Origin of the sequence: Pseudomonas sp. Root401 (genome assembly GCF_001425105.1) — a bacterium.
Lineage (GTDB): Bacteria > Pseudomonadota > Gammaproteobacteria > Pseudomonadales > Pseudomonadaceae > Aquipseudomonas > Aquipseudomonas brassicacearum.
The window spans coordinates 57,672-158,813 of sequence record NZ_LMDO01000006.1 but is presented as its reverse complement, the minus strand read 5'-3'; the positions used below and the strand labels follow the sequence as shown (position 1 = coordinate 158,813).

Annotated in this window: 83 protein-coding genes and 4 pseudogenes (1 of these 87 cut by a window edge); 29 read left to right on the top strand and 58 right to left on the bottom strand. The window is 62.0% G+C overall.

The window, feature by feature from the left end; genetic code table 11:
* Positions 1 to 851 precede the first annotated feature (851 nt).
* From ASC85_RS33765 to ubiE, 12 genes and pseudogenes are all read right to left on the bottom strand, one after another.
* Positions 852 to 1,565: a methyl-accepting chemotaxis protein gene (locus ASC85_RS33765; RefSeq protein ID WP_442966197.1), complete on the bottom strand. Its 714-nt coding sequence runs from the start codon at positions 1,563 to 1,565 to the stop codon at positions 852 to 854.
* A 141-nt stretch (positions 1,566 to 1,706) separates the two neighbouring features.
* Positions 1,707 to 2,687: pseudogene (locus ASC85_RS33760) on the bottom strand (methyl-accepting chemotaxis protein); the annotation flags it as partial.
* Positions 2,688 to 2,890: 203 nt separating this feature from the next.
* Positions 2,891 to 4,807, bottom strand: a complete 1,917-nt coding sequence (locus ASC85_RS06975; protein ID WP_057448762.1) for a HAMP domain-containing methyl-accepting chemotaxis protein — start codon at positions 4,805 to 4,807, stop codon at positions 2,891 to 2,893.
* A 132-nt stretch (positions 4,808 to 4,939) separates the two neighbouring features.
* Positions 4,940 to 5,647 carry a 16S rRNA (uracil(1498)-N(3))-methyltransferase gene (locus ASC85_RS06970; RefSeq protein WP_057448761.1) on the bottom strand — a complete coding sequence of 236 codons (708 nt, stop codon included), beginning with the start codon at positions 5,645 to 5,647 and terminating at the stop codon, positions 4,940 to 4,942.
* Positions 5,644 to 6,441, bottom strand: coding sequence for a twin-arginine translocase subunit TatC (tatC, locus tag ASC85_RS06965; RefSeq protein WP_014336144.1), 798 nt, complete (start codon positions 6,439 to 6,441; stop codon positions 5,644 to 5,646). Before tatC ends, ASC85_RS06970 begins: the two co-directional genes overlap by 4 nt.
* Positions 6,438 to 6,857, bottom strand: coding sequence for a Sec-independent protein translocase protein TatB (gene tatB / locus ASC85_RS06960; protein ID WP_057448760.1), 420 nt, complete (start codon positions 6,855 to 6,857; stop codon positions 6,438 to 6,440). The genes tatC and tatB overlap by 4 nt, the downstream gene beginning before the upstream one ends.
* A 10-nt stretch (positions 6,858 to 6,867) precedes the next feature.
* On the bottom strand, positions 6,868 to 7,155 hold the full coding sequence (locus ASC85_RS06955) for a twin-arginine translocase TatA/TatE family subunit (RefSeq protein WP_057448759.1): 288 nt from the start codon (positions 7,153 to 7,155) through the stop codon (positions 6,868 to 6,870).
* 24 nt (positions 7,156 to 7,179) lie between these two features.
* Complete coding sequence (locus ASC85_RS06950) at positions 7,180 to 7,512, bottom strand: phosphoribosyl-ATP diphosphatase (RefSeq protein WP_003186671.1); 333 nt, start codon at positions 7,510 to 7,512, stop codon at positions 7,180 to 7,182.
* Positions 7,505 to 7,903 carry a phosphoribosyl-AMP cyclohydrolase gene (gene hisI, locus ASC85_RS06945; protein WP_003196931.1) on the bottom strand — a complete coding sequence of 133 codons (399 nt, stop codon included), beginning with the start codon at positions 7,901 to 7,903 and terminating at the stop codon, positions 7,505 to 7,507. Before hisI ends, ASC85_RS06950 begins: the two co-directional genes overlap by 8 nt.
* Before the next feature lie 131 nt (positions 7,904 to 8,034).
* On the bottom strand, positions 8,035 to 9,639 hold the full coding sequence (ubiB, locus tag ASC85_RS06940) for a ubiquinone biosynthesis regulatory protein kinase UbiB (RefSeq protein ID WP_057448758.1): 1,605 nt from the start codon (positions 9,637 to 9,639) through the stop codon (positions 8,035 to 8,037).
* Positions 9,636 to 10,260: pseudogene (locus ASC85_RS06935) on the bottom strand (ubiquinone biosynthesis accessory factor UbiJ). Before ASC85_RS06935 ends, ubiB begins: the two are co-directional and overlap by 4 nt.
* A complete protein-coding gene (gene ubiE, locus ASC85_RS06930) occupies positions 10,260 to 11,030 on the bottom strand; it encodes a bifunctional demethylmenaquinone methyltransferase/2-methoxy-6-polyprenyl-1,4-benzoquinol methylase UbiE (RefSeq protein ID WP_003196937.1) in 771 nt (256 codons plus the stop codon). Before ubiE ends, ASC85_RS06935 begins: the two are co-directional and overlap by 1 nt.
* 155 nt (positions 11,031 to 11,185) lie before the next feature.
* Here ubiE and ASC85_RS06925 point away from each other — a divergent pair, with 155 nt between their 5' ends.
* From ASC85_RS06925 to ASC85_RS06915, 3 genes are all read left to right on the top strand, one after another.
* On the top strand, positions 11,186 to 11,461 hold the full coding sequence (locus ASC85_RS06925; RefSeq protein WP_003196939.1) for a polyhydroxyalkanoic acid system family protein: 276 nt from the start codon (positions 11,186 to 11,188) through the stop codon (positions 11,459 to 11,461).
* A gap of 264 nt (positions 11,462 to 11,725) precedes the next feature.
* On the top strand, positions 11,726 to 12,148 hold the full coding sequence (locus tag ASC85_RS06920; protein WP_046064121.1) for a phasin family protein: 423 nt from the start codon (positions 11,726 to 11,728) through the stop codon (positions 12,146 to 12,148).
* Between the two features lie 10 nt (positions 12,149 to 12,158).
* Positions 12,159 to 13,055 carry a phasin family protein gene (locus ASC85_RS06915; RefSeq protein ID WP_057448757.1) on the top strand — a complete coding sequence of 299 codons (897 nt, stop codon included), beginning with the start codon at positions 12,159 to 12,161 and terminating at the stop codon, positions 13,053 to 13,055.
* Positions 13,056 to 13,220: 165 nt separating this feature from the next.
* Here ASC85_RS06915 and ASC85_RS06910 read toward each other — a convergent pair whose 3' ends face one another.
* From ASC85_RS06910 to ASC85_RS06865, 10 genes are all read right to left on the bottom strand, one after another.
* Entirely contained in the window at positions 13,221 to 13,841 is a 621-nt protein-coding gene (locus ASC85_RS06910; RefSeq protein WP_014336152.1) for a TetR/AcrR family transcriptional regulator, read from the bottom strand.
* 60 nt (positions 13,842 to 13,901) lie between these two features.
* A complete protein-coding gene (gene phaC / locus ASC85_RS06905; RefSeq protein WP_057448756.1) occupies positions 13,902 to 15,584 on the bottom strand; it encodes a class II poly(R)-hydroxyalkanoic acid synthase in 1,683 nt (560 codons plus the stop codon).
* 112 nt (positions 15,585 to 15,696) lie between these two features.
* Positions 15,697 to 16,554, bottom strand: coding sequence for a poly(3-hydroxyalkanoate) depolymerase (gene phaZ, locus ASC85_RS06900; protein ID WP_003186648.1), 858 nt, complete (start codon positions 16,552 to 16,554; stop codon positions 15,697 to 15,699).
* Between the two features lie 100 nt (positions 16,555 to 16,654).
* Entirely contained in the window at positions 16,655 to 18,334 is a 1,680-nt protein-coding gene (gene phaC, locus ASC85_RS06895; RefSeq protein WP_003196950.1) for a class II poly(R)-hydroxyalkanoic acid synthase, read from the bottom strand.
* Positions 18,335 to 18,612: 278 nt separating this feature from the next.
* Positions 18,613 to 18,990 carry a gamma-butyrobetaine hydroxylase-like domain-containing protein gene (locus tag ASC85_RS06890; RefSeq protein WP_018606686.1) on the bottom strand — a complete coding sequence of 126 codons (378 nt, stop codon included), beginning with the start codon at positions 18,988 to 18,990 and terminating at the stop codon, positions 18,613 to 18,615.
* Between the two features lie 73 nt (positions 18,991 to 19,063).
* Positions 19,064 to 20,401 (bottom strand): ATP-dependent protease ATPase subunit HslU, encoded by a 1,338-nt coding sequence (hslU, locus tag ASC85_RS06885; protein WP_057448755.1) that lies wholly within the window; start codon positions 20,399 to 20,401, stop codon positions 19,064 to 19,066.
* 56 nt (positions 20,402 to 20,457) lie between these two features.
* Positions 20,458 to 20,988 (bottom strand): ATP-dependent protease subunit HslV, encoded by a 531-nt coding sequence (gene hslV, locus ASC85_RS06880; RefSeq protein WP_003196958.1) that lies wholly within the window; start codon positions 20,986 to 20,988, stop codon positions 20,458 to 20,460.
* A gap of 217 nt (positions 20,989 to 21,205) precedes the next feature.
* Positions 21,206 to 21,910, bottom strand: coding sequence for an SPOR domain-containing protein (locus ASC85_RS06875; protein ID WP_014336156.1), 705 nt, complete (start codon positions 21,908 to 21,910; stop codon positions 21,206 to 21,208).
* A gap of 1 nt (position 21,911) precedes the next feature.
* A complete protein-coding gene (gene argS, locus ASC85_RS06870; RefSeq protein WP_057448754.1) occupies positions 21,912 to 23,648 on the bottom strand; it encodes an arginine--tRNA ligase in 1,737 nt (578 codons plus the stop codon).
* Between the two features lie 210 nt (positions 23,649 to 23,858).
* Positions 23,859 to 26,078 (bottom strand): primosomal protein N', encoded by a 2,220-nt coding sequence (locus ASC85_RS06865; protein ID WP_057448753.1) that lies wholly within the window; start codon positions 26,076 to 26,078, stop codon positions 23,859 to 23,861.
* A gap of 289 nt (positions 26,079 to 26,367) precedes the next feature.
* Here ASC85_RS06865 and rpmE point away from each other — a divergent pair, with 289 nt between their 5' ends.
* From rpmE to ASC85_RS06850, 3 genes are all read left to right on the top strand, one after another.
* On the top strand, positions 26,368 to 26,592 hold the full coding sequence (rpmE, locus tag ASC85_RS06860; RefSeq protein WP_003196965.1) for a 50S ribosomal protein L31: 225 nt from the start codon (positions 26,368 to 26,370) through the stop codon (positions 26,590 to 26,592).
* A gap of 41 nt (positions 26,593 to 26,633) precedes the next feature.
* Positions 26,634 to 27,416 carry a thermonuclease family protein gene (locus tag ASC85_RS06855; RefSeq protein WP_057448752.1) on the top strand — a complete coding sequence of 261 codons (783 nt, stop codon included), beginning with the start codon at positions 26,634 to 26,636 and terminating at the stop codon, positions 27,414 to 27,416.
* 185 nt (positions 27,417 to 27,601) lie between these two features.
* Entirely contained in the window at positions 27,602 to 28,870 is a 1,269-nt protein-coding gene (locus ASC85_RS06850) for a malic enzyme-like NAD(P)-binding protein (protein ID WP_003196970.1), read from the top strand.
* A 301-nt stretch (positions 28,871 to 29,171) separates the two neighbouring features.
* Here ASC85_RS06850 and ASC85_RS06845 read toward each other — a convergent pair whose 3' ends face one another.
* Positions 29,172 to 31,616: a penicillin-binding protein 1A gene (locus ASC85_RS06845; RefSeq protein ID WP_164488474.1), complete on the bottom strand. Its 2,445-nt coding sequence runs from the start codon at positions 31,614 to 31,616 to the stop codon at positions 29,172 to 29,174.
* Between the two features lie 208 nt (positions 31,617 to 31,824).
* Here ASC85_RS06845 and ASC85_RS06840 point away from each other — a divergent pair, with 208 nt between their 5' ends.
* From ASC85_RS06840 to hemE, 11 genes are all read left to right on the top strand, one after another.
* Positions 31,825 to 32,889: a pilus assembly protein PilM gene (locus ASC85_RS06840; protein ID WP_003196973.1), complete on the top strand. Its 1,065-nt coding sequence runs from the start codon at positions 31,825 to 31,827 to the stop codon at positions 32,887 to 32,889.
* Complete coding sequence (locus ASC85_RS06835; protein ID WP_057448750.1) at positions 32,889 to 33,455, top strand: PilN domain-containing protein; 567 nt, start codon at positions 32,889 to 32,891, stop codon at positions 33,453 to 33,455. Before ASC85_RS06840 ends, ASC85_RS06835 begins: the two co-directional genes overlap by 1 nt.
* Positions 33,452 to 34,075 (top strand): type 4a pilus biogenesis protein PilO, encoded by a 624-nt coding sequence (pilO, locus tag ASC85_RS06830; RefSeq protein WP_057448749.1) that lies wholly within the window; start codon positions 33,452 to 33,454, stop codon positions 34,073 to 34,075. Before ASC85_RS06835 ends, pilO begins: the two co-directional genes overlap by 4 nt.
* Positions 34,072 to 34,599: a pilus assembly protein PilP gene (locus tag ASC85_RS06825; RefSeq protein WP_003196979.1), complete on the top strand. Its 528-nt coding sequence runs from the start codon at positions 34,072 to 34,074 to the stop codon at positions 34,597 to 34,599. Before pilO ends, ASC85_RS06825 begins: the two co-directional genes overlap by 4 nt.
* Before the next feature lie 13 nt (positions 34,600 to 34,612).
* Positions 34,613 to 36,688 carry a type IV pilus secretin PilQ gene (gene pilQ, locus ASC85_RS06820; RefSeq protein WP_057448748.1) on the top strand — a complete coding sequence of 692 codons (2,076 nt, stop codon included), beginning with the start codon at positions 34,613 to 34,615 and terminating at the stop codon, positions 36,686 to 36,688.
* A 4-nt stretch (positions 36,689 to 36,692) separates the two neighbouring features.
* Entirely contained in the window at positions 36,693 to 37,211 is a 519-nt protein-coding gene (gene aroK / locus ASC85_RS06815; protein WP_003196983.1) for a shikimate kinase AroK, read from the top strand.
* A gap of 148 nt (positions 37,212 to 37,359) precedes the next feature.
* Positions 37,360 to 38,460 (top strand): 3-dehydroquinate synthase, encoded by a 1,101-nt coding sequence (gene aroB, locus ASC85_RS06810; RefSeq protein WP_003196985.1) that lies wholly within the window; start codon positions 37,360 to 37,362, stop codon positions 38,458 to 38,460.
* A gap of 9 nt (positions 38,461 to 38,469) precedes the next feature.
* Positions 38,470 to 40,053, top strand: a complete 1,584-nt coding sequence (locus ASC85_RS06805) for an AAA family ATPase (protein WP_057448747.1) — start codon at positions 38,470 to 38,472, stop codon at positions 40,051 to 40,053.
* Between the two features lie 349 nt (positions 40,054 to 40,402).
* Positions 40,403 to 44,851, top strand: coding sequence for a glutamate synthase large subunit (gltB, locus tag ASC85_RS06800; protein WP_057448746.1), 4,449 nt, complete (start codon positions 40,403 to 40,405; stop codon positions 44,849 to 44,851).
* A 33-nt stretch (positions 44,852 to 44,884) separates the two neighbouring features.
* Complete coding sequence (locus ASC85_RS06795) at positions 44,885 to 46,303, top strand: FAD-dependent oxidoreductase (protein ID WP_039592434.1); 1,419 nt, start codon at positions 44,885 to 44,887, stop codon at positions 46,301 to 46,303.
* Positions 46,304 to 46,504: 201 nt separating this feature from the next.
* Entirely contained in the window at positions 46,505 to 47,572 is a 1,068-nt protein-coding gene (gene hemE, locus ASC85_RS06790; protein WP_057448745.1) for a uroporphyrinogen decarboxylase, read from the top strand.
* 137 nt (positions 47,573 to 47,709) lie between these two features.
* Here hemE and ASC85_RS06785 read toward each other — a convergent pair whose 3' ends face one another.
* Positions 47,710 to 48,966 (bottom strand): MFS transporter, encoded by a 1,257-nt coding sequence (locus tag ASC85_RS06785; protein WP_430458913.1) that lies wholly within the window; start codon positions 48,964 to 48,966, stop codon positions 47,710 to 47,712.
* Between the two features lie 140 nt (positions 48,967 to 49,106).
* Between ASC85_RS06785 and ASC85_RS06780 the strand changes: the two genes are divergently transcribed.
* Positions 49,107 to 49,997 (top strand): LysR family transcriptional regulator, encoded by an 891-nt coding sequence (locus ASC85_RS06780; protein ID WP_057448743.1) that lies wholly within the window; start codon positions 49,107 to 49,109, stop codon positions 49,995 to 49,997.
* A gap of 373 nt (positions 49,998 to 50,370) precedes the next feature.
* On the opposite strand, the gene ASC85_RS06775 is transcribed toward ASC85_RS06780, so the two are convergent.
* A complete protein-coding gene (locus ASC85_RS06775) occupies positions 50,371 to 54,417 on the bottom strand; it encodes a dermonecrotic toxin domain-containing protein (RefSeq protein WP_057448742.1) in 4,047 nt (1,348 codons plus the stop codon).
* A gap of 133 nt (positions 54,418 to 54,550) precedes the next feature.
* The gene (locus ASC85_RS06770; RefSeq protein WP_236712332.1) at positions 54,551 to 55,522 is read right to left on the bottom strand and encodes an alpha/beta fold hydrolase; all 972 of its coding nucleotides are present in this window, start codon (positions 55,520 to 55,522) and stop codon (positions 54,551 to 54,553) included.
* Between the two features lie 322 nt (positions 55,523 to 55,844).
* On the opposite strand from ASC85_RS06770, the gene ASC85_RS06765 reads away from it, so the two are divergent.
* Both ASC85_RS06765 and ASC85_RS06760 read left to right on the top strand, forming a co-directional pair.
* Positions 55,845 to 56,378 carry a PAAR domain-containing protein gene (locus ASC85_RS06765; RefSeq protein ID WP_057448740.1) on the top strand — a complete coding sequence of 178 codons (534 nt, stop codon included), beginning with the start codon at positions 55,845 to 55,847 and terminating at the stop codon, positions 56,376 to 56,378.
* Complete coding sequence (locus tag ASC85_RS06760) at positions 56,375 to 56,695, top strand: PAAR domain-containing protein (protein WP_057448739.1); 321 nt, start codon at positions 56,375 to 56,377, stop codon at positions 56,693 to 56,695. Before ASC85_RS06765 ends, ASC85_RS06760 begins: the two co-directional genes overlap by 4 nt.
* Before the next feature lie 169 nt (positions 56,696 to 56,864).
* Here ASC85_RS06760 and ASC85_RS06755 read toward each other — a convergent pair whose 3' ends face one another.
* The 21 genes from ASC85_RS06755 to ASC85_RS06655 all read right to left on the bottom strand — a co-directional run bounded on the left by ASC85_RS06755 (position 56,865) and on the right by ASC85_RS06655 (position 75,500).
* Positions 56,865 to 57,311, bottom strand: coding sequence for a hypothetical protein (locus ASC85_RS06755; protein WP_057448738.1), 447 nt, complete (start codon positions 57,309 to 57,311; stop codon positions 56,865 to 56,867).
* A 41-nt stretch (positions 57,312 to 57,352) separates the two neighbouring features.
* Positions 57,353 to 58,579, bottom strand: a complete 1,227-nt coding sequence (locus ASC85_RS06750; RefSeq protein ID WP_003197009.1) for a beta-ketoacyl-ACP synthase — start codon at positions 58,577 to 58,579, stop codon at positions 57,353 to 57,355.
* On the bottom strand, positions 58,579 to 59,307 hold the full coding sequence (fabG, locus tag ASC85_RS06745; RefSeq protein ID WP_057448737.1) for a 3-oxoacyl-ACP reductase FabG: 729 nt from the start codon (positions 59,305 to 59,307) through the stop codon (positions 58,579 to 58,581). The genes ASC85_RS06750 and fabG overlap by 1 nt, the downstream gene beginning before the upstream one ends.
* Positions 59,304 to 59,771: an ApeP family dehydratase gene (locus tag ASC85_RS06740; protein ID WP_014336202.1), complete on the bottom strand. Its 468-nt coding sequence runs from the start codon at positions 59,769 to 59,771 to the stop codon at positions 59,304 to 59,306. The genes fabG and ASC85_RS06740 overlap by 4 nt, the downstream gene beginning before the upstream one ends.
* Positions 59,768 to 60,964: a beta-ketoacyl-[acyl-carrier-protein] synthase family protein gene (locus ASC85_RS06735; RefSeq protein WP_057448736.1), complete on the bottom strand. Its 1,197-nt coding sequence runs from the start codon at positions 60,962 to 60,964 to the stop codon at positions 59,768 to 59,770. Before ASC85_RS06735 ends, ASC85_RS06740 begins: the two co-directional genes overlap by 4 nt.
* Positions 60,961 to 61,443 carry a DUF3261 domain-containing protein gene (locus ASC85_RS06730; protein WP_024616263.1) on the bottom strand — a complete coding sequence of 161 codons (483 nt, stop codon included), beginning with the start codon at positions 61,441 to 61,443 and terminating at the stop codon, positions 60,961 to 60,963. The genes ASC85_RS06735 and ASC85_RS06730 overlap by 4 nt, the downstream gene beginning before the upstream one ends.
* A complete protein-coding gene (locus ASC85_RS06725) occupies positions 61,440 to 62,168 on the bottom strand; it encodes a class I SAM-dependent methyltransferase (protein ID WP_057448735.1) in 729 nt (242 codons plus the stop codon). Before ASC85_RS06725 ends, ASC85_RS06730 begins: the two co-directional genes overlap by 4 nt.
* Positions 62,165 to 63,424: an NAD(P)/FAD-dependent oxidoreductase gene (locus ASC85_RS06720; protein WP_057448734.1), complete on the bottom strand. Its 1,260-nt coding sequence runs from the start codon at positions 63,422 to 63,424 to the stop codon at positions 62,165 to 62,167. Before ASC85_RS06720 ends, ASC85_RS06725 begins: the two co-directional genes overlap by 4 nt.
* On the bottom strand, positions 63,411 to 64,568 hold the full coding sequence (locus ASC85_RS06715) for a hypothetical protein (RefSeq protein ID WP_057448733.1): 1,158 nt from the start codon (positions 64,566 to 64,568) through the stop codon (positions 63,411 to 63,413). The genes ASC85_RS06720 and ASC85_RS06715 overlap by 14 nt, the downstream gene beginning before the upstream one ends.
* Positions 64,565 to 66,904 carry an MMPL family transporter gene (locus ASC85_RS06710; RefSeq protein ID WP_057448732.1) on the bottom strand — a complete coding sequence of 780 codons (2,340 nt, stop codon included), beginning with the start codon at positions 66,902 to 66,904 and terminating at the stop codon, positions 64,565 to 64,567. Before ASC85_RS06710 ends, ASC85_RS06715 begins: the two co-directional genes overlap by 4 nt.
* Positions 66,888 to 67,481 (bottom strand): LolA family protein, encoded by a 594-nt coding sequence (locus ASC85_RS06705; RefSeq protein WP_057448731.1) that lies wholly within the window; start codon positions 67,479 to 67,481, stop codon positions 66,888 to 66,890. The genes ASC85_RS06710 and ASC85_RS06705 overlap by 17 nt, the downstream gene beginning before the upstream one ends.
* Positions 67,478 to 67,903, bottom strand: a complete 426-nt coding sequence (locus tag ASC85_RS06700; protein ID WP_057448730.1) for an acyl-CoA thioesterase — start codon at positions 67,901 to 67,903, stop codon at positions 67,478 to 67,480. The genes ASC85_RS06705 and ASC85_RS06700 overlap by 4 nt, the downstream gene beginning before the upstream one ends.
* Positions 67,896 to 69,440: an HAL/PAL/TAL family ammonia-lyase gene (locus ASC85_RS06695; RefSeq protein WP_057448729.1), complete on the bottom strand. Its 1,545-nt coding sequence runs from the start codon at positions 69,438 to 69,440 to the stop codon at positions 67,896 to 67,898. The genes ASC85_RS06700 and ASC85_RS06695 overlap by 8 nt, the downstream gene beginning before the upstream one ends.
* A complete protein-coding gene (locus ASC85_RS06690) occupies positions 69,421 to 70,365 on the bottom strand; it encodes an LpxL/LpxP family acyltransferase (protein ID WP_057448728.1) in 945 nt (314 codons plus the stop codon). The genes ASC85_RS06695 and ASC85_RS06690 overlap by 20 nt, the downstream gene beginning before the upstream one ends.
* Positions 70,362 to 71,096: a glycosyltransferase family 2 protein gene (locus ASC85_RS06685; RefSeq protein WP_057448727.1), complete on the bottom strand. Its 735-nt coding sequence runs from the start codon at positions 71,094 to 71,096 to the stop codon at positions 70,362 to 70,364. The genes ASC85_RS06690 and ASC85_RS06685 overlap by 4 nt, the downstream gene beginning before the upstream one ends.
* A 179-nt stretch (positions 71,097 to 71,275) precedes the next feature.
* The gene (locus tag ASC85_RS06680; protein ID WP_057448726.1) at positions 71,276 to 72,955 is read right to left on the bottom strand and encodes an AMP-binding protein; all 1,680 of its coding nucleotides are present in this window, start codon (positions 72,953 to 72,955) and stop codon (positions 71,276 to 71,278) included.
* Positions 72,952 to 73,497, bottom strand: coding sequence for a hypothetical protein (locus ASC85_RS06675; protein WP_057448725.1), 546 nt, complete (start codon positions 73,495 to 73,497; stop codon positions 72,952 to 72,954). The genes ASC85_RS06680 and ASC85_RS06675 overlap by 4 nt, the downstream gene beginning before the upstream one ends.
* Positions 73,494 to 73,748, bottom strand: a complete 255-nt coding sequence (locus tag ASC85_RS06670; RefSeq protein ID WP_003197040.1) for an acyl carrier protein — start codon at positions 73,746 to 73,748, stop codon at positions 73,494 to 73,496. Before ASC85_RS06670 ends, ASC85_RS06675 begins: the two co-directional genes overlap by 4 nt.
* 9 nt (positions 73,749 to 73,757) lie before the next feature.
* Complete coding sequence (locus ASC85_RS06665; RefSeq protein ID WP_057448724.1) at positions 73,758 to 74,015, bottom strand: phosphopantetheine-binding protein; 258 nt, start codon at positions 74,013 to 74,015, stop codon at positions 73,758 to 73,760.
* The gene (locus ASC85_RS06660) at positions 73,996 to 74,805 is read right to left on the bottom strand and encodes a lysophospholipid acyltransferase family protein (protein ID WP_057448723.1); all 810 of its coding nucleotides are present in this window, start codon (positions 74,803 to 74,805) and stop codon (positions 73,996 to 73,998) included. The genes ASC85_RS06665 and ASC85_RS06660 overlap by 20 nt, the downstream gene beginning before the upstream one ends.
* A complete protein-coding gene (locus ASC85_RS06655) occupies positions 74,781 to 75,500 on the bottom strand; it encodes a beta-ketoacyl synthase chain length factor (protein ID WP_057448766.1) in 720 nt (239 codons plus the stop codon). The genes ASC85_RS06660 and ASC85_RS06655 overlap by 25 nt, the downstream gene beginning before the upstream one ends.
* Before the next feature lie 359 nt (positions 75,501 to 75,859).
* Between ASC85_RS06655 and ASC85_RS06650 the strand changes: the two genes are divergently transcribed.
* Positions 75,860 to 76,630 carry a ParA family protein gene (locus tag ASC85_RS06650; protein WP_003197050.1) on the top strand — a complete coding sequence of 257 codons (771 nt, stop codon included), beginning with the start codon at positions 75,860 to 75,862 and terminating at the stop codon, positions 76,628 to 76,630.
* 150 nt (positions 76,631 to 76,780) lie between these two features.
* Here ASC85_RS06650 and trxC read toward each other — a convergent pair whose 3' ends face one another.
* The gene (trxC, locus tag ASC85_RS06645) at positions 76,781 to 77,203 is read right to left on the bottom strand and encodes a thioredoxin TrxC (RefSeq protein ID WP_057448722.1); all 423 of its coding nucleotides are present in this window, start codon (positions 77,201 to 77,203) and stop codon (positions 76,781 to 76,783) included.
* Positions 77,204 to 77,377: 174 nt separating this feature from the next.
* Positions 77,378 to 78,004: an isochorismate family cysteine hydrolase YcaC gene (ycaC, locus tag ASC85_RS06640; protein WP_057448721.1), complete on the bottom strand. Its 627-nt coding sequence runs from the start codon at positions 78,002 to 78,004 to the stop codon at positions 77,378 to 77,380.
* 205 nt (positions 78,005 to 78,209) lie between these two features.
* Between ycaC and ASC85_RS06635 the strand changes: the two genes are divergently transcribed.
* The 4 genes from ASC85_RS06635 (at position 78,210) to ASC85_RS06615 (ending at position 80,688) form a co-directional block, all read left to right on the top strand.
* Entirely contained in the window at positions 78,210 to 79,115 is a 906-nt protein-coding gene (locus tag ASC85_RS06635; protein ID WP_201785292.1) for a LysR family transcriptional regulator, read from the top strand.
* Between the two features lie 435 nt (positions 79,116 to 79,550).
* A complete protein-coding gene (locus tag ASC85_RS06625) occupies positions 79,551 to 79,829 on the top strand; it encodes a hypothetical protein (protein ID WP_057448718.1) in 279 nt (92 codons plus the stop codon).
* A gap of 164 nt (positions 79,830 to 79,993) precedes the next feature.
* Positions 79,994 to 80,290 (top strand): type II toxin-antitoxin system HigB family toxin, encoded by a 297-nt coding sequence (locus ASC85_RS06620; protein WP_003197059.1) that lies wholly within the window; start codon positions 79,994 to 79,996, stop codon positions 80,288 to 80,290.
* Positions 80,287 to 80,688, top strand: a complete 402-nt coding sequence (locus ASC85_RS06615; RefSeq protein ID WP_003197061.1) for a helix-turn-helix domain-containing protein — start codon at positions 80,287 to 80,289, stop codon at positions 80,686 to 80,688. The genes ASC85_RS06620 and ASC85_RS06615 overlap by 4 nt, the downstream gene beginning before the upstream one ends.
* A gap of 265 nt (positions 80,689 to 80,953) precedes the next feature.
* Here the strand turns inward: ASC85_RS06615 and ASC85_RS32065 are convergent.
* The 6 genes and pseudogenes from ASC85_RS32065 to ASC85_RS33750 form a co-directional block, all read right to left on the bottom strand.
* A pseudogene (locus ASC85_RS32065) lies at positions 80,954 to 81,094 on the bottom strand (DUF6124 family protein); the annotation flags it as partial.
* A gap of 555 nt (positions 81,095 to 81,649) precedes the next feature.
* Entirely contained in the window at positions 81,650 to 83,113 is a 1,464-nt protein-coding gene (gene selO / locus ASC85_RS06610; protein WP_057448717.1) for a protein adenylyltransferase SelO, read from the bottom strand.
* A gap of 36 nt (positions 83,114 to 83,149) precedes the next feature.
* Entirely contained in the window at positions 83,150 to 86,512 is a 3,363-nt protein-coding gene (gene mscK, locus ASC85_RS06605; RefSeq protein ID WP_057448716.1) for a mechanosensitive channel MscK, read from the bottom strand.
* A gap of 34 nt (positions 86,513 to 86,546) precedes the next feature.
* A complete protein-coding gene (locus ASC85_RS06600) occupies positions 86,547 to 88,289 on the bottom strand; it encodes a potassium/proton antiporter (protein ID WP_057448715.1) in 1,743 nt (580 codons plus the stop codon).
* Positions 88,290 to 88,530: 241 nt separating this feature from the next.
* On the bottom strand, positions 88,531 to 89,235 hold the full coding sequence (locus tag ASC85_RS33755) for a methyl-accepting chemotaxis protein (protein ID WP_371856175.1): 705 nt from the start codon (positions 89,233 to 89,235) through the stop codon (positions 88,531 to 88,533).
* A gap of 198 nt (positions 89,236 to 89,433) precedes the next feature.
* Positions 89,434 to 90,141 (bottom strand): annotated as a pseudogene (locus ASC85_RS33750) (MCP four helix bundle domain-containing protein); the annotation flags it as partial.
* Positions 90,142 to 90,414: 273 nt separating this feature from the next.
* On the opposite strand from ASC85_RS33750, the gene ASC85_RS06590 reads away from it, so the two are divergent.
* Positions 90,415 to 90,645 carry a hypothetical protein gene (locus ASC85_RS06590; protein ID WP_057448713.1) on the top strand — a complete coding sequence of 77 codons (231 nt, stop codon included), beginning with the start codon at positions 90,415 to 90,417 and terminating at the stop codon, positions 90,643 to 90,645.
* A complete protein-coding gene (locus ASC85_RS06585; RefSeq protein ID WP_057448712.1) occupies positions 90,642 to 90,944 on the top strand; it encodes a cell division protein ZapA in 303 nt (100 codons plus the stop codon). The genes ASC85_RS06590 and ASC85_RS06585 overlap by 4 nt, the downstream gene beginning before the upstream one ends.
* A gap of 206 nt (positions 90,945 to 91,150) precedes the next feature.
* On the opposite strand, the gene ASC85_RS06580 is transcribed toward ASC85_RS06585, so the two are convergent.
* Together ASC85_RS06580 and putA are read right to left on the bottom strand one after the other, a co-directional pair.
* Entirely contained in the window at positions 91,151 to 92,953 is a 1,803-nt protein-coding gene (locus tag ASC85_RS06580; RefSeq protein WP_057448711.1) for an acyl-CoA dehydrogenase, read from the bottom strand.
* 271 nt (positions 92,954 to 93,224) lie between these two features.
* Complete coding sequence (gene putA, locus ASC85_RS06575) at positions 93,225 to 97,178, bottom strand: trifunctional transcriptional regulator/proline dehydrogenase/L-glutamate gamma-semialdehyde dehydrogenase (protein ID WP_057448710.1); 3,954 nt, start codon at positions 97,176 to 97,178, stop codon at positions 93,225 to 93,227.
* A gap of 462 nt (positions 97,179 to 97,640) precedes the next feature.
* On the opposite strand from putA, the gene putP reads away from it, so the two are divergent.
* On the top strand, positions 97,641 to 99,125 hold the full coding sequence (putP, locus tag ASC85_RS06570; RefSeq protein WP_057448709.1) for a sodium/proline symporter PutP: 1,485 nt from the start codon (positions 97,641 to 97,643) through the stop codon (positions 99,123 to 99,125).
* 88 nt (positions 99,126 to 99,213) lie between these two features.
* Here the strand turns inward: putP and ASC85_RS06565 are convergent, their stop codons facing one another.
* A complete protein-coding gene (locus ASC85_RS06565; RefSeq protein WP_057448708.1) occupies positions 99,214 to 99,708 on the bottom strand; it encodes a DUF2165 family protein in 495 nt (164 codons plus the stop codon).
* 266 nt (positions 99,709 to 99,974) lie between these two features.
* On the opposite strand from ASC85_RS06565, the gene ASC85_RS06560 reads away from it, so the two are divergent.
* Positions 99,975 to 101,142: the 5' portion of a type VI secretion system Vgr family protein gene (locus tag ASC85_RS06560; protein WP_057448707.1), read on the top strand. The gene runs 890 nt beyond the window's last position; 1,168 of the gene's 2,058 nt are visible here — the first part of the coding sequence; it begins with the start codon at positions 99,975 to 99,977; its stop codon lies beyond the right edge, outside the window.

Below are 101,142 nucleotides of genomic sequence, written 5' to 3'. Positions count from 1 at the left end.
CCGCCGCGAAGGGCCATCCATGGCCCAGCGCGGCTATCCCGGCATCCATGCCGGGATGCCCACTCCACAATGCCTGCGTTCGGCCAGCGTGGTTAACGGGGCGCCTGAGATCAACGTCCACCGCGAGGCGGCCTAGTAGCCGACCTGGCTCTCACGGTCGTACACCCATCAGACTTGTTTGAGCAGGTCCTGTGGGAGCAAAGCTTGCTCGCGAGGCGGCTTGACAGCCGACCTGGCTCTCCCGGTCGTACACCCATCAGATCTGTTTAAGCAGGGCCTGTGGGAGCAAAGCTTGCTCGCGAGGCGGCCTGACAGCCGACCTGGCTCTCCCGGTCGTACACCCATCAGGTCTGTTTGAGCAGGACCTGTGGGAGCAAAGCTTGCTCGCGAGGCGGCCTGACAGCCGACCTGGCTCTCCCGGTCGTACACACCCATCAGATCTGTTTGAGCAGGACCTGTGGGAGCAAAGCTTGCTCGCGAGGCGGCATGACAGCCGACCTGGCTCTCCCGGTCGTACACCCATCAGATCTGTTCGAGCAGGGCCTGTGGGAGCAAAGCTTGCTCGCGAAGAGGCCGGTACATCCATCATTGATGCAAGCAGACCCACCGCCATCGCGAGCAAGCCCGCTCCCACAGGGATCGGCGGTGGACGCTGATTTTATAAACGACCCAAAAACCTATGTGGGAGCGAGCCTGCTCGCGAAGGCGGCGGGGCAGTCAGTATTGATGTTGCCTGACAGACCGCTATCGCGAGCAAGCTTTGCTCCCACAGATCTAACGGGCCCACGGAGCAATGCCGGAGTGAGGGCATGCCGAGCCTAGGCGAGGCAACGAGTGGTGGGCCGAAGGCATCAAACCCGGAACCGCCCCACCAACGCCTGCAAATGCACCCCCAACCGCGCCAGCTCAGCACTGGAGGCGGCAGTCTCCTCACTGGACGACGCCGTCTGCTCCGACACATCACGCACATTCAGCACACTACGGTTGATCTCCTCAGCCACAGCACTCTGCTGCTCGGCCGCCGCGGCGATCTGTTGGTTCATCGACTGGATCGCCGAGACGGTGCGGGTGATGTTTTCCAGCGAGCCACCAGCGCGGCGGGTCAGTTCGACACTGCTGTCGGTGAGACCGCGGCTGCTGTCCATGATCGTCGAGACTTTTTCGGTACCGCTCTGCAGGCCAACGATCAGTTCTTCGATTTCTTCGGTGGACTTCTGGGTGCGCTGCGCCAGGCTGCGAACCTCATCGGCCACCACCGCAAAGCCACGTCCGGCTTCCCCTGCACGGGCCGCTTCGATGGCGGCGTTGAGGGCCAGCAGGTTGGTCTGTTGGGCCACGGACTTGATCACGTCCAGCACGCTGCCGATCTTGTCGCTTTCACGCTTCAAATCGCCCATCGCCGTGGTGGAGTTACCCACTTCCTTGGCCAGACGCTCGATCTGGGCGATGGCTTCGCCGACGACCCTTTCGCCCTCGCGCGCCTGCTGGTCGGCGGCGACGGCGGCTTCGGAGGCTTCTTCGGCGTTGCGTGCCACTTCCTGCACCGTGGCAGTCATTTCATTCATGGCAGTGGCGACCTGATCGGTTTCCATTTTCTGGCTATTGACCCCGGCACTGGTCTGCTCGGTGACGGCCGAGAGCTGTTCGGCGGCGCTGGCGATTTGCGTAACCCCATCGCTGATACCGCCGATCAGCTGCCGCAGGCTGATCACCATGCGTTGCAGGCTGCTTTGCAGCTGGCCCATTTCGTCGCGACGATTGACTTCAAGGTTATGGCTCAGGTCGCCCGAAGCGACGCGTTCGACTGCAACCAGGGTGTGTTGCAGCGGAACGACGATTTGCCGGGTAATGATCCACGCTGCCAGCAGGCCAAACGCCAAGGCCAGGAGGGTGACGATGATCAACGCCTCTTTCGCGTGAATCGTCTCCTGATCACGCTTCTCTGTCTGGGAGGCAGTCAATCGGTGGCTTAAATCGTTCAAACGGGTGTCTTGCTCCAGCATTCGCTTGAGGGCTGAGGCATTGGCTACCTGAGAGTCTCGGTACTGACCGACTGCGGCGCGATAGGCCTTCATCGATTCGGTGGCCTGTTGCAGGTTGGCGGTGTACTGCTCCGGCAGCTTGCTTGGCAGGACTTCCAGGTTTTTCAAGACGTTATCAATGGCCTCCAGCGCCGGTTGCTCGGCTTCGGCCTTGCCGCTGTAGGTGTAGCCCCGGACCTGGTAGCGCGCTTGTTGGATGAGCTTGCTCAGCTCAACCACGTCGTTGAATAGAGGGACGCTGTCGCCTTGGCGCAAGGCATCTTCGACCTCCTTCACCTTGGCCACGGCGTTGTCGGCGTTGGCCCCCAGCTTGTATCGGGCTGATTCGCGGTTCTGGGTTGCCTGGGTCATGTCGGCAAAGGCACGTTTGTACTCGTCGAGCGTCGCCAATTGCTGATTGAGCATTTCCAGGTCCGAGGCACGCGTAAACGTTTTGAGGGAGGCGTGCGTGCCTTCCTGCAGCTTGACCAAGAGTTCGCTGACGGCTGTCGGTCCTTGTTCACCGCGACGCATTTCATAGTCGAGACGGGCGACGCGCAGATCCTTGTCCAGCTCGTTGAGCTCGGCGATGGAAGCCTGCTTATCTGCGCGGCTGATCACACTACTCAGGCTGTTCCAGCCGGCGAAGGTGCTCAGGACGGTCATGAGCAGTACCAGGCCAAAACCGAAACCCAGTTTGCGATTGACGCTTACATTTCCCAGCTTTTCGGTCAGCCAACTGAACATGCTGATACTCCCTCGAACCTTTTATAGGCTTTATGAGAAGAGTATCGACCATGTTGTGGCGATCTGTAGGAAATAGGCGGGTGTATTCCCGTGGCGAGGGAGCAAGCTCCCTCGCCAGGGTGTCAGACCTTGAACCGCCCCACCAATGTCTGCAAATGAACGCCCAGCCGCGCCAGTTCGGCGCTGGAGGCGGCGGTTTGTTCGCTGGAGGCGGCGGTTTGTTCGGACACGTCACGTACGTTCAGCACGCTGCGGTTGATTTCCTCGGCCACGGCGCTTTGTTGCTCGGCGGCTGCGGCGATCTGTTGGTTCATCGACTGGATCGCCGAGACCGTGCGAGTGATGTTTTCCAGTGAGCCACCGGCGCGGCGGGTCAGCTCGACGCTGTTGTCGGTCAGGTTGCGACTGTTGTCCATGATGGTCGCGACCTGCTGGGTGCCCGATTGCAGGCCGACGATCAGCTCTTCGATTTCTTCGGTGGACTTCTGGGTGCGCTGCGCCAGGCTGCGAACCTCATCGGCCACGACCGCAAAGCCACGTCCGGCTTCCCCTGCACGGGCCGCTTCGATGGCGGCGTTGAGGGCCAGCAGGTTGGTTTGCTGGGCGACGGACTTGATCACGTCGAGCACGCTGCCGATCTTGTCGCTTTCACGCTTCAAGTCGCCCATCGCCGCGGTGGAGTTGCCCACTTCGAGGGCCAGGCGTTCGATCTGGGCGATGGCTTCGCCAACCACTTTTTCACCTTCGCGTGCCTGCTGGTCGGCGGCGAGGGCGGCTTCGGAGGCTTCCTCGGCATTACGTGCCACTTCCTGCACGGTGGCGGTCATTTCGTGCATCGCGGTAGCGACCTGGTCGGTTTCCACTTTCTGGCTGTTGACGCCAGCGCTGGTCTGCTCGGTAACGGCCGAGAGCTGGTCGGCGGCGCTGGCAATCTGTGTGACGCCTTGGCTGATGCCGCCGATCAATTGGCGCAGGCCCACGGTCATGCGCTGCATGGCCCGCTGCAGCTGGCCCAGTTCGTCGCGGCGCTCGGAGTTGAGGTCGTGGGTCAGGTCGCCGGCGGCCACGCCCTCGGCGATCTTGAGGGTCTGGCTCAAGGGGCCGACGATCTGCCGGGTGATCGCCAAGGCTGAGATGATGCCGAACAAGAGGGCCAGGGTTGCGGCCCCGATCAGGAAGGTCTTGGCCTCGGCCGCATCACGGTCACGCACGCCGGTCTGGGAGACGGTCAACTTTTGGCTGGCTTCGAGCAACACTTCGCCTTGCTCGGCCATGCGCTTGAGTGCTACGGCGGTATCAAGCTGGGAATCGCGGAACTGGCTAACCGCCGCTCGATAGAGGTTCATCGAGTCGCTGGCCTGCTGGAGCCTGTCGGCGTGTTCTTCAGGCAACTGGGCCGGCAAACGTGCAAGCAGTTTCAGGACATCGGTAATTGCATCGATGGCCGGTTGTTGGGCCTCGCTTTTGCCACTGTAGGTGTAGCCGCGAACCTGATAGCGCGCCTGTTGGATCGCCTTGCTCAGGCTCACCACGCTGTTGAACTGGGTGACGTCACCGCCTTGCAGCAGCGTTTTTTCCACTTCGGCGACGCGGGCCACGGCGTTGTCGGCGTTGGCGCCGAGTTTGCTGCGGGCGTCTTCACGGCTGGCGGTGGCGAGGATCATCTCGGCGAAGGCGCTTTTGTATTCGGCGACGGCGGCCAGTTGCTGGTCGATCAGTGCAACATCGTCCGGCTGTTCAATCAGCTCGCGAGCGGTCTTGAGCCCCGCGTCGAGCTTGCCAATCAGATCGTTGACCTCCTGCGGACCGTTTTCTCCACGAGAGTTGTAGTAGTCCATGCGCGCCAGGCGCAAGTCCTTGGTCAACCCGCTGAGTTCGGAGATGAACCCCAGCTTGTCGCCACGGCTGATCACGTTGCCCAGGCCGGTCCAGCCGGTAAACGCGATCATCAAGGTCAGGAACAGCACAAGGCCGAAGCCTGCGCCGAGTTTGCGATTGACGCTTACATTTCCCAGACTCTGGGCAAACCACTGGAACATGCCGATACTCCCTCGCAGCGCTTATTTTGTTTTATCCGTGCTATATCGGCCTTCAGGGAGGGATCTGTAGAAATGAGCGGAAGATATTGAACTCGCTGACTTGTGGCGAGGGGAGCATCAGGCCGCAGAGGATCAGAACAGACGCGCAAGCAGCGCTGTAACCGCGGTCTCGACCCGCAGGATCCGCTCACCCAGTTGTACCGGTTGCAGGCCGGCCTTGCCCAGCAGGTCGATCTCGTAGGGAATCCAACCGCCTTCGGGCCCGATGGCCAAGGTCACCGGTTCTGTTAGCGCTCGCGGGCAGGGCGGGTGGTTGCCAGGGTGGCCGACCAGTCCGAGGGTGCCGTTCACGATGGCCGGCAGGCGGTCCTCGACGAAGGGCTTGAAGCGTTTTTCGATGATGATTTCCGGCAGCACGCTGTCCCGGGCTTGTTCCAGGCCCAGGATCAGTTGCTCACGGATGGCCTCGGGCTCGAGGAACGGTGTCTGCCAAAAGCTCTTTTCCACGCGATAGCTGTTGACCAGCACCACACGCGGCACGCCCATGGTGGCGACGGTCTGGAACACCCGTCGGAGCATTTTCGGACGCGGCAGGGCCAGTACCAGGGTCAGCGGCAACTTGGCCGGCGCTGGCTGGTCGAGGGTCACTTGCAGTTCGGCTTCGCGGGCTTCCAGGCGCAGCACCTGGGCCGTACCCATCAACCCACCGATACGCCCGACCCGCAGGCTGTCACCGACGGCGCTGCGATGGACTTCCTGCATGTGGGTCAACCGGCGATCGCTCAGGATCACGCGGTCGGGCCCGATGAAGTCGGCCTCTTCGAGCAGCAGCAGGTTCACGCTTGTGTCGCTGGCGGCTGGTCGTTGTGGTCATCGACCGGTTGTTCCTCGGGCTCTTCTTCCCGGCGCTTGCGCACCAGGCCACCGAACAGGATGCCGATCTCGAACAGCAGCCACATCGGCACCGCGAGCAGGGTCTGGGAGAAGATGTCCGGCGGGGTCAGGATCATGCCGACCACAAAGCAGCCGATGATCACGTAGGGGCGGATCTTCTTCAAATACGCCACGTCGACCACGCCGATCCACACCAGCAGCACCACGGCCACCGGGATTTCGAACGCCACGCCGAAGGCGAAGAACAGCGTCATGACGAAATCCAGGTAGCTGCTGATGTCGGTCATCATTTCCACGCCCGCCGGGGTGGCGGCGGCGAAGAACTTGAAGATCAGTGGGAACACCAGGTAATAGGCGAAGGCCATGCCGGTGTAGAACAGCAGGATACTGGACACCAGCAGCGGCACGGCGATGCGCTTTTCATGCTTGTACAGGCCCGGTGCGATGAAGCCCCAGATCTGGTGCAGGATCACCGGGATCGCCAGGAACAGCGAGACCATCATCGTCAGCTTCAGTGGCGTCAGGAACGGCGACGACACGTCGGTGGCGATCATTGTCGCGCCTACCGGCAGGTACTGGCGCAGCGGCGTGGAGACGAAGGTGTAGATCTGCTGGGTGAAGGAAAACAGCCCGGCGAAGATGATGAAAACCGCCGCGACGCAACGCAGCAGACGGGTGCGCAACTCGGTGAGGTGCGATACCAGCGGCATCGGCTGGTCGTTCTCTGGGATATCGCTCATGGGGCTCGCGGCGGCAAAGTAGGATCGTTAGGCGCAGTGACCGCGGGGGGCGCTGTATCCGCTGTCGGCGGTGTCACTGGCGTCGGTTCAGCCACCGACGCGCCACCCTCTGGCGCTTGGGAAACCGCCGTCGGCTCGGCCATGGGCTGGACTGGCGTCGGTTCCTGTTGGGTCGGCGTGAAGATTTTCCGCGCTTCCTGCTCCAGGGACAGAATATGTTCGTTGTGAAGTTGCCGACGGATGTCGTCGGCACCGATCTCACGTTCAACTTCCTGTTTGATCGCATTGAAGCTGCGCTTCAAACGGCCGATCCACAGACCGGCGGTGCGCGCAGCACCCGGCAGGCGCTCGGGGCCCAGTACCAGCAGGGCGACGAGGCCGACGAGCAGCAGTTCAGTGAAGCTGATCCCAAACATTAGTCAGTGCTCACGAGTCTTTGCGGACGGGCTCTTCGACTTTCTGGGCCTGCACGTCGATGGTGTGCGGCGCATTCACAGGCTGGCTGGCCTGGGGGTGTACCGGTTGGGTCGGCTGCGCGGGTTGGCCAGGAGTCGCAGACGGGTCGGCCGGTTTTTCATCATCGTTCATGGCCTTGCGAAAGCCCTTGATCGACTCACCGACATCGGTGCCGAGGTTTTTCAGTTTCTTGGTACCGAACACCAGCACCACGACGACCAGGATGACGACCCAGTGTTTCCAGTCAAAAATACCCATGTGGCTATTCCTCTCAAAAGTTGATCAGGCGGACGGGCGCGAGGCTTTCTCGACGTGCCCGGACAGACCGAAGCGACGGTCCAGTTCATCCAGTACGGCCTGCGGATGCTGCCCCAGTTGGGCCAGCATGACCAGGCTGTGGAACCACAGGTCGGCGGTCTCGTAGATCACGTCGCTGCAATCGCCACTGATGGCGGCGTCCTTGGCGGCGATGATGGTCTCGACCGACTCTTCGCCGACTTTCTCCAGAATCTTGTTCAAGCCCTTGTGGTACAGGCTGGCGACATAGGAACTGTCGGCCGCGGCGCCCTTGCGCTCTTCCAGCACCTGGGCCAGGCGGGTCAGGGTGTCACTCATGGGTATGTCCTGAATAAATGGCATGCGGGTCCTTGAGCACAGGGTCGACGGTTTTCCAGTCGCCGTTCTCGAAGACGCGATAGAAGCAGCTTTGACGGCCGGTGTGGCAGGCAATCTCACCGACTTGCTCGACCATCAGGATGATGACGTCGCCGTCGCAGTCCAGGCGCATCTCATGCAGGTGCTGCACGTGCCCGGACTCTTCACCTTTGCGCCACAGCTTGCCACGAGAACGTGACCAATAGATGGCGCGGTTCTCGGCGGCGGTCAGGGCCAGCGCTTCGCGGTTCATCCAGGCCATCATCAATACGCGCCCGGTCTTGTGGTCCTGGGCGATGGCCGGCACCAGGCCGTCAGCGTCCCATTTGATCTCGTCCTGCCAGTTTTTCATCGTTGGTCCTGACGGCAGCGGCAAGCTTTAAGCTTCAGGCTGCAAGTAAAAGCGATTCTGTGTTGGGTTGGGCGATAGGTTCAACCGTTTTAGCTTGAGGCTTGCAGCTTATCGCTTGCAACTGATCCGTGCTATCGGCGAACGACCAGATACAGACCGACCACCATCATGATACCGGCGGGCCAGTGCCCCAGCTGGCTCAGCGGCCCACCGGTCGCCAGCACTGCGCCGCCTCCCAGGTGAGCGGCGCCCAGCAGGCGCAACAGCCAGTCGTCCTTGCGTCGCTGCCACGGCGGCGCCGGATCGTGGGCGTGGGGTTGGGACATGCGTTCGAGCAGGTCGCGGGTCATGTTGGCCAGGTGCGGGAGCTGCTCGAACTGGCTTTGCACGTTGCCCAGCAAGGTTTTGGGGCTGACGCGCTCGCGCATCCAGCGTTCGAGGAACGGTTGGGCGGTGTTCCACAGGTCGAGGTCCGGATACAGCTGGCGGCCGAGGCCTTCGATGTTCAGCAGGGTTTTCTGCAACAGCACCAACTGTGGCTGGACTTCCATGTTGAAGCGTCGCGCGGTCTGGAACAGGCGCATCAGCACCTGGCCGAAGGAAATATCTTTTAACGGTTTTTCGAAGATCGGTTCGCACACGGTACGTATCGCCGCTTCGAACTCGTTGAGCTTGGTCTCGGCCGGCACCCAGCCCGAATCGATGTGCAGTTGCGCGACGCGACGGTAGTCACGCTTGAAGAAGGCGAACAGGTTGCGCGCCAGGTAGTCCTGGTCTTCCGGGGTCAGGCTGCCGACGATGCCGCAGTCGATGGCAATGTACTGCGGACTCCACGGCTGCACCGTGCTGACGAAGATGTTGCCCGGGTGCATGTCGGCATGGAAGAAGCTGTCGCGAAACACCTGGGTGAAGAAGATTTCCACGCCGCGTTCGGCGAGCATCTTCATGTCGGTACGCTGGTCGGCCAGGGTCGCCAGGTCGGTGACCTGGATGCCGTAGATACGCTCCATCACCAGTACTTTCGGCCGGCACCAGTCCCAATAGACTTGCGGCACATACAGCAGCGGCGAACCTTCGAAGTTGCGGCGCAGCTGGCTGGCGTTGGCCGCCTCGCGCAGCAGGTCGAGTTCATCGTAGATGGTTTTTTCGTAGTCCTGGACCACGTCCACCGGGTGCAGCAGGCGGGCATCGGCCGACAACCGCTCGGCGGCGCGGGCGAGGATGAACAGCCACGCCAGGTCCTGGGCAATGATCGGCTTGAGGCCCGGGCGGATGACTTTGACCACCACTTCTTCGCCGCTCTTGAGCTGGGCGGCGTGAACCTGGGCGACGGAGGCCGAGGCCAGGGGCTCGACGTCGAAACGGCTGAAGACTTCGCTGATCTTCTTGCCCAGTTGCTCCTCGATCAGCGCTACCGACACCTTGGAATCGAACGGCGGCACGCGGTCTTGCAGGCGCATCAGTTCATCGGCGATGTCTTCGGGCAACAGGTCGCGCCGGGTCGAAAGGATCTGTCCGAACTTGATGAAAATCGGCCCCAGGTCCTGCAAGGCCAGGCGCAAGCGCGCACCGCGACTCAGGTCCAGCGTTCGCCGGGGAAACCAGCGCCATGGCAGCACGAAGCGCAGGGCCAGGAGAAACCAGGGCAGCGGCAGGGCGAACAGCAGGTCATCGAGGCGGTAGCGGATCACGACGCGCTGGATGCGCAACAAACGGCGGACGGCAAGCAGCTTCATGCGTTATCGCTTGGTTTCAAGGGATCGGGAAAGGCGCTCGAAACGCGCCTCGAGACGTTCCAGGTCAAGTTTGATCTGGTCCAGTTCATTAAAACGGGCTTGTGCTTCGCGTTGGCCTACGAGGGTACGCGATTCTTCGGCCAGGTATTCACTCAGATTCTGCCCAAGGCTGGCGAACCCCTGCCGATACCAGCGGCCGCGGCTGCGCAAATGACCGCTGAGCAATTGGGTCGCCACCGGACCGATCCAGCGGGACACTTCGTATTCCCAGTCCAGCTCCAGGTCCTGGAGAATCGCCGCCAGCTCCAGCAGTACGCCGCTGTCGCCGTCGAGCTCCACGTCGGGGCTATGCAGCACCGCGGTCTTGTCCTTGCCCAGGGCCAGGTTCAGCAGGCTCGACGCCGGGGCGCGCAGCGTGCAGTCGGCCTCGGCCTCCCAGTGCGCGGCGAGCATCAGGCCTTCGTCGCTGGGCAGGATGAACAACCGCAACGTCGGGCTGCGGCAGTCGACGGCAATCACCTTGCCGCTCAAGTGCGCCAGGCGCGCGAGCGCCGTGCTGTCCAGGCGCAGCACCCGGTTGAGGCCCAGTTCGACGCTGGCGAGCAGGCCGGTGAGCAGCATCAGGGTTTGATGCCGCGATGCAGGGCAACGATGCCTGCGGTCATGTTGTGGTAGGTCACGCGGTCGAAACCGGCCTCGACCATCATCGACTTCAGGGTTTCCTGGTTCGGGTGCATGCGGATCGATTCGGCCAGGTAGCGATAGCTTTCCGAGTCGTTGGTGATCAGCTTGCCCATCAGCGGCATGAAGGCGAACGAGTAGGCGTCATAGGCCTTGGACATCAGCGCATTGGTTGGCTTGGAGAACTCCAGCACCAGCAGGCGGCCACCGGGCTTGAGCACGCGCAGCATCGAGCGCAGGGCATCTTCCTTGTGGGTGACGTTGCGCAGACCGAAGGCGATGGTCACGCAGTCGAAATGGTTGTCGGGGAACGGCAGCTTTTCAGCGTCGGCCTGGACGAACTCGACGTTGCCGGCCACACCCAGGTCCAGCAGGCGGTCGCGACCGACCTTGAGCATGGACTCGTTGATGTCGGCCAGGACCACCTGGCCGGTCGGCCCGACGATGTGGGAAAACTTCTTCGTCAGGTCGCCCGTGCCGCCGGCGATGTCCAATACGCGATTGCCGCTGCGCACGCCCGACAGTTCGATCGCGAAACGCTTCCACAGGCGGTGCATGCCGCCCGAGAGCAGGTCGTTCATCAAGTCATACTTGGCGGCTACGGAGTGGAAAACCTCAGCGACTTTTTCCGCTTTCTGGCTTTCCGGCACGTTCTTGAAGCCGAAGTGAGTGGTGGGTTCGGCATCGCTGCCTTTGCGCTGATCAGTCATATCGCGGTCACCAAAAAAGAATGCGGGACATTCTAATCCCGGTGGAGGGCTTTGTCTTGGCAAGGCTGAAGGTAAGATGGGCTACCGCCGGGACGTTTTGACGCAGCCAGGGTCTGAAACGTTCAGGCAAGTCCCGATAAAACAGGAGTCACCCGATGGCCCGTATAACTGTTGAGCGTGCCCATGGCCTGGGCAAGGAAGTGGCGCGAGAGAAAGCCGACAAGCTGGCGCAGAAGTTGTCCGACAGCTATGGCCTGGAGCCGCAGTGGGAGGGCGACACCCTGAAACTCAAGCGTTCCGGGGTCAAGGGCGAAGTGCATGTGGGCGACGACTCGATCCGCGTCGACGTGGAGCTGGGCATGTTGATGTCGGCCATGAGCGGCACGATCAAGACAGAAATCGAAAAGGCGTTGGATAAGGCGTTGGCCTGATCGACCGAAAGGAGGATGCAGCACTCAAGTTCACCACCTGTCCACCTGTGGGAGCGAGCTTGCTCGCGATTGCATTGTTTCAGTCACATCAAGGTTGGCTGACACTCCGCCATCGCGAGCAAGCTCGCTCCCACAGGGGAAGTCATCGCCCTCAGGTTTTGTGTCAGTTGTTAGGGTGCCCTTTCTAATTATTCTCACTACTTTGTGCCTGAGCCCGTCCATGTGCGGGCAGTTCCTCAAACCTTTTTTCGAGTGAGGTGCACCATGGCCAAAGTTATTTTGAAGAAAAAAACCGACGTTGAATCTTCCACGCTCAGCGACGTGAAAACGTACGCGCGCAAGATCTGGCTGGCGGGCCTGGGCGCCTACACGAAGGTCGGCCAGGAAGGCAGCGAGTACTTTCAGGAGTTGGTAAAGGCTGGCGAAGTTATTGAAACCAAAGGCAAAAAGAAGATTGCCGGAAAACTTGAAGCGGCTAACAGCGAATTGATTGAAGCCAAGAGCGAGGTCAATACTTTCAAGGCCCGGGTTGAAGTACAACTCGATAAAGTCGAGAAGGTATTCGATGCCCGTGTTGCAAGTGCCTTGAATCGTATCGGCATTCCGTCTAAACATGACGTTGAGACACTCTCTGCTAAGCTCGATGAGCTGACAGCATTGCTCGAACGTGTCGCGCGTAAACATTAAGGAGAACGGGATGGCTGGCAAAAAAATCACAGAAAAAGAGGGCAGCTCGTGGGCCGGGAAGATTGAAAAGTATTCCCGCAAAATCTGGCTTGCTGGTTTAGGCGTGTACTCGAAGATCGACACTGACGGCAGCAAGCTCTTCGAGTCCCTGGTTAAGGACGGCGAAAAGGCCGAAAAACTCACCAAGACGGCAGTCGGCAAACAAGTCGATGCAGCCAAGGACTCTGCCGAGTCCGCCAAGTCGCGAATCGGCGGCGTGAAGGATCGTGCACTGGGCAAATGGGACGAACTGGAAGGGGCTTTCGACAAGCGCCTGAACAGTGCGATCTCGCGCCTGGGTGTGCCGAGCCGTAATGAAGTCAAGGCACTGCACAGCAAGGTCGACACCCTGACCAAGCAGATCGAAAAACTCACAGGCGCCAAAGTCGCACCGGTGGCGACCAAGACTGCAGCGGCCAAGCCGGCCGCTAAAACGGCGGCCAAGCCACTGGTCAAGGCTGCGGCGAAACCCGCTGCCAAACCTGCGGCGAAAGCAGCGGCCAAGCCCGCGGCTAAAACTGCTGCGGCCAAGCCTGCTGCCAAGGCGGCGGCCAAACCGGTAGCGGCCAAACCTGCGGCCAAAGCGGCAGCCAAGCCTGCGGCCAAACCCGCGGCTAAAACGGCCGCTGCCAAACCGGCAGCGAAACCCGCCGCCAAGCCTGCGGCAAAAGCGGCGGCCAAACCTGCTGCGGCGAAAAAACCGGCCGTGAAAAAACCGGCTGCGCCGAAAGCCGCTGCACCGAAGGCGCCGACCGCGGCCGCCAAACCGGCGACCCTGACGAGCCCGGCGAACTCCGCCGCCGCTCCGACCCCGGTCGCCACGCCAACTCCAGCGCCGGCTCCATCGACGCCTACCACCCAGTCCTGATTTCTGCGGGACATGCAAAAACGCCCGGCCTGTGAAGGTCGGGTGCTCGTTCCCACGCTCCCGCGTGGGAATGCCTCCGGGGACGCTCTGCGTTCCGCTGTTTGGGACGCGGAGCGTCCCGGGCTGCATCCCCACGCGGAGCGTGGGGACGAGCGTCACACTGGGTTACTCGTGTTCTTCCAGGTAGCGCAACGCCAGTTGCTCAGTCGCGACCTTGGTCGCGGGCGGCAGGTGCGGGGCCACCAGCATCATGATCTGGTAGACCACCAGCCGAACCTCGCCCTCGCGATCCAGGATCCGCTGGTAGTCCAGGGAGAACAGCAAGGTCATGGTGATCTGCTCCACCAACTGCCCCAGGGCCTGGGTATCGCTGACCAGCAATCCTTGGGCCTTGAGCTGCGCCAGCAGTGAGGCGAGGGTGCGCTTCAGGGCATTGAGCAATTGGCGGATACCCTTGGCCAGCTTCGGCAGGCGCCCGGCCAGGTTCGACAGGTCCTGGAACAGAAAGCGGTACTGCGCCAGGCGCTCGACGATCAAGTGCAGGAACAGCCAGTAGTCTTCCGGCGCCAATTGCACGTCCGCCGGAGGGTCCAGCAGCGGTGCCAGTTCGCCCTGGAATCGCTCGAACAACCCGAGGATCAGCGGTTCCTTGCCATGAAAGTGGTAATAGAGGTTGCCCGGGCTGATGCCCATTTCGTTGGCAACTTCCATGGTGGAGACGTTCGGTTCGCCCTTTTCGTTGAACAATTGCAGGGCACATTCAAGGATGCGGTCGCGGGTTTTCATCCGGTCTTCTTAATGATCAAGTCATGCCACGGCCAATCGCCTGGCCGTGGGGTAAGGCCTTCAGCGCACGCGAACATAGGTGCCGGGAGCTGCGTCCAGAGGCGGGTAGTTCGCATTGCCCAAGGTCATCTGGGTTTCGTGCTGGGCGCCGGAACGCTCCTGGATCCAGCCCAGCCATGGGGTCCACCAACTGCCTTCGACGTGCTTGGCGTCGTAGTACCAGGCCCGTGGGTCGCTGCTCAATTTTGCGCTTTCGATGAAGTTGGCCTTGGGGTTGCCCGGCGGGTTGAGGATGCTCTGGACATGGCCGCTGTTGGAAAGCACGAAGCGTTTTTCGCCACCCAGCAACAGGGTCGAGCGATACACCGCGTCCCACGGCGTGATGTGATCATTGATGCCGCCCACGCTGAAGCTGTCCACCGTCACTTTCTGCAGGTCGATGGGCGTGCCGCACACTTCCAGGCCGCCGGGATGGGTCAGTGGGTTGTGCTTGAAGAAGTCCAGCAGGTCGCCGTGGTAAGCCGCCGGCAGGCGGGTGCAGTCGTTGTTCCAGTAGAGGATGTCGAAGGCCGGAGGCTCCTTGCCCAGCAGATAGTTGTTGATGAAGTAAGTCCAGATCAGATCGTTGGGGCGCATCCAGGCGAACACCCGGGCCAGGTCACGGCCATCGAGGATGCCTTTCTGGTAGGAGCGACGCTTGGCGGCTTCGAGGGTCTGCTCGTCGATGAACAGCGTGGCCGGGCTGTCGATCTGGCTGTCCAGCAAGCTCACCAGGTAGGTGGCACTGGCGACCCGGCGCAACTGGCGCTTGGCTTGCAGGTGGCCTTGCAGGGCGGCGATGGTCATGCCCCCGGCGCAGGCGCCCATCAGGTTGACCTCGCGGGCGCCGGTGATCGCCCGGCAGACGTTCATGGCTTCTTCCACGGCCTCGACATAGCTGGACAGGCCCCATTCGCGGTGGCGTACGTCAGGGTTGCGCCAACTGATGATGAAGACCTGCAAACCGTTTTTCAGGGCGTACTGGACGAAGCTGTTGGAAGGGCTCAGGTCGAAAATGTAGAACTTGTTGATCTGCGGCGGCACGATCAGCAACGGCTTGGCGTATTGCTTTTCGCTCATGGACCGGTACTGGATCAGCTCGAGCAATTCGTTGCGAAACACCACCGCGCCAGGGGTGGTCGCCAGGGTCTTGCCGACTTCAAAGGCATGGGGCGTGGTTTGTCGCGGCAACCCGTCGTTGTGCAGCAGGTCGTCCACCAGATGGCTGAGGCCTCGAACCAGGCTGGTGCCGCCGGAGTTGAACAGCTCCTTGACCGCCAGCGGGTTGAGCAAGGTGTTGGACGGCGAAACGGCGTCGTTGAGCAGGGCGAAGGCGAAGTGGGCGCGGGCGCGGTCATCCTGGCTCATGGTGCTTTCGTCGATCCAGCTCGTCACCTGTTTCTGCCAGCTCAGGTAGGCCTGCAGGCTGCGGCGGTAGAACGGATTGAGCTGCCAGGTGGGGTCGGCGAAACGCTGATCGTTGGGGTTGGTGGGGTGCAGGGTCTCGCCCAGCAGCACACGGCCCAGTTCACCGCCCAGCTTCAACGCATGCCGGGCACTGTGCACCGGGTTGCGCAAGCCGTGTATGGCAACGCTGCGCAAGGTGGACAGCAGGTCCCTGCCACGCAGGCCGGTGACCGCACTTTGTGCGTTGATGAAGCTGGCAGGGGCGGGCATGGAACCCTTCGCCGGTTTGTCGCGCATGAGTCAACTCCTTCGTCATCAGGCTAAAAACAAACACACCGAACCAGACAACATAGTCGCTGTTTCGGGTCGCTGCGCGGTCCGGCGTCCTGCCAGGCGCTAATGGGCGGTTTCAGCCGCCGCCCAGCGGCGAGGGATGCGGATGCATCACCGCACGCTGACGTTCTTCCTCCAGGAATTTCATGATGATCGGCGCCACCGCCTCGGCACGGGTGATCAGGAACAGATGGCCGTCGTCGATGATGTGCAATTGGGCGTTGGGAATGCGCCAGGCCAGCATGCGCATGTTGATCAGCGGGATCAGCGGGTCGTCGTCGCCGGCCAGCACCAGGGTCGGCTGGTGGATCTTGTGCAGCCAGTGGATGCTGGTCCAGCCCAGGCCGGCGAACAGTTGCCAGTAATAACCGAGCTTGCCCGCCGAACGAACCTTGGCCGCATGGCTGGCCGCCAGGCTCGGGTCGCGACGGAACGAGCCGCCGTAGATCAGTGGGGCGATACGCATCACATGGGAAGGTTGAACGTAGCGTCGGGGGCTGGCCATCATCCACAGCACCTTCGGCTTGCCCGGCACCATCACCGCCCCGGCCGCCGTGGCCGCCAGCACCAGCTTCTTGCAGCGCTCGGGGTAGTCATAGGCGAACTGCTGGGCCAGGGCGCCCCCCCAGGACACGCCGATCACGTTGACCTGCCCGTAGTCCAGGTAATCGAGCATCCGCGCGGTGAGTTTGGCCAGGCCAGGAAAGCGATACGGCCGGTTGGGCGTCGATGAACCGCCGACACCGGGTACGTCAAAGGCGATGACTTCCAGGTCCGGGTCCAGGGCCTGGATGAACGGGAACACCAGCTCGAGGTTGGCGCCGATGCCGTTGAAAATCAGCAGCGGCGTCAAGTGAGGCTTGCCGGGACGTACCGCGGTGCGCAAGGTCTGGCCATCCAGATCGACGGTACGGAAGATGTACGGTTGCGGCATGCTTCAAGCCCTGGGGTTAAAAAAGCAGAATGGCAGCTTCAAGCTTCAAGCTTCAAGTCAAGACGCTTGAAGCTTGAAGCTTGAAACTTGCGGCTTACAGCTATCTTTCATGCACATAAGTGCCGGGCGCCGCTTCACCGGCCGGGTAGGCCTTGTTGCCCAACACGGTCGGGGCTTTTTTCAGTTTGCCCGAGCGCTCGGCCTGCCAGGCCTGCCAATGCAACCACCAGGAGTCGGTGTGCTTGGTTGAGTTCTCCTGCCAGTCCTCGGCCTTGGCCGGCATGTCATCACTGGTCATGTAGCGCGACTTGGGGTTGCCTGGCGGGTTGAGGATGCTCTGGATATGCCCGCTGCTCGACAGCACGAACTCCACCTTGCCGCCAAACAGCTGCGCCGACTTGTAGCAGGACTTCCACGGCGTGATGTGGTCGTTGGTGCCGGCCAGGGAGTAGATGTCGGCGGTAACCTGCTTGAGATCGATGGGCGTGCCGCACACTTCCAGTGCATTGGGACGGATCAGTGGATTGTTCTTGAACATTTCGATGAGGTCGCCGTGGAACGCCGCCGGCAGCCGCGTGGTGTCGTTGTTCCAGAACAGGATGTCGAACACGGGCGGCTCGTTGCCCAACAGGTAATTGTTGACCCAGTAGTTCCAGATCAGGTCGTTGGGGCGCATCCAGGCGAACACCTTGGCCATGTCGCGACCTTCGAGTACACCGGCCTGGTAGGAGTGGCGCTTGGCCGCTTCCAGGGTCTGCTCGTCGACGAACAGCGCCACGTCGGTGTCCAGGGTGGTGTCGAGCACACTCACCAGCAGTGTCAGCGCATTGACCTTTTTCTCGCCGAGGGCGGCGTAATGGCCCAGCAGCGCGGTGCAAGTGATGCCGCCCGAGCAGGCACCGAGCATGTTTATGTCCTTGCTGCCGGTGATGGCCGTGACCACGTCCACCGCCTCCTTGAGCGCCTCGATGTAGGTCGACAGGCCCCACTCGCGCTGCTCCTTGGTGGGGTTGCGCCAACTGATGACGAAGGTCTGCACGTTGCTGCGCAGGCAGAAGCGCGCCAGGCTCTTGTCCGGGCTCAGGTCGAATACGTAGAACTTGTTGATTTGTGGCGGCACCACCAGCAGCGGTCGCTCGTGGACCTGCTCGGTGATGGGCCGGTAGTGGATCAGCTCCAGCACGTCGTTGCGAAATACCACGGCGCCTTCGGTCACGCCCAGGCTCTTGCCGACCTCGAACGCACCCATGTTGACCTGGCTCGGCATGCCGCCGTTGTGCACCAGGTCCTTGGCCAGGTGGGACAGGCCATCGAGCAGGCTCTTGCCGCCGGTTTCGAAGAAGCGCTTGACTGCTGCCGGGTTGGCCGCCGAGTTGGTCGGGGCCATGGCTTCGGTCATCAGGTTGATCACGAAATGCCCGCGGCTGATGTCCGCGGGCGAGAGGTTGCTGTCATCGATCCAGGCGTGCAGCTCCTTGCGCCACGCCAGGTAGGTTTGCAGGTAACGTTTGTAGAGGGGGTTCTGGCTCCACGCCGGGTCAGCGAAGCGACGGTCGTCGCCGGCCGGTTGCAGTTCGGATTTGCCGAACAGGACATTCTTGAGTTCGACGCCGAAATGGGCGACGTGCTTGACGCTGTGCAGCGGTTGCTTGATGGCCTGGGTCAGCACCATGCGGGCAGAGGCCAGCAGATCTTTTCTGCGCAAGCCGACGACGGGATTCAACCCCAGGGTATTTTCCGAGGCTTGATACTTCAGGTCATCGTTGTTCTTGTTGCTCATCTACGACGCTCCATTGTCCTTCAGACGAGTACCCGGATCGTGCCATGAAGCCACACAGCCGATACCAGGTACGCTGCTCGGGTGACCGTTAATTCCGCATCGAGGGCCAATGAGGAAACGTATGCCAGGAACTTGTCGGTTCCTTTGCAGGGAACTTGCCAGCTCCATTGGTTACCCGAGTTTAATTTTTTTCGCAAGCAGGCCAGTCATTGACGTTGCCGCGCGGGCATTCAAGCAGATGAGTCTAGAAAATTCGCCCTAAAGCGCCAGCCCTTGAGTTAGAGCATCAGCTTGACGACGGACTCGTTCGGATCGCGGGTTTTTCCGGCGGCCTTGAGTTCGCCAAGATAATCGTTCCACAAGTCTTCCTGACGCACCGCCAGTTGGTAGAGATAGTCCCAGGTGAACAGCCCGCTGTCGTGGCCGTCGTCGAAGGTCAGTTTCAGTGCGTACTGGCCGGCCGGTTCGACCTTGGTCAGGGCAACGTTGAGCTTGCCGTATTGCAGGATGGGTTTGCCGTGGCCCTGGACCTCGGCGGAAGGCGAGTGCACCCGCAGGAACTCGGCGGGCAGGTGATACTCCTCGTCCGGCGCGTATTTGAGCGTCAGGGTCCTGGAGGCTTTGTGCAGGTTGATGGCGGTGGGGAGTTTGGTCATGGAAGCAGCTTACAAGCTACAAGCTACAAGCTACAAGTAACCAACTTACAGCTTGCAGCTTGCCACTTGCAGCTTAGAGAATATACCGCGACAGGTCTTCGTTCTGCGCCAGCTCACCCAGGTGGCTGTTGACGTACTCGGCGTCGATGAGGATCGGCGCTTCGTTGTGGGCGCTCGCCAGGTCGCCGGCGCTGAACGAGACTTCCTCGAGCAGGCGTTCGAGCAGCGTGTGCAGGCGCCGGGCACCGATGTTCTCGGTCTTCTCGTTGACCTGCCAGGCGATCTGGGCCAGGCGCTTGATGCCTTCCGGGGTGAACTCGATGTTCAGGCCTTCGGTCTTGAGCAGCGCGCAATACTGTTCGGTCAGGGAGGCGTGGGGCTCGCTGAGGATGCGTTCGAAGTCTTCCGGCGTCAGCGCCTTGAATTCGACACGGATCGGCAGGCGACCCTGCAGCTCCGGCACCAGGTCGCTCGGCTTGCTCAGGTGGAACGCACCGGAGGCGATGAACAGGATGTGGTCGGTCTTGACCATGCCCAGCTTGGTGTTGACCGTGCAGCCCTCGATCAGCGGCAGCAGGTCGCGTTGTACACCTTCGCGGGACACATCGGCACCGCCGACATTGCCGCGCTTGGCGACCTTGTCGATTTCGTCGATGAATACGATGCCATGCTGCTCGACTGCCTCCAGCGCCTTGGCCTTCAACTCTTCTTCGTTGACCAGGCGACCGGCTTCCTCGTCGCGCACCAGTTTGAGCGCTTCCTTGACCTTGAGCTTGCGGTTTTTCTTCTTGCCCTTGCCCATGTTGGCGAACAGGCTCTGCAACTGGTTGGTCATCTCTTCCATGCCGGGCGGCGCGGAAATATCGACGCCGGCCATTTCGGCCACTTCGATCTCGATTTCCTTGTCGTCCAGCTGGCCTTCGCGCAGGCGCTTGCGGAACAGTTGGCGGGTGTTGGAGTCCTGCGTCGCGGCGGCGTCGGCGTTGAAGCCCATGCGCGCCGGTGGCAGCAGGGCGTCGAGGATGCGCTCTTCGGCGGCGTCTTCGGCGCGGTGGCGGACCTTGGTGATTTCCTGTTCGCGCAGCAGCTTGATGGCGGCATCGGCCAGGTCACGGATGATCGACTCGACGTCGCGGCCGACATAGCCGACTTCGGTGAACTTGGTGGCTTCGACCTTGATGAACGGCGCGTTGGCGAGTTTGGCCAGGCGACGGGCGATTTCGGTTTTACCGACACCGGTCGGGCCGATCATCAGGATGTTCTTGGGAGTCACTTCGACGCGCAGTTCTTCGGGCAGTTGCATCCGGCGCCAGCGGTTACGCAGGGCGATGGCGACGGCGCGCTTGGCATCGTCCTGGCCGATGATATGGCGGTTGAGTTCGTGGACGATTTCGCGGGGAGTCATGGACATAATAATGGGTGGTCCTCAAGCAAGAATGGGCCGTGGCGTGGGTCGCCTGGTCAGGCTTATTCCGCGAGGTCCTGCTCCTCAATGGTCTGGGTGTGGTTGGTGAAGACACAGATGTCGCCGGCAATGCCCAGGGCAGTCTCGACGATCTCACGGGCCGACAGGTCGGTTTTTTTCAGCAGGGCGCTGGCCGCAGCCTGGGCGTAGGCTCCGCCGGAACCCATGGCGATCAGGCCATCCTCGGGCTCAACGACGTCGCCGTTGCCGGTGATGATCAGCGAGGCGTCCTTGTTGGCGACCGCGAGCATGGCTTCGAGGCGGCTCAGGGAGCGGTCGGTGCGCCATTCCTTGGCCAGTTCCACGGCGGCACGGACCAGGTGGCCCTGGTGTTTCTCAAGCTGGCCTTCGAAACGTTCGAACAAGGTGAAGGCGTCGGCAGTGGCCCCGGCGAAACCGGCGATGACTTCGCCGTGATACAGGCGGCGGACTTTCTTCGCGTTGCCTTTCATCACGGTGTTGCCCAGTGAAACCTGGCCGTCGCCGCCCATGACGACTTTGCCATGACGGCGGACTGAAACGATGGTGGTCAAGGGAGAGTCTCCACGCAGCGGGGCGAAAATGCCCGGATGGAACTCATATGGGGGTGGCGTGGGGTTTTTCAACTGTGGGGTGGGGGAGGGGACGAGCGGCCCCCCGATGATCGTTCCCATGCTCCGCGTGGGAACGCCTCAAGGGACGCTCTGCGTCCAGTGACGCGGAGCGTCACGGGCTGCATTCCCACGCAGAGCATGGGAACGATCGGTGTGCCTAGCGGCTCTGGCGTTGTTGTAACAACAGATTGCTGAAACCGCTGCCGGCCAGTTGCTTCTGGGCCTTGGTCAGTTCCTCGCGGTTGCTGAACGGCCCGACCAGTACCCGGTACCAGGTTTCGTCCTTCACGGTGCCGGACTCCACCGACACGGACTGGCCCAGCAGAATGATCTGCGCCCGGACCTTGTCGGCGTCGGCTTCCTTGCGGAACGAACCGGCCTGCAGGAAGAACTTCGTCACCGGCGCGGCTTTCTGCACCGGAGGGGCCGGTGGCGGCGTGATGCCGGCCAGGGCTGCCTGGGCGCGAGCGGTGTCGATCTTCGCCGCTTCGGCTGGGGTCACCGGCGTGGTGGGCACCTGAGGCACTTGCGGCGTCGGCAGGGTTTTCTCCGGCACGGCTTCGGGCGGCACGATGACTTCCGATTCCGGCAGCAAGGTGTAGAAGTCGTACTTCGGCTTCACCGGTTGCGTCGGGCTCGGCGGGGTCTTGTTGGCCTCGGCGATCCGCGTGGCTTTCTGCTGTTCTTGCCGGACGCGCTTGACGTCATCGCCCTGGCCCGGCTCCAGCTTCATCAGAAACACAATGAAAGCGCCGACGGTCAGGCCGATGGCCATCCACAACCAGCCCGGAATCGGTTTTTTTGCTGGAGGCTGGTAACGACTGGCGCCGCGCTTGGGTGCAGGTTTTTTCTTGGCGGCCAACTTACATGCGCTCCAGGGTTTCCAGGCCCAGCAGTTCCAGGCCTTGCTTGAGCGTACGCCCGGTCAGCGCGGCGAGGCGCAGGCGGCTCTGCATTTGCTCTGGGGTTTGCGCGTTGAGGATCGGGCAGTTCTCGTAGAAGCTGGAGAACAGGCCGGCGACATCGTACAGGTAGGCGCACAGGGTGTGCGGTGTGCCCTTGTCGGCGACGTTGTTCAGCACCTCGCCGAACTGTGCCAGCTTCGCCGCCAGCTCCTGTTCGTGAGGGGCCTCAAGCGCAATCTGGCCGTCCACTTCATTGAAGTTCTTGCCGAGCTTGCGGAACACCCCCGCCACGCGGGTGTAGGCGTACAGCAGATACGGCGCGGTGTTGCCTTCGAAGTTGAGCATCAGGTCGAAGTTGAAGCTGTAGTCGCTGGTGCGGTGCTTGGACAGGTCGGCGTATTTCACCGCGTCGATGCCCACGACCTTGGCGATCTTGCGCAGTTCGTCTTCGGCCAGCTCGGGGTTCTTGCCCTTGACCAGGGTGTAGGCGCGGTCCTGGGCTTCGGTCAGCAGGTCGATCAGCTTCACCGTGCCGCCATCGCGGGTCTTGAACGGGCGGCCATCGGCGCCGTTCATGGTGCCGAAGCCCATGTGCTCCATCTCCATTGGACGGGTCACGAAACCGGCCAGGCGCGCGACTTCGAACACTTGCTGGAAGTGCAGGGCCTGGCGCTGGTCGACGAAGTACAGCACCCGATCGGCCTTGAGCACGCCGTTGCGGTAGCGCACGGCTGCCAGGTCGGTGGTGGCGTAGAGGTAGCCACCGTCGGCCTTGACGATGATCACCGGCAGCGGCTCGCCATCGGCGGTCTTGAACTGGTCGAGGAACACGCACTGGGCGCCGTTGCTTTCCACCAGCATGCCCTTGGCCTTGAGGTCGTTGACCACGTTGATCAGGTCGTCGTTATAGGCGCTTTCGCCCATCACGTCGGCCATGGTCAATTTGACGTTCAGCAGCTCGTAGATTTTCTGGCAGTGGGACAGGGAGATGTCCTTGAACTTGCTCCACAGCGCCAGGCACTCGGCATCGCCGGCCTGCAGCTTGACCACCAGGCCCCGGGCGCGGTCGGCGAACTCGGGCGACTCGTCGAAGCGTTGCTTGGCGGCGCGGTAGAAGTTCTCCAGGTCCGACAGCTCGTCACTGGTGATCGGGTTTTCCTGCAGGTAGGCCATCAGCATGCCGAACTGGGTGCCCCAGTCGCCGACGTGGTTCTGGCGGATCACGGTGTCGCCGAGAAACTCCAGGACCCGGGCCACGCCGTCGCCGATGATGGTCGAGCGCAGGTGGCCGACGTGCATTTCCTTGGCCAGGTTGGGGGCCGAGAGGTCGACCACGGTGCGCTGCAACGGGCCGGCCTTGCGCACGCCAATGCGTTCGTCAGCCAGGGCCGCGTCCAGGCGCGAAGCCAGGGCCTGGGTGTTCTGGAAGAAGTTGATGAACCCCGGGCCGGCAATGTCGGCCTTGCTGACGTTCTCGTCGGCCGGCAGCGCATTGATGATTTTCTCCGCCAGGTCCCGTGGCTTCATGCCAGCTGGCTTGGCGAGCATCATCGCGATGTTGCTGGCGAAGTCGCCGTGGGTCTTGTCGCGGGTGTTTTCGACCTGAATCGCCGGCGACAGGCCTTCTGGCAGCACACCTTCAGTGACGAGTTGGGCGATGGCTTGCTGGATGAGCTGGCGAATGGTGTCTTTCATGGTCTTCTCTTTCAACCGCAGGCGCGGCGGCGCTTTGATGCGCTGGTGGAAAAACTGGGCATTATCCGTGGCGAAGACGGGCTTGCCAACTGTAGCGGGTCGGTTGGGGATGTGTGGTGACTATTCGAGCGTCATCGCGAGCAGGCTCGCTCCCACATTGGAATGCGATTCCCTGTGGGAGCGAGCCTGCTCGCGATGACGATGTGTGAGTCAATACAAATCCACCGGATCCACATCCAGCGACCAGCGCACCGCCCGCCCGCTGGGCATCTGTTCCAGTACCAGCAGCCAGGCGCTCAGCAGTCGATGCAGCGGTGCCCGGGCATTGGCCTGTAATAAAAGCTGCGCGCGATAGCGCCCGGCCCGCCGTTCCATTGGCGCCGGCACCGGGCCCAAGAGTTCGATGCCGGTAAGGTTCTGCTCCGCCAACAATCGTTCTGCCTCGCTGCAGGCCTCATCGAGAAAGCCTTCGGCCTGCCCCGGCTTGTGGGCTTCGGCCCGTAATAGCGCCAGGTGGGCAAAAGGTGGGAGGCCGGCGCTGCGGCGTTCGCTCAAGGCTTGTTCGGCGAAGGCGAAATAACCTTGTTCGGTCAGTTGGATCAGCAACGGGTGATCGGCCAGGTGGGTCTGGATGATCACTTTGCCCGGCTCCTCGGCCCGCCCGGCCCGGCCGGCGACCTGGACGATCAACTGCGCCATGCGCTCGCTGGCGCGGAAGTCACCGGAAAACAGTCCGCCATCGGCGTCGAGGATCGACACCAGCGTGACCCGTGGGAAGTGGTGTCCCTTGGCGAGCATCTGCGTGCCCACCAGGATGCACGGCTGGCCCTTCTGGATCGTGGCGAACAACTGGTTCATCGCGTCCTTGCGCGAAGTGCTGTCGCGATCCACCCGCAGTACCGGGTAATCGGGGAACAGGATGCCCAGTCGTTCTTCGGCGCGTTCGGTGCCGGCGCCGACCGGGCGCAAGTCCACTTTGCCGCACTGCGGGCAATGCCTTGGCACGCGCTCGACGTGGCCACAATGGTGGCAACGCAGCTCGCCATGGCGTTGATGCACGGTCATCCGCGCATCGCAGCGCTCGCAGCCAGACATCCAGCCGCAGTCGTGGCACAACAGCGTCGGGGCAAAACCGCGGCGATTGAGGAACACCAGGACCTGTTGCCCGGCGGCCAGGGTCTGGCCGATGGCTTGCTGCATCGGCCCGGAAATACCGCTGTCCAGCGGGCGGCTTTTCACGTCCAGGCGCAGGAAGCGCGGTTGCTTGGCGCCGCCGGCCCGCTCATTGAGGCGCAGCAGGCCGTAGCGGCCGGTGTAGGCGTTGTGCAGGCTTTCCAGCGATGGCGTGGCCGAGCCGAGGACGATCGGGATGTTTTCCTGGCGGGCGCGCACCAGTGCCAGGTCGCGGGCGTGATAGCGCAGGCCTTCTTGCTGTTTATAGGAGCCGTCGTGTTCTTCGTCGATGATGATCAGGCCAGGGTTCTTCATCGGTGTGAACAGGGCCGAACGGGTGCCGATGATGATGTCGGCCTCGCCGTCACGGGCGGCGAGCCAGGCCTCCAGGCGTTCGCGGTCGTTGACCGCCGAATGCACCAGGGCGATCTGGGCGTTGAAGCGCTGTTCGAAGCGCGCCAGGGTTTGCGGGCCGAGATTGATTTCCGGAATCAGTACCAGCGCCTGCTTGCCGGCCTCCAGGGTCTGGCGGATCAGTTGCAGGTAGACCTCGGTCTTGCCGCTGCCGGTGACACCTGCCAGCAGAAAGGCATGATAACTGTCGAAACCTGCACGAATCGCTTCGCAAGCGGCCCGCTGTTCGGCGTTGAGCGGCAGTTCCGGCTGGGCCAGCCAATGTTCATGGCGGGCGCCGGGGGCGTGCCTGCGCACCTCCACCTGGACCAGGTCCTTGGCCAGCAACAGGTCGAGGCTGTCCTTGCTGAGCATCAGTTTGCTCAGCAATTGATGAGCCACGCCGTGGGGATGTTGGGCCAGGGTCGCCAAGGCCTCGCGCTGGCGCGGGGCGCGGGCGATGCGTGGATCGTCCAGCGAGGCGCCGGGCGCCACCGACCAGAACCGCTCCTGGCGCGCCTCGGCCGGTTCGCCCTGGCGCAGCAGCACCGGCAGCGCCCAACTCAGGGTGTCGCCAAGGCTGTGCTGGTAATACTGGGACGTCCATAGGCACAACTTGAACAGCGCGGCGGGCAGTGGTGGCGTGGCATCGAGCAGGGCCAGGGCCGGTTTGAGCTTGTCGACCGGGACCTCGCTGTGGTCGGTGACCTCCACCAGGATGCCAATCATCTCCCGCCGGCCGAACGGCACCCGCAGGCGCATGCCCGGGTGCAACTGGGCGCGCAGGACCCCGGCCGGGGCGCGGTAGTCGAACAGGCGGCGCAGGGGCGAAGGCAAGGCGAGGCGCAGGATGGCGTCGGGCACGCGGGGGATCTCGATAGGCGGACAAGTTCGCAAGGCTGAGCACGATTCAATGTGGGAGCGAGCTTGCTCGCGATGGCTGCGGCACAGCCAGCATCACTGCAACTGACCCACCGCTATCGCGAGCAAGCTCGCTCCCACAGGGATTGTGCTTGAGGCCGGGAGCCTAGCAGACGGTTGGTACAAGTCATAGCTTGCGTGATTGATGTTGTCTGGTAGAATCCGCGGCCTAATTACGTGCGGTATTCAACAATAGTGTTGGGTGGCGGCACGCTAGCCTGAGGAAAACAGCATGAAAACCGATATCCATCCGGAATACCCAGTAATTGCCGTAACCTGCAGCTGCGGCAACAAGTTCGAAACGCGTTCGACCTACGGCAAAGCCCTGGCGATCGACGTTTGCAACGAATGCCACCCGTTCTACACCGGCAAGCAAAAGACTCTGGATACCGGCGGCCGTGTTCAGAAGTTCGCCGATCGTTTCGGTGCTTTCGGCAAAGTTACTCCAAAAGCCTGAGGCTGATCATTTTGGATGGTCGTCTCGACCGCTCCAGACTGATGAAAAAGGCGTCCCTTGTGGGCGCCTTTTTTGTGTCTGCGATTTGGCTCTGCGGTGCCCAAGCGTCCTGTCCTTCGCCGGGCAACCTGCCCCAGGTGGCGGTGCAGCGGGTGGTGGATGGCGATACCTTGTACTTGGAGGATGGCCGACGCGTCCGGATGATTGGGCTCAATAGTCCGGAACTGGGCAAGCGAGGCCGCGCCGACGAACCGTTCGCCGTGGCGGCGCGTCAGCGACTCGAAGCCCTGGTAGCCGCCAGCGATGGCCGAGTGGGCGTGTTGCCTGGCAAGGATGACCGGGATGATTACGGCCGCACGCTGGCCCATGTCTACAACGCCCAGGGCGAGAACCTCGAGGAGCGGTTGATTGCCGAGGGGCTGGGGTTTCTGGTGGCGGTTGCGCCGAACGTCGACCTGGTCAGTTGCCAGCAAATGGCCGAGCGTCATGCGCGGCAAGCCAGGTCCGGTCTCTGGAAGAAATCGCCCGTCGTGCGAGCGGAGCAAATCAAAGCGCCCGGTTTCGTGCTGACGAGCGGACGTGTCGAAAATGTGCAGCGCAATCGCGGTGGCATCTGGATTGAATTGCAGGGGGCGGTTGTCTTGCACATTGCGCCCGGTGTGCAGGGTCGCTTCGACGCCTCGGCCCTGAAGCGGCTGAAGGGCCGAAAAATCGAGGCCCGTGGTTGGGTCGTCGACCGCGCCCGGCGTGGCGGCAACAAGGCCGGGCAGGCGCGATGGATGTTGCCGCTGACCGATCCCGCCATGCTGCAAGCGGTCTTGTAAGAAGAAAATTGTAGACATTTTATCAATGGATTGTATGCATGCGTCCCTTGTGTTTCGCGGCTCTTGGCCCAAAGTCGTAGGGCGGGGCGCTTGACAGCAGTGACTGGTCAGTCTTGTGGGGACTTTGCGAGGCGCGTATCCTCGGCGGTCCGTCTGTCCAACACAGTAAAAAGCGGAATGCCCACATGTCTGATCTGAAAACTGCCGCTCTCGAATATCACGCTAATCCTCGTCCAGGGAAGCTGAGTGTCGAGCTCACCAAGGCCACCGCTACTGCTCGCGATTTGTCGCTGGCCTACAGCCCCGGCGTAGCCGAACCAGTCCGCGAAATCGCTCGCGACCCTGAACTGGCCTACAAATACACCGGTAAAGGCAACCTGGTTGCAGTCATTTCCGATGGCACCGCGATTCTCGGCCTGGGTAACCTCGGCCCATTGGCTTCCAAGCCAGTCATGGAAGGCAAGGGCGTGCTGTTCAAGCGCTTCGCCGGTATCGACGTATTCGACATCGAAGTCGATTCCGAGAGCCCGCAAGCCTTCATCGACACCGTCAAGCGCATCTCCATCACTTTCGGCGGCATCAACCTGGAAGACATCAAGGCACCAGAGTGCTTCGAGATCGAGCGCGCCCTGATCGAACAGTGCGACATTCCGGTATTCCACGATGACCAGCACGGCACCGCGATCGTTACCGCGGCCGGCATGATCAACGCCCTGGAAATCGCCGGCAAGACCCTGCCGGAAGCCAAGATCGTCTGCCTCGGCGCTGGCGCTGCGGCCATCTCCTGCATGAAGTTGCTGGTGAGCATGGGCGCCAAGATCGAAAACATCTTCATGGTTGACCGTACCGGCGTGATCCACTCCGGCCGTGACGACCTGAACCAGTACAAGGCCGTGTTTGCCCACACGACCGAGAAGCGCTCCCTGGCGGACGCGCTGGACGGTGCCGACGTGTTTGTCGGCCTGTCGGGTCCGAACCTGCTGAGCGCGGAAAACCTGCTGCGCATGGCACCGAACCCAATCGTGTTCGCGTGCTCCAACCCGGATCCGGAAATCGCCCCGGAACTGGCTCACGCGACTCGTAACGACGTGATCATGGCCACCGGCCGTTCGGACTACCCGAACCAGGTCAACAACGTACTGGGCTTCCCATTCATCTTCCGCGGTGCCCTGGACGTTCGCGCCAAGCGCATCAACGAAGAAATGAAAGTCGCGGCCGCCAACGCCCTGCGCGAACTGGCCAAGCTGCCGGTGCCTCAGGAAGTGTGCGACGCCTATGGCGGCATCAAGCTGGAATTCGGTCGTGAGTACATCATCCCGAAACCAATGGACGCCCGCCTGATCACCCTGATCTCCGACGCCGTGGCCAAGGCCGCCATCGAGACTGGCGTGGCCACCCTGCCGTATCCGAAGAACTACCCGCTCAAGAGCGTGGATGATGTGTTCAACGGCTAAGCCGTTGTAGCGCTTCAACAAAAAAGCCCCGGCTCCTGTGAGTCGGGGCTTTTTGTTGTCTGAATTTGTACGGGTGGAAACTCTTTCCTGAATATACCGAAAACCTGTGGCGAGGGGATTTATCCCCGCTGGGCTGCGCAGCAGCCCCTCATGCAGGCAGCGCGGAACAATAGATGAGCCGCGCCAGCCGGATTACGACTGCTACGCAGCCGAGCGGGGATAAATCCCCTCGCCACGGGATCCGCACGGGATAAAAAAGCCCCGCACTTCTTCCGAGGGCGGGGCTTTTTTTGGGGGGCGGTCAGAACAGATCGATCGGCGCCGCTTCGTCCGCCGGCAGCGGGCTGCCCGGTGCGACGCCGTTGCCCAGCTCGTTGACCGACGGTGGCGTGTCTTCGCTCTTGAACAGTTCGAAGTACGCACCCGGGGTGCCCGGTGTAGCGGCGCGGCCACTGACCGGGTCGACCCGCAGGCTGAGGATGCCTTCCGGTTCCGGCTGGGTGTGAGGCGGTTTGTCCTTGAGGGCGGCGCCCATGTAGCTCATCCAGATCGGCAGTGCCACGGTGCCGCCGAACTCGCGGCGGCCCAGGCTTTCGGGTTGGTCGAAACCGGTCCAGACGGTGGTCACGTAATCGGCGTTGTAGCCGGAGAACCAGGCGTCCTTGGATTCGTTGGTGGTACCGGTCTTGCCCGCCAGGTCAGTGCGGCCCAGGGCCAGGGCGCGACGGCCGGTGCCGAGCTTGATCACGTCCTGCAGCATGCTGTTGAGGATGTAAGTGGTGCGGCCATCGACAATGCGTTCCGCGATGGCCGGCGCCTGGGGCAGGCCCGGGGCCGTGGTGGCTTCGCCCGGTGTCCCATTGACCGTGAACGTCTCGGTGGACGGTGCGGCGACGCCATCGCTGGCCTGCTCACCCGTGGGGACGCGTGGCGGGTTGGCGACGAACAGCGTCTCGCCGTTGCGGCTTTCGATTTTGTCGATGATGTACGGGGTGATCTTGTACCCGCCGTTGGCGAACGTACTCCAGCCGGTGGCGATTTCCATCGGCGTCAAGGTCGCGGTGCCCAGGGCCAGGGACAGGTTGCGTGGCAGGTCCTGCTTGTTGAAGCCGAACTTGCTGATGTAGTCGATGGTACGGTCCACGCCCAATGCCTGCAGCAGGCGGATCGAGACCAGGTTGCGGGATTTGTACAGCGCCTCGCGCAGACGAATCGGGCCGAGGAACGTATTGGTGTCGTTCTTCGGTCGCCAGACCTTGTCCAGGTACTCATCGACGAACACGATCGGTGCGTCGTTCACCAGGCTGGCGGCGGTGTAGCCGTTATCCAGGGCGGCGCTGTAGACGAACGGCTTGAAGCTTGAGCCCGGTTGGCGCTTGGCCTGCAACGCGCGGTTGTAGTTGCTTTGCTCGAAGGCGAAGCCACCGACCAACGAACGGATGGCACCGTCCTGTGGGTCGAGGGATACCAGGGCGCCCTGGGCGGCCGGGATCTGGCTGAACTTGAGGGTGTTGTCCGCCTGGCGCTGGACACGGACCAGGTCGCCGACCTGGGCAACGTCGGACGGTTGCCGTGGGTTGGCGCCCATGCTGTTGGTGTTGAGGAAGGGGCGGGCCCACTTCATGGTGTCCCAGGCCACGTGTTCCTCCAGCTCGCCGTTACGGGTCAGCACCTTGATGCCGTCCTTGTCCACCGACGTGACAATCGCCGGTTCCAGGCTGCTGATGGTGCGCTGCTTGGTCAGCTCCAGGGCCCAGGCTTCCTTGGTCTTGCCCGGCAGGCGCGATTCAGGGCCACGGTAGCCGTGGCGCTGGTCGTAAGTCATCAGGCCTTCGTGCAGCGCGGTGTTGGCCATTTCCTGCAAGTTGCTCGGCACCGTGGTGGTCACGCGGAAACCTTCGGTGTAAGCGTCGCTGCCATAGCGCCCGACCATCTCGGCACGGGCCATCTCGGCGATATACGGGGCGTTCACTTCCGGGGTTGGTACGTGATAGCTGGCGTTCAGCGGTTCATTGATCGCGGCGGTGTAGTCGGCCTCGCTGATCTTGCCGAGCTTGTACATGCGCCCCAGGATCCAGTCGCGACGTTCCTTGCTGCGTGCCGGGTTGGCCAGTGGGTTGAAACGCGAGGGTGCCTTGGGCAGGCCGGCGATCATCGCCATCTGCGCCAGGCTCACGTCGCGGATCGACTTGCCGTAGTACACCTGCGCCGCCGCCTCGATGCCGTAGGCGCGGTTGCCCAGGTAAATCTTGTTCACGTACAGCTCGAGGATTTCATCCTTGGTCAGCTGCCGCTCGATTTGCAGGGCCAGGAGGATCTCGGTGGTCTTGCGCGAGAAGCTGCGCTCACTGGTCAGGAAGAAGTTCTTGGCCACCTGCATGGTGATGGTGCTGCCGCCGGACTGGATATGTCCGCTCTTGACCAACTGGCTGGCGGCGCGCATCAGGCTGCCCGGGTCGACGCCGTAGTGATTGGCGAAGTTGTCGTCTTCAGCACTTAGTAACGCATTGATGAAATTGGGGGGAATGTCGGCGAAACGGATCGGCGTGCGGCGCATTTCGCCAAATTCGGCGATCAACTTGTTGTCGCTGCTGTACACCCGCAAAGGAATCTGCAACTGAATACTTCTCAGCGCCTCCACGGACGGTAATCCCGGACTAAGGTAAAGAAAGGCACCGCTCAGGCCCAAGAGCAGTCCGCAGAAAACGGCGACGATGGACCATCCGAAAAATTTCAGCAGACGAATCAAGGCTTTTGGATATCCAGACAAAGAATGAAAAAGGCGCCAGGTGCAGGGATGGACCCGTGCTTGCAACAAAGCGAAAAAAAACGCTGGGCATTATAAGCATTTTTTTTCGTCGGGAATGCCATCCGGACGTCCGTCGGACCGGCGTGATTGAACGCAATGCATATTAGAGAGTCCGTAACTCACGGATAGTCATAGGGAATTGGTAGTGCTACGACTCTTCAATAAAAAAGCCCATGCGCTTCTGGGGATCGACATCAGTTCGACGTCGGTGAAGCTGCTGGAGTTGAGCCGCCAGGGCGATCGATACCGCGTCGAGTCCTACGCGGTCGAACCGTTGCCAGCCAACGCTGTGGTCGAGAAAAACATCGCCGAGCTCGAAGGGGTGGGGCAGGCGTTGTCGCGCCTGTTGGCCAAGGCCAAGACGCCCTTGCGTAGCGTGGCGGTGGCGGTGGCGGGTTCGGCGGTGATCACCAAGACCATCGAGATGGACGCCGGCCTGTCCGACGATGACATGGAAAACCAGCTCAAGATCGAGGCCGATCAATACATCCCCTATCCCCTGGATGAGGTGGCCATCGATTTCGAAGTGATGGGTGTTTCGCCACGCAGTGCCGAGCGCGTCGAAGTGCTGCTGGCGGCGTGCCGCAAGGAAAACGTCGAGGTCCGCGAGGCCGCGTTGGCGCTCGCCGGGCTGACGGCCCGGGTGGTCGATGTGGAGGCTTATGCGCTGGAGCGGGCTTTCGGCCTGCTCGCCACGCAACTGGCTGCCTCCCAGGAACGGCTGACTGTGGCTGTGGTCGACATCGGCGCCACCATGACCACCCTCAGCGTGCTGCACAACGGGCGCATCATCTATACCCGCGAACAATTGTTCGGCGGCCGCCAACTGACCGAGGAGATCCAGCGTCGCTATGGCCTGACGCCCGAGCAGGCTGGCCAGGCAAAGAAGCAGGGTGGCCTGCCGGACGACTATCTCAGCGAAGTGCTGCAACCTTTTCGCGAGGCCCTGGTACAGCAAGTCTCGCGGTCCTTGCAGTTCTTCTTCGCCTCGGGCCAGTACAGTGCGGTGGACCACATTCTGCTGGCCGGGGGCACGGCTTCGGTCGCCGGCCTGGATCGGTTGATCGAGCAGCGCCTGGGCACGCCGACCCAGGTGGCCAACCCGTTTACCAACATGGCCCTGAGCAGCAAGGTCAATGCCGGCGCCCTGGCCGGTGATGCGCCGGCACTGATGATTGCCTGTGGGCTGGCCCTCAGGAGTTTCGACTGATGGCGCGGATCAACCTGCTTCCCTGGCGCGAAGAGCTGCGTGAAGAACGGCGTAAACGCTTTTTGCTGGCCTTGGTGGGGGCGCTGGTCGGTGCGGTCGGCGTGGTCCTGGTCGCGGTCCGGTACATTGACAGCGCCATTGACCGCCAGGTCGCTCGCAATAGCCATCTTTCCGAGCAGATCGCCGTGCTGGACGAGCGTATCAAACAGATCAGCGAATTGAAGGCCCGTCGCCAGCAATTGCTGGAGCGCATGCGCATCATCCAGGACTTGCAAGGTAACCGGCCGGTCAGCGGGCGCATCTTCGACCAGCTGGTGCGGACCTTGCCGGACGGGGTGTATTTCACCGAAGTGAAGATGGAAGACCGGACGCTCTCGATCAAGGGGGCCGCGGAATCGAACAACCGGGTCTCGGACCTGATGCGCAACCTGGACTCGTCGGACCTGTTCGACACGCCCAGCCTGGCGGAGGTCAAGGCCACCACCGCTGGGCAGCTCGACCAGGCCAATGTCTTCCAGCTGACGGTTCGCCAGACCCGCCCGGCCGATGCGGAGGACGCCCAATGAAACCGGGGGAGTGGTTCGACGCACTGCGCAAGATCGATCTCAGTGACCTGGACACCAACAACATCGGTTCCTGGCCCGCGCCGATCAAATGGCTGGCGGGTGTCCTGCTGGCGGTCCTGGTGCTGGGGCTGGGCTATAACTTTGCCTTGAGTGACCTGGAGAACCAGTTGCAGCAGGTGCGCGAGGAAGAAAACACCCTCAAGGCGCAATTCGCGGGCAAGGCCCACATGGCCGCGAACCTGGAGCGCTACACCGAGCAGATGAAACAGATGGAAACGTCTTTTGGTGTGCTGTTGCGGCAATTGCCCAGCGATACCGAAGTGCCGGGCCTGCTGGAGGACATTACTCGCACCGGCCTGGGCAGCGGCCTGGAGTTCGAGGAAATCAAACTACTGCCGGAGGTCACCCAGCCGTTCTACATCGAGTTGCCGATCCAGATCACCGTGACCGGCGGCTACCACGACCTGGCGACGTTCGTCAGTGGGGTGGCGGGGCTGCCCCGGATTGTCACGCTGCACGACTTTGATATCGCACCGATGGAGCCTGATGCCGGCGCGAAGCTGCGCATGAGCATCCAGGCCAAGACCTACCGGTACAACGAGCAGGAGTCGCAACCATGAGGCCGGTGTGTCGCATCTGCCTGTTGGCAGGCCTGGTCGCGTTGGCGGGCTGCGGTAACGACAACGGTTTCAGTGATTTGGACGCCTACATGAACGAAGTGCGCCTGCGGCCGCCCGGCAAGATCGAGCCGACGCCGACGTTCAGACCCTACGAAACCTTTACCTACAGTGCCGCCAACCTGCGCAGCCCGTTTTCCCGGCAGGTCCGCGTGGACCAGGCCGAACGGCAGCGGGGCTCACGCAACGTCCGGCCCGACCCGAACCGGGTCAAACAGTATCTGGAAGGCTTCAACATCGAGCAGTTTGAAATGGTCGGTACGATCTCCAACGTCAGTGGCTCCTTCGCGCTCCTGCGGGGCGCGGGCGGGGTGCATCGGCTCAAGGTCGGTGACTATCTGGGACGCAACGACGGGCGGATCGTCAACATCAGTGCCACCCAGGTCGATGTGGTCGAAATCGTTCCCGATGGCGAGGGTGCCTGGCTGGAGCGACCACGGACCATTCCTTTGAAAGAGCATTCATAGTGGAACTCGAACAATGAACAGGTTTTTTTCAGCCCTCGGTATTTCGCTATGGATAGCGCTGTTGTCGCCGATGGTTCTCGGGGCCAGCCTGAAGACGTTGGATGTGGCGGCGCTGCCGGGGGACCGTGTCGAGTTGAAGCTTTCCTTCGACGGGCCGCCGCCATCACCCCGGGGCTACACCACCGAACAACCGGCGCGGATTGCACTGGACCTGCCGGGCGTGACCAATCAACTTTCCAGCAAGCGCCGTGACCTGGGCGGGGGCAATGCACGCAGCGCCACCGTGGTCGAGGCTGGGGATCGTACTCGGTTGATCATCGGCCTTACCCAACTGGCGCCGTATGACACCCGGATCGAAGGTAACAACCTGTTCGTGGTGGTTGGCAAGGGCGCCGCCCCGAAGAACTCCACTACCCAGCCGCCGCGCCCGGCGGTTGCCAGCGCTGCGCCTGCGAGGGCCAGTGCGCCGGTGGGCAAGGCGATCCGTGGGGTGGACTTCCAGCGCGGGACCCAGGGCGAAGGCAACGTGGTGATCGACCTGTCTGATCCGTCCATCGCCCCGGACATCCAGGAGCGCGAAGGCAAGATCATCCTCAATTTCGCCAGGACCCAGTTGCCCGAGCCGCTGCGGGTGCGCCTGGACGTCAAGGATTTCGCTACCCCGGTGCAATTCGTCAATGCCAGCGCCGGCAGCGACCTGGCGACCATCAGCATCGAACCCAGCGGGACTTTTGACTACTCGACCTACCAGACCGACAACAAGCTCACCGTCAGCGTCCGGCCCATGACCGTCGACGACCTGCAAAAACGCAACGCCGACCGCGCGGCCTACAGTGGCGAGAAGCTCTCGCTCAACTTCCAGGACATCGAGGTGCGTTCGGTCCTGCAACTGATTGCCGATTTTACCAACCTGAACCTCGTGGCCAGCGACACGGTGCAGGGTGGCATCACCCTGCGGTTGCAGAATGTGCCCTGGGACCAGGCGCTCGACCTGGTGCTCAAGACCAAGGGGTTGGACAAACGCAAGGTCGGCAACGTGCTGTTGGTGGCTCCGGCCGATGAAATTGCCGCTCGTGAGCGCCAGGAACTGGAGTCGCAGAAGCAGATTGCCGACCTGGCACCGCTGCGGCGTGAACTGTTGCAGGTCAACTATGCGAAGGCGGCCGACATCGCCAAGCTGTTCCAGTCGGTGACCAGTGCCGAGGCCAAGGCCGATGAGCGCGGCACGATCACGGTCGATGAGCGAACCAACAACATCATTGCCTACCAGACCCAGGACCGCCTCGACGAACTGCGCCGGATCGTGGCGCAACTGGATATTCCGGTGCGCCAGGTGATGATCGAGGCGCGGATTGTCGAAGCCAACGTCGACTACGACAAAAGCCTGGGCGTGCGCTGGGGCGGTTCGATTCAAAACAAGGGCAACTGGAGCTCCTCGGGGGTTACCACGGGCGATTCCACCACCATTGGCACGCCGGGTAGCACCAGCACCAACCAGCCGTTCGTCGATCTGGGCGCCTCGGGCAATACCTCGGGCATCGGCATTGCCTTCATCACCGACAACGTATTGCTGGACCTTGAGCTGACGGCCATGGAGAAAACCGGCAACGGGGAGATCGTCTCCCAGCCCAAGGTGGTGACGTCCGACAAGGAGACGGCAAAGATCCTCAAGGGCACGGAAATTCCTTATCAGGAAGCCAGCTCCAGTGGCGCTACGTCGGTGTCGTTCAAGGAGGCTTCGCTGTCGCTGGAGGTGACCCCGCAGATCACTCCAGACAACCGGATCATCATGGAGGTCAAGGTCACCAAGGATGAGCCGGACTACCTGAACAAGGTGAATGATGTGCCGCCGATCAAGAAAAACGAGGTCAATGCCAAGGTCCTGGTCAATGATGGCGAGACCATTGTGATTGGCGGGGTTTTCTCAAATACTCAGAGCAAGGTTGTAGATAAGGTGCCATTTCTTGGCGATGTGCCGTATCTTGGCCGCCTTTTCCGGCGTGATGTGGTTTCGGATAGCAAATCCGAGCTGCTGGTGTTCCTCACTCCGCGTATCATGAATAACCAGGCGATTGCTGTGAGTCGTTGATTCTGTGCGAAATTTGATTCTTGTTGGGCCGATGGGCGCTGGAAAAAGCACCATCGGCCGTTTGCTGGCCAAAGAGCTGCGCCTGCCGTTCAAAGATTCCGACAAGGAAATTGAATTGCGCACGGGTGCCAATATCCCATGGATTTTCGACAAGGAAGGCGAACCGGGCTTTCGTGACCGTGAGCAGGCGATGATCGCCGAGCTGTGCGCGTTCGATGGCGTGGTGCTCGCCACCGGTGGCGGCGCGGTGATGCGCGAAGCCAATCGTCGGGCGCTGCATGCCGGTGGACGAGTGGTCTATCTGCATGCTTCTGTCGAGCAGCAGGTCGGTCGCACCGCCCGGGATCGCAACCGCCCGTTATTGCGCACCGCCGACCCGGCCAAGACCCTTCGAGACCTGCTGGAGCTGCGTGATCCGCTGTATCGGGAGATCGCCGACCTGGTGGTGGAAACCGACGAGCGGCCGCCGCGGATGGTGGTGCTGGACATTCTCGATCGCCTCCAGCAACTGCCTCCCCGTTAATGCGCTTGGCGAAATGCGCTATCCTCGACGTCCCGTCATGGCCCGCCTGGGGCGTGGCGGATGGCCATTAACTGGCGTCAGAACAAGCACCGCGGACTTTCGTTAATTGCAGGCAGGACGCCTGATTCCATCTTCACTGTGGGGACACATGCAGACACTTAAGGTCGACCTGGGCGAGCGCAGCTACCCGATTCATATTGGCGAAGGCTTGCTGGACCAGCCCGAACTGCTGGCACCGCATATCGCCGGGCGGCAAGTGGCGATCATTTCCAATGAAACCGTCGCGCCCCTGTATCTGGAACGCCTGACCCGCAGCCTGTCGGCCTTCTCGGTCATTTCCGTGGTATTGCCCGACGGCGAAGCCTTCAAGAACTGGGAAACCCTGCAACTTATTTTCGACGGCCTGCTGACCGCACGCCATGATCGGCGCACCACGGTGGTTGCCTTGGGTGGTGGTGTGATCGGCGACATGGCCGGTTTTGCAGCCGCCTGCTATCAGCGCGGCGTCGATTTCATCCAGATCCCCACCACGCTGCTGTCGCAGGTCGACTCGTCGGTGGGCGGCAAGACCGGGATCAACCATCCGCTGGGCAAGAACATGGTCGGTGCTTTCTATCAGCCCAATGTGGTGCTGATCGACACCGCCACCCTCAATACCTTGCCGGCCCGCGAGCTGTCTGCGGGGCTGGCGGAAGTCATCAAGTACGGGCTGATCTGCGACGAGCCGTTCCTGGGCTGGCTCGAGGAGAACGTCGACCGCCTGCGGGCACTTGATCAAGTGGCCCTGACCTACGCCATCGAACGCTCCTGCGCCGCCAAGGCTGCCGTGGTGGGTGCCGATGAGCGTGAGTCGGGGGTGCGCGCCACCCTCAACCTGGGTCACACCTTCGGCCATGCCATCGAAACCCACATGGGCTATGGTGTCTGGCTGCACGGTGAAGCGGTTGCGGCCGGTACGGTCATGGCCCTGGAGATGTCTGCGCGCCTGGGCTGGATCAGCGAACAGGAGCGTGATCGCGGTATTCGTCTGTTCCAGCGCGCCGGATTGCCGGTGGTTCCGCCCGAGGAAATGAGCGAGGCGGATTTTCTTGAACACATGGCAATCGACAAAAAAGTGATCGACGGTCGTCTGCGTCTGGTGCTGCTGCGCCACATGGGCGAAGCGGTGGTGACCGACGATTATCCGAAAGAAGTTCTACAGGCCACGCTGGGAGCGGACTACCGCGCCCTGGCTCAGCTTAAAGGTTAATAAGATCCGATGACTAGTTTGCATGCCGACGAGGCTTTCCTCGGCCATTTCCAATTGAGTCATGACCCTTTTGCACCGCGGGTCCCGGGCTTCAAGTTCTTCCCTGCACAGCGCAAGCCGGTACTGGGCCAGTTGCATCACCTGGCGCGCTACAGCCAGTTGCTGCTGGTGGTCACCGGTCCCCAGGGCAGCGGCAAGACCTTGCTGCGCCAGGCCCTGGTGGCCAGCACCAACAAACAGTCCGTGCAAAGCGTGGTGGTGTCGGCCCGCGGTGCCGGCGATGCCGCTGGTGTATTGCGTCAGGTGGCCCAGGCGCTGAACGTCGCGCAGGCCGAAGTCGGTGCAATTCTCGAACAGATCGTGCAGCTGGCGCTGACCGGGCAGGAAGTCTATCTGCTGGTGGACGATGCCGAGCAACTCGACGAGTCGGCCCTCGAGGCCCTGCTGGCCCTGGCAGCCGGTGCGCCGGAGGGTCGCCCTCATGTGTTCCTGTTCGGTGAGTCGTCGCTGATCGCCGACCTGGACCAATTGAGCCTTGAGGAAGAGCGCTTCCACGTCATCGAGCTGGCGCCCTACACCGAGGAAGAAACGCGTGAATACCTGGCCCAGCGTCTTGAGGGGGCGGGCCGGGGTATCGAACTTTTTACCGCCGATCAGATCTCTGAGATTCACGAAAGCGCCGACGGTTGGCCTGGCAACATCAACCAGGTCGCCCGCGATGCTCTGATCGAAGTCATGATTGCCAGCCGCTCAGCGGTGAAGCGTCCAAGTATGGGGTTCAACATGCCGAAGAAACACGTATTGGCAATTTCCGCCGTCGTCGTGGTCGCGGTTGCCGCCGCCTGGCTGATGCCGGGGCGCACCAAGGCACCCACCACGGGTGCCCCTGCCAACGAACAGGCGCAACTGCCTCTCGGCCAAGGGACGCCGCAACCCAACGGTGGTGCGCCGGCAGTGGAATTCGCCGGCAACACCCAGCCGATGCCGTTGCCGCTGGTCGGCCAGTCGCAACCGGTCATGCGCGGCCCGCTGGCTGAAGCGGCCGGTGGCATCACCGAAGGCGACGACGGTGCAGCGCCACCGATCGACGACAGCAGTGACGTGCCGCCGACCGTGACCACCACCGCGCCGCCTGTGGGCGTGCCAGCCGGCCCAGCGCCGACGCCAACGCCTGCTCCGGCCGCCAAGCCGACCCCGGCGCCCACCCAGGTGGCCACCGCCAAGCCTGCCCCGGTTCCAGCGCCTGCCGCCAAGCCGGCGGCGCCGGCACCTGCAGCCAAGCCTTCTGCCCCGGCCAAGGCCACGGGCGGTAGCTGGTACGCTGGCCAGGCACCGGGCAACTACGTAGTGCAGATCCTCGGCACAAGTTCCGAAGCCGCGGCACAGAACTTCGTCAAGGAGCAGGGCGGCGAGTACCGCTATTTCAAGAAAGTGCTCAACGGCAAGCCGCTGTATGTCATCACCTACGGCAGCTTTGCCAACCGTGATGCAGCCGTTTCCGCCATCAAGGCCTTGCCAGCGAAGGTTCAGGCTGGTAAACCTTGGCCTCGCACTGTCGCCAGCGTCCAACAGGAACTGGCAGCAACTCGCTGAAGATTCGGCGGCCTTACCCAGGCCGCCTCTCCCGGCAACCTCAAAATTCCGCAGGGGCGGGCGACCTTTCAGGCCGCGCGCCTTGTGGTGTCTGCGTCACAGTAGTGTTTGAGTCGTAGCGGTCGAACCCAAAAAAGTTTTGACTAGCACAGCGTATAGCTTTAAACCTTTCACAAATGCGACATGGATTTGCGACAGTTCGTCGTCAAATTTGTGAGCCTCTGTGTCGGTGTGTACAATGACCTCCCTTTTGCCCCCGCAAAGCTGGCGTACGTTCGGCGCGGCATGCAACTGGTTGAATTGAAAAGAAATTTGCCTCGATTAGAGGCAGCCTGGTGAGAAAGTGTCTATGAAAGCAGGTCTGTACCAACCAGATGAATTCAAGGATAACTGCGGTTTCGGCCTGATAGCTCATATGCAGGGCGAGCCCAGCCACACCCTTTTGCAAACGGCCATTGAGGCCCTGACCTGCATGACCCACCGTGGTGGGATCAACGCCGACGGCAAGACCGGCGACGGTTGTGGCTTGCTGATTCAAAAACCCGACGAGTTCCTGCGTGCCATTGCCCAGGAAACGTTTGGCGTGACCCTGCCTAAGCAGTACGCCGTGGGCATGGTGTTCTTCAACCAGGATCCGGTGAAGGCCCAAGCGGCTCGCGAGAACATGAATCGCGAGATCCTGGCCGCCGGCCTGCAACTGGTCGGCTGGCGCAAAGTGCCGATCGACACCAGCGTCCTCGGCCGCCTGGCGCTTGAGCGCCTGCCGCAGATCGAACAGGTGTTCATCGCCGGCGAAGGCCTGAGCGACCAGGACATGTCGATCAAGCTGTTCAGCTCCCGTCGTCGTTCGTCCGTGGCCAATGCCGCCGACACCGATCACTACATCTGCAGCTTTTCCCACAAGACCATCATCTACAAAGGCCTGATGATGCCGGCGGACCTCACCGCCTTCTATCCGGACCTGAGCGATGAGCGCCTGAAAACCGCGATCTGCGTGTTCCACCAGCGCTTCTCCACCAACACCCTGCCGAAATGGCCGCTGGCCCAGCCATTCCGCTTCCTCGCCCACAACGGCGAGATCAACACCATCACCGGCAACCGCAACTGGGCCGTGGCCCGTCGCACCAAGTTCGCCAACGACCTGATGCCCGACCTCGAAGAACTCGGCCCGCTGGTCAACCGCGTGGGCTCGGACTCCTCGAGCATGGACAACATGCTGGAACTGATGGTGACCGGTGGTATCGACCTGTTCCGTGGCGTGCGCATGCTCGTGCCGCCAGCATGGCAGAACGTCGAGACCATGGACCCGGACCTGCGCGCCTTCTACGAATACAACTCCATGCACATGGAGCCGTGGGATGGCCCGGCCGGTATCGTCATGACCGACGGTCGCTACGCCGTATGCCTGCTGGACCGTAACGGCCTGCGTCCGGCGCGTTGGGTCACCACCACCAACGGGTTCATCACCCTGGCGTCGGAAATCGGCGTCTGGAACTATCAGCCTGAAGACGTCATCGCCAAGGGCCGCGTAGGCCCGGGCCAGATCTTTGCCGTGGACACCGAGACCGGCCAGATCCTCGACACCGACGCCATCGACAACCGCCTCAAGTCCCGTCATCCGTACAAGCAATGGTTGCGCAAGAATGCCCTGCGCATCCAGGCGACCATGGAAGACAACGACCACGGCTCGGCGTTCTACGACGTCGACCAGCTCAAGCAGTACATGAAGATGTACCAGGTGACGTTCGAAGAGCGTGACCAGGTGCTGCGTCCGCTGGGCGAGCAGGGCTACGAAGCGGTCGGTTCCATGGGTGACGACACGCCGATGGCCGTGCTGTCCCAGCGCGTGCGCACGCCGTACGACTATTTCCGCCAGCAGTTCGCCCAGGTGACCAACCCGCCGATCGACCCGCTGCGCGAAGCGATCGTGATGTCCCTGGAAATCTGCCTCGGTGCCGAGCGCAACATTTTCCAGGAGTCGCCGGAGCACGCCTCGCGCGTGATCCTCAGCTCGCCGGTCATTTCCCCGGCCAAGTGGCGCTCGTTGACCAACCTCGACCGTCCGGGCTTTGCGCGTCAGGTCATCGACCTGAACTACGACGAAAGCGTCGGCCTGGAAGCGGCGATCCGCAACGTTGCCGATCAGGCTGAAGAAGCCGCGCGCGCCGGTCGTACCCAGATCGTGCTGAGCGACCGTCATATTGCGCCGGGCAAGCTGCCGATCCATGCCTCGCTGGCCACCGGCGCGGTGCACCATCGCCTGACCGAAAAAGGCCTGCGCTGCGACTCCAACATCCTGGTAGAGACCGCCACCGCCCGCGATCCGCATCACTTCGCGGTGCTGATCGGTTTCGGTGCCTCGGCGGTGTATCCGTTCCTGGCCTATGAAGTGTTGGGCGACCTGATCCGTACCGGTGAAGTGCTGGGCGACCTCTATGAGGTGTTCAAGAACTACCGCAAGGGCATCACCAAGGGCCTGCTCAAGATCCTGTCGAAGATGGGTATCTCGACCATCGCCTCGTACCGTGGCGCGCAACTGTTCGAGGCCATCGGCCTGTCCGAAGAAGTCTGCGAGCTGAGCTTCCGTGGCGTGCCGAGCCGCATCAAGGGTGCGCGTTTCGTCGACATCGAAGCCGAACAGAAAGCCCTGGCGGCCGAAGCCTGGAGCCCGCGCAAGCCGATCCAGCAAGGCGGCCTTTTGAAGTTCGTCCATGGTGGCGAGTACCACGCCTACAACCCGGACGTGGTCAGCACCTTGCAAGCCGCCGTGCAGCAGGGCGACTACAGCAAGTTCAAGGAATACACCTCGCTGGTGGACAACCGTCCGGTGTCGATGATTCGCGACCTGCTCAAGGTCAAGACCCTCGACACGCCGCTGGACATCAGTGAAATAGAGCCGCTGGAATCGGTGCTCAAGCGCTTCGATTCGGCCGGTATTTCCCTGGGCGCCTTGTCCCCGGAAGCCCACGAAGCCCTGGCCGAAGCCATGAACCGCCTCGGTGCGCGTTCCAACTCCGGCGAAGGCGGCGAAGACCCGGCGCGCTACGGCACCATCAAGAGTTCGAAAATCAAGCAGGTGGCGACCGGCCGCTTCGGTGTGACACCGGAATACCTGGTCAACGCTGAAGTGCTGCAGATCAAGGTTGCCCAGGGCGCCAAGCCCGGCGAAGGCGGCCAGTTGCCTGGCGGCAAGGTCAACGGCCTGATCGCCAAGCTGCGCTACGCGGTACCTGGCGTGACCCTGATCTCGCCACCGCCGCACCACGACATCTACTCGATCGAAGACTTGTCGCAACTGATCTTCGACCTCAAGCAGGTGAACCCCAAGGCGCTGGTCTCGGTGAAACTGGTGGCGGAAGCGGGCGTTGGCACCATCGCGGCCGGCGTGGCCAAGGCCTATGCCGACCTGATCACCATCTCCGGCTACGACGGCGGCACCGGCGCATCGCCGCTGACTTCGATCAAGTACGCTGGCGCGCCGTGGGAATTGGGGCTGGCTGAAACCCACCAGACCCTGCGCGGCAACGATTTGCGCGGCAAGGTCCGGGTGCAGACCGACGGTGGCCTGAAAACCGGCCTGGACGTGATCAAGGCCGCGATTCTCGGCGCCGAGAGCTTCGGCTTCGGCACCGCGCCAATGATCGCCCTGGGCTGCAAATACCTGCGCATCTGCCACCTGAACAACTGCGCCACCGGCGTGGCGACCCAGAACGACAAGCTGCGCAAGGACCACTACATCGGTACCGTCGACATGGTGGTGAACTTCTTCACCTACGTGGCCGAAGAGACCCGTGAGTGGCTGGCGAAGCTGGGCGTGCGCTCGCTTGAAGAGCTGATCGGCCGTACCGATCTGCTGGAAGTGATCGAAGGCCAGACCGCCAAGCAGCAGCACCTGGACCTGACCCCGTTGCTGGGCAGCGATCTCATTCCGGCAGACAAGCCACAGTTCTGCCAGGTCGACCGCAACCCGCCGTTCGACAAGGGTGAGCTGGCCGAGAAGATGGTCGACATGGCCGCTGCGGCGATCAACGACCTGAGCGGTGCCGAGTTCGACCTGGATATCTGCAACTGCGACCGTTCCATCGGCGCACGGATCTCCGGTGAAATCGCGCGCAAGCACGGCAACCAGGGCATGGCCAAGGCGCCGGTGACCTTCCGCTTCAAGGGCACCGCAGGCCAGAGCTTCGGCGTCTGGAACGCCGGTGGCCTGAACATGTACCTGGAAGGCGATGCCAACGACTACGTGGGCAAGGGCATGACCGGCGGCAAGCTGGTCATCGTTCCGCCCAAGGGCAGCGTCTACAAAACCCAGGACAGTGCCATCATCGGCAACACCTGCCTCTACGGCGCCACGGGCGGCAAGCTGTTCGCCGCCGGCACCGCAGGCGAGCGTTTTGCCGTGCGTAACTCCGGGGCCCACACTGTGGTGGAAGGCACCGGTGATCACTGCTGCGAGTACATGACCGGTGGTTTTGTCTGCGTGCTGGGCAAGACCGGTTATAACTTCGGCTCTGGCATGACCGGCGGTTTCGCCTACGTGCTCGACCAGGACAACACCTTCGTTGACCGGGTCAACCACGAACTGGTGGAAATCCAGCGGATCAGCGGCGAGGCGATGGAAGCCTATCGCAGCCACTTGCAAAACGTGCTGAACGAGTACGTCGCGGAAACCGACAGCGAGTGGGGTCGTGAACTCGCCGAGAACCTCGATGACTACTTGCGCCGTTTCTGGCTGGTCAAGCCCAAGGCTGCCAACCTGAAATCGTTGCTTTCCAGCACTCGTGCCAACCCGCAGTGATATGCGCCTGAAGAGTTTGATGAGGTTTTAACAATGGCTGAACGTCTGAATAACGACTTCCAGTTCATCGATGTCGGGCGCAAGGATCCGAAGAAGAAACTGTTGCGTCAACGCAAGAAAGAGTTCGTGGAAATCTACGAACCTTTCAAACCCCAGCAGTCGGCCGACCAGGCCCACCGCTGCCTGGGCTGCGGTAACCCGTATTGCGAGTGGAAGTGCCCGGTGCACAACTTCATTCCCAACTGGCTGAAACTGGTGGCCGAGGGCAACATCCTCCAGGCCGCCGAGCTGTCCCACCAGACCAACACCCTGCCGGAAGTCTGCGGCCGGGTGTGCCCGCAGGATCGCCTGTGCGAAGGTGCCTGCACCCTCAACGACGGTTTTGGCGCGGTGACCATCGGTTCGGTGGAGAAGTACATCACCGACACTGCGTTCGCCATGGGCTGGCGTCCGGACATGTCCAAGGTCAAGCCGACCGGCAAGCGCGTGGCGATCATCGGTGCCGGCCCGGCGGGCCTGGGCTGTGCCGATGTGCTGGTGCGTGGTGGCGTGACCCCGGTGGTGTTCGACAAGAACCCGGAAATCGGCGGTCTGCTGACCTTCGGCATTCCCGAGTTCAAGCTGGAAAAGACTGTGCTGAGCAATCGTCGCGAAGTCTTTACCGGCATGGGCATCGAGTTCCGCTTGAACACCGAGGTGGGCAAGGACGTGACCATGGAGCAACTGCTCGAAGAGTACGATGCGGTATTCATGGGCATGGGCACCTACACCTACATGAAGGGCGGCTTTGCCGGTGAGGACCTGCCAGGCGTCTACGACGCGCTCGACTTCCTGATCGCCAACGTCAACCGCAACCTGGGCTTTGAAAAGTCGCCGGAAGATTTCGTCGACATGAAAGGCAAGAAAGTCGTGGTGCTTGGCGGTGGCGACACGGCGATGGACTGCAACCGCACCTCGATTCGCCAAGGCGCCAAGTCAGTGACTTGTGCCTACCGTCGTGACGAAGCCAACATGCCCGGTTCGCGCAAAGAGGTGAAGAACGCCAAGGAAGAAGGCGTGAAGTTCCTCTACAACCGCCAGCCGATCGCCATTGTCGGTGAAGACAAGGTCGAAGGCGTGAAGGTGGTCGAGACCCGTCTCGGCGAACCGGACGCCCGTGGCCGTCGCAGCCCCGAGCCGATTCCCGGTTCCGAAGAGATCATCCCGGCTGACGCCGTGGTCATCGCCTTCGGCTTCCGCCCAAGCCCGGCGCCGTGGTTCGAGCAGTTCAGCATCCAGACTGACAGCCAGGGCCGCGTCGTGGCCCCGGAACAGGGCCAGTACAAGCACCAGACCAGCAACCCGAAGATCTTTGCCGGTGGCGACATGGTCCGCGGTTCCGACCTGGTGGTGACGGCGATCTTCGAAGGCCGCAATGCGGCGGAAGGGATCCTGGATTATCTGGGGGTCTGAAGACCCCAGCTACAAGCTACAAGCTACAAGCTACAAGCTACAAGCTACAAGTTGAAAGCAGATGCACTTGTGGCTTGCAGCTCATAGCTTGTGGCTGCTGTTATGCGACAAATTGCCCCGATAGATAAAAGGCACGGCTCTTGCCGTGCCTTTTGCCTCGCGCTCTGAGAAAATGCCCGCACTTTTTTTCCGGATGCCGACATGACTGCCCTGAAGAACGACCGTTTCCTTCGCGCCCTGCTCAAGCAACCCGTAGACGTCACCCCGGTGTGGATGATGCGCCAGGCTGGTCGCTACCTGCCGGAGTACCGCGCCAGCCGCGCCAAGGCCGGTGACTTCATGAGCCTGTGCATGAACCCGCAGTTCGCCTGCGAAGTGACGATGCAGCCGCTGGATCGGTATCCGCAGTTGGACGCGGCCATCCTGTTCTCCGACATCCTGACCATTCCCGATGCCATGGGCCAAGGCCTGTACTTCGAGACCGGCGAAGGCCCGCGCTTCAAGAAAGTCATCAGCACCCTGGCCGACATCGAGGCCCTGCCGATTCCCGATCCGCAGAAAGACCTGGGCTACGTCATGGACGCGGTCAGCACCATTCGCCGTGAACTCAACGGTCGCGTGCCGCTGATCGGTTTCTCCGGCAGCCCTTGGACCCTGGCCACGTACATGGTCGAAGGCGGTTCGTCGAAGGACTTCCGCAAGACCAAGGCGATGCTCTACGACAACCCGCAGGCCATGCACCTGTTGCTGGACAAGCTGGCCCAGTCGGTCACGTCCTATCTTAACGGCCAGATCCTGGCCGGTGCGCAAGCGGTACAGATCTTCGATACCTGGGGTGGCAACCTGTCGGCGGCGGCGTACCAGGAGTTCTCCCTGGCCTACATGCGCAAGATCGTCAGCGGCCTGATCCGCGAGCACGAGGGGCGCAAAGTCCCGGTGATCCTGTTCACCAAGAACGGCGGCCTGTGGCTGGAAAGCATCGCCGATGCTGGCGCCGACGCCTTGGGCCTGGATTGGACCTGCGACATTGGCAACGCTCGCGAGCGCGTTGGTAACAAGGTCGCCCTGCAAGGCAACATGGACCCGACCGTGCTCTACGCCAAGCCTGAAGCCATTCGTGCTGAAGTCGGGCGCATCCTGGCCAGCTACGGCAGCGGCAGCGGCCATGTGTTCAACCTCGGCCATGGCATTACCCCGGAAGTCGACCCCGAACACGCCGGGGCCTTCCTGCGGGCGGTGCATGAGTTGTCGGCGCAATATCACGTCTGATTGCAACCTTGTCACCCAGCCTGTCCGGACCCCTGCCGGACAGGCTTTTTATTATCCGCTCGTTTCCGGCGCCTGCACCCGCCAGCGGGAGCAAAGTGCCCCCTCTGCCGCTGGTTTTGACGGAGACCGCGTTCGATCTAAACCTGCACATTCCCCGGCAGCAATGGCAATTTCGCCAGCTTCACCGCTACCCACAAAGCGACCACCAGCAAAGCGCCGATGAACAAGCCGACACCGTTCCACCCGCCCAGGTGCCAGGCCACGCCGCCTGCCGTACCCGCAACGCTGGATCCGGCGTAATAGCTGAACAGATAAAGTGACGAAGCCTGGCCCTTGGCCTTGAGGGCGCGGCGGCCGATCCAACTGCTGGCGACCGAGTGGGCGCCGAAGAAACCGAAGGTGAACACCAGCATGCCCAGCACGACCAGCCACAGCGGGGTGGCCATGGTCAGCGCGAGGCCGGCCAGCATCAGCGCGATGGTCGCCCAGAGCATTTTGCGCCGGCCGAGTCTGTCCGCCAGTGCACCGACTTTTGCCGAGCTGTAGATGCCCGACAGGTACACCACCGACAGCAACCCGACAAAGGCCTGGTCCAAGTGATAAGGCTCGGCCAGCAGGCGGTAGCCGATGTAGTTGAACAGGGTCACGAACGCGCCCATCAACACGAAGGCTTCAAGAAACAGCAGCGGCAAGCCGGCGTCGCGAAAGTGCATGGTGAAGCCATCCAGCAGGCTGCGCGGGTGTAGCGAACGGGGACGGAAGTTACGTGACTCGGGGAGGATTCTCCAGAACACCGCTGCCGCGATCAGCGCCAGACCGCCAATCACCAGCATCGCCGTGTGCCAACTGACAAAGTCGATCAAGACCCCGGTGATCAGGCGCCCGCACATGCCGCCGATGGCGTTGCCGGCGATGTACAGCCCCATCGCCAGGCCGATGTGCTTGGGATGAATTTCCTCGCTCAAGTAAGTCATCGCAACGGCTGCCAACCCACTCAACGACAGCCCCACCAAGGCGCGCAGCAGCAATACACCCTGCCAGGTCGGCATCATGGCGCTGGCAATCGTACACACCGAGGCGGCGAACAACGCCGCGACCATCACCGGTTTGCGCCCGATGCGGTCGGAAATCGGGCCGGTGATCAACAGGCCGATGGCGAGCAGGCCGGTCGCCACTGACAGGATCAGGCTGCTCTGCGCCGCGTTGATGGAAAATTCCTTGGACAACAGCGGCATCATCGGTTGCACGCAATACAGCAGGGCAAAGGTCGCAAAGCCACCACAAAACAGGGCCAGCACCGTGCGCATGAACATCGGCGTGCCCTTCTCGATATAGATGTCCTTGAGTTCGGCGACGACATCATCCTGCACACGCGGCGGGATTTCATGGGTCAGTGGAGCGACAGCAGTTTTCACGGTGGACCTCGCAAGGGCACGATCAGGCAGGCAATGAAAAAAGCATATAGCCGGCTAATGATTCTATCCAATATATTGTTCGACCTGTTTAAGACGTTTTGCGACCTATTGGATTGCCCATGGAATTGCGACACCTGCGTTACTTCATCGCCGTTGCCGAAGAACTGCATTTCGGCCGTGCCGCTCTGGCCCTGGGCATCTCCCAGCCGCCCTTGAGCCAGCAGATCCAGGCGTTGGAACAGGAGATTGGCGCGCGGCTGTTCGAGCGTACCAATCGTCGGGTCGAATTGAGCGAGGCCGGGCGGTTGTTCCTTGAAGAAGCGCGACGGGTATTAGTCCAGGTCGACAAAGCCGCCGACGTCGCCCGCCGCGCCCAACTGGGGGAATTGGGCGAGCTGAAAATCGGCTTCACCTCCTCGGCGCCGTTCAATTCCACGATTCCCCAGGCGATTTTTTCATTCCGACAACGCTTCCCGGCGGTGTATCTGAACCTGCGGGAAATGAGCAGTACCCAAGTGGCCGACGCACTGGTGGACGAAGAGATCGAGGTGGGCATCATGCGACCGTTGCCATTGCCCGACTCCCTGGCGGAAATCGAGCTCAGCCGCGAACCGCTGGTAGCCGTACTCAGTGCCAAACATCCCCTGGCCCAGGGCAATGAAGACGGCCTGTTCCTCTCGGCCTTGGCCCAGGAACCATTCGTGTTCTTCCCCCGCAGCTACGGCAGCGGTCTCTATGCCCAACTCCTGAACCTGGCCCGCGACGCCGGCTTCAGCCCGCACTTCGCCCAGGAAGCCGGCGAAGCCATGACCATCATCGGTTTGGTGGCGGCGGGGCTGGGTGTTTCGGTACTACCGGCGTCTTACCAGCGCATGCGTATCGATGGGGTGATCTATCGACCGTTGCTCGATCCGGCGGCGGTGTCGGCGGTGTGGCTGGTACAGCGCAAGGACCAGCGTTCGCCGATGGCGAAGGCGTTTGTGGCGTTGTTGACTGGCAGTACCGAGTAGCGGGTTAAGCGAAAAAACGCCTGTGGGAGCGGGCTTGATCGCGAAAGCAGAGTGTCAGTCACCACAGATGCTGGATGTGCCGACGCCATCGCGAGCAGGCTCGCTCCCACCCTTGATCGTCGGTGGTCGCAGAACCTTCACTCACCGCAAAACGCCTGTGGGAGCGAGCTTGCTCGCGAAAGCAGAGTGTCAGTCACCACAGATGCTGGATGTGCCGACGCCATCGCGAGCAAGCCCGCACCACCCTTGATCGTCGGTGGTCGCAGAATCTTCAGTCACCGCAAATCCCTTGTGGGAGCGAGCCTGCTCGCGATAGCGGTGCATCAGCCACCAAAGATGTTGGATGTGCCTACGCCTTCTGGGGTTCTCTGTTTCAATCCCCCCAGACGGTCGCCGGTTTGTTTACGTGATAATTATAAAAACCCTGGAGTGTCCACGTATCGCCCTGGCGTTCGAACGCGGCGCGCCACAAGCCCCGGCCACCTCCTGGAACCAGTCGAGCCATGTCGTACCAGTAATACTGATTGATTTTCTTCGTCGTCACCCTGCCAGCACGAATGTCATCCATGATTTCCACCACTTTCGCCCTGGCTGTTTCAGGGAAGTTATCGTAGGACATTTGCGTGTCCGCCAGTGGGCTGGTATCGACCGTGAACTTGTCGGCCGCAGGCGAGGGAACCGCTGAAGTAGGTGGCGTGGTTGGAGGTCGGGTGCCCGTCACTCTATTTGTCCGGGCCTGTGTCACGACCTCGATGTCGAACGCATCATAGCGGGATAAGTTTCGGGTGAATTTTGTAATCTCCTCTTCGGTAACAACCATCATCCTGCGTTGCGACTTGCCTTTGTTGGCGATGATGTAAGGGATTTCATGTTGCCTGATTTCTGTCAGTAGCCCGAGTCTGTTTCTGCGGCGCATTTCCGTACTGAAGGCATTGATGAATTTTATTTTGTATTCGTCTTGGCGTTCGGGGGCGTTGACGTATCTTCTCCTGGCGGCCTCTACATCCGGGCCGCTCCCTGGGAACAGCGGCTCCAGCTCGTCGAGGAGTTTGGCTTGTGCGACCTCCAATATTTCGGTGTGGGTGTCTGCAATATTACGGACGGCGTCTCGCTTTTTTCCTCGTTCGGGGGTGATCGCTAGAAATACCGCCCCGGTCACGTTATCTGGCAGTATGGTGATGGCCGTATTGAACTCGCCTCGGTGATTGAACAGCTTTGGTCCAAGTATTTCTATCTTGTCGAATATCAGTATTTGTTGGGCGGCTGTAAGGTTGAAGCCATCGCCTCTTGATTCGATGACTTTGGTTGCAGTATCGACGTGCATCCATATGTTGATTTTATGCTTCAAGTTTGCGTGGGGAATTACCTGCGTTTGATAGAGGGAGGTTATTTGTGCGCGATAAGAATCCAAGTCTCGCATGCCAACATCCTCCATGCTCTCATGGAGTATTCGTACAACCAGCTCATCAGGCATTGAATCAACAAGATTCCTTACGGTGTTGACCAATTCAACGGAAGGCCTGCGTTGGTCCGCCAAAGCACCTTCCAGCAATATGTTGCATCGCTTCTGTTGCAGGGTCTCTGGAGACCGGCCGATCAGGCTCTGTAATGCCCCGCCACCCAACAACCGGTTTTGCGCTTCAACCTGCCACCCGCCATTTCTCCAGGTCACCGTCCGCTGGTTCGTACGGTTGTTAGGCGCGTAGATAATCCGTTCGCCTCCCTGAATCGCCGATTTGTAGAAGTACTTTCCTATGGTCAGATAACCCTGCCCGCTGGTGTCCCTGTACCGATTGCGGCCTTCGGGAATCAACCCCTTGCTGTCAAAGCCCCTGAGGTGAAAAGGCTCCAACTCCGGATCTGGCATGCGGGGTAGGGACGACAGCGCCGGGCGTGCCTGATGACGCCTTGCGCGGGCCATGATCAGATCCTGCCCGGCTTCGGCGATGACCTCACCCAGTCCGCTGATAAAGTCACGTGTCCACTGGCTGAAGTGACCGCCTTCGACATCGATTGCCGCCACCGCCGCCCCTGCGGCCATCGTCGGCAGGATCGCGCGTCCCAGTATTCCGCCCAGCCGGCCCGCAGGCGCCATCGACATCGCCCCGGTCAACAGCATGACGCCGTTTCTGCGCCCCTCCCGCGCGGCTGCGCTGTCGCGTTCAGCGTTGGTCACCGTCAACATGTCCGCGGTTTTCATCGCGTGGGTTATTTGCGTTTCATATAGTGCTTGGAGCAAGTTCCCTCCAACCACGGGCGAGGAAATTTTCGTCGCAAAGTCGTTCTGTGCCCTGGCCCTCGCCCAGACGAAGGCCGACTGTGTGACTTTTCTTATCTTCTCCTCGAACGTCAGCTTTTCCGAGGCCGGCACCATGCTGGCAAGCTGTACAGCCTGCTCCAGCAGCGGCAACTGCGAAATGAGCCAGCGGGTCATTTGTGGCGTGGCAGTGAGCGTCTGCGCCAAGGTGCTTTCCAACGTCCGGCCGCTGGCTGCATCCACGTCCCTGAACACCTTGCCGTCCGGTGCCCCCGGCGTGTACAGCGTCAGCGACGGGCGGCTCGACACAGTCTTCACTCCAAACGCCAGTATCGACTTCAGCACGCTGTTGCCCCACTGCAGTTGACGGACCACCACGTCGTGCCCGTTGACCTTGGCGCGCCGATCCGGTGTCGGACTGTCCAACGCTGCCAGCACCAGGTTCAGCCCGATACTGTCCTTGTCGTGCCTCAGGTCGCCCGAGATATGGGCGGTCCACGCCTGGGCCCGTATCTGTTGCGCCTTCAGGGCCATCCATTGCGCCTGTGATTTGCGGGCGGCGAGCTGCACATCGGCCGCCAGCCGGGTGCCGATGTCTGCCCGCTCGATGGTCTCTACAATCTGCGCAAAGCTCAGCGGCCCGACGACGCCAGGCTGAGCGGTGTTGCGTTCGTCCTGGGTCAGGTTGGACATCGCCCACTCGGTCATGGAACGGCGGTCATCCATGACCCCTCTCACGCCACCTTGCGAAACTCCGGACCCGAACGGCGACGTGCCCGTTGGTGCATGCGGGTCAGTCAGTTGTTTTCTGATACTCAGCGACACATCCTCAGGGTCGGCTGGCGGGTATTTCTCCCCGATGAAGCCGGCGAGCAGGCGGCGGGCCCGCTCCCGAAGTGCCTGCGCGGTGGCCAGCGTCACCGGGTCCGCAGGGGGCGGTGTATCGACCAGGTTGCTGTGCAGGGCCTGCGCCGCCCGCCACCATGCCAGGCGGTCATCACCGGTGATGTGCGGGAGGTCGTGCAGCCAGTCATTCAAGTTCTTCAGGTTCAGCCGCAGCTCGCGCTCGTCCATGGCGCCCGCCAGGTCCAGCTTATCGCCGATGTCCGCCGCTGCATCCAGCCTGCTCACCCAGGCGGCGATTTCCTCTTCCTCGGTCGGGCCGTTCAACAAGGTATTGCTCACGGCCGCTTTCTGCACCGCCCGCAAATCGCTGACCAAATGAACAAGGAAATTCCCCGGGATTGGCGCGGTTTCCAACCGGTCCTCAACGTTATCGTCCTCCATCAGGCTGGCCTTCAGTTCCGTCAGGCTGCCATGCACCTCCAGCGGATGACCCGGACGGTACAGCACGGCGTCCGCCGAATGATCGGTATGGTCGGGCCGTGTCAGCACGACGGCACCCGGCACCGGCAGGCTGAATCCCCAACCTTTGAGAGTGAGGCTCAGGCCGAAAACCCCGGGTCTGGTGGCCTGCGCCGCCAGATGGTCTGTCACTGCCTTGTGCATTGCCTGGCTCAGCGTTGTATCCAGCAAATGAAGATCCGCTTGTACCTGCAGTTGCGTGCCCAGTTCTTCCGCCAGCCAGTCACCGACGTTGCGGCCCCGGGTGAAGTCGGCCGGTTTATTCCAGAAGTCGTCCAGGACCCGCGCCAGCAGCCGTTCATAAGACGCTGGCGTGGTATTGAGCAGACGTTTGATTTCTTCCTTTGCTTCACGACTGTTCAGGGCGCTGGGTACTTGGGTGATGTTGTCTTTCGTCACGACAACCTCGAGTTTGTCGATCTCGAGGAAAAACTCACGGGTATTCATCTGACCGGCTACGGCGCGCCAGAAAAGGGTCTCGAGGAAAACGATGTCCTTCACTGTCCGCCGGGACATCGGCCCGTTGGGGACGCGTTCCGATGGGGGGATAGGCTCCTCTTGCAGCGTGCACACCGACAACGTTTCGACGGCCATGTTGCCCGCAGCGGGGAAGGTTCTTTTAAACCAGTAGTCCAGATGCTGCCTCGTGGCCGTCGAGGGCCAGGGAACGGCACTGTTCAAGCGGATCATGTGCTGCTGCGAGGTCGTGAGCCGGCGTATCAGTGGGGTGCTGGCGTCAGTGGTGTTGTCGGTCTGCGGCGGGTTGAAAGACGGTATGGAGGCGGTATCTTCCTGCATGTGCTCTTCCTGAGGGTTTTTCGGAAGAGCAACCTATTAAAGGCAGGCGACGATGGGGTGGTAGATAGATACCGCACCTATAAAAGGAAGGCGCTGTACGAGCGCCTGTGACAAAGCGAATTTGACTGACTGTTTATTGTGCAAGAAAGGTCAGGATCGCGTCGCGGGTAGCCTGCGCTTGTTCTTCCAGTACCCAATGTCCGGTATTGACCAGTATTAATGAGTGCGGTTGCGTAGCAATGTGCAAGGCCTGCTCGGCCAAGGTTTTACCTCTCGAATTGTCGCCGCCGATGGTGAGCAGCGGAACCGTCAACTTATTCTGGGCAAACGCCAGGTTGTCATTCACATCATGCTCTACCCAGGCCGAATAAAGCTTGAATGCCGCCTCCATGCGCCCAGGTTGGGAGTAGTCCTCCACCAGCGCCTGGCGCACCTCTTCACGTACCGTACCGTTGCCCGCGAATACAAAATTATCAAAAAACATGTCCAGGTAGGTTTTCTCCTGCCTCTGGATCATGGACAGGGCCGTTTTACCAAAAAAGCGAAAGTGCCATTTACTTGCCACGCCCGCTTCAATATTGCCGTTGTAAGCGGTTTCCCATCCAGGGATGCCAGGAATGAATCCATCCATCAAGACGATATGTTTGGTTTCATCCGGGTAAAGCGCGCCGTAGGCATAGGCAATGATTAAACCCATGTCGTGGCCAATAATATCGACCTGCTTGATGTTCAGGAGGGTTACCAGTTCGTGTAAATCATGCGCCATGTTTTTTTTGTCATAGCCACTTGTTGAAATATCAGTTTCGCCAGCACCGCGATAATCAGGAACGATCGGCGTAAAACCAGCACGCACCAATGGTTCCATCAACGCCTCCCAGCTGCGCCAGCTTCCCGGAAACCCATGCACCAGCAAAACCGGGTGTTCGCCATTACCGCTCATAAGATAGTGAAGGCGAATGCCATTCACGTGCGCATAGGCGCGGGTAAATAGCACACCGTCCACAACAATGCCGCCTTGCTCCACGGAGGGCGATGAGGAGTGGCGTTGAGAAGACACGGCCGTGACGCCTGACCAAGCGATCGTGTTCATCAGTTTTTTATCCATTTTTGAAGCCGGGTTTAAACATCTGAAAATGGAAAGACGCTTTTTAAGTGGTTAAAGCCTGAAGGGGGCCGGAACCCCACCGATACTGTCGAAGATGACAGTTCCGACAAACGGTAAAACAGGATTGGACTGTCAGACTCCTCTTGGCTGTAGGAAAGCGCGCATTTTCTTTTCCGAAATTTCCTGTTCGCTCCTAATACCGTGCTGCTGGGATTGCGACTTGCTAGCCCTGCAACGTCTTATTCATTGCTCCGAAATTCGTCCGGCTTAGCGTTCAGTCCAAAGGCCAACGGATAACGTCCCTTGAACAGGAGCCTTAGTCATGAATGAACCCTTGCTGTCCCCATACACCAACGAAGTCTCTGCTGAATACCTCCGCCATTTGGACGACTTGTACTTGGAGCAACGGCAACTCGACGGTTACAGCGAAGAAGTCGTGGCATGGATTAATCGACAAAAGGCGCACGTCCAGGCTCATCCTCCCATCGCTATTTACCGAGTGGCCACCGAGGGCAGCCAGACGCGTAACGGCGGAACGATCCAGCAAGTGTCATCGTCGTTGACGTTCACCTTGGATAATGGCTGGAAGGTACGTGCCGCGCAGAAAGGCGATGAGGTGGTGTATGCCGATGGCAGCACGGCACGGATCATCACTGGCGCTGGGAAAAATAATAGCAATATTGCATTGGTGGGCAGTCGCCTGAGCAATGGCGACGAGATCATTAATACGCTTCAGAGGCGTTTCATGATTATCGTGCGTGAAGGTGTGCCGATGGCAGAGGATTTTTTGCCTGCTCTCAGGCTGGCGGATGTTCATCGCCTGCACTCGAATGCGATGAAGGAGAACATCCAATGAACGAGGGTTACTTCATCGGTCAGGGTGACAAGACCACGTGCGGTGGGAAAGTGCTGGAGGGCGATGGCAAGGTGAACATGTTTGGCCTGCAGCATACCCGCGAAGGTGACCGCGTCTCTTGTGGAAAGGACGGGAACACCTATCAGATCAGGGGCGGTATCGGGCACATGGTCAGCCATGGCAGGCATATGGCTGGCACCCTGGATAGCCACAGTACCTGCCCCTGCAAAGCGCGACTGATCCCCTCGGTATTCTGGGTCACCTACAAAAATGCAGACCCCGCACCGCAAGCCAGCCGAGTCGCTCAACTGGCTTAACGTCCCTGTAGGAGCTGCCGAAGGCTCGGGCCGCGTTCGGACGATCTTTTGATCTTTCGCTTGGGACTCAAGTGTCTGGGGAAGGATCGCAGCCTCGTTGCACTCGACAGCTCCTACACAGCTCCTACACATCGCCTACACCCCAGCGGGGAATTCAAAAGGTGCTTTTTTATTGCACCTTCGCCAAATCCCCTTTCAACGCGACGCCGGCCATGATCGCGCCGGCGTGGCATTCGTAGGTGGTGGAGTCCTTGCGCTCGTTGCGCTTGTAGAAGCTGACGATATTGGTGACGGCGTTGGCACCGGCGTTCTTGGCCGCCTCGTGCAGGCTGATCAGGGCTGATTGCAGGACCCATTCGCAGGCTACTTCATCGGATTTGTTGAAGGCGTTGGTTTTCTTGTTGGTCACCGCCCCAGGGCTGACCACGGTGACGTTGCCGGCCGGTTTGTTGCCGGCCAGGTAGAACTTCACGCTGCCGTCGATCTTGCCGGTGCGGATGGCTTCTGCGACGACTTTGTCGAACGGCAGGAACAGCGCGGTATCACGGGCCTGGCTGAGGCTTGGCAGGGTGCTGAGCAACAGGGCGGCGGTCACAGCGATTTTCTTCAACGACATCATGGTCTCCTTGACGAGGGGTAACGGGTTTTGAATCCGATTCAGTGCCAGCGGCGGAAAATCAGCGAGGTGTTGACCCCACCAAAGGCGAAGTTGTTGTTCATCACGTATTCGTTGCTCATCGACCTGAACTCGTTACGCAGGTAATCGAGCTTGCCGCATTGGGGATCAACCTCATCAAGGTTGAAGGTGTGCACGTAGAGGTCACGGTTCATCATTTCGATGCTGAACCAGGACTCCAGCGCGCCGCAGGCACCCAGGGTGTGACCGAGGAAACTCTTCTGTGAGCTGATGGGCATGTGTTCGCCGAACAGGCTGCTGGTGGCCAGGGTTTCGGCAATGTCGCCCTGTTCGGTGGCGGTGCCGTGGCCGTTGACGTAGCCGATGGCCGAAGGTTCAAGGCCGGCATCTTCCAGGGCCAGTTCCATGGCCCGGCGCATGGTGAGCAGTTCGGGGCGGGTGGCGTGCTGGCCGTCGGCGTTGCTGCCAAAGCCGACGATCTCGGCATGGATCCGTGCGCCGCGGGCCAGGGCGTGTTCCAGCTCTTCAAGCACGAGCATGCCGGCGCCTTCACCGATCACCAGGCCGTCACGGTCCTTGTCATAGGGGCGCGGGCTGGTTTGCGGCGCTTCGTTTTTCAGGCTGGTGGCGTAGAGCGCATCGAACACCATCGCTTCGGTCGGGCACAGCTCTTCCGCGCCACCGGCCAGCATCAACGGCAGGCGCCCGAACTTGATGGCCTCGTAGGCATAGCCGATGCCATGGCTGCCGCTGGTGCAGGCACTGGAGGTGGGAATCAGGCGCCCGGTCAGGCCGAAGAAGATGCTGATGTTGGCCGCCGTGGTGTGGGGCATCATCCGCACGTAGGAGTTGGCGTTCAGCCCTTCGGCCACGCTGTTGAGCAGCATGTTGCCAAAGGCCTTGATCTCGTCGGTGCTGCCGGTGGACGAACCGCAGGACACGCCCATGCGCCCGTCCTTGATCGACTCGTCGCCCAGCAGGCCGGCGTCGGCCAGGGCCTGTTCCGCCGATGCGACCGCCAGGCGCGAAACCCGGCCCATGCTGCGCAGTTGCTTGCGGGTCCAGTGGGCCGGGACCTGGAAGTCGTCGATGGGGCCGGCCAAGCGGGTGTTCAGTTCGGTGAAACGGTCCCACTCATCCATGCGCCGGATGCCGCTGCGGTTGGCGGCGAAGTTGGCGGCGATGGTTTCCCAGTCGCTGCCTATGGAGGTGATACCGGCCATGCCGGTGACGACGACGCGCTTCATCAGCACAAGCCTCCGTTGACGGCCAGGACCTGCCGGGTGATGTAGCCGGCTTCGGCGGACATCAGGAAATTCACCGCACCCGCCACTTCTTCCGGGGTGCCCATGCGCTGGGCGGGGATCATTTTCATCAGTTCTTCCACGGGTACGTTTTCATCGAGCATGGCGGTGTCGATCAGGCCTGGCGCGACGCAATTGACGGTGATCTTGCGCTTGCCCAGCTCGATTGCCAACGCCTTGGCCGCGCCGATCAACCCGGCCTTCGAGGCGCTGTAGTTGACCTGGCCGCGATTGCCGATCAGCCCGGAAACCGAGGTGATGCAGACGATCCGCCCGGCGGCGCGACGACGGATCATCGGCATCATCACCGGATGCAGCACGTTATAGAAACCGTCGAGGTTGGTGCGCATCACCACATCCCAGTCGTCTTCGCTCAGGGCCGGGAAGGCACCATCGCGGGTCAGGCCGGCATTGAGCACCACGCCGTAATAGGCGCCGTGGGTTTCGACATCGGCTTCGAGAATGGTCTTGCACGCGGCCCGGTCGGCCACGTCGAATTGCAGCACCCGGGCGTTGCGGCCCAGGGCCTGGATTTGCGCCTGGACCGTTTCGGCCTCGGCGCGGCCGCTGCGGCAGTGCAGCACGATGTCGTGCCCGGCCTGGGCCAGGCGCAGGGCGATGGCGCGGCCGATGCCACGGCTGGAGCCGGTGACCAGTACGGATTCAGTCATGACGGGTTTCCTGTTGCGGACGGTTCATGAAGGTAATGGGCGGCCTGGGGCGGACGGAATACGTTGAGCCGGGCCGTGGCATGGATGCCGGGGGCGTGGATGTGGCATTCGAACACGCCCATGCCGTTGTCGTCTTCCAGGGAGCGCACGCCGTGGATGGTCAGCTCGACGCCGGCGGGAAAACACTCGACGTTGCATTCGAACTTGCGGGTGCCGAGCAAAAAGCCCAGCGCCACGGCATCACCCCGTTGGCGCGCATGGCAACCGGCAAACGCCGCGACACTTTGGGCCATCAGCTCGATGCCGACCCAGGCCGGCAGCGCGCCGTCGTCGCGGCTGAACAAACCGCCGGGCTTGACGGTGGCGTGGGTATGGATCTGTTCGTCATCGAACGACAGGATCCGGTCGATGAGGATCATGTCGCCGGCATGGGGCAGCAGTTCGGCGAGCGGCCAGTCAATCATGGGGCGTCTCCGATAATCAGGCTGACGTTGTTGCCGCCGAATGCAAATGAATTGCTCATCAGGCGGCGCGGGGTGGCCGGGTTCAGGTGGGTGCCGGCGGTGACCCAGTCCAGCGCTGGCAGGGCCGGATCGGCCTGGCCGTCCCAGACATGCGGCGGCAGGGCCAGGGCGGTGTTTTCTGCGCTCAGGGCCAGCCAGCAGAATGCCGCTTCCAGTGCCCCGGCCGCGCCGAGAGTATGGCCGGTCATCGGCTTGGTGGACGAGCAGGGCACGCCCGCCGGAAACAGCCCGGCCACCGCCTGGCTTTCCATGGCGTCATTGTGCTGCGTAGCGGTACCGTGCAGGTTCAGGTAGTCGATCTGGCTGGCCTCGAGGCCGGCGCAACGCAGGGCTTTTTCCATGGCCTGGCGGGCGCCGCGACCGCTGGGTTCAGGTGCGGAAATATGGTGGGCATCGGAACTGGCGCCGTCGCCGAGCAAGGCAATCGGTGTTCCTTCGCCTGGCGTCTTGCTCATGAGGAACAGCACGGCGGCTTCGCCAATGTTGATGCCGCTGCGGTTCACCGAAAACGGATTGCAGCGTTCGTTCGACACCGCTTCCAGTGCGGAAAAACCGTTGAGGGTCAGTTTGCACAGGCTGTCCACGCCACCGCACAGCACGGCGTCGCACAGGCCCAGGTCGAGCAGGCGCCGGGCGCTCATCAAGGCGCGGGCGCTGGAGGTGCAGGCCGTGGAAATCACGTAGGAGGGGCCGCTCAGGCCGAGCCAGTCGGAAAGAAAGTTGGCCGGCGCGCTGAGTTCCTGTTGCTGGTAGTCGTAGCCGTCGGGGAAGTGTTGCTCGCGCAGGTAATGGGCAATGCCCTGGCTGGCCTCATCGATCCCCGAAGTGCTGGTGCCCAACACGATGCCGATGCGGGCGCGACCGTAGGCCTGGATGGCCTGGTCGATCTCGGCGCGAATCTGCAGCCCGGCTTCCAGCAGCAGTTGATTGTTGCGGCTGCGGTGCGCCAACAGGGTTGGGGGAATGGGGGCGAGTTCACCCGGCACCGCGGCAACCGGCAACGCGCGTTCGGCGACCCAGCCGTCCTTGATGCGCACGCCCGAGCAGTCGCCGGCAAACAGGTTGCGCGCGACGGTGTGCTTGTCGCGGCCCAGGGCACAGATCACCCCGAGGGCATTCAAATAGGCGGTCATGGGGCGTTCTCGGTCAACGGCGTGATGCGGTAGCGGGGGCCTTGGGGCAGGCTCATTTCAAAATCCAGCGGCTGCGTGTAGCGCACCTGCCAGCGGGAATCGAGGGTCCGTTGCGACGCCTGTTGCCGGGCGGCCGGGTAGTTGCCGGGCAGTTCGGCTTCGGGGGTCAGGGCGAACAACAGCGCGGCGAACAACTCCCGGGCCTCGGCATTGGGCGGCAGCAGACCGTCGGCCTGCCACTGGCCAGCGACCAGGCGCTGGCGGGCCACGGGAATGCCCAGCGGGTCCATCATCGACCAACGGATGCCGGCGTCTTCGCGCTGGATTACCAGCAGCCAGTCCTGGCGTTGGCCGGCCATTGTCCTCTCGATATGCAGTTGCATCGGCAAGGCCAGGGTTGGCGTGCGCTCGGGCAGCGGCGCATGGCTGGCGCAGGCACTGAGCAGCAACAGGCAGCCGATAAGCAGGGCACGAATCATTCGATGACCCCTTCGACGGGCTTGCGCGCCACCACATTGACCAGGGTTTCCTCGCGCTCGCCGAACGGTTTGGCCCGGCGCAGGCCAAAACGCTCCAGCAAGCCGAAGTCCTTGGCGCGGCTCCACCACAGATACGGATAGGAGACGTTGCGGGCTTCGAACTGGAAACCCTGCCCACGGATCATCTCCAGGTACTGCGCGGCACTTTTCTGCACGTGCATGGGATGGCGGAACAGCCAGCGGATCACCCAGGTGTCGATGTAGGCCTCGGTGGATTCGGCGAACATCAGGTAACCACCGGGCTTGAGTACGCGATAGAACTCAGCGAGGGCTTTCTCCTGCTCCACCAGGTGATGGAAGGTCTGGTGGCAGAACAGCAGGTCGACGCTGGCATCCGGCACCGCCAACGTTGCGCAGTCGCTGCCGATCAGTTCCACGGCCATGTCCTGGCGCGTGGCTTCCTCCCGGCTCAGGTCCAGGCTATGGGGGTCGGCATCCACCCCGATCAGGCGTTGTGGCGCGAACACCTGGCGCAGGTATTGGAACGACTTGCCCTGGCCGCAGCCGGCGTCGAGCAGCACCGGGTTGCTCGGCAGCGGGGTGCTGAACAGGCTGCGCAGATCGTTGATCGCCACGCGCAACACATGGTGCTGCCAGGTGTGGCTGCGCAGGAACCAGAAACCGAAGCGGGTTTCTTCGACGTAGTTGTCGCTCAGATAGCTCATGGTTGCGGGCTCGGCGCCGGGCTCGCGCAGATTTCCGAGAGCATGCGCAGGCGCCGCTTGGGTTCGCTGACAAACGGATTGCGCTGATCCCAGGCGTAGCCGGCCAGGATCGAGCTGATCATGCGGCGGATGTCGTCCGAGCCTTCGGTGTAGAAAATCACGTCCTGGAAGGTGCCGGCGTACCAGCCCTCGACATAGCAGCGGAAGGTGTCGACGCCGCGCTTGAGCGGCTCGGCAAACTCGCTTTGCCAATCCACGCTTTCACCTTGCAACTGACGGTGGAGCACGTCGGCGGCCATGCTCGCCGAACGCATGGCAATGGTCACACCGGAGGAAAACACCGGGTCGAGGAATTCCGCAGCGTTGCCCAGCAGGGCGAAGCCTTGGCCGTGCAGGGTCTTGACGTTGGCCGAGTAGCCGCCGATGGTCCGCGCCGGGGTGTCCCACACGGCGTTCTGCAGCACGCCGCCCAGGCTTGGGGTTTCATCGATGAAACCGCGCAGGCAGGCATCGAGGTCGTCGGTGCGGCCAGCGAAATGTTCCGCCGCCGCGACCACGCCCACCGAGCAGCGCCCGCCGCTGAACGGAATGGTCCAGAACCACACGTCGCGTTTGCTCGGGTGGGTGGTGATCAGGATTTTTTCTCGATCGAACGCCGGGGTGTCGATGCGATCCTCGATGTGCGTGAACACGGCCTGGCGCACCGGGAAATTCGACGGTGCCTCAAGGTCCAGCAGGCGCGGCAGGACTCGGCCATAGCCGCTGGCATCGAGCACGAAGTCGGCCTCGACGCAGTACTCGCTGCCATCTTCGCGCTGCACACCCAGTTGTGGCTTGGCGAGGCTGAAATCGGCGCTGGTGATCGCTTGGCCGTAGCGGATCTCCACGCCTTGCAGGGCGGCCTGGTCGGCCAGCAACTTGTCGAAGTCGGCGCGTTGTACCTGGAAGGTCGTGGGCTTGCCGTTGCTGAAGGTATCGCCGAAATCGAAGGCGCTGTAGCGCTCGCCCCAGGCAAACGCGGCGCCGTTCTTGCGCTGGAACCCGGCGGCATTCACCGCGTCGAGCATGCCGGCTTCTTCGACGAAGTCCAGGCAATGGGACAACAGGCTCTCACCGATGGAGAACCGGGGGAAATGCTGGCGCTCGATGACCAGCACATCGTGGCCCTTGCGCTTGAGCAGCGCGGCGGCAATGGCGCCGGAAGGGCCTGCGCCGATGATGACGACCTGTCGACGTTCCGTTTCAACTGTTGGCACTGGAGCTCCTGGCCGGGACGGCAAGCGAGGGAATACGGTGGAAGCCGGTCACGGCCGGCAGCAATGTGGCGATCAGCCCCATCAGCATCAGCGTGAAGTACAACGCGGGGCTGATGAGCTGTTGTTGCAAGAGCAGATTGAGGAAGACGATTTCACTCAAACCACGAATGTTCAGCAGGACACTTTCACGCCAGCGACTGGCGCCGGCGAATGACGCGGCGGCCCAACCCAGGCCCAGCCAGTTGCCCAGCAGTTTGCTGGCAATGGGCAACAGCAGCAACGCCGTCAATTGCACCCAGTCGAGGCTGCTCATGGCGCTGTGGACGTCGATCTGCACAATGCCAAACGTGAGGATCAGCGGGATCGCCAGGTACGTCTGCAAACCCTGCATCCAGGCGATATTGAGCGGCAGCCTCAAGGGCACTTTGAGCGCCGCCATGCACAGCAGATAACCAATGCCGACGATCAGTGCATTGAGCCGGTAGTGCTCGGCCACCACCAGCAGGGCAAAGAACACACCGCTGTACAACAATGGCTGGCGCAGGCCAGCCAGGCGCAACAGCAGCGGCACGCAGGCGCCGGCCAACGGCAACAGCAGGCTGCCCAGGTGGAGGCTGCCCTGGGCCAGGCCGAACAGGCTCCAGCAGGCCAGGTCGATCAGGATCGCCGTTTGCACCAGTCGCCGAGTGGCGGCGGGTGGGTAGTCGATGTGACGCAGGTACAGGTACAACACCGGGATCGCTGTGATCGCAAACAGCAGTCCCACCGCCAGGGAGCTGATCCAGGGCTGGGGCGGCAGCAGCCAGAACGCTGTCGCCAGACCGCAGGCGAACGGAACGACGAAGCTTGGCAGGGCGATTTTCACGCTCTGGCGGTCCAGACGCAGCTCGATCACGTCGCTGAGGATGTGCCCCAGCAACAGCGCGAACGCGAGGCTGTAGAGGTTCTTCAGCCACACCGGGGACACCAGTTGCGCGCCGCTGAGCTGCCAGCCCGGCTCGATCCAGAAATACATCAGCAGCGGCAGGCCGAAGGTCGCCAGCAACAACTGGCTGACAATCGGGATCAACCCGAAGCGAGCGCCCAGGCGTGTGGCGACTGCGAACAGCCCCAGGGCCATAAGCCAGAACAGCAGGCTCATCATTGAGCGGGCTCCGCGACCGTCGCCGCGTGGGCTTGATGTCCGGCCCACGGCGCCAACATGAAGCTGAAGGCCAGCCCCAGGCTAACCGCCAGGCCGAAGTTGCTCACCGCCGGTGTGCTGGACAGCGCCAGCAGGCCGAACGACAGCCAGGTGGTGACCGCCGCCAGGAATGTGCCCAGCAGGCTCACGGCGGCACCGCCGATCTGCTCGCGCATCAGGATCGCGTAGTCGACGCCGATGGCCGTCACCAGCAACAGGCCGAACAGGCTGAACAAGGTCAGTGGCTGCCCCAGCCAGCCGAGGCTCGCCAGGCTGCACAGTGCGGCCAGCAACGGCAATGCCACGATGCGCAAGGCGCCGCCGACGCCAAACGGCCAGATCAGCACCAGCACAATCAGCACGCAGGAGGCCAGTTTCAACTCGGCGGCGCTGACCTGCGTGGCGGCAAAGACTCGGTTCAGGTCGCCCAGGCGATCCACCAGTTGTACGCCTGGCAGGTCCACCGCCTGTACCCGCAGCAGCGTCGCATCGTTCAAACCTTGCAAGCTGACCACCGCCGCGACGCCTTGCGCTGTTGGTCCGAGCCAGAGTGTGCGATACGGCTCGGCCAATGGGCCGGTCAGCGCGGCGTCAATGTCGGTCACCGGCAGGGCCTTTAATTGCGCCAGTTCCGCTTGCAGCGCGGCGACCGGCACTCCCAGGTCCAGCAGCGGTTGCCAGAAGGCTGGCAAGCGGGCCAGGGCCTCACGCACGTTCTGCTGTTCGGCGGGGGGGCTGACCAGTTGATTGAGCGACAGGTAGCCCTGGAGTTTTTCCAGGCCGATCAACTGATCCAGCCGCTCGTTGAGGGCGGTCTGGCGTTCCAGCAGTTGGGACTGATCGTCGGCGCGGATCAGGAAAAACTGGCTGGTGGGCTGGAAACCGGTGATGCGCGCGATGTCGCGGGCTTCGTCGGTGAGGTGCTGTGGCGTGCCGATCCACTGGCGAATGTCGTTTTTCGTGGTCAGGTGCCAGAGGCCGCCTGCGCAAAAGCTCAGCAGCAACACCAGCAGCACTGGCGTGGGCACCCGCGCCAACAGCGCTTGGCGGGTCTGGAGCAGGCACTCGCACAGCCGCAGCGGCCACTGGGCCGGACGCAAGTCGGCACCCTTGAGCAGTGCCGGCAGCAGGCAGACGGCGCTCAGGTAGGCGCCCACCAGCCCGGCGGCGGAAAATATCGCGATCTGGGTTAGGGCCGGGAAGGGCGTCCAGGCCAGGGCCAGGTAGCCGATGCAGGTGGTTACAAGGCTCAGGCTCAGCCCCGGCAGGGTCAGGCGCAAGGCCGGCCAGCTGCGCCATGGCTTCAGGCTCCAGCTCTTGGACAGATAGTGCAATGGATAGTCCACCGCGACGCCGATCAGGCTGGAACCCAGGACCAGGGTCATGACATGCATGCGGCCAAACAAGGCCACGCAGGCCACCGCGCCGAACAGCACGCCCACCAGCACCGGCACGAACGCCAGCCACACGCGCAGGCGCCGGAAGGCCAGCAACAGCAGCAGCAAGATGCCGACGGTCGCGCCACCGCCGACCCAGGTGATTTCCCGCGACGCCTGTTGCTGGCCGCTGGCGGCATACAGCAAGCCACTGGCCGCCAGCAGTTGCCCTTGGGCCTGGCTCGCCTGGTCGCGGCTGCGTTGCAGCAGTTCGGCCACTTGCAACGGCAGGTTCATGTCAAAGGCATTGCCCTGGGCGCGGGCCCGCAGCATCACCCAGCTTTTACCGTCGGCATCGGCGACCAACGCACCGCTGCCGATGTCGAACTTTATCGCGCCGCGTTGTGGCTGGCTGTCCTGGATGCGCCCGGTCAGGCCCAGCCAGTCGTCCTGGTTCGGCACCAGGCTGAAGCCGCTGAACGGGTCGAACAGGGCCTGCACCCGTTGTTGGATGAACGCCTGGGGCTGCTCGATCAATTGCTGCCGGTCGGTCGCCGAGAGCATCGCCAGCCGCCCGTTGAGCAACTGCGTGCGTAGCGCCGGCAAGTCGGCCTGCAACGTCCACTGTACCTTGTCGAACAGACCGCTGGCCTGCCATTGCTCGCCGAGGGTTTGCGCCAGGGCGATGGCTTGCTGGCGATCGGTGTGACCGACCAGCACCAGCACTTCGCGGTTGAGCGGCTCCTGCATGCGTTGTTCGGCGATGAGTTCCAGGGCATCGGGGGACGTGCCCGGCACCAGCTCCATGAGATTGGCCGACAGCGGCGCGCCGTTGCGCCATTGCCAACCGGCGAGCGCGAGCACTGCCAGCAGCAGGATCAGGAACAGCCGGGGCAGCATTCGTTCACTCGGCAAAATCATGTTGCTCCGCTTCGCTCAAGGGTTGTGCGCTGTTGCTGTCCTGCATGCGCAGCACGGTACTGTCGCCTTGGGTTTCCAGCAGTTCGATGCGCTGCACCAGTTCGCCGCCGTCGATGTTGATCTGGTTGAAAACCTGTTTGAGCAGCACCGAGCGTGGGGTCAGGGTGAGCTTCCATTGTTGCGGCTCGCCCGACAGGCTCAGTTCGAAATCCCGTTGCAGGCCTGTGCTGTCTCCCTGCAATACCGCCAGGAACAAGCGGTTCTGCTCGGCGCCGGCGCTCTTGTTCGGCAGCATCTGCCAGGTGTTGCCATCCCGTCGGGCGATGCCTTGGGGGGTGATGCGGTAGTCCTGTTGCAGCGGGGTTTGCAGCAGCCACAGCAGCCCGTGGTTTTTCGCCAGCACGAAGCGTCCCTTGCTGGTGAGGGGCTGGGGCAGGGCGCGCAGGTGTTTTTCCTGGATGAACTGCCCGTGGATCACCTCCGGGCGGGCCAGTTGGTCGCTCAACTGTTGCAAGTCGAACGCCTGGGCCACGGGCGCCAGGCAGAACAGCAACAGCCAGACTGACAGGCGCTTCATGGCAGTTTCCTTTCCACGGCTTCGACAAACACCCGCGGCGAGGCCAGCAGCATTTCGCGACTGGCGAGGTCCACGGCCACTTGCACCGAACTGGCACGGGTCAAGCGCTCGCCCGTGGTTGCGTCGCTGATCAGGTAATTGATCTTCAGCCGGTTTTCCCACTCCACCAGGCTGGCACGCACGGTCAGGGCCTGGCCGAACACGGCGCTGCGCACGTAGCGCAGTTGCAGGTCGATGATCGGCCATGCGTGGCCGGATTCGAGCATGTCGTTGTAGTTGTGGCCGATCAGGTCGAGCAAGGCGCAGCGGGCCACTTCCAGGTATTTGACGTAGTGGCCGTGCCAGACCACGTTCATCGAATCGACATCGAAAAATGGCACCACGATCTGCGTGTCGACGTGCAAGACACCTTGGTTACGCATGCAGCCTCCAGTGTTGGTCGGCGATGCGTTGCAGGCACAGGCGCAGTTCGCCTTCCAGGGCGCGGTCCTCGATCACTGGCGGGAAATCCTCGGCCAGTTGCTCGTGCATGGCGGCCAGGGCCGGCGGCAGTGGGCGGGCGTCTTCGGCACGGCTGCGCAGCCACACGCCCTGGTTGGCGGCCAGCAAGGTGGCGGCGGCGACTTGTTCGGTCAGCTCCAGCACGCGGATCGCGTCCCGGGCGGCGATGGTGCCCATGCTCACCTTGTCCTGGTTGTGGCACTCGGTGGAACGCGAGAACACGCTGGCCGGCATGGTGTTTTTCAGGGCTTCGGCGGTCCAGGCACTGGTGCCGATCTGCACGGCCTTGAAGCCATGGTTGAGCATCGCCCGCTCGGCGCTGGCGCCGGACAGGTTGCTTGGCAGGCCATGGTTGTAGCGCTCGTCCACCAGCAGCGCGAGCTGGCGATCCAGCAGGTCGGCGACGTTGGCTACCAGGTTCTTCAGGCTGTCCATGGCGAAGGCGATATGCCCGCCGTAGAAATGCCCGCCGTGCAGCACGCGCTCGGCTTCGGCGTCGATGATCGGGTTGTCGTTGGCACTGTTGAGTTCGGTTTCGATGAACGCGCGCAGCCAGCCCAGGCTGTCGGCCAATACCCCAAGCACATGGGGCGCGCAGCGCAGGGAATAGCGGTCCTGCAGGCGATGCAGCGGCGCGGTGGGGGCGTCGATCGCCAGGTCCTTGCGCAGCCACGCGGCGACTTGCATCTGCCCCGGGTGTGGCTTGGCGGCGAACAGGCGTTCGTCGAAGTGTTCCGGGTTGCCTTGCAGGGCGACGACGTTCAGCGCGGTGATGCGCGTCGCCAGTTGCAGCAGGTAGTCGGCGCGGGCGAAGGCCAGGCAGGCCAGGCCGGTCATCACGGCGGTGCCGTTCATCAGCGCCAGGGCCTCCTTGGGCCGCAGCACCAATGGGGTCCAGCCCAGTTCGCGGTGCACATCAGCGGCCAGGCGCCGTTCGCCACGGAACATCACTTCTCGTTCGCCCGACAGCGTGGCGGCGACGTAGGACAGCGGCGTCAGGTCGCCGCTGGCGCCCACCGAGCCTTCTTCCGGAATCAGCGGCAGGATGTCGTGTTCGAGAAAGGCCTGCAGGCGTTCCAGCAGCTCCACCCGCACCCCGGACACGCCGTGGCACAGCGACTGCAGACGCGCCGCCAGCACCGCACGGGTGGCCTGGGCGTCGAGCAGTTTGCCCAGGCCGCAGCCGTGGAACGTGTACAGGTGACGCGGCAGGGCCTCGACGTGGTGCAACGGCACGGCCACCACGCAGGAGTCGCCGTAACCGGTGGTCACGCCGTAGATAACGCCTTCCTTGTCCAGCAGGGAATCGAGGAATTGCGCACCCTTGGCGATGCGCTGGCGGAACGCCGGGTCATCCTGCAACTGCGTCGGTGTCTGACGGTTGGCCAGGGCCAGCACATCTTCAATGCGCAAAGGGCGTTCGCCGAAGGTTACCGGTTCAGGAGTGGGCATCGTCATCGGTCTTCCAGAAAGGATAAAAGTTGAACCACTGTTGAGGGGCCTGGAGGCAGTATTGCGCCAGGCGCTCGGCGTAGCGGCCAGCCCAGTGGGCGATCACTTGCTCGCGCTCGTTGCGTTTCCACACCACGGCATCGGCGAAGGGTTCGAGGGTGACGCGATAGCGCCCCTCGTGCTTGAGGCACATCAGCAGGTTGACCGGGCATTTGAGCAGGCCGGCCAGTAGCCAGGGGCCCTGGGGAAAGGCGGCCGGCTGACCCATGAAATCCACGGTCACGCTGCGCCCGCCATGCAGCGGTACGCGGTCGCCGGCAATTGCCAGCCACTCGCCGCGCTCCAGGCGTTCGCTCAACTGCAACATGATCACCGGGTCCAGCTCGCTGACCTGGATCAGCCGCAAGTGCGTGGCACCGGCTTCGCCCAGCAGACGATTGAACTGCTCGGCGTGCTTGGTGTGCACCAGCACGTTCATGGTGACTTTCTCGCCCAGTTCGGCCAAGGCCCGGCACATTTCCAGGTTGCCCAGATGCGCGCCCACCAGCATTTGTCCGCGGGCATCGCGCAGATGATTGCGCAGCAGTGCCGTGTCGACGATTTCGATCTGGTCGATGCTCAGCTTGCCGTTCCAGACGTCGAGCTTGTCCAGCAGGGAGTCGGCAAAGGCCATGAACTGCCCGAACACCCGCCAGCGGGTCGGGCGCAGCTCGGGACGTGCGCTCCAGTCGGCCAGGCGCTGCTGATATTGCCAGGCCGCCTGGCGCGCGCTGCGGCCGAAAATGAAGAAGTACAGGACGATGCCGTACAGCACCGGGGTCAGCAAGCGTCGGCCGAGCACCTTGGCGGCGACCGCGGTGAGTTTCATCAGCCAGAAACTGCCGCGCTCCTGGCGGTCGGCCCAATGTTGCTTGTCTTGCTGAAGGCTCATGCCCGCCACCGTCGCCAGAGAATCAGGGGAAAGCGCACGAGCATGCCGAAGAACAACCGGGTGTGCATGCTGGAAATCAGCACGTTGTCGTGGAACAGGCGAAAGTGCGAGACCCCGTCCTGGGGGTAATGGACCCGGGTGTGCAGCCAGTGCATCGGCTGATTGCGCCAGGCCAGGCGCACGAGGATGTCCGAGTCGAAATCCATGCGCTTGCCGATATTGGCCGAGTCGATCAGCGCCAGGATCGGTGCCAGGGGATAGACCCGAAAGCCGCACATGGAGTCGCGGATTTGCAAGGAGAGGCTGTTGATCCAGACCATCACGTGGGTCAGATAGCGCGCGTACAGGCGACCTTTCGGCACGCTGGCGTCGTAGCGCGGATAACCACAGATCACCGCGTCCGGGTGGGCACGGGATTGTTCGATGAAGGCTTTCACGTCGCCCAGATCGTGCTGCCCGTCGGCGTCCACCTGCAAGGCGTGGCTGAAACCCAGGCGCGAAGCCTCGCGCAGGCCGGTCATTACCGCGCCGCCCTTGCCCTGGTTGACCGCCAGCCTGACCAGATGAACCCGTTCGCCCTCGGCCAGCCGGTCGAGCACGGCGGCACACGCCGGGCTGCTGGCGTCATCCACCAGCACGCAGGGCAGGCCGTTGGCGAGCAGCGCCTGGACCACGGCCGAGATGGCGGTTTCATGGTTGTAGACCGGAATGACGGCGCAGGGGTTATGCATGCGGCATGTCTCGGTGGCCAAGGAGCATCCCACTGTAGGAGCTGCCGAAGGCTGCGATCTTTTGATCTTTCGCTTTGGACTCAATTGATAGGAACAAGATCGCAGCCTCGTTGCACTCGACAGCTCCTACGTCGCCCGGCGGGAGCAAGCTCCCTCGCCACAGTGATCTGTGCAGATGCCTAGGCATTGTTTTCCCCCAGCACAATCCGCCCGCTGGAGCAGGCCGCCGTGTCATTGCGGTAGGCGAAGTACAGCTTGCCGCGCTCGCGGTCGAAGCGCAGGTGCAGTTGGATTTCATCGCCGGGGCGCACCAGTTGCTGGAATTTCAGCACTTCCATGCCGACGAACCGGGGCGGCAGGTCCAGCAATTGGCGGCCCAGGTTCAAGGCCCAATCGACCTGCACCACGCCCGGCAGTACCGGCGCGGTGGGGAAGTGGCCGCTGAAGTACGCCAGGTCTGGCGGTACGACCAGTTGCAGGCTCCACTCACCGTCGGTTTCGACGTATTCCAACACTTCGGGAGCCTTGGGACGTGGCGCCGTCAGCAGCGCCTCGACCTCGGCCTGGGGCAGCTTGCCCTGGGCGTTGAGCGGCAACTGCCGCAACCAGCGCCAGCGGCGTGGCAGGGCGAGGGTTTCACAATGTTCGCTCAGGTGCCGGCGCAGGCCTTCGGTAACGGCGCGTCGGCCCTGGTTGCGCAAGGCAAGCAGGCCGGCGTCGCTCAGCACCAGCAGCGCGCCGAGGGAGGCGCGGTTCTCCTGCACCACCCCCAGCCGCGCTTCGCTGACCCAGTCGTGGGCCACCAGCGCTTGTTCGAGCATCGGCAGGGAGATGCGTTTTTCCTCGAGCTTGACGATACGGTCCAGTCGCCCGAGCAACTCGAAGCGCCCATCTTCGGCGATTCGTGCCGCGTCGGCGGTGTGTTCCACATGCCCGGTCGGCAGATAGGGCGAGGCGATCAGCAAGGCGCCGTCGCTGTCCTGGCTCAGTTCGACGTCGGCAAAGGGTTGCCACAATCCGCTACCCTGGCGCCAGGCGATGCCGCCGGTTTCCGAGCTGCCGAAAATTTCCGTCGGCCATTGCCCCAGGCGTTGCTGCAAGCTTTGCGCTGCCTCGGCGGGCAAGGCGCCGCCAGAGGAGAACACCCGGCGCACGCAGCTCAAGGCCGGCCAATCGAGGTTATCGCCCATGCGCTTGAGCAGCGCCGGGCTGGCGACCCAGGCGAACACCGGTTGTTCGCGGCTGGCGCGTTGCAGGTCTTCCGGGAAGGCCAATTGCCGCCGCACGAACGCACGCCCGGCGCACAGGGGCCACAGCACCCGGAACAGCAGCCCGTAGATGTGCTGGGTAGCAACGCTGCCGATCATGCAGGCCGGGCCCAGGTCGGCGCCCCACAGGTGTTCCAGGGCCTGGACCTCGTTGCTTAACTGGCGCAGGGTTTTCTCGATGCGCTTGGGCTCGCCGCTGGAGCCGGAGGTGCACAGGCTCAGCCAGCAGTGATCGAGGTCCAGTTCGGCGGCGTCCATCGGCGCTTGTTGCAGGTCGCCGGGATGTGTATCGCCCGGCTGGTCGGTCAGCCACAGGTCCACGTCCGCCGCCCAGCGCTGGCGTGTCTGCGCTTGCAGGTCGGCGGGAAGCAGGACCCGGACCCCGGCGCGCCAGGCACCGAGCAGGGCGACGGCGAGGTCGGCGGCATCTTCCAGGTGCACCGCCACATGCCGCACACCCCGAGCTTGCAGGCCGGCCGCCAGGCGCAATGCCGCGTCCCGCAGTTGCGAGTGATTCAGCGCCGGATCGACCGCAACGGCGCGTTCCGGCTGAGCCTTGAGCAGCATCTGCTCAAGTGTTATCCAATTCATGGGCGGCCTCTTACCCGTTGTCGTATGAGCCATTCAATGGCAAACAGCAGCCCCATCAATCCGTAGGAAATCAGGCCGGTGTACAACATCCACCAGCTCAGCGGCGCCCAGAGGGTCAGGGCGGCGGCGAGCAAACCGTTACATAGGAAAAACACACTCCAGGCCACCGTGACCTGACGTGTATACACCACCGCCTTGGCCGGCAGCTGCGGTTCGCGCAGGCGGGCCAGGCGTTCGATCATCGGCGGGCCGTATTTCAGGCTCAGCACGAACAGCCCGAGCATGAACGCGCTGATCAGCACCGGGTACCAGCGCAGCAGGAGCGGGCTGTCGAACAGCGCGAGCAATATGCAAAACACGATCGCCGTGGCCGCCATCCAGCGGCTACCGGCCTCGCCCTTGCCAAGCAACGCCCGGGCCAGCCACAGGCTGCCCAGCAGTAGCCCGAACTGCCACGGGGCAAAGTGCTCCATGCCGAAATACACCGCAAAGGGGTAGAGCAGGCCCGCCAGCAACAGGCCGAGGCCAATCAGCCGGGTCATGCGGCCGGTTGGACCAGTCGATAAACCGCCTCGACCACGTCATTGACGGTGCGCACCGACTTGAATTCTTCGGCGGCGATTTTCTTGCCGGTCTGGCGCTTAATATGGTCGATCAGGTCGACCGCATCGATGCTGTCGATTTCCAGGTCCTGGTACAGGTTCGATTCCAGCGTCACACGCTCAGGGTCCAGCTCGAAAAGCTCGACCAGAGCATCGCGCAGGGTGTGGAAAATATCGTCACGAGTTTGCATGGTCTGGTCTCAGGCGCTTTTTGCAGTGACGAAGGCCGCAAGGCTTGCCACATTGCTGAAATGGTTACGGGTGTCCTTGGCGTCGGCGTCTATCTTGATGCCGTACTCCTTCTGGATCGCCAGGCCTAGTTCCAGGGCATCCACAGAGTCCAGGCCCAGGCCTTCGCCGAACAGGGTCTGATGGTCGCCGATGTCGTCGACTTCAATGTCTTCCAGGCCGAGGGCGTCGATGATCAGCTGTTTGATTTCACGGTGCAGATCGCTCATCTTCGGCGAGCTCCTTGATGTAATAGTGATGCAGAAAATCGTTGAGCCTGCGCGAAGCCTGGGGTGGCGGGCCGAGCGCGGCGAACGCCTGTGGGTCTATATCGGCCCCGACGTGAAAACTGAAGTGCACGCGGCGCTGGGGGATGCGATACCAGGGTTCAGCCTTGGTCAGGGTCGTGGGGCAGACCTTGATCGTGACGGGTGTGAGGATTTTCGCACCCCGCAGCGCGATGGCCGCCGCCCCCCGATGAAAGGCCGGCACCTGGCCTGGCTGGGTGCGCGTCCCTTCGGGGAAGACGATCAGCGTCTGGCCCTCTTGCAGGGCATCGCTGGCGGCATCGAGCATGTCCATGCTGCCGTCGTTGCTGATGTATTGGGTCGAATGCAACGGGCCCCGGGTAAAGGGGTTGTCCCAGAGGCTTTGCTTGACCACGCAGTTGGCGTCGCGCACCAGCCCGATCAGGAACACCACGTCGATCAGCGACGGGTGGTTGGCAATGATCATCTGCCCGGGGCGCCCGAGCCGTTCGGCGCCATCGATCTGATAGGTGAGCACGCCGGTGCGGGCCATGAACCGGATAAAGAACCAGAACAACCGCCCAACCGTGCGGCGCGCCCTTTGGCGGTGGGCCTGGGCATCGCCGGGCCACCAGGCCAGCAACGGGAACACCAGCAAACGCAGGCACAGCCCGCCCAGCCCGAACAGGGCGAAGCTTGCAGCGGTCGCGACCAGGCGCCAGTAATAGGCGTCGCGATGTTTACCGGTCACCGGTTGCGTTGCCAGGTCCATACACGATTCTTCCAGGCATGTTGGCAGGTGGTTTTGTCATCCAGCAGCGTACGCAATAGATCCAGGGCATGGGGCCAGTCGCTGCCCGGCGATTGGCCGGACTGTGCGCCCAGGTCCAGTTGCCAGTCGTCGCCCGGGGTCAGCAGCAGGCCCATGGCATAGGGAAACGGCACGTCATCGACCCACGGTGCATAGACTTGCGGAGGCTGTTCTTCGGTGATTACCAGCAACACCGCAGGCGATCCTTCATTCAACAGCGCGGCGGCCTCCAGCACGCCGTGTTCCAACCCGTCGCCGGTAGCGGCCAGGGCGGTCATTTCGCTGGTTTCGCCGCGCATGATCGACCACAGGCCAATCACCGCGTTGTGCACCGACAGGCTGAATTGGGTCGGCGACAAAGGCTGGTCGGCTGCCAGGTCCTTGAGAATCTCAAAAGTGCGCGGGGTTTCGCCGTGGCGGGAAATAAAGACCAACGGTAGGTCCGGCCGGCCTTCGGCCAGCGGCCAGCCAACACTGAAGGCCATCCGCGCCAGGCGGCTGAGGCGCCGGCGCTGCATGGCCGGCAGGAACGAAACGTCAGGGGCGGCATCGCTGGCCGGCAATACGACCGGCTGTCGGCTCCATGCCTGCCAATCGTCCACGCTTTCGAGCCCAGGGGCCCACGCGCGCCATTGGGCGATATTGAAATTGATCACAAACTTCACCCCACCCCTGCGGGCTTTTATTGTCACGGTTCAGTGGTTTGACCCGCGTCCAACCCTGCATGGCCTTGCGACCCAAGTGGCGCGCATTATCCCGGTGCGGTTGGCTTGTAGCAAATACTGGTTACATTTTGCCCAGCGAAATGTACGAGTTGGTCCGCTCAAAGCCAGGCCTGGACCATTGTCGCGATCATCACGAGCCTGTCTGTCGGTTGTTTCTGTCATTGTCTGGGCGAATTGACGTCTGAATCGTTGGAAAAGCCACTGTTGCTGTAGTCCTTCTACGCAGAAGGTAGCTAAGCGGTGTCGCTGCCTACTACACTCGGGAATCTTTGATACACGGAGGTTTTGACATGCGGCGTGTGGTGTTCAATCAGAAAGGTGGCGTGGGCAAATCCAGCATCGCCTGCAATCTGGCGGCAGTCAGCGCCAGCGAAGGCTATCGCACGCTGTTGGTGGACCTGGATGCCCAGGCCAACTCCACTCAATACCTGACTGGCTTGACCGGCGATGACATTCCCATGGGCATTGCCGATTTCTTCAAGCAAACCCTGTCGTCCGGGCCGTTCTCGAAAAAGAACAAGGTGGATATCTACGAAACGCCGTTCGACAATTTGCACGTGATCACCGCCACGGCGGAGCTGACGGATCTGCAGCCAAAACTTGAGGCCAAGCACAAGATCAACAAGCTGCGCAAACTGCTCGAAGAGCTGGAGGAAGATTACGACCGGATTTACCTGGATACCCCGCCCGCACTGAATTTCTATGCGGTTTCAGCATTGATCGCCGCCGATCGGGTGCTGATCCCCTTCGACTGCGACAGCTTCTCCAGGCAGGCGCTGTATGGCCTGCTGGCGGAAATCGAAGAACTCAAGGACGACCATAACGAAGGCCTGGAAGTCGAAGGCATCGTGGTCAACCAGTTCCAGGCCCGGGCCAGCCTGCCGCAGCAGATTCTCGACGAACTGATCGCCGAAGGGTTGCCGGTATTACCGGTGTACCTGAGCAGTTCGGTGCGCATGCGCGAATCCCACCAGGCCAGCCTGCCGCTGATCCACCTCGACCCACGGCACAAGCTGACCTTGCAGTTCATGGAGTTGCATAGCCTGCTGGAAAGCGCCTGATCTGGCCTGTGTAAAACCAATGTGGGAGCAACCGTGTGGGAGCAAGGCTTGCCCGCGATGAAAACGCCGCGGTCTCTTGAGGACCGCAGCGCCTGGATCGCGAGCAAGCTTTGCTCCCACAAAGCCCGCTCCCACATTTATCTCATGGCTTCAAATCCCCTGGCTGCGCAACCAGGCCATCAGCTGCGGCAACGGCAGCGCCCCGCTCTGGCGCGCCACTTCCCGGCCGTTCTTGAACAGGATCAGGCTGGGAATCGAGCGGATCCCCAGCTGCGCCGATAATTGCTGGTTGGCCTCGCTGTCGAGCTTGGCCAACCGGCATTTACCCGCCAGTTGCGCGGCGGCTTGTTCGAACACGGGCGCGAAGGACTTGCACGGCCCACACCAATCGGCCCACACATCCACCAGCAACGGCAGGTCGCCCTTGATCTGGCTGGCGTAGTCGCCTTGCTTGAGTTCGAACGGCTTGCTCAATAACACCTGGGCCTTGCAGCGCCCGCACTTGGGCTGGTCGCCCAGGCGTTCGGCGGGTATGCGATTGAGCCCGTTGCAATGGGGGCAGGGGATCAGCATGGGTTCAGTCTCAAGGAATGATCATTGGTGAAGATTTGAACACTGTGCAGAGCACACCGCAAACCCTTGTGGGAGCGAGCCTGCTCGCGATTGCGGTCTGACAGTCAATACATCATTGACTGTCCTGCCGTCATCGCGAGCAGGCTCGCTCCCACAGGGGGTACGCGTTGCTGATTATTTGGTGTTGGTCAGCGTGTTGTAGCTGGTCATCAGGTTGCGGTAGTCCGGGATGTGGTTGGAGAACAAGGTCGCCAGCCCTTCCACGTCGTTGCGCCAGTCGCGGTGCAGTTCACAAGCCAGGCCGAACCAGGTCATCAGCTGGGCACCCGAGGACGACATGCGGTCCCAGGCCGATTGACGGGTCAGTTCGTTGAACGTGCCGGACGCATCGGTCACCACGAACACTTCGAAACCTTCGGCCAGGGCCGACAGTGCCGGGAAGGCCACGCAGACTTCGGTAACCACGCCGGCGATGATCAGTTGCTTCTTGCCGGTGGCCTTGATCGCCTTGACGAAATCTTCGTTGTCCCAGGCGTTGATCTGGCCGGGGCGAGCGATGTACGGCGCGTCCGGGAACAGGCTCTTGAGCTCGGGCATCAATGGGCCGTTGGGGCCGGTTTCGAAGCTGGTGGTGAGGATGGTCGGCAACTGGAAGTACTTCGCCAGGTCGGCCAGGGCCAGCACGTTGTTCTTGAAGCGGTCCGGGTCGATGTCGCGCACCAGGGACAGCAGGCCGGCTTGGTGATCGACCAGCAGAACGGCGGCGTTATCTTTGTCGAGACGGTTGTAGGAAGTGGTCATGGCGTAGCCCTCATTAAGTTTTGGTTGCCGAAGGTGTCGGCGTGGTTAAGGTTTTCAATGTCGGTTTAGCGATTGATCGGTGACTCGTCTGGCCGAAGCGCCGGTTTGAATCCGTGTTGCGTTTCGATGGGTGTAGATTAAAACTGACACCTTTGATGCGCTAGACTGCAAAAATTCGCCTTAGCGTTCTATTTGGAGAACGATCATCGAAGACCTCAACACGCTTTACTACTTCACCCAGGTGGTCGAGCACCGTGGGTTCGCCGCTGCGGGTCGGGCGTTGGACATGCCAAAGTCCAAGCTCAGCCGGCGTATCGCTCAGTTGGAAGATCGGCTCGGGGTACGCTTGCTCCATCGCACCAGCCGCCACTGCACGTTAACGGAGATCGGCCAGGCCTATTACCAGCGCTGCCTGGCGATGCGGGTCGAAGCCGAGAGCGCGGCGGAAGTGATCGAGCGCAACCGCTCCGAGCCCCAGGGGCTGGTGCGCATCAGTTGCCCGACGGCGCTGCTCAACAGTTGGGTCGGGCCGATGCTGACCCGCTACATGCTCAAGTACCCTCGGGTGGAGTTGTTCATCGAGAGCACCAACCGCCGGGTGGACCTGATCCATGAAGGGTTCGATATCGCCTTGCGGGTACGCTTTCCGCCGCTGGAAAACACCGACATGGTCATGAAAGTGCTGAGCAACAGCACCCAGTGCCTGGTGGGCAGCCCGGCGTACCTGGAACGCTTGTCTTCACCGGCTTCCCCGGCAGACCTCAACGGCTTGCCCAGCGTGCATTGGGGGGCGGCGCAGCGTGAATACCAGTGGGAATTGTTCGGCCCGGACGGCACTCGTGCGCTGATCCGCCATGAGCCGCGCATGGTCACCGACGACCTGCTCGCCCTGCGTCACGCCGTGTTGGCCGGCATCGGGATCGCCCACTTGCCCACCGTGGTGGTGCGCGAAGACATAGCGGCTGGCCGATTGGTGGAACTGGTGCCGGGCTGGACGCCCAAGTGCGGGATCGTCCATGCGATCTTTGCTTCACGACGCGGGTTGCTGCCGTCGGTGCGTACGCTGATTGATTTTCTGGCCGAGGAATTCAGCCACAGTGATATGGCGTAGTGTGGAGGCAGTTATGTCAGCGCATTTCCCTTGTGCGGGCTTGCTTGCGATGGTGGTCTGATAGTTGGTCGGGGGGGATCGGGTATCGGGTACATATCCATTTCTGCGGTAACGGCCACTTAGGGTTCCGCCCTTACGGCGGCTCACTTTTGAAAAGCGCGCGAAGGGCCATCCATGGCCCAGCGCGGCTATCCCGGCATCCATGCCGGGATGCCCACTCCACAATGCCTGCGTTCGGCCAGCGTGGTTAACGGGGCGTCCGAAATCAACGTCCACCGCGAGGCGGCCTAGTAGCCGACCTGGCTCTCCCTCTCGTACTCCAATCCCATTGTGGGGCTTGTACTCAAGGCTGCCATTCATCAGGTGCGCCGCACTGAAAAGGTGTCACGGCCTCAAAAAGACATCACGTACTTGTTTGCAGACTCAGGAGGTCCCATGAGCCATCCTCAAGACCCAGCCATTGCCCAAGCAGTGGACAACCCCAACGACGACGGCTTCGTGCTCGGCACCGCCGGTCGCGACGAAGACCCCAATGCCGCTGCGTCCTACGCCACCGACCGTCGCCACGACCGGGACGAACTGACCCCTGAAGACGCCCGCGGCATGCCCGGCTATCCCGAGGAAAAGCCAGCGGCCAAACCCAAGGAGAAGGGGGTTGAAGAGGCAGAGCCGGGCATCGAGACGCCTGAGCAGGGGAACGATAAGGTTGGGTGAGCAGGACTCATATCTGCTCACATTTCTTACCGAGACCTAAAGCTTTGGCGACTAGGCTGGAAACCAGCAAGAGCTAACCATTTGTCTAACTGGCGCTATCGCAATTTGCGATGCGCCAGATTTGTGTTTAACTTCCCCATAGCAAAATGCGATAAGGACGTTGCATGCATGTGATCACTGAGAAACGCATTTGGGAGGCCAAGGATAAATGGCCACATTCAGCGAATGCGTTGGATCAATGGTATCGGCTGATCAAGCGCAATAGTCCGGCTGATTTCGCGGCGATGAAATCCATATTTCCGGCAACCGATAAGGTCGGTCCGCTGCATGTGTTTGACATCGGTGGAAACAAGTTGCGGCTGATTGCGGTGATTCGATACCGAGCGCAGCGTCTGTATATCAAATGCGTGCTTGACCATCGGGAATACGACAGAGGCAAGTGGAAGGAGGAAAAGGGATGAGTGCACTGATCGAACAAGTCGCCGCCCATTGGGAGTTTGTGTCGCCCCTGCTGCGTAAGCCCAGGAGCGAAGAGGATTACGACCGGTTGGTTGCAGCGCTCGATGAATTGTTGGAGTTGGTTGGCGAAGAAGAAGCCCATCCGCTGATGAGCCTGGTGGACATCATCGGTGAATGGATCGAGGCCTGGGATCATCAACACCGGCCGATGCCCAAGGCCACTGGTGTTGAGGCGCTTCGTTATCTGATGCGCGAACACGGTTTGAGCCAGAGCGATTTGCCGGGCATAGGCGCCCAGTCGGTGGTATCGGAGATATTGAGCGGCAAGCGCCAGCTCAATTTAAGGCAGATCCGCTGGTTGGCGGAGCGCTTCGGCGTATCGGTTGAGACCTTTATTTGATGGCTTGGCGCGCTAACTGTGGCGAGGGAGTGGCCGCCGCGTCTTCGACGCTGCGCTGTCGCGCAGGGAACTAGAGCGACATCCACGAGGTATCTGTTTTTGATCGTTCCCACGCTCTGCGTGGGAATGCATCCCGTGACGCTCTGCGTCACACCCCAGAAGCGGAACGCGAAGCGTCCCTGGCGACATTCCCACGCAGGAGCGTGGGAACGATCAATATGTGTTTTCAGCCTTAAAAATCACATGGTTGCAATTTGTTCCATGAGAGTTGGCCTGGATCAGCCTCGGGTTTGCTGGGTTTTGGGTTGAGGTAGTAGTCGAGGACGCGGTCAGCCGTTTCGTCGAATTCTTTTGAGTTTGGGTGGCCTGGATCGGTATCTGGCGGGTTGGGGGTTGCTTTGAACATGGTGAATCTCCGTGATTGGTTGAGCCACCACGACCTATCGCTAAACAAGTAAAGGTGGCGGCTGTACGCAGGTTAGCGATCCGGGTCACAGAAACCCCGGGTAGACCAGAAGGTCTCCCACGCACAGCCACCATTAAGCGAGTTGCAGACGTAAAAGACTGCAATCGAGACTGGGCATTGTTGCGTCTGTGTTGAGTCGGATCGCTAAACCCGATCGCTGATTTTCAGCGACGGGGAAAACGATAAAGCCCGACCCCAAGGCGCACAAGCCGGCGGATTCTGGCGCAGTTGTAGGCAATGGCGCAAGGCGGCGTAGCCTGCTCCTGAATGGTCCTATATCGAAATAAACGCGATGGTTGCAGGGTTCTTGTTGCGAGAGAGCTTGCTCCCGCTCGGCTCTGTAGGAGCTGCCGAAGGCTGCGATCTTTTGATCTTTCGCTTGGGATTCAAGTGTCTGGGGAAAGATCGCAGCCTCGTTGCACTCGACAGCTCCTACAACGCAGCCCAGCGGGAGCAAGCTCCCTCGTCATAGGGTGATGTGTTTGGCGGGAAGGGTTACGACGAGCAACTGATCTCCAGGTGCTTGCCCCACTCCGGCGGACGTTGCGCGTAGCTGTCCATGCCCGGTTGTTCTTCGAAGGGGTTGCTCAGCACCGTGTGCAGGCGGCGGACTTCTTCGTAGTCGCCGGATTCGGCAGCGTCGATGGCTTTCTGCGCCAGGTAGTTGCGCAGCACATACAGCGGGTTCACCGCGTGCATGCGGGCGCGGCGCTGGTCTTGATCGACAGCGCCGTCGCGGTTGACACGGGCGATGTAAAACTCGCCCCAGGCATCGAAACCCTTGAGATCGACGAAGTCATCGCGCAGGCTGGCGACGGCTTGTTCGGGGGCTTGGTCGCCCAGCCGGCGGAAGAACAGGCTGTAGTCGACGCCGCTGTTCTGCATCAGTTGCAGCAGGCGCTCCAGCAGTTTCTGGTCATCCTCCTCGGCGCTGGTCAGGCCGAGGCGGCGGCGCATCAGGTCCAGGTAGTGGGCCTGGTACAACGGCAAGTACAGGCCAAGGGTCTCACGCAGGGCTTCGACGCTGATGAACGGCGTCAGGGCCTGAGCCAGGGCGCTGAGGTTCCACTGGCCAATGGGAACTTGGTTGCTGAACGAGTAGCGGCCCTGGTCATCGGAGTGGTTGCAGATGAAGTTGGCGTCGAAGTCGTCGAGGAAGGCGAACGGCCCGAAGTCGAAGGTGATGCCCAGGATCGACATGTTGTCGGTGTTCATCACGCCGTGGCAGAAACCGTAAGCCTGCCATTTGGCAATCAGCTCGGCGTTGCGCTCGACGATTTCGCGGAACATCGCCAGGTACGGTTCCGGCTGCTCACGGCACTCGGCAAAATGCAGGTTCAACACGTGCTCGGCGAGGGCCGCATGCAGCTCGGGTTTCTTGGTGTAGTAGAAATATTCGAAATGCCCGAAGCGTACGTGGCTGGGCGCCAGGCGCAGCACCATGGCGGCGCGCTCCTGCTTTTCGCGCCACACCGGGGTGTCGGAGCCGATCACGCACAAGGCGCGGGTGGTGGGGATGCCCAGGGCGTGCAGGGCTTCGGAGGCGAGGAATTCGCGAATCGAGGAGCGCAGCACCGCGCGCCCGTCGCCCATCCGTGAGAACGGCGTCTGGCCAGCTCCCTTGAGGTGCAGGTCCCAGTGCTCGCCGGCCTCGTTGTACACCTCGCCCAGCAGCAACCCGCGCCCGTCACCCAATTGCGGGTTGTAGTGACCGAACTGATGCCCCGAATACACCATCGCCCGGGGCTCGGTTTCGGCCCACAACTTGTGGCCGCCAAAGATCTCGGCAAACAGCGGTGTCTGGGCTTGCGCCGGGTCCAGGTCCAGCAGCGCCATGGCGGCCGGGCTGGCGACGACCAGTCGTGGGTTGTCGATGGGCTCGGGCAGCACGTGGGTCGATAAACCGTCGCCCAGGCGGGCGAAGCGGTTATCGAAGGTCAAGGTTTCCAGCGTTTTCATGGCCGTCTCCGGCGCGCCGCCCTCAGGCAGCGCGCATCAGTCGAGTGTGTCGTGCGGCGGCTCGGGCACCGGTTTGATACTGGCTACGGCCGAGGGTACGGGGCCGAGGGTTTTGTGCTCGGGCTCGGCGGGCACCAGTTTGTATTCCTGGCCTTGCAGGTTCTTCAGATAGATTTCCATCTGCCGGAAGGAGATGTTGATGTGCTCCTTCTTGAACTCACGGTTGATGAATCGGTTGATCTCGTCCAATACCGGGTTGCGGTCGCCGAGGTCGCGCACGTGCATGCGCAGTTCATGGTCCAGGGTACTTTCACCGAAGTTGAGGAAGTACACGATCGGTTCCGGTTCCTTCAGCACACGTGGGTTCTCGCGGGCGGCCTTGAGCAGCAGTTCACGCACCCGGTCCAGGTCCGAGCCGTAGTCCACGCCCAGTTTCAGGGTCACCCGGGTCACGGTGTCGGTCAGCGACCAGTTGATCAGTTGCCCGGTGATGAAGGTTTTGTTCGGGACAATGATGTCCTTGCGGTCGAAGTCGGTGATGGTGGTCGCCCGAATGCGGATCTTGCTGACCGTGCCCGACAGGTTGCCGATGGTGATGGTGTCGCCGATGCGCACCGGACGCTCGAACAGGATCATGATGCCGGAGATGAAGTTGGCGAAGATCTCCTGCATGCCGAAGCCCAGGCCCACCGACAGCGCGGCCACCAGCCATTGCAGTTTGTCCCAGCTCACGCCCAGGGTGGACAGGGTGGTGACGAAACCGACGCCGGCAATCACATAGGACAGCAGCGTGGTGGTGGCATAGGCACTGCCCTGGGCCAGGTTCAGCTTCGACAGTACGAACACTTCCAGCAGGCCCGGGAGGTTGCGTGCCAAAGCAAAGGTGATGCCGATGATGATCAGCGCCCCGAGCATGTCACCGATGCTGATGGGCACCATGCTCATGTTCGCGCCGGTGCCGCTGGTGTATTCGTAGAGGGTGATGTTGTCCAGGTACGAGAACACGCTGATCAGGTCCGACCAGACCCAGTACAACGCGGCGATGAAACCGCCCAGCAGCGCCAGGCGAATCAGGCGCAGGGACTGCTCGTTGACCTTCTCGATGTCCAGGGTCGGCTCCTCGACCACCGCTTCGCCGTCGCCGGCCTCCTTGGCGGCCTGGCGCTTGGCCAGGGCACGCTGGTAAGCCAGGCGCCGCGCCGCGACCGACAGGCCGCGCACGAAGGTGGCTTCGATCACCAGCCAGAACATCAGCAGGTACAGGGTGTTGATCAACCGGTCGCTGAGCTTCAGCGCGGTGTAGTAGTAGCCGAAGCACACCGCGACGAATAGCGCGATCGGCAGGGCGGTGAACAGCACCCCGACCGCCTTGCGGAACAGCGAGGTGTTCTTGTGTGTCGGGCTGCTCAGCAGCAGACGGCTGAGCAACCACGCCATCAACGCGTAGCAGGTCAGCACCACCGGCATGCCCAGCACGTCGTCGGCCAGGGCCGAGGGTTGCAGTTCGGCCACGGCCACCACGGCCACCAGCGCCAGCACCACCAGCCCGAGGCGGCGGATCCAGCCCTGGAGGAATTCGACCTGGGGTTTCTCCCAGCGGAAATGCAATTCGGCCACGCCGCCGGGGGCCAGCACTCGATAGGCCGTGTAGAACACCAGCCAGGCTTGGCCGATCTGCAGCAGCGCCGCGCCGAGGTTGGCGTTCTGGCCGCGAGCGTCGATCTGCAGGGCGTAGCCGCACAGGGCCAGCGCCAACGCCAACGGCATCGCCAGGAGGATATTGATCAGGATTGCCTGGGGCGTGTGCCATTGGCTGTCGCGCTTGAAGTGGCCAACGTCCTGGTGAACCTTGTTCAGTCGGGCATAGAGACTCTTGCGCCGCCACAGCAGTGCGCCGATCAGCAGTGCCAGGGGCAGGAACAGCAACGGCCGTTGGGTCAGGCCATCGGCCAGTTCACTGAGGCTCGAAGCCCAGGGCAGTGAGTCGACCTGTTTCTCCAGGCGCATCGGCACGCCGCGCATCCAGTCGAAATCCAGCGGTTTGTTGCTGGGGATCCAGAACATCTGTTCTTCAAGGGTCGCCCGCAGGTTTTGGGCGGTGCTGAGCAGTTGTTTCTGGTTGAGTTGCAGGGTGATGGATTCGTTGAGCACTGCGCTCAATTCGCGGTTCAGGCGCTCCAGCAGGTCGACGCGGGTCAGTGCCAGTTCCAGCAAGGTCTTGCGCAGTTGCGGTGTGGCTTGCTCCGACGGCTGGGAGGCCAGCAGGCTGTCGACATAGGCGCTGGGATTGTTCAGCAGCTCGCGCTGCTGGCTGACTTCGAACTGGTACAGGCGGATGTCGGCGATCTGGTCGGCCAGGTTCTGGTCCATCTTCAGGCGCGGCAGGGTCTGGCGTTGCTTGTAGAGGATCTTGGAGAGCAGCAGGCTGCCCTTGAGCACACTGATCTGCTCGTCCAGAGCGGCGTCGGTCTGGGTGACGCTGTCCAACAGTTGCTTGGTCTGCAGGTTCTGCTGGGTGACCTCATTGAGGCGGTCGGTGCTCTTGAGCAGGTAGTCGGAGAGCTTCAGGTTGGCCGCGCTTTCGGTCGCCAGCAGGCTGCTGCCACCGGCCTTCTGGGCTTCGATGGATTGCTGGGTCACCGTCTCCTGGGACTGGGCCAGGCGCTTCTGGTTGATCAGGTTTTGCAGGTCCTGGATTTCCTGCTCCATGCGGGCGATTTTTTCCATCAGCAAGTCGTGCTGACTGTTGCCCAGGTCCTGCAGTTGGCTGTTGCCGGCCAGCTCCTGGCGGCGCAGCGGAATCAGCGCATTGAGCGCCGCCAGCTCGGCGTTGAGCTGGTCGCGCTGCTCGGCGCTCAGGGTTTTGCCAGCGTCTCGGCCGGCCTTGAGGATGGCGTTGATCTGCTGGATGCGGGTCTGGCTGCTGGAAATTTCCGCTTGGGCACGCTCGGGGCGAGTCTGGGCGGTGATGATCAGACTGTTGGCATCGGCCAGGGCTTTTTGCAGGTCAGCCTGCTGGGTGGAGCGATCCGTGAGCATTTGCTCGAGCTGGGGAATCGGCAGGTTGGCGTAGCGTTGCGCCACTGGCGCCGCCGTGGTGCCCTTGAGCCGCGCCAACTCGCGTTGATTCTCGATGTTCTGCTTGGGCGCTGTCGCCAGTTGCTGCTTGAGCGCATGCAGTTTCTGTTCGTAGTCGGCCTTGTTGCTGAGCTGGGTCAGCGTGTTCTGCAAGACCGCCTGCAGGGCTTTCTGCTCGGCTTCCGGCAGTTTGCGGTCGGCGATCTTGTCCAGGCTGGACTGCACTGAAGCGCTGGCGGGAAGGTCAGCGGCTTGCAGTGTGCAGACGGAGAGACTCAGGCCCAGCAGGGCGATGGTGAAAAAGGAGCGCAGGGTAGGCATAAAGACCGGTCGAGCAAGTGAGAGTGGGAGCAGTTTAGAGGAACAAGCCGGGACCCGGGCGACTTCCTTCGGGGAATCTGACGCCCACTTTGGCGATCTTGTTCCCGTCCATGACCGCGACGGTCCACAGGGTGTTGTTCCAATCCACCTGGTCGCCGACTACCGGCGCGCCGCCGACTTTCTGGGCAATGAAGCGGCCCAGGGACATGTCGGGATCGATGCCGTCCAGTTTCAGTCCGTACAGCGCCGCAACCGCGGCCAGCTGGGCGTCTCCTTCGAGTACGAAGTCGCCGAAGAAACGCAGATCCAGGCCCCGTTGCGGCGCTTGGCTGAACAGTTTTCCCAGGGCCGGCAAGTCGTGTTCATGGCCGATAACACACAGTAAATCACCGACTTCCAGCACGGTACTACCCGACGGATGGAGCAATTGCTGGCCACGAAACAGGGCGGCGATGCGTGTGCCTTCGGGCATTTTCAAGTCCCGCAGGGGCGAGCCGATGCACCATTTTTCCGCGCCCAGGCGATAGATGAACAACTCCCACTCACTGGTGACGTGGACTTCCAGCGCCGCCCGGGAAATCGGCAGCGGCTCGGGCGGGACGGTCACGTGCAGCAACTTGGCGACCCACGGCAGGCTGGTGCCCTGCACCAGCAGCGAGACCAGCACGATAAAGAACGCCAGGTTGAAATAGAGCTGGGCGTGGGGCAGGCCGGCCATCAACGGGAACACCGCGAGGATGATCGGCACCGCGCCGCGCAGGCCGACCCAGGAGATAAAAGCCTTTTCGCGACCGTGGAACGCCTTGAACGGCAGCAGGCCCACCATGACCGACAGCGGGCGCGCAAACAGGATCATCCACAACGCCAGGCCCAGGGCGGGCAGGGCGATGGGCAGCAGGTCGTGGGGCGTGACCAGCAATCCCAGCACCAGGAACATGCCGATCTGTGCCAGCCAGGCCATGCCATCGAGCATATGCAGGATGCCGTGGCGACTGCGCACCGGGCGGTTGCCGATCACCAGGCCGCACAGATACACCGCGAGGAAGCCGCTGCCGTGCAGGGCGTTGGTCAAGGCGAATACCGCCAGGCCGCCGCTGATGACCAGGATCGGATAGAGGCCGTTGGCCAGGTTGATGCGATTGACCAGTTGCAGCATCAGCCAGCCGCCGCCCAGGCCGATCACCGCGCCGATGCCAAACTCGCGCACCAGATGCCCCAGCAGGCTCCAATGCAGGCCGGTTTCGCCGCTGGCGAGCATGCCGATCAGGGTAACGGTCAGAAACACCGCCATGGGGTCGTTGCTGCCGGACTCGATCTCGAGGGTGGCGCTGACCCGCTCGTTCAGGCCCTTGCCGCCCAGCAGCGAAAACACCGCCGCGGCATCGGTGGAACCGACGATGGCGCCGATCAGCAGGCCCTGGATCAGGTTCAGGTTGAACAGCCACGCCGCCGCCAGGCCAGTCAGCCCGGTGGTGATCAACACACCGACTGTGGCCAGCGACAACGCCGGCCACAGTGCGACGCGAAAGCTCGACACCCGTGTGCGCAAGCCACCGTCCAGCAGGATGACCGCCAATGCGAGGTTACCGACCAGATAAGCCGTGGCGTAGTTATCGAAAAGAATACCGGCGCCGTCGACACCGGCCACCATGCCCACGGCCAGGATGATCACCAGGATCGGGATGCCCAGGCGGGACGAAAGAGAACTCACCAGAATGCTCGCACCTACCAGCAACGCGCCGATCAAGAACAGGCTGTTGATGGTCGTCGCAGTCAAAGGCGTTACTCCGGGAAAACTGAGGGGCGGGCGCAGACTGACCATGCAGTCTGCGTGCCAGCGATTCTAACCTGTTGAAATGTGATGCTGTCAAAAAAGGTTGGGGATTGGGGTACAAGAGATCTGATCGTTCCCACGCTCTGCGTGGGAATGCCTCAACGGACGCTCCGCGTTCGGCTTTAGGGACGCGGAGCGTCCCCGGCTGCATTCCCACGCGGAGCGTGGGAACGATCATCAGGGGTTAAAGGCTGAACCGCCCAACCATGCTGTTGAGGTCCACGGCCAGGCGCGACAGTTCGGCACTGGCGGCGCTGGTCTGGTTGGCGCCTGTGGCCGATTGCACCGACAGGTCGCGGATGTTCACCAGGTTGCGGTCCACTTCACGGGCCACCTGGGCCTGTTCTTCGGCGGCGCTGGCGATCACCAGGTTGCGTTCGTTGATCTCGACGATGGCGGTGTTGATCGTGTCCAGGGACATGCCGGCACCGCGGGCGATGTTCAGCGTCGACTCCGCGCGTTCGGTGCTGTTGCGCATCGAATCCACGGCGTGCTCGGTACCGCTCTGGATGCTGCCGATCATGCGCTCGATCTCGCTGGTCGACTGTTGGGTGCGGTGGGCCAGGGCGCGGACTTCGTCGGCCACCACGGCAAAACCACGACCGGCCTCACCGGCACGGGCGGCTTCGATCGCGGCGTTCAGCGCCAGCAGGTTGGTCTGGTCGGCCAGGCCGCGAATAACGTCCAGCACCTTGCCGATGTCACGGGACTCATCGGCCAGGTTGCCGATCAAGGCGGCAGTGCTTTGCACATCGGCGCTCATGCGTTCGATGGCGCTGACGGTTTCCTGTACCAGGTCGCGACCATCGCCAGCGGACGTGGTGGCGTTTTTCGACGCTTCGGAGGTGCTCACCGCATTGCGCGCGACTTCTTCCACGGCGCTGGTCATTTCGTTGACCGCGGTGGCGGCCTGCTCGATTTCGTTGTTCTGCTGGGTCAGGCCACGGGCGCTTTCATCGGTGACACTGTTGAGCTCTTCGGCGGCGGAGGCCAGTTGTGTGGCCGAGCCGGAGATCCGCTGCAAGGTGTCGCGCAGTTTTTCCTGCATGGTCGACATTGCCCGCAGCAGACGACCGGCTTCGTCGCTGCCATCGACGACAATCGGGCGAGTCAGGTTGCCCTTGGCGATTTCTTCGGCCGCGTCCAGCGCGTTGGCAATCGGCTTGGTGATGCTGTTGGTCAGCAGCCAGGCGAACAACAGGGTCAGGCCGGTGGCGATGACCAGCAGTGTGACAACCCAATTGAAGGCCCTTGAATATTGCTGTGCCGCACCCTGATTGAAGGCATCGGCTTGTTGGTTATTGATCTCCAGCAGGCGGCCGAGTACCGCGTTGACGGCTTCGGAGTTGCTCAACAGTTCGGTGTTGAGCAGCGCCCGCAGATCTTCGATCTGATTGTTGCGCGACAGGGTTTTCATCCGCTCTTCAAGCTGACGGTATTGCCCCAGCAGTTGCACGTATTGATCGTAGGCGGCCCGTTCTTCCGGGGAGCTGATCAGCTTTTCATAGGCCGCCTGGGCCGCGCGGATCTGTTGGTTGCGCTGCTCGAACAGATCGTAGGTTTTCTGCTGGATGTCCGGTTCGCGGTTGGTCAGCAAGCGATAGGACAGCACCCGCAGGCGCAGGGTGAGCTGGGTGAACTCATCCAGGGCCTTGATGCTGGGCACGCTGTTGTCGGCGATGCTTTCGCCAGATGCGCGGATGGTGCTCATCTGGGTCAGGGCAAATACCCCAAGGGCGAGCATCAGGGCGCCGATCAGGGCAAACCCCAGGAATGCCCGAGGCGCGATGTTCATATTACGTAGGGACATGGGAAGTACCGGAAGTAGACGCGTCCGTGCGGGGCTGTGACTGCTGTTCCCTGACTTATCGGTCATACGACTAAAGTCTTGAGTGACATGCGTGCTTTTGTCACAGAGCAACGGCTGCGGTGCGACGAAGGGTCGGAACCAGATTCCCCATTCGCAGTCTCTAAAACTCGCCGCAAAGCCCTGCCACCCCGTAAAGCGTGGTATTGGCAGTGACTTTTCTTTATCGTACGCGCCCCTTGAAAAAGCCTGGAAATCAATATGTTGGAAACATCCCTCAGCCAGCTGGAGCAACTGGTCAATGACCTGGTGCAACAGAACCGTCACCTCACCGGCCTGAACGAAACCCTGGGCGCGGAGCTTGCCCAGGTCAAGGATGAAAACGAAAGCCTGCAACTGAGCCTGATGGAACAGGAAGAACTGCACGGCACCACCGCCGCCCGCATCCAGGCCCTGATCGAGCGCGCCAGCGCCGGGCCTGTCAGCGCATGAAGCACGGCGCCGATGGGGTGACAGTCATCTCGATCCTGGGAGAAGACTATTCAATCAAAGCGCCGGTGGGGCAGGAACAGGCCCTGCTGGACGCCGCTTCGATGCTCAAGGCCGCACTGGCCGACACGAAAAGGAAATACCCGACGCTGATCGGTGATCGCCTGTTGGTATTGGCGGCCATGAACCTGTGTTCGCAGCAGATGGAAATGCAGAAGCAACATCAAGCGGAACTCGACCGTTACCAAGAGCAAGTCAGCGCCACGGTCGATGTGATTGCCAAGACGATTCAGCAGGCCTGAAACCGCCAGTTAGGGTTGACTGTGGGAGCGAGCTTGCTCGCGAAGGCGGTATGTCAGTTGCAATTGATTTGCCTGATCCACCGCTTTCGCGAGCAAGCTCGCTCCCACAATGGATCGGTGGTGAACGCAGATGTCGCGTCCACGTGGCCCCCCTGTGGGAGCGAGCCTGCTCGCGATTGGATGTCAGGCGCACCACAAACGCTGGTTCAGAACCACTCATCCCGCATCCCCAGGCACGTATCATCCCGCGCCTCAAGAATCGCCAGTTCATGATGACAACCCGGCACTTCCCAGGTCAGGAAGTAGCGCGCCGCTTGCAGCTTGCCTTTATAGAAATCGCTGTCCGCGGCATTCCCCTTGGCCAGGCCTTCCTCGGCACGAATCGCTTGCTCCAGCCAGCGCCAGCCGATCACCATGTGCCCAAACACCTTCAGGTACAGCGCCGAATTGGCGAGGCTGCTGTTGACCTTGCCCTGGCCCAGGTCCGTCAGCAGGCCGAGGGTGACCGTTTGCAGGCGCGCCACCAGCGCTTCCAGCGGCTGGCGTAACGGCGTCAGTGAAGCGTGCGCCTGTGCCCGTTCAGTGGTGTCGGCCACCAGGCGGATCAATTGCTTGAGCCCGGCACCGCCGTTCTGCGCCAGTTTGCGCCCCAGCAGGTCCAGGGACTGGATGCCGTGGGTGCCTTCATGGATCGGGTTCAAGCGGTTGTCGCGGTAATACTGCTCCACCGGGTATTCGCGGGTGTAGCCGTGGCCCCCCAGAATCTGGATCGCCAACTCGTTGGCCTTCAGGCAAAACTCCGACGGCCAGGATTTGACGATCGGAGTCAGCAAATCCAGCAGCTCATGGGCGCGCCGGCGCTCGGCTTCGCTTTCCTGGGTGGTGGTGTCGTCGAACAAGCGCGCGGCGTACAGGCCCAGGTCAAACGAACCTTCAACGTAGGCCTTCTGGGTCAGCAGCATGCGGCGCACGTCGGCATGCTGGATGATTGCCACGGGGGCGGTGGTCGGATCCTTGCTGTCGGGCATCCGGCCCTGCGGACGTTCGCGGGCGTATTCCAGGGAATACAGGTAGCCGGCGTAACCCAGCATCACCGCGCCCATGCCGACGCCGATCCGCGCCTCGTTCATCATCTGGAACATGTAGCTCAGACCGTGGTGCGGTTTGCCTACGAGGTAACCGACACATTCGCCGTTATCGCCGAAGTTCAGCGCGGTGGAGGTGGTGCCACGCCAGCCCATCTTGTGGAACAGCCCGGCCAACAGCACGTCGTTGCGCTGGCCGAGGCTGCCGTCGTCGTTGACCAGGAACTTGGGCACGATAAACAGCGAAATGCCTTTCACGCCCGGCGGCGCGTCCGGCAGTTTCGCCAGGACCATGTGCACGATGTTTTCCGACAACGGATGATCGCCGCCGGAAATGAAGATCTTGTTGCCCTTGAGTCGATAGGTGCCGTCGGATGCAGGCTCCGCGCGCGTACGAATATCCGACAGCGAAGAGCCTGCATGGGGCTCGGTCAGGGCCATGGTGCCGAAGAAACGACCGTCGATCATTGGTTGCAGGAAGCGTTGCTTCTGCTCCTCGCTGCCGAAGCTCTCGATCAGGTTCGCCGCGCCCATGGTCAGGAACGGATACGAGGTCGAAGCGGCGTTGGCTGACTGGAAGTGCGCGAAGCAGGCCTGGGACAGCAACGTCGGCAGTTGCATGCCACCCGCCTCGAAGCTGCGTGCAGCGTTGAGAAAACCCGCCTCGAGGAAGGCATCCACCGCCGGTTTCACCTCGGGAATCAGAATCGCCTCGCCGTTCTCGTAGCGCGGTTCGTTTTCATCGTTCTTGCGGTTGTGCGGCGCGAAAAATTTCTCGGCGATGCTGCGGGCCGTACCGATGGCGGCGTCGAAGGTTTCGCGATTGTGCTCGGCAAACCGCTCGCGCTGGGTCAGGCCCTCGGCATCGAGGACTTCATACAGCTCGAAAGCCAGATTGCGGGAACTGAGCAACGTCTCGGACATGGCGGCTTACCTTTTCTTGGGATGGGCCGAGTCTAGGCGTGCTGATAAAGGCTGAACAGGATGATTGATGACAGTGATGCAGAGGTGCGGGCGACACTAATCCCAGTGTGGGAGCGAGCTTTGTGGGAGCAAGGCTTGCCCGCGATGAAAACACCGCGGTCTCTTGAGGACCGCAGCGCCTGGATCGCGAGCAAGCTTTGCTCCCACAAAGTTCGCTCCCACAGGGATTCGATTGCCAGGCACCCATTGCAGGTGCCTGGTCTACAGCGGTTTAGCCGATAGTCATCAGGCTGGCGTTACCACCCGCCGCGGCGGTGTTGACGCTCAAGGCCCGCTCGATCACCAGGCGCTCCAGCGCCACGCTGGTTTCGCCTTGGGACAGGCCGTGGACCCCGACGATGGCACCGGTGCGCTTGGCCACCTGCTGGCAAACGCCGCGCAGTTGATCCGAATCGCCGTGGTGCAGGACCGCGTCGAACAGCACCTCGTCCTTGTTCCAGTCGGCAACCCGTTGGATGCGTGCCTGAATCTCCTTCGGCAAGCGTGCGAACAAGGCCTTGCTGGTATCGGTTTCCGGCCACACGGCCGAGCCACCCACGGCCAGTACGGCCGCCAGTTGTGTCAGCAGGTCGCCTTCCACGTCGGCCAGGCACAACACGTGCTCGCGCGGCAGAATGGCGTAGCTGTTGCGCTCGCCAGTCGGGCCGGTCAGGGTCCGGGTAATACCGCTTTGCGACTGGGCCGCGAACTGCACGCACAGGGCGCTCAGCTCGGCGAGCTTCTGGCTGTCGGCCCAGGCTTGCAGCGCGGTCAGCGGTTTGCTCATGGCGTCGCGCAAACGCAGGTCCGGCGCGGTGAGGGCATCGCCACGGACGAAGGATTGCTGGATCGCATCGGTAGGACGGGTCGACAGCAGGCGGTACAGGTACAGCGGACCACCGGCCTTGGGACCGGTGCCCGACAGGCCTTCGCCGCCAAACGGCTGCACACCGACCACGGCACCGACAATGTTGCGGTTCACGTAGACGTTGCCCGCATGCACATTGTCGATGACCTTGGCGATGGTCTCGTCGATGCGCGTGTGCACGCCCAGGGTCAGGCCGTAGCCGGAAGCGTTGATCTGGTTGATCAACTGATCCAGCTCCTTGCGCTTGTAGCGGACCACGTGCAGCACCGGGCCGAAGATTTCGCGCTGCAGCTCGTCGAAGCTTTCCAGCTCGATCAGGGTTGGCATGACAAAGGTGCCGCGCTTGCACTCGTCGCTGTCGGCGATTGCCATCTGGTACACGGTGCGACCTTTGTCGCGCATGGCCTGGATGTGTTTCTCGATGCCGGCCTTGGCTTCGGCGTCGATCACCGGGCCGATGTCCACGGACAGACGCTCAGGGTTGCCGAGGCGCGATTCGGCCATGGCGCCCTTGAGCATTTCGATGACGCGGTCGGCGGAATCTTCCTGCAGGCACAGGACCCGCAGGGCCGAGCAACGCTGGCCGGCACTGTCGAAGGCCGACGACACCACGTCGATGACCACTTGTTCGGTCAGCGCCGAGGAGTCGACGATCATGGCGTTCTGGCCGCCGGTTTCGGCGATCAGCGGGATCGGACGGCCCTGGTTGTCCAGGCGACCGGCGATGTTGCGTTGCAGCAGGCGCGCGACTTCGGTGGAGCCGGTGAACATGACGCCTTTGACTCGCTCGTCACCCACCAGGCGGGCGCCGACGGTTTCGCCGCGACCCGGCAGCAGTTGCAGCACGCCTTCCGGAATGCCGGCTTCGAGCATCAGGCGCACAGCCTGGGCAGCCACCAATGGCGTCTGCTCGGCGGGCTTGGCCAAGACCGGGTTGCCGGCGGCCAGGGCAGCGGCGACCTGGCCGCTGAAAATCGCCAGCGGGAAGTTCCACGGGCTGATGCAGACCACCGGACCCAGTGGGCGGTGGGCATCGTTGGTGAAATCGTTGCGCGCCTGCACCGCGTAGTAGCGCAGGAAATCCACGGCTTCACGCACTTCGGCAATGGCGTTGGCGAAGGTCTTGCCGGCTTCGCGGGCCAGCAGGCCCATCAGCGGCTGGATCTCGCCTTCCATCAGGTCGGCGGCACGTTCGAGGATCGCGGCGCGCTCGGCTGGCGGCGTGGCTTGCCAGATCGGTGCGGCGTTGAGGGCGCACTGGATGGCGTTGTCGACGTCGGCGACCGTGGCTTCCTGCACATGGCCAACCACGTCGCGATGATCGGACGGGTTCAGTACGGGAGCCGGGGTTTCTTCACTGGCGGCACAGCCGAGCATCGGCACGGCTTTCCAATCGTTATGGGCAGTGGCAAGCAGGGCGCAGGACAGCGACGCCAAACGATGTTCGTTGGCCAGGTCGATGCCGCTGGAGTTGGCGCGGTCGCTGCCATACAGGTCGCGCGGCAGTGGGATGCGCGGGTGCGGCAGGCCGAAACCGCCTTCCAGCGTCGCCATTTGCTCGATGCTGGCCACTGGATCGGCCACCAGCTCCTGAATCGAGATGGACTGGTCGGCGATACGGTTGACGAACGAAGTGTTCGCGCCGTTTTCCAGCAGGCGACGTACCAGGTACGCCAGCAGTGTTTCGTGAGTGCCGACCGGTGCGTACACACGGCACGGACGGTTCAGCTTGCCTTCGGAAACCTTGCCTACAACCTGTTCGTACAGTGGTTCACCCATGCCGTGCAGGCATTGGAATTCGTACTGGCCCGGGTAATAGTTCTGACCGGCGATGTGGTAGATGGCTGCCAGGGTATGGGCGTTGTGCGTGGCGAACTGTGGGTAGATGACTTCTGGCACCGACAGCAACTTGCGGGCGCAAGCGATGTAGGACACGTCGGTGTACACCTTGCGGGTATAGACCGGATAGCCTTCCAGGCCTTCGACCTGGGCGCGCTTGATCTCGCTGTCCCAGTACGCGCCTTTTACCAGGCGAATCATCAACCGGTGGCGGCTGCGGCGGGCCAGGTCGATGACGTAGTCGATCACGTACGGGCAACGTTTCTGGTAGGCCTGGATCACGAAACCGATGCCGTTCCAGCCGGTCAGTTGCGGCTCGAAGCACAGGCGCTCCAGCAGATCCAGCGACAGTTCGAGGCGGTCGGCCTCTTCGGCGTCGATGTTCAGGCCGATGTCGTATTGCTTGGCCAGCAGGGTCAGCGACAGCAGGCGCGGGTACAGCTCGTCCATGACGCGCTCGTACTGGGCGCGGCTGTAACGCGGGTGCAAGGCGGACAGCTTGATGGAAATGCCCGGGCCTTCATAAATCCCACGACCGTGGGAGGCTTTGCCGATCGAATGGATGGCTTGTTCGTACGAGGCCAGGTACTTCTGGGCGTCATGTTCGGTGAGTGCGGCCTCACCCAGCATGTCGTAGGAATAGCGGAAGCCCTTGGATTCGAACTTGCTCGCGTTGGCCAGGGCTTCGGCGATGGTTTCGCCGGTGACGAACTGTTCGCCCATCAGGCGCATGGCCATGTCGACGCCCTTGCGGATCATCGGCTCGCCGCTCTTGCCGATGATGCGGCTCAGGGAAGAGGTCAGGCCTGCTTCGTTATGGGTGGCGACCAGCTTGCCGGTCAGCAGCAGGCCCCAAGTGGCGGCGTTGACGAACAGCGACGGGCTGTTGCCCAGGTGTGGCTGCCAGTTGCCGGTGCTGATCTTGTCGCGGATCAGCGCGTCACGGGTGCCTTTGTCCGGGATGCGCAGCAGCGCCTCGGCCAGGCACATTAGTGCTACACCTTCCTGGGACGACAGGGAAAATTCCTGCAGCAAACCCTGAACGATACCGGCACGGCCGCCGGCACTTTTCTGGTTACGCAGTTTTTCCGCAATCGAAGCAGCCAGCTTGTTAGTGGCTTCAGCCATTTGCGCCGGCAGGCGGGCCTGCTCGATCAGCATCGGCACCACTTCGGGTTCCGGGCGACGGTAGGCGGCGGTGATGGAGGCGCGCAGCACCGATTGCGGCAGGATGCTCTCGGCAAATTCGAGGAAGCACTGGTGAGCATGGTCGACCTGCACGTCGCCGGCATCATCGCTGTCGGTGCGAGGTGAACCGTTCAGCTCGGTCAGGGTTGCACCACCCTCGAGTTTTTCCAGGTAATTGAAAATTGCCTGCTTGATCAGCCAGTGCGGCGTGCGATCAATCGAGGTTGCGGCCGCCTTGAGGCGTTCGCGGGTCGGGTCATCGAGTTTGACCCCAAGGGTGGTGGTAGCCATATTTTTATCCTCATGTTTACCACGTATCGCGTGGCATCAGCTGGCGGCAAGATTAGCTGCGGGATGATTGAGGTGCAACCGGGTGCAACCCTTTTTTTCTCGAAATGACAGGCAGCTCATCCGGAAGCAAATGTTGCCCCTTAAATCCTGCACCGGCTTAGTGCTTTGGCTTCTAGCTGAGTGCTGGGAACTGCACTAAAAGGGAGCAAAAAACACAGATTTTGCGATAAAACCGATCAGGTGCAACTTATTCGAGCGAAACTGGTTGCACCTTATTTGATTTGTTGAATAGCATTCGCGGCCAAGGTGCAACCGGTTCACAACCGAGGGGCATCGGCTGATGGCTTTCCTGGGGAAACATCAGTCATAAATTCGCGGGACTGCAAATCGTCGCTACAACGTCTGCGTTGTCGACGCTTTAAACTGCCACCGCTACATAAAAACAAAGCCAGGGCGTAACTCATGAGTGTAAGTAATCCCACCTTGATCACTTTCGTGATCTATATCGCAGCCATGGTCCTGATCGGTCTGATGGCTTACCGCTCCACCAACAACCTTTCCGATTACATCCTGGGCGGTCGTAGCCTGGGCAGCGTCGTGACGGCACTGTCTGCCGGTGCTTCCGACATGAGCGGCTGGTTGTTGATGGGTTTGCCCGGTGCAATCTACATGTCCGGCCTGTCGGAAAGCTGGATCGCCATCGGCCTGATCGCCGGTGCCTACCTGAACTGGTTGTTCGTGGCCGGTCGTCTGCGGGTACAGACCGAGCACAACGGTGACGCACTGACGCTGCCGGACTACTTCTCCAGCCGTTTCGAAGACAAGAGCGGCGTGCTGCGGATCATCTCCGCCGTTGTGATCCTGGTGTTCTTCACCATCTACTGCGCTTCCGGCATTGTGGCCGGCGCCCGTCTGTTCGAAAGCACCTTCGGCATGTCCTACGAGACGGCACTGTGGGCCGGTGCCGCAGCGACCATTGCCTACACCTTCGTCGGTGGTTTCCTGGCCGTGAGCTGGACCGACACCGTACAAGCCACCCTGATGATCTTCGCGTTGATCCTCACGCCGATCATCGTGCTGCTGGCTACCGGTGGTGTGGACACTACGTTCCTGGCCATCGAAGCAAAAGATCCTACGTCGTTCGACATGCTGAAAAACACCACCTTCATCGGCGTGATCTCGCTGATGGGCTGGGGCCTGGGCTACTTCGGTCAACCGCACATCCTGGCGCGCTTCATGGCGGCGGATTCGGTCAAGTCGATCGCCAAGGCGCGTCGCATTTCCATGACCTGGATGATCCTCTGCCTGGGCGGCACCGTGGCTGTCGGCTTCTTCGGTATCGCTTACTTCTCGGCGCACCCTGACGTGGCCGGTCCGGTGACCGAAAACCCTGAGCGCGTGTTCATCGAGCTGGCGAAGATCCTGTTCAACCCATGGGTTGCCGGTGTGTTGCTGTCGGCGATCCTGGCGGCGGTCATGAGTACCCTGAGCTGTCAGTTGCTGGTGTGCTCCAGCGCCCTGACCGAAGACTTCTACAAGACTTTCCTGCGCAAGGGTGCTTCCCAGTTGGAACTGGTCTGGGTCGGCCGCGCCATGGTGCTGCTGGTGGCGTTGATCGCCATCGCCCTGGCCGCCAACCCGGAAAACCGTGTACTGGGCCTGGTGAGCTACGCCTGGGCCGGTTTCGGTGCCGCCTTCGGCCCGGTTGTCCTGATCTCCGTGATCTGGAAGAACATGACCCGCAATGGCGCGCTCGCCGGTATCCTGGTGGGTGCAATCACCGTGATCGTCTGGAAGCATTTCGCCTTGCTGGGCCTGTACGAAATCATCCCGGGCTTCATCTTCGCCAGCCTGGCCATCTACATTGTCAGCAAGATGGGCGCGCCTACCGCGGGTATGCTGCAGCGCTTCGACGCGGCGGAAAAAGATTTTCGCCTGAACCAGTAAGGCCTTCGGCGAGGCCTCGATGGCTCGCAGGACGACTTGCATAAAAACGGCCCGTCTCCAATGGAGGCGGGCCGTTTTTTTCATGGGCTCAGTCCGGGTTGGCGTCAGGCTGGTTGAGAAAGATCAACACGCCCAGGATCGCCATATAGAACCTGAACGCAGCGTCCTGGCCATTCCAGATTTCTGATTGCCACATCAGGAACCACTCGCCGCCGACGACCATGAAACCAAAGAACCAGACGAAGAAACCCACCGTCAGACCGGCAACGGCCCAGCGCTTGGCGCGGGCGAAAACCGCGGCCTCGGCCTGGCGTGCCAGCCACAGCTCCAGTGCGCCGTAGCCCAGCAACCCTGCCGTCATCGCTTCGCCGAGAATAATCAGCCAATAGGCCCCGTGCCACATCCACGGTTGATCGATGGCCCGATACCGGGCGGCATTGTCGGGAAAGGTGGTATCCATACTCAGTACGTGATGGACGAAGTTGAAGTTGGAGCTGTAGTCCGTGATGTTATTGAACACGGTCAGGAAGGCGAATGCGGCGAGCGCCAGGGTCATTGCGATTTTTGCGTAACGTGACGTCATGCCGTGCGTCCTTTGCTTTTTGCGACCGTGGCACGTTAACACGCCCACCACAGCCCAGAAATCGGCGACCTTGCAAGAAACGGCTGATTCATACGTAGGACGGTTGCGGTTGGTCGCGACACCTCAAATGTCTATCGGAAAATGCATCACGCTTTGCGGCTTTTGGCTTCTTGGATGTAGGGCAAATCTGTTTTTCCTGACCGCCAATCCACTCCCCCTATCGCTCGTGCAGAATCGCCCGCTTCCATTTCGCAGAGGCACATCGGATGTTCCCGCCTGCCAACCAACCGCGTTTCACGCTGACACTCGACAGCGGCCCGAATGAACTCAAGGTGCTCGAGTTCAAGGGCAAGGAAGCCATCAGCCAGCCCTATCGCTTTGACCTGGAACTGGTCAGCGATCGGTCTGACCTGGCGCTGGAAGAGCTCCTGCATCGCCAGGCATTTCTGGGGTTCGATGATTGGGGCAGTGGCGTACACGGTCAGGTCTATGGCGTGGCCCAGGGGGATTCGGGCAAACGCCTGACTCGTTATCAGATCAGCCTGGTGCCTCGCCTGGCCTACTTGCGCCATCGCATCAACCAGCGGATTTTCCAGCACCTGAGCGTGCCCGATATCGTCGCCCGGGTGTTGAAGGAGCACGGGATCCTCGCGGATGCCTGCCAGTTCACGCTTGGCGGGCAATACCCCGAGCGCGAGTATTGTGTGCAGTATGGCGAAAGCGACCTGGCCTTCATCGAGCGGATCTGCGCCGAAGTCGGCATCCATTATCACTTCAGGCATCGCCCTGATGGTCATCTGCTGGTGTTCGGTGACGACCAGACGGTGTTTCCCCGCCTGCCTGAGTCGACGCTATACCTGCCGGACAGCGGCATGGCCGCCGCCGAGCCGGCCATCAAGCGCCTGGCGGTGCGACTCCAGACCCGTACCACTGCCGTGACGTTGCGCGATTACGACTTCCGCAGGCCCGGTTTGTTACTGCAAACCCAACTCGACAATCGACAGCGCCCTGTGCTCGAGGACTATCACTATCCCGGCGGTTTCTGTGCCCGTGACGACGGCAAGCATCTGACCCGGCGCGCCCTTGAGCGCCACGGCGCCGACCACTGCGTGGCAGAAGGCGGCAGCGATGAAAGCGCCTTCGTCAGCGGACACTTCATGCGGATCAAGGAACATCCCCGAGAGCCGTGGAATGATCTCTGGCTCCTGACGCAGATCGACCATCATGGCCGCCAACCGCAGGTGCTGGAAGAAACAGCCGCTGCCGGCCCGGATGAGTTCCTGGGCTACAAAAATACCTTTCTCGCCACGCCATGGGACGTGTTCTTTCGGCCACCCCTGCATCACGAAAAGCCCCGTGCCCATGGTTATCAGTCGGCGGTGGTGACCGGGCCGGTAGACAGCGAGATCCATTGCGATGAGTTCGGACGGGTCA

What these genes read in the sequence shown, in the direction of transcription:
- ASC85_RS33765 (WP_442966197.1), bottom strand. Translation starts at nt 1,565, where the DNA reads ATGAATGAAATGACTGCCACGGTGCAGGAAGTGGCACGCAACGCCGAA.
- ASC85_RS06975 (WP_057448762.1), bottom strand. Translation starts at nt 4,807, where the DNA reads ATGTTCCAGTGGTTTGCCCAGAGTCTGGGAAATGTAAGCGTCAATCGC.
- tatC (WP_014336144.1), bottom strand. Translation starts at nt 6,441, where the DNA reads ATGAGCGATATCCCAGAGAACGACCAGCCGATGCCGCTGGTATCGCAC.
- tatB (WP_057448760.1), bottom strand. Translation starts at nt 6,857, where the DNA reads ATGTTTGGGATCAGCTTCACTGAACTGCTGCTCGTCGGCCTCGTCGCC.
- ASC85_RS06955 (WP_057448759.1), bottom strand. Translation starts at nt 7,155, where the DNA reads ATGGGTATTTTTGACTGGAAACACTGGGTCGTCATCCTGGTCGTCGTG.
- ASC85_RS06950 (WP_003186671.1), bottom strand. Translation starts at nt 7,512, where the DNA reads ATGAGTGACACCCTGACCCGCCTGGCCCAGGTGCTGGAAGAGCGCAAG.
- hisI (WP_003196931.1), bottom strand. Translation starts at nt 7,903, where the DNA reads ATGAAAAACTGGCAGGACGAGATCAAATGGGACGCTGACGGCCTGGTG.
- ubiB (WP_057448758.1), bottom strand. Translation starts at nt 9,639, where the DNA reads ATGAAGCTGCTTGCCGTCCGCCGTTTGTTGCGCATCCAGCGCGTCGTG.
- ubiE (WP_003196937.1), bottom strand. Translation starts at nt 11,030, where the DNA reads ATGACTGATCAGCGCAAAGGCAGCGATGCCGAACCCACCACTCACTTC.
- ASC85_RS06925 (WP_003196939.1), top strand. Translation starts at nt 11,186, where the DNA reads ATGGCCCGTATAACTGTTGAGCGTGCCCATGGCCTGGGCAAGGAAGTG.
- ASC85_RS06920 (WP_046064121.1), top strand. Translation starts at nt 11,726, where the DNA reads ATGGCCAAAGTTATTTTGAAGAAAAAAACCGACGTTGAATCTTCCACG.
- ASC85_RS06915 (WP_057448757.1), top strand. Translation starts at nt 12,159, where the DNA reads ATGGCTGGCAAAAAAATCACAGAAAAAGAGGGCAGCTCGTGGGCCGGG.
- ASC85_RS06910 (WP_014336152.1), bottom strand. Translation starts at nt 13,841, where the DNA reads ATGAAAACCCGCGACCGCATCCTTGAATGTGCCCTGCAATTGTTCAAC.
- phaC (WP_057448756.1), bottom strand. Translation starts at nt 15,584, where the DNA reads ATGCGCGACAAACCGGCGAAGGGTTCCATGCCCGCCCCTGCCAGCTTC.
- phaZ (WP_003186648.1), bottom strand. Translation starts at nt 16,554, where the DNA reads ATGCCGCAACCGTACATCTTCCGTACCGTCGATCTGGATGGCCAGACC.
- phaC (WP_003196950.1), bottom strand. Translation starts at nt 18,334, where the DNA reads ATGAGCAACAAGAACAACGATGACCTGAAGTATCAAGCCTCGGAAAAT.
- ASC85_RS06890 (WP_018606686.1), bottom strand. Translation starts at nt 18,990, where the DNA reads ATGACCAAACTCCCCACCGCCATCAACCTGCACAAAGCCTCCAGGACC.
- hslU (WP_057448755.1), bottom strand. Translation starts at nt 20,401, where the DNA reads ATGTCCATGACTCCCCGCGAAATCGTCCACGAACTCAACCGCCATATC.
- argS (WP_057448754.1), bottom strand. Translation starts at nt 23,648, where the DNA reads ATGAAAGACACCATTCGCCAGCTCATCCAGCAAGCCATCGCCCAACTC.
- rpmE (WP_003196965.1), top strand. Translation starts at nt 26,368, where the DNA reads ATGAAAACCGATATCCATCCGGAATACCCAGTAATTGCCGTAACCTGC.
- ASC85_RS06855 (WP_057448752.1), top strand. Translation starts at nt 26,634, where the DNA reads ATGAAAAAGGCGTCCCTTGTGGGCGCCTTTTTTGTGTCTGCGATTTGG.
- ASC85_RS06850 (WP_003196970.1), top strand. Translation starts at nt 27,602, where the DNA reads ATGTCTGATCTGAAAACTGCCGCTCTCGAATATCACGCTAATCCTCGT.
- ASC85_RS06835 (WP_057448750.1), top strand. Translation starts at nt 32,889, where the DNA reads ATGGCGCGGATCAACCTGCTTCCCTGGCGCGAAGAGCTGCGTGAAGAA.
- pilO (WP_057448749.1), top strand. Translation starts at nt 33,452, where the DNA reads ATGAAACCGGGGGAGTGGTTCGACGCACTGCGCAAGATCGATCTCAGT.
- ASC85_RS06825 (WP_003196979.1), top strand. Translation starts at nt 34,072, where the DNA reads ATGAGGCCGGTGTGTCGCATCTGCCTGTTGGCAGGCCTGGTCGCGTTG.
- pilQ (WP_057448748.1), top strand. Translation starts at nt 34,613, where the DNA reads ATGAACAGGTTTTTTTCAGCCCTCGGTATTTCGCTATGGATAGCGCTG.
- aroB (WP_003196985.1), top strand. Translation starts at nt 37,360, where the DNA reads ATGCAGACACTTAAGGTCGACCTGGGCGAGCGCAGCTACCCGATTCAT.
- ASC85_RS06805 (WP_057448747.1), top strand. Translation starts at nt 38,470, where the DNA reads ATGACTAGTTTGCATGCCGACGAGGCTTTCCTCGGCCATTTCCAATTG.
- gltB (WP_057448746.1), top strand. Translation starts at nt 40,403, where the DNA reads ATGAAAGCAGGTCTGTACCAACCAGATGAATTCAAGGATAACTGCGGT.
- ASC85_RS06795 (WP_039592434.1), top strand. Translation starts at nt 44,885, where the DNA reads ATGGCTGAACGTCTGAATAACGACTTCCAGTTCATCGATGTCGGGCGC.
- hemE (WP_057448745.1), top strand. Translation starts at nt 46,505, where the DNA reads ATGACTGCCCTGAAGAACGACCGTTTCCTTCGCGCCCTGCTCAAGCAA.
- ASC85_RS06780 (WP_057448743.1), top strand. Translation starts at nt 49,107, where the DNA reads ATGGAATTGCGACACCTGCGTTACTTCATCGCCGTTGCCGAAGAACTG.
- ASC85_RS06775 (WP_057448742.1), bottom strand. Translation starts at nt 54,417, where the DNA reads ATGCAGGAAGATACCGCCTCCATACCGTCTTTCAACCCGCCGCAGACC.
- ASC85_RS06770 (WP_236712332.1), bottom strand. Translation starts at nt 55,522, where the DNA reads ATGGATAAAAAACTGATGAACACGATCGCTTGGTCAGGCGTCACGGCC.
- ASC85_RS06765 (WP_057448740.1), top strand. Translation starts at nt 55,845, where the DNA reads ATGAATGAACCCTTGCTGTCCCCATACACCAACGAAGTCTCTGCTGAA.
- ASC85_RS06760 (WP_057448739.1), top strand. Translation starts at nt 56,375, where the DNA reads ATGAACGAGGGTTACTTCATCGGTCAGGGTGACAAGACCACGTGCGGT.
- ASC85_RS06755 (WP_057448738.1), bottom strand. Translation starts at nt 57,311, where the DNA reads ATGTCGTTGAAGAAAATCGCTGTGACCGCCGCCCTGTTGCTCAGCACC.
- ASC85_RS06750 (WP_003197009.1), bottom strand. Translation starts at nt 58,579, where the DNA reads ATGAAGCGCGTCGTCGTCACCGGCATGGCCGGTATCACCTCCATAGGC.
- fabG (WP_057448737.1), bottom strand. Translation starts at nt 59,307, where the DNA reads ATGACTGAATCCGTACTGGTCACCGGCTCCAGCCGTGGCATCGGCCGC.
- ASC85_RS06740 (WP_014336202.1), bottom strand. Translation starts at nt 59,771, where the DNA reads ATGATTGACTGGCCGCTCGCCGAACTGCTGCCCCATGCCGGCGACATG.
- ASC85_RS06735 (WP_057448736.1), bottom strand. Translation starts at nt 60,964, where the DNA reads ATGACCGCCTATTTGAATGCCCTCGGGGTGATCTGTGCCCTGGGCCGC.
- ASC85_RS06730 (WP_024616263.1), bottom strand. Translation starts at nt 61,443, where the DNA reads ATGATTCGTGCCCTGCTTATCGGCTGCCTGTTGCTGCTCAGTGCCTGC.
- ASC85_RS06725 (WP_057448735.1), bottom strand. Translation starts at nt 62,168, where the DNA reads ATGAGCTATCTGAGCGACAACTACGTCGAAGAAACCCGCTTCGGTTTC.
- ASC85_RS06715 (WP_057448733.1), bottom strand. Translation starts at nt 64,568, where the DNA reads ATGATGAGCCTGCTGTTCTGGCTTATGGCCCTGGGGCTGTTCGCAGTC.
- ASC85_RS06710 (WP_057448732.1), bottom strand. Translation starts at nt 66,904, where the DNA reads ATGATTTTGCCGAGTGAACGAATGCTGCCCCGGCTGTTCCTGATCCTG.
- ASC85_RS06705 (WP_057448731.1), bottom strand. Translation starts at nt 67,481, where the DNA reads ATGAAGCGCCTGTCAGTCTGGCTGTTGCTGTTCTGCCTGGCGCCCGTG.
- ASC85_RS06700 (WP_057448730.1), bottom strand. Translation starts at nt 67,903, where the DNA reads ATGCGTAACCAAGGTGTCTTGCACGTCGACACGCAGATCGTGGTGCCA.
- ASC85_RS06695 (WP_057448729.1), bottom strand. Translation starts at nt 69,440, where the DNA reads ATGACGATGCCCACTCCTGAACCGGTAACCTTCGGCGAACGCCCTTTG.
- ASC85_RS06690 (WP_057448728.1), bottom strand. Translation starts at nt 70,365, where the DNA reads ATGAGCCTTCAGCAAGACAAGCAACATTGGGCCGACCGCCAGGAGCGC.
- ASC85_RS06685 (WP_057448727.1), bottom strand. Translation starts at nt 71,096, where the DNA reads ATGCATAACCCCTGCGCCGTCATTCCGGTCTACAACCATGAAACCGCC.
- ASC85_RS06680 (WP_057448726.1), bottom strand. Translation starts at nt 72,955, where the DNA reads ATGAATTGGATAACACTTGAGCAGATGCTGCTCAAGGCTCAGCCGGAA.
- ASC85_RS06675 (WP_057448725.1), bottom strand. Translation starts at nt 73,497, where the DNA reads ATGACCCGGCTGATTGGCCTCGGCCTGTTGCTGGCGGGCCTGCTCTAC.
- ASC85_RS06670 (WP_003197040.1), bottom strand. Translation starts at nt 73,748, where the DNA reads ATGCAAACTCGTGACGATATTTTCCACACCCTGCGCGATGCTCTGGTC.
- ASC85_RS06665 (WP_057448724.1), bottom strand. Translation starts at nt 74,015, where the DNA reads ATGAGCGATCTGCACCGTGAAATCAAACAGCTGATCATCGACGCCCTC.
- ASC85_RS06660 (WP_057448723.1), bottom strand. Translation starts at nt 74,805, where the DNA reads ATGGACCTGGCAACGCAACCGGTGACCGGTAAACATCGCGACGCCTAT.
- ASC85_RS06650 (WP_003197050.1), top strand. Translation starts at nt 75,860, where the DNA reads ATGCGGCGTGTGGTGTTCAATCAGAAAGGTGGCGTGGGCAAATCCAGC.
- trxC (WP_057448722.1), bottom strand. Translation starts at nt 77,203, where the DNA reads ATGCTGATCCCCTGCCCCCATTGCAACGGGCTCAATCGCATACCCGCC.
- ycaC (WP_057448721.1), bottom strand. Translation starts at nt 78,004, where the DNA reads ATGACCACTTCCTACAACCGTCTCGACAAAGATAACGCCGCCGTTCTG.
- ASC85_RS06625 (WP_057448718.1), top strand. Translation starts at nt 79,551, where the DNA reads ATGAGCCATCCTCAAGACCCAGCCATTGCCCAAGCAGTGGACAACCCC.
- ASC85_RS06620 (WP_003197059.1), top strand. Translation starts at nt 79,994, where the DNA reads ATGCATGTGATCACTGAGAAACGCATTTGGGAGGCCAAGGATAAATGG.
- ASC85_RS06615 (WP_003197061.1), top strand. Translation starts at nt 80,287, where the DNA reads ATGAGTGCACTGATCGAACAAGTCGCCGCCCATTGGGAGTTTGTGTCG.
- selO (WP_057448717.1), bottom strand. Translation starts at nt 83,113, where the DNA reads ATGAAAACGCTGGAAACCTTGACCTTCGATAACCGCTTCGCCCGCCTG.
- mscK (WP_057448716.1), bottom strand. Translation starts at nt 86,512, where the DNA reads ATGCCTACCCTGCGCTCCTTTTTCACCATCGCCCTGCTGGGCCTGAGT.
- ASC85_RS33755 (WP_371856175.1), bottom strand. Translation starts at nt 89,235, where the DNA reads ATGACCAGCGCCGTGGAAGAAGTCGCGCGCAATGCGGTGAGCACCTCC.
- ASC85_RS06590 (WP_057448713.1), top strand. Translation starts at nt 90,415, where the DNA reads ATGTTGGAAACATCCCTCAGCCAGCTGGAGCAACTGGTCAATGACCTG.
- ASC85_RS06585 (WP_057448712.1), top strand. Translation starts at nt 90,642, where the DNA reads ATGAAGCACGGCGCCGATGGGGTGACAGTCATCTCGATCCTGGGAGAA.
- ASC85_RS06580 (WP_057448711.1), bottom strand. Translation starts at nt 92,953, where the DNA reads ATGTCCGAGACGTTGCTCAGTTCCCGCAATCTGGCTTTCGAGCTGTAT.
- putA (WP_057448710.1), bottom strand. Translation starts at nt 97,178, where the DNA reads ATGGCTACCACCACCCTTGGGGTCAAACTCGATGACCCGACCCGCGAA.
- putP (WP_057448709.1), top strand. Translation starts at nt 97,641, where the DNA reads ATGAGTGTAAGTAATCCCACCTTGATCACTTTCGTGATCTATATCGCA.
- ASC85_RS06565 (WP_057448708.1), bottom strand. Translation starts at nt 99,708, where the DNA reads ATGACGTCACGTTACGCAAAAATCGCAATGACCCTGGCGCTCGCCGCA.